Here is a 115,343-nt window from a genome sequence, read left to right on the forward strand (position 1 = left end):
TGTTCAAAGACGTTGATAAATTGATCAAAAGTGATGGGAAGTTCCCACGATTGATCGAGATTTGCTCCATGACGGATGGCATGATTGTTGGCCTTAATAAAGAGATTTCGCAATTCTTCATATTCCACATATTTGTTCCTATTCCGTAAATGATAAAACCTCTGAAAAAAATGGTGATCGTCCGTCTTTAACAGATATTCTACCAGCCGATCGGCCATCTGTTTTATTTCTTCGATTTTCTCCTCTCTCACCTGCACCACCTCCTTCATCAAATGTTTCCCTATTTCCCAATAATGAAGAATATCCTTTTCTTTCCCGTTTAAAAGCGACTTGTATCGCCGAATTGCCCCTTCCACGAGATGTGTGCGAATAAATGAAGCATATCCGGCCGGAAGATCGAAGAGATCTTCATACAGGCGGTTGGGAAGATTGAAGGATTGAGTTCCTTTTTCTCCTTTCTTTCCCTTCTTCGATGGAACTCCCCAGGCATCATGTGCCATTTGCTGCCAAGTTTGATAGAAGGCAGCACTTTTCATGTCATACACAAAGGAGAGAATCTGCACCGGTAGATGATACATGGAAATATCCGCGTTTGTCCCATAATTTGTAAGATGGTAGATAGTCACAGAACCTTCCGGCTCTTCGTATTTCAAAAAACGATCCACCTCTAGGAATTGTCGAATAAACTGGGTTTTCGGATATTTCATATCAGGAGATGCCTTGGCCTCCTTAAGCAAAGCATTCTGTTCGTTCATTAGTTTAAACCGGTGGGCGAGCTCAATCGTGACATTAAAATCATCGGCATGAACAAAGAAGGCTTGACCGGAGATTTTAAGGGAACCCAGGGGGAAGGCTTGAACCGCCAACAAACAATAAGGACATATTTCCAATCCTGTTCGACGGCTCGGGAAAAAATTGATTAACCCCTCACCGGTAAGGAGTGGAACGTGTTGGCGAAATGCGCGAAAGTGGGAAGGTTGCCCGCAAAAGGAGCAGGTTCCATTAGATCCTTCTTCATCTTTTAGAAAACCATACAGAACCTCATCTAATGCTTCCCGTTTCCGCTCTTCCTTCATCGTCGGATTGACATAAGCGGAATTAGGAAAGAGAACGGAGAGAAACGAGTGAAAGTATGGCGAGGAGTAGGTTTTCTCGAGATATTGGGCAAACTCCTTTAATTGTTCTTTCGTGACGTCGGCAGGATCATCAAGATCGAAATGGCTTACAATCACCGCAATCCCTACATCAATCATCGGATGATTCGTTAGCATAAGCAAGCTTCATGCACCTCCTTCCATCCGTAGATTTCAGCATCGATGATGACGTACTTTTCTCGTTTTCTCGTCTATAAGATTCTCTTCTCTTTTACTTTTTCCCTCCTTTTCCCTGAAATTTTTTACCTATCGCTTTCGTTTTCCGTTTCCCTCCCATCCCTAACTACTACTTAGTATTTAGGCCTCCATGACGCTAATGCGGCACCATTAGAAAAAGGAAATGATGGATCACAATTTCCGCATTTATTGATAGGTCCCTAGGATCATGGTAGGAAGGTTTTTTATTAAGTTTCCTATTTATTCATAGCACATGGTTTTGACAACATATTGTCATGGAACCTATGTTCCCTAATGTTAATTTTGCATATTTTCCTTGTGATCCTGTTTAAAACCTACTTCGTTTATTTCATATCATTCCATAAACATCATCTTTATATTTTGTATCTATTGCCCTACCCTTTCACAATTCATCAAACTCGATGCATCCTTTAGCATCTATCAAGTTTTCGTGAAAAAAAACGCCCCCGAAATTCGAGAGCGTTTGAAAACTTTTTAAATTTATTCATAAACTTTTTCACCTTGATCCTAAATTGTGACGCTGAAGGCTGTTATCCTAATTTTTTTATTCCCTTGATCGGGTCTTGGTGTCTGCAACTGAGATGGTAAACGAATATCCGGAGATAGTACCGGGTTTCAATCTCCTCAATCGGGTCTTGGTGTCTGCAACAAGGGTATTAACTGTAAAAGGTAGCGATAGTTCTGTAGCGTTTCAATCCCCTCAATCGGGTCTTGGTATCTGCAACGTTACGGAGTTATTCACTTCGATCCGAGAGACATACCGTTTCAATCCCCTCAATCGGGTCTTGGTGTCTGCAACTAGATGCCGTTTTGTGAAGGGATTTGAACGCTTTAAGGAGTTTCAATCCCCTCAATCGGGTCTTGGTGTCTGCAACAGAAAGGAGGATGCAAAATGCGTGTTCTTTATGAAAGTTTCAATCCCCTCAATCGGGTCTTGGTGTCTGCAACAGGATACGACACCTTCATCCGGTCTGTCGGCATTGGTTTCAATCCCCTCAATCGGGTCTTGGTGTCTGCAACGAACTGATAAGGCACATAACCAAAGGGCTCAAAGATAAGTTTCAATCCCCTCAATCGGGTCTTGGTGTCTGCAACGGAGACGGCAGAAATCATCCTGAACTGCGAACAGGGTTTCAATCCCCTCAATCGGGTCTTGGTGTCTGCAACTCAAACGCGACGACAACGATAATATCCGGCCAATCAAGTTTCAATCCCCTCAATCGGGTCTTGGTGTCTGCAACGGAGTGTGACCAAATATTACAATTCTATCATCTATAATGTTTCAATCCCCTCAATCGGGTCTTGGTGTCTGCAACTAAGCAAGGTTCCGGAAGAGAAGCACATTGATATTCTTCGGTTTCAATCCCCTCAATCGGGTCTTGGTGTCTGCAACCCTCGGAGCTTTAGGTATCGGTTTCGGTTCGTTTAAGTTTCAATCCCCTCAATCGGGTCTTGGTGTCTGCAACTAAGCGAACCATCTGGAGATCGTTTACCGGGAGTGTTGTTTCAATCCCCTCAATCGGGTCTTGGTGTCTGCAACCGGCAAGCCGTGCATGAGCGACAGGCGGCCATTCAGCGTTTCAATCCCCTCAATCGGGTCTTGGTGTCTGCAACTGAGCGAACGATCTTTCGTCGAAGTGGAGCTGGGTGTTTCAATCCCCTCAATCGGGTCTTGGTGTCTGCAACCGACAATGTCGTACTCCTCGCCGGCCGCCGGTTGCGTTTCAATCCCCTCAATCGGGTCTTGGTGTCTGCAACATCCAGGAGCGAACGTCACTGGTCCAGCTTTAACTTTGTTTCAATCCCCTCAATCGGGTCTTGATGTCTGCAACGTAGACCTGGGCATCGCGAACGCCGGGGACGGAAAGAGGTTTCAATCCCCTCAATCGGGTCTTGGTGTCTGCAACCGCTTTTGAAAAGGTGCCGGTATACCGGTGGTATAAGTTTCAATCCCCTCAATCGGGTCTTGGTGTCTGCAACGTGAGATCAAGTGAACCGATAGCACGACGATACAAGGTTTCAATCCCCTCAATCGGGTCTTGGTGTCTGCAACGTGTGCGGGTATTGGGATGAGGACGAGCTATTGGAGCGTTTCAATCCCCTCAATCGGGTCTTGGTGTCTGCAACCTTTTACGCCAGGATCGGTAGCGGCGAACCAAAGCGGTTTCAATCCCCTCAATCGGGTCTTGGTGTCTGCAACGCAACGACGAAAAAAGCATTTATGGGTGATAAATGGGTTTCAATCCCCTCAATCGGGTCTTGGTGTCTGCAACACGAGATTGGCAGATTAAGGGAAAAGAGCGTAAGGAAGTTTCAATCCCCTCAATCGGGTCTTGGTGTCTGCAACGTATAGGTCGTCGCCGGAAGACGAAGACCGGCACCGTTTCAATCCCCTCAATCGGGTCTTGGTGTCTGCAACGCTACGGTTACCTGGTGGACCGCGGGGAAGTTCAGGGTTTCAATCCCCTCAATCGGGTCTTGGTGTCTGCAACTGAAGGCTTAACGACAAACGATATAGAGCTTAAATGTTTCAATCCCCTCAATCGGGTCTTGGTGTCTGCAACAGTACCCTACTCTACACGTAGATCTTGAGTACTTTAGTTTCAATCCCCTCAATCGGGTCTTGGTGTCTGCAACGGACTAAGCAACGAAGAAAACGGCGGTCGTGGTGGGTTTCAATCCCCTCAATCGGGTCTTGGTGTCTGCAACGCAGAAGCGCCTCCGGGAGATCGAGGCCGAGATGTGTTTCAATCCCCTCAATCGGGTCTTGGTGTCTGCAACGGGTCGTCGTGGGTCAAAGCAACAGCAGTTAATGCGGTTTCAATCCCCTCAATCGGGTCTTGGTGTCTGCAACAGCGAGTTGGGATACGCGGTCTAAGGGACCGGTGCGGTTTCAATCCCCTCAATCGGGTCTTGGTGTCTGCAACCCTCAATGTCTAGTATTAGTCTTGGGGTTGTTTTATGTTTCAATCCCCTCAATCGGGTCTTGGTGTCTGCAACCGAGTTTGATTTCAAGGAATTTTGTCAGCATTCATTGCGATTACTGGCGAGTGAATCACAGTCAGATCCCATTCAATTTTCGAAGATCGCCATATTGTGAAAAAAGATAGGTCAGCCACGAATTTTTCTTGATTATACCATTTCTTCATTAGGATTTACAACAAGTTTGCCTCCCATTATTACAATTATCGCTAATCCACTCAAAGGGATACCAGGGCATTTATGGGATCACTTTTATCTTTCCCAACCCAAAAACGGTGGATTTTCCGACATGAATCCACTCCCCTAATTTAAGAAACCGATAATAGGGATGCCAGGGCCCCGAATACGTTATCTTTCCCACCACCCCCCCTAACTTCATGCGCTCCTTTTGCCGATTGGAGTATCGCTCCCAGTCAAACCAGCGGGTTTCATCGGCGATGGACACGATCCGGTCCGTCTGTTCGATAAAAGGACGGTAATCGGGAATTTCAACATTCCCCTCTTGATGGATGAGGAGAAGGGAAACAGCCCGTCTGATGATTCCCCTCACCAGCGCCTTGAAATCAGGCCGTGTGAGAAGATGATCTTTGTCCTTCATGCGGAGGGGAGTTAAAAAATAGAGGTTCAGTTCTCCATCCGCCGGGGGCATAGAAGAAAGGGAGCCCGCTTCATAAACGGGATACTCTTTGCACAATACTTTCTCCTCCCCATTATAAATTGGAAACAAATCTCCGGCGAGATCTTCATAAAAAACCTGGCGAAGCTCCGCTCTAAGCTTCTCCTTCCCAAGTCCCATCTCCCCAATTCGTTCCAACACCAGAATAAAAAAGGGGAGATAATCAATTCCCTTGCCGAATAATGTGAAAGATAATTGAAAACGCTCTCCGGGAGCATAATACTCCTTCTCTTCTAAAGGAGGGAGAAGGAGAAAGGGGCGGACCGCCTCTTCATTCCCCTGCAGGTTGGGAAGATCCTTCGGCAATTTCGTCTCAAAGAGATATTGATAGATGCAATCCTCCAAATGTTCTCTCACAGGCTCTCCGGGACGCCGCGGGCAGGCGCATGTTAATTCCCGGAAGGCGTGCCCCATCGCACCGCGAAATAAAGAACCCTTATACCTGGGCATGAACAACCCCCGATTTCCCGCCTGAAACGTGGCGGTAAAGCGTGCGACTTTAAGCTGAGAGAGCATGGCCCACAATTCTTCTCCGGCGTCTAAATATTTCATGGTGATCTCCTTTATATCCTGTCGTTAGATGCGATTATCCCATGTCCTGTAATCCATTCAAAATTGACCTCTTACTTTAACATCTCATCCAAATAGTTCAACACCGTTTCTCGATCGACCAAAACGCGTCTTTCCCGTTCTTCGTCCTTTGCCTGCTTCTCCTTTGCCTTTTTAAGCACCTCACCTTCCATCTCCTGAGGGATCACCACAACTCCATCGGCATCTCCCACGATGAGATCCCCCGACCTCACCGGAACTCCTCCACAGGAGATGGGTCCGCCTGTCTCTCCTTTGCCTCCTTTCTCTCCTGCCGCCACCGTCGTCCCCCGGCTAAAAACCGGGAAATTCAGTTTCCTTATTCCTGCGATGTCTCTAATCGCCCCGTCGACCACCATGCCGGCAAGCCCTGCCATTTGTGCCATACCGGCGACGAAGTCTCCGCAAACCGCGGTGTATAGGTATCCCTTTCCATCTATCACCAGCACATCCCCAGGGTTCGCCTCCCGGATCCCCTTTAACACCAGGGTGTTATCCCCCGCCTTGAGCCGCACGGTATAGGCTCTCCCCACTACTCTTAAATGATCCGCCACGGGCTTGATTCCCGGATCCATGTTGGTCAGTCCTCCCAACGCATCGGAAATGCTCGTGGTGGAAAGGCTCTTCCACTCCGCCATTCTTTCATTCTTCGTCTCCGTCATTTTATCCATTCCCTTCACTTCACATCTTTCCACATAAATAATTCGCTCTTCCTCTCCTTTTTTCCTCCATCTCTCCCTTTGAACTTACCTCGTTTATTACCTGTGGGAAAAGAAAAACCCCCACCTGATTCGGTTGGGGGGATAAATGTTACTCTTTTATGGAGCCGCAATTTCATGTCTTGTATGGGATTACAGCTTCTTTCCTACAGCTCTGCTCCGATTCCCGTATTGGCTTTTACATACAGTTCCTCATATTTCTCATCCGTTGTTTCCGGTTTGGTCATGAGGGTGACTAAAATGGAGGCGAGGAATCCGAGGGGGATGCTGATGATCCCCGGATTGGCCAGGTGGATGAGGGCATTCTCCTTCATGACGCTGGGACCAAGGATCACGAGCCCGACCGAAGCGATCAGTCCCACCAGCATCCCGGTCACGGCACCGGCGGTGTTAAAGCGCTTCCAATAAACGGAGAAGAGAATGACCGGCAAGTTGGCGCTGGCGGCCACGGCGAAGGCCAATGCGACCAAATAAGCCACGTTTTGCCCTTTTCCCAGGATTCCGATCAGGATCGCAACGGCGCCGACAATGAATGCGGTGTAACGGGCCACCTTAAACTGCTGCAACTCCGTCGCTTTTCCCTTCTTGATGATGTTGGTGTAAATGTCATGGGCAAAGGCGCTGGATGCGGTGATGGTAAGACCTGCAACCACCGCCACAATCGTGGCGAAAGCTACCGCAGCAATCGTGGCCATAAAGAGTTCTCCTCCCACCGTGCCGGGCCCTCCTGCAAGATATTGGGCCAAAAGGGGCGCAGCCATGTTTCCTCCCTTATCCTGGGCTACGATGGTCTCTTTGCCGACGAAATAGGCTGCGCCAAATCCCAAGAAAGTGGTCATGATGTAGAAGGCGCCGATGATGATCATGGCCCAGACGACGGAGGTTCTTGCCTCTTGGGCGCTCGGCACCGTATAAAAGCGGATCAAGATATGGGGCATTCCGGCCGTCCCTAAGATGAGGGCAAGGCCTAAGGAGACGAGGTCGATGGGGTTCTTATAAAGAAGGCCGGGCTGAAGCATCGCCTCTCCACTCTTCTCGGCTACCCCGGCGAAGAGAGAAGATAAGTTAAAGCCGAAGTATGCAAGCACGAGGATACTAATTAAAATGGTCGCCGCCATGAGGAGGACGGCTTTGATGATCTGAACCCAGCTGGTGGCCAGCATCCCGCCGAAAACGACGTAGACGATCATCAGCACACCGATGATGAGTACGGAAACTTCATAGGGTATCCCTACTAAAAGATGGATAATGGCACCCGCTCCCACCATCTGTGCAATCATATAAAAGGTACTAATCACGATCGTGTTGACCGCCGCCATCGTGCGGACCGGCACCGGCTTCAACCGATAGGCCAAAACGTCCGCAATGGTATATTTTCCCGAGTTCCTTAAAGGTTCCGCCACCACGTACAAGACGACCAGATAGCCGACAAGCCAACCGACGGAATACATGAATCCATCATAACCGTTTAATGCAATCAGTCCGGCAATCCCCAGAAAGGATGCCGCGCTCAAATAATCGCCGGAGATGGCGATGCCGTTTTGCCATCCCTTGAGGGAACGTCCCGCAGCATAGAAATCGCTGGTGCTCTTGTTCCGCTTTGCCGCCCAGTAGGTGATGTAAAGGGTTACACCAACGATGATAAGAAAGAGAATAATCCCGAATACCTGTGTATTCATCCATCAACCATCCTTTCTACTTAAATTCATCGTGGAGTTTGTTAGCGCTTTCATCAAAGCGACGCGCACGCCCTACGTAGACGAAAGCCAAGATCCAGGCTACAAAAAACTGGGCGACGGCATAAAGGTAGCCAAAGGTGACGGATCCGACCACATAGGTGTTCATCAGCGGCTTGGCGTACCCTGCGAGCAGAGGCAAAGAAAGATAGTAAAGGATAAACAAGATGGTGATGGGCCAGACAAAGAGAGCCTTGGAACGTTCTAGTTCCTTAAATTCTTTGGATGAGGAAATTTTGCTCCAATTCCCCATAACCTTTCCTCCTTTCTTCATCAGATAAAAAGCTAGTTGTATTATATATCACAACTTTAAATAATGCAAGTATTCTAAACAGATACAATTGATATTTCATTGGAAATCTATTGATAAAGGAAATATTTTGTCTTATGATAGCCGTAGAGCTGAACGCGGCCGAACATCCCGGATCCAAGTGATGAATTGATCCCATTTTTCTTAAGGAGAGGCGTTGCGATGATCCCCTTTCTCCCTTTCCTCCAGTCTCATTTCGTGGAAGCGGTGAATTCACCATCCCATACAAAATGGCCCTCGCCCGAGATGAACCTCCTCGATCTTCCCTATGTGGTGATCGACACGGAAACCACAGGGTATCACCCGCAGAAGGGGGACCGGATTATCTCCATCGGTGCGGTGAAGTGGGACCCACAGAATAAAAAGGAGGTTGATTCTTTCTATCAGTTGGTTAATCCCATGCGGCCCATCCCGGAGATGATACAATCACTGACCGGGATTACAGGAGAAATGGTGGAAAAACGCCCTCCAATCGGGGAAGTTTTGCCTTCTTTCCTGGAGTGGATCGGGGAGGCGGTGGTGATCGGCCACGCCATCCGCTTTGACCTTCGTTTCATGGAACCGGCCCTTCGCAGAGAACATAAGGGGAAATTTCCTTTCCCCTTCGCCGATACGAAACAGCTTGCCCACCTTCTCTACCCCTCTCTCCCTTCCTATTCTTTGGAAGCCCTTGCAAATCGTTTCTCTCTCCCCGTCGTAAACCGGCATCATGCCCTCGAGGATGCTCGCCTCACCGGAAAAGTCCTTGGGATTCTCCTCGACCTTCTCAGGGAACAGGGCTTTCACACGTGGGGCGATCTCCTCCAATTTTTAAAGGTACGGGAACATCCCCTCATGAAGGGAAAGGGGGAGAACCATTGAATCTTCCTTCTTACTTATCCGGCATTCCGCCCTTTCTCCACCTAACCCCCTCCGAATTGGATCAACTCCTGGCCGAATCGGAGATCAAGCGCTATCCTGCCCATCTCTATCTCTTCCAGCAAGGAGAATCGCCCCATTCCTCTCTCTATCTGCTCCTCTCAGGGATGGTGGAGATTACGATCCGGACCGATGGAGGAAAAGAAAAAGTTGCGGGAACCCGCAAGAAAGGGGATCTCTTCGGGGAAACCGGAGTTCTCGCCAATAAACCCTATGCCGCCTCGGTGAAGACGACGACGGAGGTAATTTGTCTGCTCATTAAAAAAGATACCCTCACCGCTCTCCTCTCCCAAAACGCCTCCTTTGCCGGCGCTTTAAGTTTAACCATCATGGAACATCTCCGGGAACTATTCGAGGAGATCACCCATGATGACAAAGGAGGGCGTCACATGGGGGAGGAAATGGGGCGGCGCAGGGCGAGTGAAATCATGAGCCGTCCGGTTATTACGTGCGGCGAAGAAGAAACTGTGGAGGATATGATCCGAAAAATGTCGGAGAAGAGGATCAGCGCCTTGGTGATGGTTAATGGGGAGGGGGAGATGAAAGGTCTCATCACGGAAAAGGATCTCCTTCACAAGAAGCTTTTCGCAACGGATGCAAATCGTAATGCAACGGGAAACGGTCCAATCGCGAAGGCCCTCGCCGATCCGGATCCGGTGACGGTAAAACCGGAGAGCTATTATTACCAGATTCTCCTGTCCATGATTAAAAAGCAGGCAAAACACGCCGTCGTCGTGATGGGCAAGGAGCCCATCGGCATGATCACCTATAGGGATCTTTTAAGAATGCGAAACCTAGATTTCCTCCAAATTACCGAAAGGATCGGAGAAGCCCAAAGGCTGGAAGATCTTCTCCCCCTCCCGGAACTGGTGGATCGCCAACTCCTCCAGTGGAGTTTGGAGAAGGCCCCGATCCCACAGATTCTTGATTTGGTGACGGAGTTTTACGATCAATTGACAGCTAAGTTAATCCAACTCTCCCTCAAAGAAATGGAGCCCGATTGGGGACTACCGCCTCTTTCCTTTTGTTGGCTCACCATGGGGTCAAGCGGACGAAGGGAGCAGTATATGCGCACCGACCAAGATAACGGTCTCCTGTACGAAAAGACGGAGGATTCCGAAATCAAAAAAAGGGCGGAGGAATTTTTCGCCCATCTTTCCCATCTCGTGGTCGAGGGGCTGGTCCGCTTGGGATTCGCCCGTTGCCCCGGAAATGTGATGGCCACCAATCCCGTCTGGAGGGGGGATTGGAAGGATTTCCGCGAAAAAGCGGCCGACTGGATCCATTTCCCCGCAGGGGAGCATCTCCGAAATCTCACCATTTTCCTTGATTTCCGGCCCCTCTATGGTGATGATCATCTCGCCGCCACCTTGCGGCAGGAGATTCATCGTCTCCTTTCCCAAGAACCGATCAGTTTCCGCTTTTTAGGAGAAGATGCGGTAAAAGGAAGGGTTCCGGTAGGACTGTTCGGAAAACCGGTAGGGGAAAAGAGCGGGCCCCACCGGGACGAACTGGACCTGAAAGGCTCGGCCACCGTCTATCTCACCGATTCGGTCCGTCTTCTCGCCCTCGAGGCAGGGATGGAAACGACCAATACCCTGGAGCGAATCGAACAATTAGCAGAGAAGGGAATCCTCCCTGCCGATTTTTCCCAGGAACTGAAGGAATCTTTCGAGACCCTGCTCCGCTATCGCATTGAGCTTGGATTGAGGGAAACGGAAAAAGGGAGGAAACCCACTTCTTACCTCCCCTTAAAAGGACTCCCCCGGTCCGATCATGCCCGTCTCTCCCGCTCATTGCAGGCGATCGAGCATCTGGTGGAGATCCTGAAATTTAAGTATCATATCACGTAAGTTTCCCACGCCGGCACCCTACCTATTCATAACGCAAGAGATGTTCCGGTGCAAGCAACTCATCCGGTACTTCGATCTCCATCCGTAAGAGATTGGAGCCGAAAGATTTCCCCAGATTGTCGGTGCGGAGGGAAGAAGGAGCCCCTCCACCCAATGCATCCTCCAGGATAAATTTGAGGGCCAATACATTGGGCACTTCAAAGCGGGTGACCGGTCCAAAGACGATCCCGCTAAAATGTTCCTTCACCCGCTCTGCCGTCACCTCCCGCTTTAACACCTCAAACATCTCCGGAGTGCGGGCGAAGATGGAAAGGTCGCAGGTGTTCCCCTTATCTCCGGAACGAGCCTGGACGAGATCACGCAGCAATCTCTTCCCCATCATCTCACCTCCTCCACCGAGACGAAGATTTGCCCCTCCACCCATTCCCGGGGAATAAGGATGGACCAGAGACCCAATAGCTGCCGTACCGAGAACATGCCGGAGAGGCCGCCGATGAAGGGAGGCCCGTTTAATGCGAGGGGCGGAAAGAGGCGCCCGAATCGCTCCGCCGTCCTCCGATCTTTGGTCCGGACCGCCACCCGAAGGTAGATCTCGTTCAAATTCTCTTCATCGACGGGACGGGCCAACGGGCCGTGAATGGAGTTATACCCCACATATTCGCTCAGGATCTCCTCCACTTCGATCCCGTAAAGGGAAACCTGCTTGCGAATGATTTCGTCCGCCTTTCTCGCCTTCTTCATGGCATCAGGCCACGAGTAGCCCACCAATCCTTGGCCCATGTAACCGTTTTCATATCCGATCAGCGCCTTTAAGGTGGAAGGAGCCGGTCGTCCCTTTACCCCGGAGACCTCCACTCGGTTTTCCCCCACCTGTTCAAAGCGAACCTCCGAGAAATCGGCGATCACATCGGGGGTGATGTATGCGCTCGGATCATGAATCTCATAGAGGAATTGCTCCTTTAAGGTATCGACGCTGACGCGACCGCCGGTATGGGGCGGTTTGGTCAGGACGGCGCTCCCGTCCTCCGATACTTCGGCCAGGAGGTAGCCGATATTCTCCATATCGGGGATGTTCCACCAGTCCCCGCTGAAATTCCCTCCGGATGCCTGGCCGGAGCATTCCATCAAATGCCCGAGGAGGATCCCCTGGGCGATGCGGTCCCAATCATCCTCCTTCCAATCAAATTCATAGATGAGAGGAGCCAGGAACTGGGCCGTATCCGTCGTCCGTCCCGTGATCACGATATCCGCCCCTTGACGGAGAGCCTCCACGATGGGCTTCGCTCCCAGATAGGCGCTGGCGAAGAGAACCCGGTCCCGAATCTTGTCAAAGGGCTCTTTTGTCGTCATGTGGGAGAGATCAAGCCCCCTGTTCTCCCACTCCCCGAGATGAGGATAAATGTTGTCACCGGTGGCGATGCCTACCCGAATTCCCGTCATGTTTAACCTCTTTGCCACCCGGAAAACCTCTTCCCTCGCCCCTTCCGGGTTTATCCCCCCCGCATTGGTGATCAGTTTAATCCCCTTCTCCTTCACATAAGGGAGGAGGGTCTCCATCGTCAATGTAATATCCTTGGTGTATCCCCCCTCAGGGTTCTTCTGCCGATCCTTTTGCAGGATGGCCAATGTAAGCTCCGCCAGCGTATCAAAGCTGATGTACCGAACCTCCCCATACTTCGCCATGTGGAGGGCTCCATAGATCGTATCCCCATAGAACCCCTGCCCCGCGCCTATTCGTACCGTTTTCATTCTACCCCTCCCGGATTTTTTTCGATCTCCTTCTTTCCGCCCCTCTTTCTTGCTGAATCACCTTATTTCCTTTCTCAACACTATATTTTTACGTGTTGAGCGAAATTCCTTCTTCTTTCGGATAAAATGAGAAAATCCCCCCTTCTTCCCTCATGTCGATCTCCTCCTTCTCCCAGAGCAGATCCATATGGCCGAGCACTTCCGACATGGTAAGGCTTAGTTCTTTTAGATAGAGATTGGGGAAGATCTCCTTGGAGATGAGGAAGGCCGTCTTCGCCTTTTTCATGGCGTTTAAAATCGCTTCCGCCCTCGCCTCTTGCTTTCGGAGCCGCTCTTCAATCAGCTCTCTCACATGGGTTACTTCCTCACCATGCCCGGAATAAAGAAGGCGAATCGGCAGAGACATCACTTTCTTTAATGCTTCCCGGTAGACGAGAAGGGAACGGGGACGTTCAACGGTTCCATAGACCGGTTCAACAAATGCATTTGAAGAGATATGTTTGATGAGGTGATCCCCGGCAATCATGATCAGATGGGTTCGGTCATAGAGGGAAAGATGGTCCGGAGCGTGCCCCGGCGTATGGAGGATTTCAAAATGCTTCTCCCCGGGCAAACGATCCCCTTCTTTTACGGGAATCACTCCATGGATCGGCGCGGTAAACTGATCCAGGTAGCGGAGGATCTCCCTGGCCTGCTTCAGCATCTCTTCCGGCACCCCATGCTTTCGGTAGAGGGAGACAAAAAACCCCTCCCTCTCTTCCATAAATCCCTTCTCTTTTGTCAGATAAGGGATCCCTGCCTCGTGAGCATAGACCGGAATCTCTTTCTCTTCCAAAATCTCATTCACCAATCCGACATGATCCATATGGTGATGGGTGAGAAAAATCTGATCCAAGTCTTTCAATCGCCGCCGATGTTTCTTCAGGGCTTCCCGTAGGGTTCTCCAGGTTTCTTCCGTTTTTGGTCCGGTATCGATAAGGGTTAGGCTATCCCCTTCCAAGAGATAAACGTTTACATCCCCCACCTTAAACGGAGTGGGAAGTGTAATCTTCGTGATTTTCATCGCGGCATTGCATCTCCTTCCTTACTCCGCCACCCACAACGATTTCCGAATGAGTATTCATTCATTATTATATCCCGATTCATCCCCTTCCATCAAGGGGAGCCCTCGCTCCTGCCTCTGAACCACGAAAAGGCTCCCTTCTTACTTCCAGGCCATGCAATCGACGCCTCGTTTTACGCCTCTTTTCCATCCAGGAAGAGTTCATCAACCGACAGCACCTTCCACCGATCACCATCCGTCAAGAGCCGGGTAACGCTTGTGTTGCGAAGCTTTGTCACCCCAATGCCCAACTGCCCATGGGTCGCCCAAGAGAGAAAGGCATTGATCGCACCGCCGTGGCTTACGACGGCGACCGGCTGCGGGGGAAGGGAGGCGATCACCTTGCGAATTCCATGAACCAATCTCCGTTGTAAAAAGAGAGTACTCTCCACACCTAACCCCATCTGTTCTAACAACCTCACATCTCCCGTCCCATATTGTTCCACCACTTTTTTCAACTCCATCCCTTCCAAAAGTCCATAATGGCGCTCCCGAAAATAAGGTTCTACGATGCAAGGAATCCGAATTCTACGGGCCACCATCTCCGCCGTTTGCACAGCCCTTTTCAGGTCACTGGTATAGATCCTCTTCCAACCAAACTCCCGGCTCCAATCGGCTAAGAGCTCCGCCTCCCTTATTCCCTCTTGATTGAGTGGAATATCCAACGTCCCCTGAAAGCGACCCTCTTTATTCCAATCGGTTTGGCCATGCCGAATGAATGAAATCTCCCACATGAAGGCTCCCTCCCCAATGTCCCATCAACTCTCTTTCACGCAGCAAAAGCCCGTCATTCATCCGCCTTTGCCTTTCATCTTCCATCTTTCCATCGTACTTTCTCTATACTATATCAAAAAAGGAAATGCAAATCTCCCTCTTGACTTTTTTTTGCATCTTCGTTATTTTAAATGTTGTGCATTCATAGGCTGAACGGGAATTTCCCGAATCCCTCTCGGCTCCTTCCCGGAAAAGGCGCGGCTGATTTTTCCTTTTCCACCAGGGAGAGCCTTCGGGAGATTCGAGCAGCAACCTCATGATGAACAAGATATGAAAACGACAAAGATAATGATCGATCATAGGAAAGGAGTTTGACGATGTCGCGCTATACAGGACCTCGCTGGAAAATTAGCCGCCGTTTGGGCATCTCCCTTTCCGGTACCGGCAAAGAGCTGAAGAGGGCCTATCCTCCAGGACAGCATGGACCGGGACAGCGGAAAAAATTAAGCGAATACGGATTGCAATTGCAAGAAAAGCAGAAGTTACGCCATATGTATGGTTTAAATGAACGCCAGTTCCGCAATCTCTTCGACGAAGCGGTACGGATGAAAGGGGTCGCCGGTGAGAACTTCATGATTCTCCTGGAGTCCCGTCTGGATAACATCGTTTACCGTCTCGGGTTGGCCCGTACGCGTGCCGCCGCCCGCCAATTGGTAAACCACGGGCATGTAACCGTAAACGGCAAGAAAGTGGATATCCCCTCCTATCGGTTAAAGCCCGGGGATGTGGTGGGTCTTCGGGAGCGCAGCCGCAATTTGGTGGCGATCAAAGAGGCGCTCAACGAGCGGGCATACCTCCCCAATTACCTCACCTTTGACGAGAATAAGATGGAAGGGGTATATACCCGCCTCCCCGAGCGTTCCGAACTTCCTGCCGAGATTCAAGAATCCCTCATCGTTGAGTTTTACAGCCGTTAATCCGGACCTTGACGAAAATCCTGAAATCGGAGAGAAACATCCCTTTCCTTCGGAAGGGGATGTTTCTTTTTCCCTTCAGTAAAACATTTTTTCTCCGCATCTCTCCTCTCACCAAGACCCGTTCCCATCGGGATCCGTTCCAGATGTCCTCGGGAAAGAGGCGATCCATCCCATTTTCTCCTCGACAGGCCTGAATGATGATCGGCGCATTCGCCGCTTTATCAGGGAACCCGCTTGATCCTGACGAACTTCCTCTTCCCCACCTGAACGATCATTCCATCTTCCACCTGAACCTCGGCCGTGATCCCATCCACCTTCTCTTCATTAATCCTGACTGCCCCTTGCTGCACCATCCGGCGTGCTTCAGCGTTGCTGGGTACCATCTTTAGCGCAGTTAAAAGGGCCAAAATCCCCATCTTTCCCTCTTTTAATTGGGAGGCTGATATCTCCCGCTCTTCCATCTCATCGGGGAGCTTCCGCTCTTGGAAGACCGTGCGGAAATACTCCTCCGCCTCCTTGGCCGCCTCCTCTCCGTGAAACATCCGAACCAGGGTATATGCCAGCTTCATCTTACCGTCTCGGGGATGGATCTCGCCCGACTCCAGGCCTGCCTTGATCGCCTTAAACTCCTCAAGGGGAAGATCGGTCGCTAGTTCAAAATACTTCACCATGAGGGCATCGGGAATCGACATCGCCTTCCCGTAAATCTGGTTCGGCGCCTCATCAATACCGATATAATTCCCCAACGACTTGCTCATCTTCTTCTCCCCGTCTAGTCCTTCGAGGAGGGGGGTCATGATCACCACCTGCGGCTCGCCCCCATATTCCTTTTGCAGGTGGCGTCCCATCAGGAGATTAAACTTCTGGTCCGTCCCCCCCAATTCCACATCGGAATGAAGAGCCACCGAATCGTATCCCTGCATCAGGGGATAAAAGAATTCATGGATGCTGATCGGCTGTTCATTCGTGTACCGCTTTTGGAAATCATCCCGCTCCAGCATGCGGGCCACCGTCGTCTTAGAGGCTAAGGTTACCACATCGGCAAAGGTAAGGGGCGCAAGCCATGTGCTGTTGAAATGAAGCTCGATGCGGTTGGTGTCGAGAATCTTGCCAAACTGCCTTACATAGGTCTCGGCATTCCGCTTCACTTCTTCTTCACTCAGCTGTTTCCGGGTCTCCGATTTCCCTGTGGGATCTCCGATCCTCCCCGTGAAATCTCCGATTACCAATTGGACCTGATGGCCTAAATCCTGAAACTGTTTTAATTTTTGCAGGACTACGGTGTGGCCAATATGAATATCCGGGGCGGAAGGATCTAGGCCCAACTTCACCCGCAAGGGCTTCTTTTCTTTGATGCTCCTCCTTAATTTTTGCAGGAACTCCTCCTCGGGGACTATCTCCACCGTCCCCCGGGAGAGGATCTCCCACTGCCGCATGACTTCCTTCTCGATTTCCGGGGAGGTTTCAACCTTCTCTCCCCTCCCTTCCATCTGTTCCTTCTTTTCCTCCATCTTTTCCGACAACGTTCTCACTCCTTTTCAGATCATCCTTTACCATCAAGAGCGAAGTTTACCGCTTCAAAAAAAAAGCTCCATCCGGCAAGGGACGAAGCATTTCTCCGCGGTACCACCCTTATTAAGGAATCACCATTCCTTCTCCTCTAAAAAAGCCGTTCAAGGGCGTATTTCACAAAAGGGAGCGTGACCTGCTTGCACCTGCCGCCGGTTCTCTCGGTTTCACTTCCCCTGGCTACTTTTATCCTCTCATCACGGTTCATCTTACGGATCGGTTGTTATTTCATTTCATACCATGTTTTCTGTTCCTTGTCAAATCAATCACCGGCAACTTTTCTCCTTTATTCTTCGTCTAATGGTATACAAAAGAATGCTTATGCTATAATAGACCTGTCTATGGATAGGAGGGGAAGTTATGGCTAAGAATCCTAGACAATTAAAGAGAAATCTCTTGATCGTTCTCAAAGTGTTGGTTCTACTGTTTTTCCTAGGGCTCTTTATGTTAGGGGGCGTCGCGTTTGGCTTCGTGGCCGCCGTCGTAAAAGACCAGAAAGTTCTTTCCTATGAGGAAATGAAACAAAATATTGAAACCAACTACCTGACCGGTTTTGCATATTTTAATGACGGGACACTGATTGGGAAATTGCCTGCAGAACAAGATCGGCGTTTGGTTACTCTGAAAGAAATTTCTCCCTATGTTATAGATGCTCTGATCTCCACCGAAGATAAACAATTTTACAGCCATCACGGCGTTAGTCTTCGGGGAACGGCCCGAGCCATCTTCCAACAATTTACGGGAAGCGAGATCCAGACGGGGGGAAGCACCATCACCCAGCAGTTGGTCAAACAGACCTTGTTGGAGGAATCGTACCGAAAGGAGATTAGCGGAGAATATAAAGGGGATCAGCTCAGGAAATTAAAGTACAACCGAAAACTGAATGAAATTTTCCTGGCTCTCCGCTTAGAACGCTTCTTTACCAAAGATCAAATCCTGGAAGCCTATCTAAACGAAATGTATTTCGGAAAGAGCGCCCGGGGCAGCAATTTGTATGGAATTCAATCCGCTGCCAAAGGGATCTTCGGGGTAGATGCCAAAGATCTCAATCTTCCCCAGGCCGCCTACTTAGTAGGGATGCTGCAAAATCCCGGCTATTATCTGCCCTTTAAGGATAAGACCTTGGAAGAGGGGCTCAACCGGATGAAGCATGTCTTGGGAGAAATGAAACAAGACGGGAAGATCACCCAGGCCCAGTACGACGAAGCGTTAAAGTATGACATTAAGGCCCACCTATCCAGCAAGGAGGACTCCCAAAGCGCTTTGGACAAATATCCGTTCCTCCTCTTTGAAATCCTGGAGCGCTCCGCCCAAGCGTTGGTGGAAGAAGATCTCATAAAGCAAGGGTATGATATCAACCAAATCTATAGCAAAGAAAACAAAGATCTATACAATGACCTATTGGAACGGAAAAAGAAAGATATTTTAACGAAGGGCTATAACATCTATACCACCATCGACAAAGAATTGTACGATGCCTTTCAAGCCTATGCCGCCAACCCGAAAAACTTTTGGAGCAATAAAACTTATACTGCCAAAGTGGGAGGCAAAACAATTAAAGTTGAGAACGCTCCCCAGCAGTTGGGGGCAGTCCTCATCGATAACAAGACGGGGGCCATCCTCGCGAGCATAGGAGGGCGGGACTTTAAGATCGAACAGACCAACCATACCGCCAGCCCACGCCAGCCCGGTTCAGCCATGAAGCCGATCCTGGCCTATGCTCCTGCCTTTGAAACAGGGGTGTTGCTGGGTCCTGAAAGCCCTATTGATGACTCGCCTATCGTTCTGAACTATGGAAAACCTAACGAACATACGCCATTAAATTATGATAATAAATTCCATGGCATTATGTCCGCCCGGGAGGCGTTAAAGAAATCCTGGAACGTGCCTGCAATCCGAGTCTATCTAAAGGTAGGAATCGCTAAGGCGCAGGAGTTCGCCAAAACGATGGGAATCACCACGCTGACCGAAAAGGATCTTCAGGCCCAAACGGGAGTGATCGGAGGGTTGGAACGGGGGGTAACGGTAGAGGAGCTGACGAATGCGTATGCCACATTTGCCAACGGCGGCACCTTCATCGACGCTTATTTGATCGACCGCATCACCACCCAAGATGGCCAGGAGATTTATAAACATCGTACGGTGAGCAAACCGGTCTACAGCCCCGAGACGGCTTATATGATTACCGATATGATGAGGACGGTCTACCAAACGGGTACAGGTGCCGCAGTTCGAAATATGGTCGAAAAGGTGAGCGGCAAACATGATTTCGCCGGTAAAACCGGGACCACCAATGATGCCAATGACCTCTGGTTCGTAGGATACTCCCCTTCCATTTCCTTGGGAGTCTGGACCGGGTTTGATATCCCCTACTCGATGGGAAGAGACCAAACCCGGGCAAAGATCCTCTGGGCAGGATTAATGAATGAAACCTTAAGGGTTAGACCTGATTTAAGCCCGAAAGATCTCACCTTTGAAAAACCGCCGGGCATTGTGAACCTGGCCATCTGCTCCAAATCGGGTGAATTGCCCAGTGACTTAGATCGGGAAGCCGGAACGGTGATCACCGGTATGTTTAATAAAGCAAACCTTCCGACCGAAACATGTACGGTTCATCAAAAAGCAAGAGCGGTTGCCGTGAATAATAAGATGTACCTCGCGCAGGACTCTACTCCCGACGACCTGGTCATTTCGAAGATTTTCATCAAACGGGAACCCTTCCAGTTCCCCACCAAAACGGACAAACCGCAAAGCTTCTATCTGCCTCTGGACTGGATGGATACCCTGCCCACCGAGGTCGATCCCCGACAGGAGGATGGGAAAACCCCCTCCTCCCCTACCGGGCTTAAAGCGACGGCTGATCCAAGCGGGAAAGGGGTCCTCCTCACCTGGAACAATAATCCGGAAGGGGATATTGCCGGGTACCGAATTTACCGGTCCACCGGTCTTTCCTTCGAGCGAATCGCGAGCATCATGCAGAATATGGAGAAGAAGTACACCGACCCGAACGGAGGCGGGGGAAGCGGCTACTACATTACCGCAGTCGATATTGCCGGAAAAGAATCAACCCCTTCTGAAGTGGTTACCCTAAACGGAAACGGCAAGTGGAATAACCAGGCCGGTCTGCCTTCCACACCGAGGGGAATTAACATCGCCGATACCGCAGCGGGCGTAGAACTCACCTGGGATGCCAATCCGGATCAAGAGCAGGTCACCCAATACAACATTTATTACAGTGCCGCCAAGGATGGTCCCTTCGAGCTTTTGGGAAACAATTCGATCCCCTACTTCCAGCACTTGACGGTGGATAAGGAAGGTTGGTACCAGATCACCGCCGTGAACCATGTGGGGGAATCGAAACCTTCGAAACCCGTTTCGCTGAAAAAAGATGGTGAACCGGCTCCGCCTGCTCAGGGTAATCCTTCCCAGGATCAGAATGGAAATTCCTCTCCTAATCCTGGAGATCAAGGGGGGAGCAACCTCCTGGATATTCCCCTCGCACCGGGAGGAACCCCATAGAATGGACTAAGAGAAATATATTCAAAAGACCCTGGATCTGGCCAGGGTCTTCTTATTTGATACCTTACGATGGGATGGAAATCTACCTTTCAGCCTGCCTTAATCTTCCATGGTCGACAGATCTCCCGTGGGGAGATTTAACTCCCATGCTTTCAGTACTCGGCGCATGATCTTTCCGCTGCGGGTCTTGGGCAGCTTATCCCGGAATTCAATTTGCCTAGGAGCCGCATGGGCGGCCAACCCTTTCTTCACAAATTGCCGAATCTCCTCTTTTAACTCCTCCGAGGGTTCATATCCTGCCCGAAGGGCGATAAAGGCTTTAATCACCTCACCCCGGACCGGATCGGGAACTCCGATCACGCCTGCCTCCGCCACGGCAGGATGCTCCACCAACTTGCTCTCCACTTCAAAGGGGCCGACCCGCTCTCCGGACGTGTTAATCACATCATCAATCCGGCCTTGGAACCAGAAATACCCCTCATCATCCATATAGGCCGAATCTCCGGAAACATACCACCCCGGGAAGCGGAAATACTCCTGGTATTTGGCCTCGTTATTCCAAATCTTTCTCATCATGGAGGGCCAGCCTGTCCTCAAGGCAAGGTTCCCCATACGGAAGGGAGGAAGGAGATTTCCCTGATCGTCCAATATGGCGGCGGCGGTCCCCGGGAAGGGTTTTCCCATCGATCCTGGCTTTATAGCCATCGACGGATAGTTGGCGATCATGATGCCCCCCGTTTCCGTCATCCACCACACATCATGGATCCGCTGATTAAACACCTTTAATCCCCAGCGGACCACCTCAGGATTCAGAGGCTCCCCTACGCTGATAATATGACGGAGGCTGCGTAAGTTGTATTGCTTCACCAGGTCATCCCCCGCTCCCATCAACATGCGGAAAGAGGTGGGAGCGCTGTACCAGATGGTCACCTTATATCGCTCAATCGTGCTGTACCATTCCTTCGGATTAAACCGTCCCCCGCGAATTACATTGGTAACTCCGTTTAACCAAGGAGCGAAAATCCCATAGGAGGTCCCCGTCACCCAGCCAGGGTCGGCGGTACACCAATAAACATCGGTCTCCTTCATATCTGCCGCCCATTTCCCTGTCTGGTAATGGTGGATCATGGCATTGTGAACGTGGAGAACCCCTTTCGGCTTACCGGTAGAACCGGAGGTATAATGGAGTATCATGCCGTCTTCCCGATCGACCCACTCGATCTCCAGTTCATCGGAAGCTTTCGCCATCTCTTCCTCATAATTTACGATATGGGGAGGCAGCTCTTCATCCTCCATATCGCCGACGATGATCACCTTTTCAAGCTCCGGCAATTCATCCACCGGAACCCGGGGATAAAGGGCGGGGGTGGTGACCAATACCTTCGCGCCGCTGTCCAAGAGACGGTCTTTCACCGCGGTTTCCATGAAGGCCTCAAAGAGGGGGCCGACGATCGCTCCCACTTTTATGGCACCTAAAACGCTTACATAAAGCTCAGGACTACGGGGCATAAAGACAAAAACTCGATCCCCTTTAACCACGCCCAACGAACGGAGAACGTTTCCAAAGCGGTTCGTTAAATATTTCATCTCGGCGAACGTATACTTTTCTTCCCGTTCCTGATCACTATATATGAGGGCTACTTTATTCTTCCGGAAGGTTTCTGTGTGCCGGTCAATGCACTCATAGGCCATATTTACCTTCCCAGTACGGTACCAGCTAAACTCTTTCTCCACCTCCTTGTAGTCAAAGGTAGCGTACGCTTCTTCATAGTTTTCGAGATTATACTCCCCGGGAAATGGCGCAATCTTCTCTTCTGCCATTCCTCTCCCTCCTTGAAAAAAAATTTTATTTGATCAATATTGAGAATATTATAGCATAGGTCAAAAAAAAATCATATATAGAAGGCAAAATTTCTCCGTGATGCTATATAACAGGACGATCTCGAAGGCAAAAAAAAAAGCCTTATTCGCAAGGCATTTAGGATGGAGCGGGTGATGGGAATCGAACCCACGCCGCCAGCTTGGGAAGCTGGAGTTCTACCATTGAACTACACCCGCTTGTGAAATTGACAAGTGTTATTATACTCAAATCCGGTTTCAAAGTCAAGACGTTACTTTATACCGTTACTGTCAATATCTCATTGGCTTTTCCCCTTGTTTTTTTTATTTTTATGAGTCGTGGCCTTGACATGGAGCCTCTGCGCCCCCTCATACTCCCCAAAAACGCTGGCGGGCGAAATAATCCCCCTTCGGGGGCGCCCGCCTTCGCAATCGCTTAATGAGGGGCGCCTCTCCATGTAAAGGCTCTCCACATCGCTAGCTTCACTCCGACCCTTCGGGCACGACTCACCTTATTCGTTTTCTGCCACAAACCGCTTACCTATCCACAAAATCTCTTTGCCTAGACTCATCAAAATATGCAGATTATATGTTCTTATTTCTTTATAATGCTGAGATCGTCTCATTGATCTTCCTTCCAAATTCCCTAAGCCATGCTTTTGGACCGGTCAGACCAGGCATGTGCGCCTGACACCACTCTCCCGTCTCTTCCTGACGACGTTTGCCCCTTTTTGGCCTCCCTGCACCTTTTTGTTCTGTTTCGTCTACCTTGTTGGTTTGCTGAGAGTCTTCTTTTGTGCCGAGATTAAAGATCCACTTTTCAATCCCTTCCCATTCCCCATTGAGGACAGCCGCTCTAACTTGCAGCAGGTTTTCTACCCCTTCTTTGCTCCAGCTCATCCCTCTTTTTTTCATTCGGTCTGCTACAAGATTGTCATTGAAGTTTTCGATGTTTCCTATCCCTCGCGCTCCCTCGGGTACTTTGTCACTTCGATTCCGGTAGTCTTTGAGGCTTTCCCAGTTCTTCAGAATCGTTTTTTCTAGCTTCTGGATCTCTTTTCTCTTTTCACTATCTTTCGCCTCCCTTTTCTTGGTTTCCATCCATTTTTTAAACCCTTCTTTGTCATCTCCTTCAATCATGGCTTCTAGCGTATCCAGCATTGCAGGCTCCCCAAATCCAAAGACTTGTTTAACCCATCGATGAAAGTGGAATTTGTCGATCTGATGTAGGGATCCTGCATAAAACTCAGCCCCTTCTTTTCCCCAGGATGATCCGTCACTGCCAAAAACGAATAGCCCCACTTTTTCTATTTCATATGTCTTTTGGAGATAGTTGTCTACTTTCTGCCAATATTCTTTGGAGGAGTTGGTGGTGGCGATCACCTTTGGATTCTTAAGCCGGTATTCTCTTTTGATCGGGTTTTTCGCTTCCCAACCTTCATAAATACATCCGTTTTTGATTTCCAGGGTTGTTCCATATTTCTTCCGGTCTTTTCCTTGCAGGCTTACATAGACCCCATCCGATTCAACGAGCACGATCTTGGCTTCCCGCTTCTTTTCGTTCTCCGGCATTTGTTCTCTGTGTTTGTTGATTCGTTCTCCTTGTTCTTGGACCGCTTTGTGAATGCGCTGATGACTTACATGAAGCTCAAGTTGTCCTAGGATACGAGCGCTTTGGCGATAGGAGTTCTGTGTGGCTAAAAATGCCGATATCTGACTTAACGTAGGACTTACGGTTTGTTTGCTTTCAATCCCTAATTTTTCATCGAGTGGGTAGCTCCACCCCCCCTTTGTTTGATAGATCCTCCGCCGATACAGGATTTCTCCAAAGAGCGTTTGTATACCCATTGGGCGTATGCCTCCACTTTTCCCATCTCGTTCTTCACTTTGAAAAATGAGCTCATCGGCTTGTTCAAGTATTTCTTCCATCAACAAAGCACCAAATACTTTGACCATCTTGAAGATTTCCTTCTCCAATTGTATAAAGTCTATCTTGCCTTCTGCGGCTTGTTGCGATAAACTGTTAATGTAATTAAATAATTCCACGAAAAGAGACCTCCTTAACAAGGGTGTACAAGGTCTCTTTTCGACATTTTAAGACCTTTTTCCTGCATCTCAACCAATGATTATTTTACTCTAACCTTTATACCTGCCGCCCAAATCGGGAAGTTTCATGAAGGAAGAGCGGTTGTAAAAGGAAACCTCCACCTCAAAGCCATCATCCCGCTCGGCAAGCTCCATCAAGGCAAAGGTGGGAACCGGATAGCCCCGCGGTCGCAGGAGGCTGCCTGGGTTGATGTATAAGACGCCCCGTATCTCCCGGCAAAGGGGGAAATGGGAGTGCCCAAACAAAATGATTTTGGCTCCCGTCTCCTCTGCGAGATCTTGAAGAGAATGAAGGCTTTCCTTCACATGGTAGCGATGCCCATGGGTAATGGTCACTTTTAACCCTTTCCAACGGAGGGTCCTTGCCAGCGGGAGATCGGATGCGTAATCCATGTTCCCTCTCACCATGATCATCTCCTTAAAAGGAGAGATTTTCGGATCCATCTCCGAATCTCCACAATGAAGAACCCGATCCGGATGAATAAATTGGATGATCTCTTCCACCTCTCGCAAAAGCCCATGGGTATCGCTCATGACCAGTACCTTCACTCGATCCTACCTCCCCATCCTTACCGCACACAAAACATCACAACGGGTATCCATGAATCCCTTGAAGAAAAAATTATAGAGAACAACGGCGCACTTTAGACCGTTTCGCAAAAAAATCGATAAAGTTCCGATATGCCTTTGCCCGGTGACTGATCCTGTTTTTCTCTTCCGGAGCAAGTTCCGCCATGCTTTTTCCTAAAGAAGGGATGTAAAAAAGGGGATCATAACCGAAGCCATATGCACCACGCGGTTCGAAGAGAATCTCTCCATCGATCACACCCCGGAAAAGGTTCACCTCACCCTCCGGCTCTGCATAGGCGATAACCGAGACAAAGGAAGCTTGACGCTTTCCCGGGGGAACCGCCGCCATTTCTTTAAGTAGTTTCCGATTATTCTCCTCATCGGTCGCTTTCTCTCCGGCATACCGGGCGGAATATACGCCCGGATTTCCCCCCAACGCCTCTACGACCAAGCCGGAATCGTCGGCCAATGTGGGAAGATGGGTGTAAGAGGAGATCTGGACCGCTTTCTTCCGTGCATTTTCTTCGAACGTTTTTCCATCCTCCACCACTTCCGGCGCACCTGGAAACGAAGCGAGGGTTGCCGCTTCGATCCCGTATGGGGAGAGTAGAGCGGTTAATTCCTTTCCTTTATGAGGATTCCGAGTAGCTAAAACGATCGTAAGGGGAAGGGAATTCATTCGAATCCACCTTCTTTTTCTCCTGCTTCCGTTGGCTTCATCCATTGTGCCAAATCCCCGAGTACCTCTTTTTCTTTCAAGATGATCTCTTGAATCCCTTTTCGCCCAAGATCTAACATTCGATAAAACTCTTCCTGCGTAAACGGCGATTCTTCACCGGTTCCCTGGATCTCCACAAATTTCCCTTCCCCTGTTTGTACCATATTCAAATCTACCTTGGCCTGTGAATCTTCACCATAGGATAAATCCAGAATGATTTCTCCACCCAAAATCCCAACACTGGTGGCGGCTAGGAAATCGGAGACCGGAATTTCTTTCATCATTCCTTTTTCCATGAGACGAGCCAAGGCAAAGATTAAGGCGACATATCCTCCCGTAATGGATGCGGTTCTGGTCCCTCCATCAGCCTGGATCACATCACAGTCAATGAGAATCGACCGTTCTCCCAGCCGTTCTAAATCCACGATGGAACGGAGGGAACGTCCGATCAGGCGCTGAATCTCCATCGTCCTGCCGCCCAATTTCCCTTTACTTGCCTCCCTGACATTGCGAACCTCCGTCGCCCTGGGCAGCATGCTGTATTCGGCCGTAACCCATCCCTTTCCCATGCCCCGCATAAAAGGAGGCACTTTCTCCTCGATCGTCGCTGTACAAATCACCCTCGTGTCCCCAACTTCTATCAGTACGGATCCTTCCGCATATTTATTGATATGAGGGGTCATTCGGATTGGACGTAATTGGTCATTTTTACGGCCGTCGGCTCTCATAAAATATAAAGCTCCCTTCCCATCTTTCTCCTTACATCACTCCTATTATACAAAATAATGATCGGAAAGGCGAACCGTTGAGGAATGGAGAGGGCAGAGGGAGTCCTTGAACTGGAGTGAAGAGTCCCAAACGATCGGAAAATCGATGCAAACGTTTCAAAACTGTAAGGGATTGATCGATTTCGGTTTGGCTACCGGTTGTGAGAAATCGATCAGGTTTTTTAAAGGATCCGCCTTCCCATTGACCAAGATCTGGACTTTTTCTGCTCCGCTTGTCGCCGCAAGGGAGAGGAGTACCGATTGGATCCCTTTTATAGAAGCTTCCTTTCCGCCCTCCGATACACCGAGAATTTTCTCATCAAAGTCAGCCAAGGCAACTCCCTGATCCACCTTAACTTGGTTCACCTTGGTGGTTGGGAGAATATTGCTCACCAATCCGGAACCGGGAAGGGGTCCCTTGATCAACTCTGCCACGGTCGCCGCTGTTTTATCCTCCGTCCATGGAACAAGGCGGGTGACGGGGACGAAATATTGTAAGGACCCGTCAGGGGTCTCTCCCTCAAAGTAAAGGGTCAGTGCGGTGCTGTTCCCCGGCATCGCCGAATCGGCCACCTCGATATTGATCCCATCCTCGCGAGTTAACGGTTGATTTACCGGAGTCCCCGCCACAGGCATCGTTTCTACATCCTTTCCTTCGATGCGGATTTTCACCTGCTTAATGGTCGGAAATTCGGTGAGAGCCCACGTAACGGCCTGCAGAATCTTCTCCTCCTCATTCGCCTCATAGTTTTTAAACTCCTTGGAGAAATCGACGACGGCGGTGCCATCCTCCGTCTTGACATTTAATTGAAAGGTGGTCCCCACAGGCAAAACGGCTGAGAAACCAGGGGGAAGATTCTTCTCCACCGGGCCTCCCTTTACCATGTAGGTGAGAACTTGCTTTGCAATCGCCTCCGAGTAGGGAATTTTCATGGTCATCGGAACTACATACCCACGGGAATCAAAGAGATAGAGCACTTTATCGGTCATAATCACCTCTCCGCTTTGCCCCTTTTCTCCTTCTCCCGTACCTCCAACCAAATCTGAATTGACGGGCTCAACCTGGGGCGGATCGATGGGAGCCGAACTGGAGGAGTTCCCAAAAAGTCCGCATCCGGTGAGAAAAACAGGGAGAAACATGAGCGAAAGGAAGAGGACGCCTGCTTTTGCCATATTCCGCTTCATCCCTATAAACCCTCCTAACAGTCGTTTTGTATTACCATGTATACGAGCTGTCAGGTTTTTTTATACCCATTTTGTCCGATCTCACGGACAAAAAAACCGCCGGAGGGAAAATCCCCGGGCGGTGTTAAAGCGGTCATTATAGCCGGATCACTTCCTTGATATCCAAAACAGGAAGATGGACGGCCCTTACTTCGACACTTCTCTCCAACCACTTTTCTGCGATCCTCTTAAAAGAAAAGGGATCGCCTGTGGTATAAAATTGATGGTGAACCGCTTTCTCCGGTGTGGCGAGCAAATGATTTTCGCTTAAGACGGCGCTTACCTCACTGGCAGTCTCCTCGGCCGAACTGATGAGAGAGACTTCCTCCCCCATCACCTGCTGAATGATCGGTGCAATGATCGGATAATGGGTGCAGCCTAAAACGAGGGTTTCTACTCCCTGATGGATGAGAGGAGATAATTCCTCCTGAACCACCTGAAGAGCCACATCGACGGATACCTCATCATCTTCCACGAGGGGAACGAGATTGGGACAGGCTTGACTAACCACATTGAGCCCGGGCTTAATCCGAGTTAGCACCTTTTCATACATGCCGCTTTTTATGGTGCCCTGGGTTCCGATCACTCCGATCTTCCCCGATTTAGATTCACGAATCGCAGCCCGTGCGCCCGGTTCAATCACCCCGATCACCGGGATCTTTAACCAGTGTTTCGCCTCCTCCAATACGACGGAGGTGGCGGTATTACAAGCGATGACGATCATTTTCGGGTCAAACTGGAGGAGAAAATGGATCATCTGATAGGTAAACCGACGCACCTCTTCCGCCGGACGCGGTCCATATGGGCAACGGGCAGAATCCCCGATATAGAGGATACTCTCCATGGGAAGCTGCCTCATCACCTCTTTCACTACCGTAAGGCCTCCCACTCCTGAATCAAGGATGCCGATACTACCTGGATGCACGAATATCCCCCATCTCTATCTCTTTTTCCATATAGTATGCGCTCCATTCTCCCCAGTGTCTAGAAGGAACCTTAATTCCCCTCTTCCATCTCCCGATAGAGGAGGTTTAAAAGAGCTTTGAGTTGATCTCTCTCTTCCGGAGAAAAGGATTCCATGACTTTGGCCAAATATTCTTGTCGATGACGGATCACTTCATCGATTAACATTTTTCCTTTGTCAAGGAGGCGGATATGAACGACCCTCCTGTCGGTAAGACTCCTTTCCCTCTGCACCAGTCCCGCCTTTTCCATGCGATCGACCAAATCGGTCGTGGTGCTGTTTGCAAGATACATCTTCTCACTTAATGCTCCAATGGTCATCTCTCCCTCTTCCTTTAGCCATTGAAGGGCAATAAATTGAGGGAGAGTAATGGGAAAGTCCTGAAGGATTTCTCTTCCCTTCTGCTTGATCAGGGTACTGATTCTGCGCAATACCCATTCCAATTCCTTCACATCTTGTCCGATTTTAGGATGACCGCTCATGTAATCTCCTCCCTGACTTCCCTTATAGGCTTTAGCGACGGCAAGATGGACCGACCTGTTTTCTCCTAGTTTTAAGTAAAGCGCACCTATTTCCCCTTGTCAAGAAAAACCCTTTTTTTGATAACAAAATCCCCTATCCTACCATTGAATAGGGGATCATTCATATTCCCTGCCCTTCATCTTAGATCTCCAATTCACCCATGCGTACCAATTCAACAACGGCTTGGGAGCGTCCTTTCACCCCCAGTTTTTGCATCACGTTGCTTATATGGTTACGCACGGTTTTTTCACTAATAAAAAGCAGTTTGGCGATCTCTTTTGTCGTCTTGTCTTGTACGAGCAATTCAAATACTTCCCTTTCGCGATTGGTTAAAATCGGTTTGCCTGTCTCACTACCTTTCAACAGCGCCACCCCTCCTTGCTAGGGCTCATCAGGGCACAAGGGCTCGAGGATTTAGTCAGGATATCTTATGACACCTATGCGCTGTTGGTGTAATATCTTAAAAAAATGGGCGAATCAAAATCCTATCTGGTGGCTAAATTCTTTTAACGTCTTGGCCGACTTGAGGAAACCCTCCCTCTCCTCCTGGGAAAGAGGGACTTGAACGATCTCTTCGATCCCGTTATTACCCAGTACACAGGGGACTCCTAGGCAGATATCGGATACGCCGTATTCCCCCTCCAAATAGGCAGATACGGGAAGAATGGAACGCTGATCCCGCAAAATGGCTTCGGTGATCCTGGCCAGCGCGAGGGCGATCGCATAGTACGTGGCTCCTTTTTTCGCGATGATCTCATAGGCGGCTCCCCGGGTTTCTTCATATATCTTTTCTTTCTCCTCCGGGCTGATATAAAAGCGGGAATTCTCCTCATGATCTTCCAAAGGCGTTCCCACAACGTTCAATGAGCTCCAGAGGGGTACTTCGGAATCGCCATGTTCACCGATGATTAAACCATGTACGCTTCGAGGGTCGATGCGTAATTTCTGGCCGACAAGGTAGCGGAAACGGGAACTATCCAATAGTGTCCCCGATCCAAGGACCCGGTTCTTCGGCCATCCGGTAATCTTTAAAGCGACCAGGGTGAGAAGATCAACCGGATTGGTGGCGATGAGCAGGATTGCCGTTTGGGTATATTGGGTCACCTCACCCAAAATGGAACGAAAGATGGCCACATTTCTTCCCATCAGGTCGAGCCGTGTCTCTCCCGGCCTCTGAGCCGCTCCGGCGGCAATGACGATCAGGTCCGCTCCTTCACAATCTTCGTACCCTCCCGCTTTAATCTTCATCGGATAGGCCAACATCAAGCCGTGATTTAAGTCGAGGGCGTCACCCAAAGCCTTATCCTTATTCTGATCAATAATGACCAGCTCCGTCGCCAAACCTTTAACAAGAACCGTATATGCGAACGTCGCTCCAACCGCTCCTGAACCAATCAATACGATTTTGCTCGCCAACTGATTACCTCCTTTTTTGTAATTTACCATAATTAACCTTTTCATTCTACAGGAAAGCATACCTATGTACATCTTACCACAACTTCTATTTCGTCATGTGAGAGAGAATGAATCTGTTTCCTTTTATCTTTTTCCTTTTAAAAAAAGATCTCCTTGGGGAGATCTTTTTGTCGAATGTGTGTTTACCAATCTTATCGGATTCAACCTTTCGATCCTCTCGATCGGAAGACTGACCTCAAGGAAATGTCGAATCGTTTTACTCCTTCGGTGATTCGCTAACTTTGATGGATTCCGTGGGGCAACCCTCTTTGGCGGCCATCATATCTTCCACCAAAACATCCGGAATCTCAACCGTACCTGTATTGTCGTCAAGGGTGTTATAAGCTAATCCCTCATCATTGTAATCATAAATGTCGGGAGCGGTCGCTCCGCAGGCACCGCAAGCGATGCAGGTTTCTTGGTCTACCCATGTGTAGTATGCCATACCTTCTTGATCCTCCTTTTCATCAATTCGTCCTTATTATACACCTTTATTTCAAGAATGACTATAAATTTTTGGGACAATCCATTGACATTGCAAAAAATTGCTTTCCGTCACGCAGGGATGCGCAGGATCTCCTCCGGCGTTACGCTTAACGAGCGAATCCCATCATCCGTAACCAGATAGGTATTCTCAAGGCCCACAATACCCTTCCCGGGGAAGGTAAATTTGGGTTCAACGGCGATGGTCATCCCCGGAGCCAAAGGTGTCTTAAACCCTTTCGCCAAGACCGGCCATTCATCCACTTCCAGTCCTACCCCGTGTCCCAAGAATTTTACCTGACTCTCCCCATACCCCATGAAATATTCTCCGAGCCCCCACTCCTGCGCCAGTTCCACCGCGCGGAAATAAAGCGCTTCCGCCACCACACCCGGTTTCGCCATCCGTTCCACTTCCCGCAAGATGCGGAGGGTATAGGAATAGGCTTCTTCCAAGAGGGGGTCCAGATGCCCCCAGACGGCCGTACGGGTCTGGTCAAAGTTATATCCCTCGTAGGAAGTGCAGAAATCGATCAGGATCGGCTCATTCGGACGGATCGGGCTCCATCCCGCTCCCGCAGGGGCAGCGGGGGTGAGGCCCTCTCCACCGGCAGGACCGTCAAAATAAGATGGGAGGGAAGCTTCATGTCCGGAGACGACGGCGCCTAAGACCAGCTCCTGATTAAACCCGCGGGTTCGTGTCGCTGCAATATGGCCCCTGACCCGAATCGCCTGCTCGATGGTGGCGGCCAGGTCAATTTCCCGAATCCCGCTAGGAATTTTCCCGATTCCTGCCATGATCCCCTCATGTCCGATCCGGGCCGCTTCTTCCAAGATGCTCACTTCATAAGGGCTTTTGATCATCCGAACCTCCCGGATGAGGGGAGAGGCATCAACCCATTGGATACCGGAAAAGGCATGGCGCATTCTCTCCACCTGGTTATAAGGAAGAACATCCCATTCCAACCCCACGGTATGAAGCTTTCCAAATCGCTTTTCCAGTTCCTCTTGCCATGTTTTCATGCTCCCCAAAGGTTCCACAGGAAAAGGAGAATCTTCCCTCGCCCTGGAGATGCTTTTGCGAATCCATAAGGAGGGAGTTCCTTCCTGAGGAATGTACATCAGTCCTCCCTGCATCGTACCGCTGAAATAGAAGAGATCCACATTCTGTAGGATGAGAATGCCTTCTATCTCTTTTTCGTTCATCTTTTGCTGTAACCTGCCGATGCGTGAAAACAGCTCCTCTTTCGGGACGATCCGATATGCTCCCTTCATCCATCCGCCTCCTTCGTCATTTTAGGAGAATCCCTCACGAGATGATCCTTCATTCCGAAATCTCCTATTTTCCATAATAGTGGGGCAATTTGGTTTGAGGGCATCCCTTCAGGGACACCCTTCATCCACTTTAATTATAAAACCATTTGCGGAAAGCATGCCTCGTTATTTCTTTATTGAGGAAGGCGATCGAGGTGGTAAGAGGAATCCCCTTGGGACAAGACTGGACACAGTTTTGCGAATTTCCGCACCCTTCCAGACCCCCCGGACCCATCAAGGCATCGAGACGTTCATGTTTATTCATCGCCCCGGTTGGATGGGCGTTAAAGAGACGCACCTGGTTCACCGCCTGGGGACCGATAAAATCGGAATGGCTGTTCACATTGGGACATACCTCAAGGCAGACACCGCAGGTCATACACTTTGATAATTCATACGCCCATTGCCGTTCCGTCTCCGGCATCCGGGGCCCGGGGCCCAAGTCGTAGGTTCCATCGATAGGGATCCAGGCCTTTACCCTCTTGAGGGCGTCAAACATCCGATCTCGGTTGACGATGAGATCCCGCACCACAGGAAAGGTACGCATCGGCTCCAGGGTGATGGTATCTCCCAATTTATCGATGAGGGCGGTACAAGCCTGCCGTGCTTTCCCATTAATCACCATCGAACAGGCGCCACACACCTCTTCTAGGCAGCTCATCTCCCAAGCCACAGGGGCAACCCGCTTCCCTTCCGCATTTACCGGATTGCGGCGGATCTCCATCAATGCGCTGATTACGTTCATATTGGGACGATAGTCGAGATCAAAGGTCTCCTTATACGGTGTCCCGTCCGGACCATCTTGCCGGGTGATAATCAAACGAATCTTCTTGCTCATTTTTTGGTCGCCTCCTTATCAACATCGTAACGGCGTGGGCGAGGCTTAATTAAGGAGATATCTACATCTTCGTACTCAAAGACGGGACCGTCCGGAGTGTATTTCGCTTTCGTCGTCTTCAGCCATTCTTCATCATTCCGCTCCGGAAACTCCGGTTTGTAGTGGGCTCCCCGGCTTTCGTTTCTGCGATAGGCGCCTTGGGTAATCACCCGGGCCAACTGGAGCATATTCCACAATTGCCGGGTAAACATCACCCCTTGGTTGCTCCACTTTAACGTATCGTCCATGTTAATCTGTTGGTAACGCTCCATCAGTTCCTGGATCTTCTCATCCGTCTTCAGCAGGCGATCATTATAGCGAACAACGGTCACATTGGCCGTCATCCATTCGCCCAGTTCTTTATGGAGCTTGTACGCATTCTCCGTTCCCTTCATGTTGAGTAGCCGCTCATATTTTTCCTCTTCCTTTTTCACCGCCTGCTCAAAGAGGGAGGAAGGAAGATCATCCGCCGATTTCTTCAATCCTCTCATATACTCCACAGCCTTCGGCCCCGCCACCATTCCCCCAAAGACGGAGGAGAGGAGAGAATTGGCTCCCAGGCGGTTGGCTCCGTGGTATTGATAATCCACTTCTCCCGCCGCAAACAGTCCGGGGATGGAGGTCATCTGGTTATAATCCACCCACAATCCTCCCATGGAATAATGGACGGCCGGGAAGATCTTCATCGGGACCTTGCGGGGATCATCGCCGACGAACTTCTCATAGATTTCCAGAATTCCGCCCAATTTCACATCCAAAACTTTCGGATCGATATGAGAAAGATCCAGATATACCATATTTTCCCCGTTCACGCCCAATTTCAAGTCGAAGACCACATGGTAAATCTCCCGTGTGGCAATATCCCGGGGGACGAGGTTCCCGTAAGCGGGATATTTTTCTTCCAGGAAGTACCAGGGCTTCCCGTCTTTATAGGTCCAAACCCTTCCCCCTTCTCCCCGAGCCGACTCCGACATGAGGCGCAGTTTATCCTCTCCGGGGATGGCGGTCGGATGGATCTGAATAAATTCCCCATTCGCATAGTAAGCCCCCTGCTGATAGACCGAAGAAGCGGCGCTCCCCGTATTAATGACCGAATTGGTCGTCTTCCCGAAGATGAGCCCCGGGCCCCCGGTGGCCAGAATGACCGCATCGGCGGGGAAAGCTTTAATTTCCATCGTATACATGCTCTGGGCGACGATCCCCCGGGCGACCCCCTCCTCATCGAGGACGGCGGAGAGAAACTCCCAGTTCTCATACTTCTCCACCAATCCTTCCACCTCAAAGCGGCGCACCTGTTCATCCAAAGCATAAAGGAGCTGCTGCCCGGTGGTTGCCCCCGCAAAGGCGGTGCGATGATGTTTGGTCCCACCGAAACGTCGGAAATCGAGGAGTCCTTCCGGCGTCCGGTTAAACATGACCCCCATCCGGTCAAAGAGGTAAATGATCCCGGGCGCCGCCTCGCACATCGCTTTTACCGGCGGTTGGTTTGCCAGAAAATCGCCGCCGTAAATGGTATCGTCAAAATGAATCCAAGGTGAATCTCCCTCTCCTTTCGTATTGACGGCGCCGTTAATACCGCCCTGGGCGCATACGGAATGGGATCGTTTCACCTTGACCACGGAAAAGAGCTGGACGTGGATGCCGGCCTCGGCCGCCTTAATGGTTGCCATGAGTCCCGCCAATCCACCGCCTACAATAATTAATTTTTGGCTCATAAAACCTTCTCCCTTCTAGTTCAATGCCGTTCCGCTCACCGGATTGACAAATGCAAAAAGCGCCATCAATCCGATAATGGAAAGGATGACGAAGATGGCCATCGAAACATACGTGGAAACCCTTTGTGCCCGCGGTCCCACCGTAATTCCCCAGCTAACGAGAAAAGACCAAATCCCATTGCTGAAATGAAAGGTGGCAGAGAGGATCCCGACGACGTAAAAGGCGACCATCCAGGGATTGGATAGGATGTTCTTCATCATATCGAAATTAACCTCTGCACCGAAAAAGGCGGACTGAATTCGCGTCTCCCATACATGCCAACCGATATAAACGAGGGTAATCAACCCCGTCACTCGCTGCAAAAGAAACATCACGTTGCGAAAATAGCCGTATTGATTTACGTTATGTTTCGCTTGAAAGGCGATATAGACACCGTATATGCCATGGAACAGAATGGGGATAAAGATGAGAAAGATTTCTAAAAAAACGAGAAACGGTAAACTTTGTATGAATGAAACCGTCTGATTAAATTTCTCCGGTCCCCCGGTGGCCGAATAATTGGAGACCAGATGCTCAATGAGGAATAACCCGATCGGGATAATCCCTAAGAGCGAATGAAGCCTGCGATTTACAAACTGTCCATCCGACATGCTTGACCCTCCCAATTCTTTCTTACCTTCTCCATGATTCTCCACTCCTCAATGCTTTGCCCAACCTCACTTCAATTTTACGCTTCTCCCTCCCATAAAGAAAGTTTTTCCTTGTGAATAGAAGAACGAAACAGAAAAAAATGAAACAGCATTTCATGTGAACGCTTTTATTTTACCCCTCTTCGAATAAAGCGTCAAGAAATAGACAAAATTCATTGCCGATTCTGCGAACCTTTTCCGGATCTCCAATCGATACGGAACAAGACCGGCGTCTATTTCCCACTTCCTATTCATACAGTGGTACAAGAACGTTTTAAAAATCAAACTCCTTAAAATCCCTTGAAGGAGGTTCCCCTCTCATGTCAAAATCGCTAATCTGGTTCCGAACGGAAGTTGTCCCTCTATTCCTGGAAGAATATGAAAATTCCCTTCTCTATTGGATCGGGAAAGAAATGGCCGAAAGAGAAAGATTGAAGGATTTTATCTCCCTCCGCCACTATTTTGAGAAAAACGGGTTAGGAAAGCTTTCGATTAAAAAGAGGGAGAAGGATCACATCCTCCTCCTCCTTCACGATTCCCCCCTCAGCTCCGCCTCCGCGGCATCGGTCGGCACCCTCTCCCTGGAGTGCGGGATGGTCACCTATGCCATGGAGGAGCTCTTCCAGCAAAAAGGAGAGGGATCCGTTCATTGGACGGATCCCCAAAGCAACTCCCCCTCCCTGGAAATCAAAGTTGCCTTTCTCAAGTAACATCCCTTTCATATAAGGAACAGGGATCGTATCAACCAAAGGATAAATCGCAGCATCAGAGCAACCAGGATATATGCAACGATCGCAAGAAAAAGGTCGAAAACCCATTTCTTGTAATTTACTTTTTCTTTTTTTTAGCATTCTTCTTATATGGTTCCAACTCACCAAAATGAGAAGAACCGAGAATGTTAACCAATGTTCTACGAGGGTTTGTCGGACCAAATCAGCCATGCAATTTACTCCTTATAACTCATGCGGTTGTTCAATCCTTAGTTTTCCGAAAATCCTGTATCATAGTAATAAACTTCTACTGCTCCTGTATAGTTAGAATTGGCATATCGAACTTCTGTATTAAAAAATTGATAATACCCCCAATAGCTTGAATAGGCCTTTGTCTGCCAAAAGCCCCAATAAGAAGCATCAGGAATGGCCCTATTAATTTGTTCCACAAAAAACTGTGTAGTAGCTTCTACAACCGCTGCCCAAAAAGGAGTAGGTACCCTGGAAGCCACATATGCCCCCACATAGTTTACCGCATATCTAACTACTTCCTTGTCGACTGTATTATAAAAAGTCCTATAATATGGACCACCAACTGTAATACCTCCGCCATTTTCGTCTACAGGAATGGAATAAATAACCGAATCACTCTGAGGACTAAAATTGTAAAGCTTTATTGCTTGGGCGTTTGAATCAAAAGCTCGCATTTCTTGTTCCGTCAACTTGTGATTCGTGACCACAGTTACTTTCACACCATTATTCATCCAACTTTGTTCAAGCCATTCATTACCGTTAACTTCAGTTTTTTTAATGTTAACTGGACATCAGCAGTTAAAACATGACTACCAAGAACTAAAACTAGCATCACTGCTACAAAAGGGAGAATAAAAGTTTTTCTAAACATAGAACCTACTCCTTTTTAAGATATTAAAAGGCATCTATCTCCATTATATTCTAATTATTGTCGCCGCCAAGTCATTATTAAGTCTTTTATTATACTTCTATGATATCGTATTATGCTAAAAATGATGATCAAAAGTAATAACTTTTTTTACATAAGAGAAAAAATTATAGCTTTAAAAAGGTATATCGCAAAAAGAGGTTTCTTTTATCCGAATCATAAGAAAAACTAATATACCATTGCTCACACAATTAGGGAGCCGTTTATAATTACAATTGTTATCATTAGTTTAACTTTTTGTCATAATATATTTGATAAAAATTTTCTTGTTCCCATTTTAAGAAAAAAACTAAGGCTGTTTCTCCGCCCGCAGATGTTCAAGGATCGTTTTGGCCAGCTTATCGCCAAGGTTTAACGCGCGCAGCTCATCAATGGTAGCCTCCCGAATCCGTTTGACGGAACCGAAATGCTTTAGAAGCATCCGGCGCCGTTTCGGACCGATCCCGGGGATCTCGTCCAATTGGGAGGAGAGGGTATGCTTCGCCCGGGTCTGACGGTGAAAAGTGATGGCAAAGCGGTGCACCTCCTCCTGGATCCGCTGCAGGAGATAAAATTCCGGGCTGTTCTTCGCGAGCGGAACGACCCGGGGCGGATCTCCCATGAGGAGCTCCGCGGTTTTGTGGCGGTCATCCTTGGCCATGCCGCAAACGGGGATGAAGAGATTCAGCTCATCTTCCAGGACCTCCAGGGCCGCCGTCATCTGCCCCTTCCCCCCATCGACGAGGATGAGATCGGGCAGAGGGAGATTCTCCCGCAGCACCCGGGTGTAGCGGCGCCGAATCACTTCCCGCATCGTCTCATAATCGTCGGGGCCCTTCACCGTCTTAATCCGATACTTCCGATACTCCTTCTTATCCGGCCTCCCGTCGGTAAAGACCACCATGGCGGAAACCGGATCGGTCCCCTGGATATTGGAATTGTCGAAGGCTTCAATCCGGTAGGGTGTCGCTATGCCAATCGCCTCTCCCAACCGTTCCACCGCGAGAGTGGTCCGGTTCTCATCCTTCTCCATGAGGGCGAATTTCTCCCGGAGGGCGATGGCCGCATTCTCCATCGCCATCTTCACCAGATCCTTTTTCACCCCCCGCTTCGGGATCACGATGCGGGAATCAAGCCACTCGGACAGCTCATGCCCCTCCGAAATCTCCGGGAGAAGAATCTCGCGGGGGAGAGAAGAAGAGTCGAAATTGTAATAGAACTGCCCCACGAAAGAGAGAAAATCCTCCTCCGGTTCCCCATAGTAGGGGAAGATGGAAACTTCACGCTCCATCATCTTTCCCTGGCGCATGTAGAAGACCTGTACGCACATCAGCCCCTTATCCACCGCATAGCCGAATACATCCCGGTTCTCTCGATCCGGCAGGGTGATCTTCTGCTTCTCCATCACCACATCGATCTGGCGGATCAGATCCCTATACTCCTTCGCCCGCTCAAACTCCAGCTTCTCCGCCGCTTCCTTCATCTTTTCTTCCAATTCCCTGCGAATCTCCTGATGCCCTCCGTTTAAGAAGCGGACAATATCCTTGGTCATCTTTTCATACGTTTCCTGTTGTACCTGGAACTGACAAGGTGCCAAACATTGATGGATATGATAATAGAGACAAACCTTATCCTTCAGAGTCCGGCATTTCCTCAAAGGATAGAGGCGGTCGAGGAGTTTTTTCGTCTCCCGGGCTGCCCCCACATCGGGGTAAGGACCGAAGTATTTCGCCTTATCCTTCTTCACCTTGCGGGTAATCTCAAGCCTTGGGTGCTCCTCAAAGGTAAGTTTGATATAGGGATAGGTTTTGTCATCCTTCAGCATCACGTTATAACGCGGGCTATGCTTCTTAATCAGGTTAATCTCCAGAAGCAGCGACTCAATCGCACTCCCCGTGACAATATATTCAAAATCCTCGATTTCACCGACCAATCGCTGGGTTTTCGCGTCGTGGCTGCCGGTAAAATAGGAGCGAACCCGGTTTTTCAACGATTTCGCCTTTCCCACGTAGATGACGCGGCCCTCTGCGTCTTTCATCAGATAGCATCCCGGCTTATCCGGAAGAAGGGCTAATTTTTCCTTAAGCAATTCCCTTTTGGTCATGGTCTTTCCCTTCCTAATCTTTTCTACCATCGATGATAAATGGAAAAAGAAAATGGGTCAAGACGAGGTGATTCTTACTCCAGATTTGCTAAAATATCCTAATGCCGTCCTAAATGAAACTTCAAGATCCGTAAATTTAGGGATATAATCAACTAAAGCCCATCTTCACATAAGGAGAGAGATCATTCATGCCGCAGACAGAGCACGTAGAAAAACATTTTTTAGCCCCTGATCTGATTCGGGATATCGTCATTGGAATGGCGGACGGGCTTACCGTCCCCTTTGCCCTAGCCGCAGGTCTTTCGGGGGCCGTCACCTCCACCACCCTCGTCGTCATCGCCGGCATCGCCGAGATTGCCGCCGGTTCCATCGCCATGGGATTGGGAGGGTACCTGGCAGCCCGGACGGACCGGGAGCATTATCTAACGGAATTGGAGCGGGAAAGGAGGGAAATCATCGAACTCCCCGATCGGGAAAGGGAAGAAGTGGCGGAAATCCTTACCGGATGGGGAATGAAGGAACAGGAAGTGGAAGCGGCCGTCGATTCGATCAGCAGCGATCCCGATAAGTGGGTTGATTTTATGATGAAATATGAGCTGGGATTGGAAGAGCCGGAGCCGAAAAGGGCCTTAAACAGCTCTGTTACCATCGGCCTCTCCTATATTGTAGGGGGCTTCATTCCTCTCTCCCCTTACATCTTCATTCCCCATCCTGTGACGGCACTCCTCGTCTCCGTCATCGTCACCCTCATCGCCCTTTTCCTCTTCGGTTTCATCAAGGGAAAGTTCACAGGGACGAAGCCGTTGAAGAGCGCTTGGCAGACGATGTTGGTCGGGGGAATTGCGGCAGGAATCGCCTTTCTCATCGCCAGGTTGATCTCGTGAACTCCCTTAGGATAGAACCGGGGGCTTTTTTCCATAGGATGTTGCGCCTCCCGGTCGGCGGGATTTTTCCATTGATCTTTAGGATTGGAATTTTTCTCACGATCTTGTTATACTCTAAGAGAATCGAATTTCTTGGATAAATAGGAGGAGAGAACAACATGGCTATCACGCATACGACCGACCAAAACTTCCAAGCGGACGTAGAGCAAGCGGAAGGCTTGGTCATCGTTGACTTTTGGGCTCCCTGGTGCGGTCCCTGCCGCATGATCGCCCCTGTCTTGGAACAGTTGGATAAGGAATTCGAGGGGAAGGTTAAGATCGTAAAATTAAACGTGGATGAGAATCCGTCCAATCCCGGCCGCTTCGGCATCATGGGAATTCCCACCCTTCTCCTCTTTAAAGATGGTAAAGTGGTGGATAAAATCGTCGGCTTCCAACCGAAAGAGAATTTTGTTAAAGCGATTAATGCTCATCTCTGAACCGAAAAAGCCCTTCTCCTCAAGCGCGGGAGAAGGGCTTTTGGGTCTCGTTGCTCATTTTCCCAAAACCGTTTTAAGTTCTTGGGTAAGCAGGGGAACAACCTCAAAGAGGTCCCCCACGATTCCATAATCGGCAACCTGAAAGATGGGGGCTTCCGGATCTTTATTGATCGCAACAATCACCTTGGAGTTGGACATCCCCGCCAAGTGCTGGATCGCACCGGAAAGGCCGCAGGCAATGTACAGGTCCGGGGTAACCACTTTTCCGGTCTGTCCGATCTGCAAGGAGTAATCACAATATCCCGCATCGCAGGCTCCCCGGGTAGCGCCCACCGCCGCCCCTAAGACCGATGCCAACTCGTACAGGGGTTTAAACCCTTCCGCACTCTTTACCCCGCGTCCGCCGGAAACGATGATCTTGGCTTCCGTCAGATCAATGCTTCCCTTCGTCTTCCGAACCACCTCTTTGACGATGGTTTTCAAATCTTTTACCTCAATTTCCTCTTCCCGAACGGGGACGTCTTTTTCCTCCGGTGCACGCGGAGGAAAATTGTTGGGCCGTAAGGTAAGCATCCATTTCTCCGAGGTAAAGATCCGTTTCTGGAACGCCTTCCCCGCGTAAATGGGACGAATAAATTGAATCGTTTCCCCCTCTTCCACGATCCCGGTTACATCGGAAATGAGCCCCATGTTAAGCCTCGCCGCCACCTTCGGCGCCACGTCCCTCCCTATGGCCGTATGTCCCAAGATGATTACATCGGGGTTTCCTTCCTTAAAGAAAGAAACCAGAGCCTGGGCGTAACCCTCCGGGGTATACGATTGAAGGAGGGGGTTAATCCCCACCCAGACCTCATCTGCGCCATAACGTCCTAATTCCTCCGCATAGTCCGGTTTCTTCGCGGCGAAGAGGAGGGCGGTTACTTTCCCCTCCCCGGCGATTCTCCTGGCCACCGCCAAGATTTCTAAAGAGACATTCCGGAGTTTCCCCTCTTTTTCTTCCGCCAATATCATTACATTTCGTTTCATGACTTCTCCCCCCTAGATCACCTTTGCTTCGGTGTGTAAGAGTTGAACCAGTTCTTTTACCTGTTCCGTCAAATCGCCTGTGAGGATCTTGCCCGCATCTCGTTTTGGAGGGAGGGCAACCTCCACCACTTCGGTGAGGAGAGTGGAGGAGGAGAGTCCCAGTTCCTGGATGCTGATTCGTTCCAGAGGTTTTTTCTTCGCCTTCATGATCCCGGGGAGAGAGGTGTAACGGGGCTCGTTTAACCCTTGTTGGGCGGTGATCAAGAGGGGGAGAGTCCCTTCCACCCGTTCCTCATCTCCTTCCACATCGCGGACGGCGCGGAGGAGATTCCCCTCCACCTCCACTTGGGTGACGGCGGCGATATGAGGATAGCCCAAAAGCTCCGCGACACGAACGGCTACTTGTCCCGCACCATTATCGACGGAGAGATTGCCGGCGAGGAGAAGGTCCGGGTTTTCCCGTTTCACCACTTCACCGAGGGCTTGCGCGATGAGACTTTCATCTGCTTTTCGATCCAGGTCGTGGATCAGGATGGCTCGGTCGGCTCCCATGGCCAATGCTTTCCGGAGGGCGCTTTCCACCCGGTCCGGTCCCGCCGAGAGAAGAACAACCTCTCCGCCGTGGGCCTCTTTGAGCCGAATCGCCTCTTCAACGGCGTATTCATCATAGGGATTTATGATCCACTCCACATTCTCCTCCTGAATCTCACCCCCTGCAATCACGACCTTCTCTTCGGTATCAAAGGTTTGTTTTAACAGTACGAGCATCTTCATCGAATTCCCCTCCTCTATGATTCTCCTCTTATTTCGCTTTTCTTTCGACGCCCATCAACGATCGGAAAATTTGGGCGGACGTTTTTCCAGGAAAGCGGCCATCCCTTCTTTCTTATCTTCCGTTTCAAAGCTTTTCCCGAAAAGCTCGGCTTCCCATGCTCCCCCCTCACGGACGGATACCGTTTCACTCCTTTCCACGGCGAGTAAGGCGTGGGTAAGCGCAATTTTCCCCTTTTCCGCAATCCGTGCCGCAATGTCCGTCACGTTCTCCCAAATCTCTTCCTCGGAATAAATGCCATTGACGAGACTGATCTGTTTCGCGATCTCACCGCTTACCGGCTCTCCCGTCAGGATCATTTCCAATGCCTTTGCCTTGCCCACGAGGCGGGGAAGGCGCTGAGTCCCTGCAAATCCCGGAATGATCCCCAGGTTTAACTCCGGCAATCCCAATTTCGCCCCTTCGGTGGCAAAACGCATGTGACATGCCATGGCCAATTCCAGCCCACCGCCCAGGGCCGCCCCGTGAATGAGGGCGATGATCGGTTTATGGAAGGTTTCGATTCTTTCCAGAAGGCTTTGCCCTTTGAGGGCTAATTCCCTCGCTTCCTCCCCGGAAGAGATGTGGGCCAATTCTTTGATGTCTGCACCGGCAGCGAAAAATTTCCCTTCTCCGGCGAGAAGGATCACCTTCACCCTATCGTTCTTCCGAAGCTCTTCCAGAACCTGTCCCAATTCCTCGACCATCTGCCGGCTCATCGCATTGGCAGGCGGATGGTTGAGTCGGATCGTGGCGATTCTCCCCTCCACCTGCAATTTTACTTGTTTCAACTCTTCCAATCCCTGCTTCCTCCCTTCCTCTTTTCCCACACCGTCATCGTAACCCGTGGATCAAAAGATCCTGCACCGGTTCCACCAAATTCATGAGATCCCTCTCGGTATTTGCCATCACCCATGAGGTAACGGTTTCATCCAGGGTGCCGAAGATCATCTTCCTCGCCACATGGGTGATCACCTCTCGGCGGAAAACCCCTTTTTCTTTCCCCCGTTCGATGATCCCGTCGATCACATCCAGATATTTTTTTAAGATCGGAGCCAATCCCCGCCTAATCTCGGGATCGGACTGCCTCAGTTCGATCTGTGTCACAATCGCCAGATCTTTGTCATGGGCAAGACTCTCGAAGTGGGAATGAATGAGAAGACGCAATTGCTCTTCGGGATCATCAATCAGAGCCAGCTTTTCCTTTAATTTCTCCACATAAAGGCCCATCGTCTCCTGGAACAAGGAGATGAGCACATCCGCCTTGCTTTCAAAATATAAATAGATGGTTCCGTCGGCTACGTTCGCTTCTCTCGCAATTTTGGAAACCTGCGCGTTGTGATATCCATGCGTTGCGAAGACACGAATTGCCGCTCGAATAATCGTATCATATTTATCCCCTGCTCTGCGGGACATCAGGCCACCTCCAAAGAGTGAATGATTATTCACTCATCTTACTTCAGTCTATCCTCTTTCGCAATTCCTGTCAATGAATCTTCACTTTTTTTTTTTTGAAAAGAAACCCCTCCAAAGCAAAAGTGCAAGTTTTTTGCACTCCCGGCTCCGGAGGGGCGCCGATGCCCACATTCTTGCATTCGACTCTCTTTTAAGCACTTTCTTTCGGTTGTTTCCTTTTTCTTTTTAACGAGATCTTTTCCCTGGAAGGTTTCGTCCTTTTCCAGGTGACCGTTTTCTCTACCGCCAGCACCCGGGAGAATGTCATGCGGCGTTTTGGTTTTATGTTTCGCCGTACCAACCTAGACTTTGGAGGGCTCTTTCTTATCGGTGCAACTTTTTTTCGTCTCTTCTTTTTTGTTGAAGTTGAAGTGGCTTTTTTTTGTTTCACAGGAGCAGGGGGGAGTTTACCTCCCGGTATCTCAGCCAGGGGCACAGGGAAGGAGGAAGGATCATCCGGCAGAGCGGCGGGGTATTCTCCAAGGGGGTAGTTATCCATCTCCCGCTCAAGTTCGGCCAGAACCTGCCATTTGTTTCTCTCCGTGGCTAAGATTCTTCTCAGAATCGGTTCCGCCATCGTATCCAGGAATGGACCGGGTTCGTACACGATTTCCTTGATGTGTTTATAAAACTCATTCGGAAATGCCATATCGATTAACAACAATTCATAGGTTTGCCGATCAAGGGGGTTTGCCTGATGATAGGCGTGAATCACCGTTCTGATCCACGTAAGGTCCCAAAATCCCATATCGTCCATGGTACTGGTAATGATTTTCCTTAAGTCCCGAATGGGAAAATCATAGGCCACTCCATCCAGGTCGATCACCCAAATCCCGCCCGGGCCCATCTGCCCATTGGACCAGCCAAAATCCTGATGGGCCAAACCCCAGTAAGGACCGCCCATAGCTGCCATCTTCAAGTAGGAGGAGTTTTGAAGACGCTCTAAATATTCCCTCGCTTGCCGTTCAAATTGTCCCACCGCCGTTAACAGCAACGAACTGGAAGGTTTATCGCGGTAAGCCTCGGCAAGATCCCGAAACCACCCCATTTTCGAGATCACCTTCTTATACTGAGCCGGCCATTTGTGCAATCTCGAAGAGTATCGTGAGCCCTGGGGGGGGACATAACCTTTTGATAGATGATGGAATTGGCCCAATCCATGACAAAGCGTGGCGGCTCCATTCAACGTGATTTTCGAAACCGGAGATAAGGGTTCTATCCAATCGGTGACGATCCAAAGTTTTCCTCCGGCTTCCGTGTATAGATGATCTTCCTTTGTCCGCACGAGGGCGGGAACGCGGGCCCCCTTTTTCACCAAATACTCTTGCGCACCGATGCTGAAGAGACTTCGATCCGGTTTTCGATGCAAAAGTTTTAAGCTGCGTGGGCCGTGACTCGTTGCAAGCTTCCAAATGGCTCCACCCTTATCCGGTTTTGCCGTTACCAGACTCATGGAGTGAACATTCATCTCATACCTGGTGAGAACCTGGCGGGCGATGGATTCGACCTCCGGAGGGACATATTGTTCAAGCTGTCCTTCCGATAAACCTTTTGGATTGTGGGTATCCCAACGCTCAATGTGATACTGACCTATGGCCATCCAATTCGCACCTTCTTTTTTGGAAAAATCGGACCGGACTTCCAAGAAATTTTCCCCTGCTTATCTATATGCGGTTGCCTTAGGGAAAGCTACTCAATAAAAACAGAGGAATCAATCGGGCCGCCTTTCTTGAACGGATGGGAGCATCCCTTGATTTGACCCGGTCCTCTTCTCATCGCCTCGGTTTCCTCCTCACCTTCCTATCCCCCGATACTGAAATCCTGCTTCGATGATGAGCCCCTTGTCTAACATATTCCGGCCATCGAAAAGGACAGGTTCCCTCATCACCTCACCTATTTTTTTCCAGTCGATACGACGATAATCCGGCCAATCGGTGTTGATCATGATCGCGTCGGCTCCCTCTGCCGCTCGCTCCGGCGTTTCGTACTGTTTCACCCCTTCGTCGCCAAGTTCCTGGGGGAGTCTCGCCACAGGATCATGGACCGCCACCGACGCTCCTTTTTGTAATAAGCGCCGAATCAGATGAAGAGAGGGGGATTCCCGTAAATCATCGGTGCCCGGTTTAAAGGAAATCCCGAATACCGCCACCGTTTTTCCTTGAAACGAGCCGATGATCTTCTTTAATTGCTTCAGCGCATAAACCTGCTGTTGGCGATTTACGGCGGCTGCCCTTTCCAAGATCGACAATTGACCATGATAGCTCCTCGCGGTATGGAGAAGGGCCTCTACATCTTTGGGAAAACAGGATCCGCCATATCCGATGCCGGCCTGGAGGAAACTCCCACCGACCCTCGGATCGAGTCCGATTCCGGAAGCGACGTCCTTCACATCCACCTCCACCTTGTCGCATAGTCTGGCCAACTCATTGATGAAAGATATTTTTACGGCCAAGAAGCTGTTCGCCGCATATTTAATCATCTCCGCAGTCCTGGGTGTTGTGACGAGCATAGGGCACTTCATCGATTGATAGAGATGCCGCAGCATGGCGGTAGCACGATGGCTATCGCTTCCAATGACGATACGATCCGGCTGAAGCACATCCCGCAATGCGGAACCTTCTCTCAGAAATTCCGGGTTGGAGACGACATCAAACGGAACGGCGCCCTTTTTGGGTTGTGCGTCCCGAATCCACCGCACGATTTTTTCCTGGGTTCCGATGGGGGAAGTGCTTTTATTTACGATCAACGTATAGTTTCGCATATATCTTGCAACAGTTTCGGCTGCCATTTTTACATAACTTAAATCTGCGCTTCCATCCTCTTTGGCCGGTGTCCCGACACAGATGAAGATGACCTCCTGATTCTGAATCGCTTCTTCCGCTTTCGTGGTAAACCGGAGATTTCCTTTCCCGAGCTGTTTTTGTAGAAATTCCTCCATATCCGGTTCAAAAAAAGGGAGATGGCCGCTATTGAGCAGGGTAATGATGCGATCCTCCTTGTCCAATCCGGTTACATTCCAGCCCATATGGGCTAATGCGAGGGCGGTGGCCGTTCCAACATATCCCGTTCCGATGATTAAAATCTTCATAGTTATCTCGAAGATGAAAACGGATGTTCGGATATCCGTTCACTTCTTCTCACCCGACTTTCTTCAATTGTAAATTCTTTGTTAAATAGTATGATGAAACGATATGTTGTAGCGGGCCTTTGTTAACGGGCCCTTTATGTTTATAACCATTTCTATATGAAATCCATGTTTGTCTTCCTGTACTCATCCATGCTCATGTCAAAAAAGGGAATACAATATACCATTCTTCAAAAATTTTTCGATGAAAGGATGGGTTGAAGGATGCGTGTGAAAGTTTCGCCTGTAAACCTGACTGAGGAGACGAAAGAGAAAGAGAGCGAAGATAGATTATCTCCGTCTGCCACGGAGGAAGAGGAAGAGATGAAGAAAGCCGGAACTTCAGGTTATGAGGACAAAAAAGAAGACCGCAACCAGGATGGAGACGACGATGATGACGACGATGACGATGACGATGATGACGATGATGACGACGATGACGATGATGACGATGACGATGATGACGATGACGATGATGATGACGATGACGACGATGACGATGATGACGATGATGACGATGATGATGACAAGGATGGCGATGACGGTCACGGTCAAGTTGCTGACAATAAGAATAACGGAGGATCAGGGAGAGAAAAACCGGAAATCACGCAAACCCTTTCCCCCACCAGGAGTACCAAGAAGTTTACAAACAAAGAGCCGAGAAATAAATCCTTGCGAAATGGAAAGAAGCAGTCTAAAGTCTCCACCGTTTCACTAAGCACAAAAAAAAGAAAAAAAGGGGGCAAGTCAAAAAGAAAATAGTCTTCCGTAAATCTGACGGTTGGAATGTGTTGCTCCTCATGAAATCCGCCCATGAGCCGCTAAATCCGGTTCTAAGGGAGTGGCTTCGCAACCGGTCCAAGGCATGGGAAGGGAGGGGAAAGGAATGAAGGTTTTAATGATCAGTACGGAAAAGCTTCCGGTCCCCAATATTCGAGGCGGAGCCATTCAGACTTATATTTGCGGTGTGATGGGCTTGCTTGCAAAACGGCACAAAATCACCATTCTCGGAAGGACGGATCCCGACTTGCCGGTTGACGAGATATCGGGAGGGATTCGCTTTGCCCGTGTCGAATCCAATGGCCAGTTTGATGTCTACCGGAAGAATGTGATTGATTTTCTGAAGAGAGCTAAAAATCCTTACGATCTCATCCATATGTTTAATCGTCCCAAATTGGTGATCCCGGTGCGGCAGGTATATCCCGATGCCCGTATCCTCTTAAGCATGCACAACGATATGTTCAATCCCGGGAAGATCAGCCGGAGTGAAGGGGAGGCCGCCGTCGAGGAGACGGAAAGAATCATTACGATTAGCGATTTTATTGGAGAAAAGATCTGTAAAGATATTCCCAAAGCGGTCGGCAAGACAAAAACGATTTATTCCGGCGTTGACTTGAAACGGTTTATTCCCTGGTCCATGTCGGAACAGGCGCGGCTCACGAGAAATCGGCTGCGGGCGGAATACGGCTTGACCCATAAGAAAGTGATCTTATTTGTCGGCAGGCTCACCCCTAAAAAAGGACCCCATGTACTGATCCGGGCGATGTCCTATTTGAAACAAAACAATGCGGCACTCGTCCTCGTGGGAGGTTCCTGGTACAGCGATAACACCATCACCGATTATGTGGCTTACGTGAAGGCTCTGGCTGCCCGCTCCCCGCATCCGGTAATTATCCCGGGGTATATTCCCACAGATCAGATTCATCAATGGTTTTCCGTTGGAGATGTGTTCGTTTTAACCTCACTGTGGGAAGAACCGCTGGCACGGGTCCTATATGAAGCGATGGCCTCCGGGCTTCCGATCCTGACCACCGCACGGGGCGGAAACACGGAAGTGGTGCAAAACAACGGCTTGATCGTGAAAAATCCGGAAAACCCGCAGGAATATGCTGAGAAGCTCGATGAACTATTTTCCCATCCCAAACGCGGGCAACAAATGGGAATGAATGGGCGGCGCATGGCGGAAGAGCGATTTAGTTGGAACCGGGTGGCTGAGGAGATTTTACACGTGTGGGAAGGAAGCGGCTGAGATGTGGCGTTACACCGTTCGTCCAGGAGTTGGAAAACAATGAGGATTTTAGTAACTGGGGCGGCGGGTTTCATAGGCTCCCACCTCTGTGAACGATTGCTTCAAGAAAGAAGCCATGAAGTGATCGGAGTGGATGCCTTTGTCCCTACCACCCCAAGATGGATCAAGGAAAGAAATCTCTCATCTCTGGTTAAACAACCCGGATTCTTCTTGGTAGAACAAGATTTGCTCCATCTATCCTGGGAAAAGCATCTGGAGGGCATTGATGTGGTTTATCACCTCGCCGCGATCCCAGGGGTGAGATCGAGCTGGGGGGGAAATTTCCCCGATTATGTATCCAATAATATCGTGGCTACCCAAAGATTATTGGAAGCCGTAAAGGACATCGCGCCGCAAAAGTTCATCTACATTTCCACCTCATCGGTCTATGGAGAAAAGTGGGGACAGATCGATGAATCGGCAAGCACCGAGCCTCTATCCCCATATGGAGTGAGCAAACTGACGGGAGAACATCTCTGCAGAATCTATCGGGCCAACTACGGCATCCCCGTCGTCATCCTCCGATATTTTACGGTTTACGGTCCCAGGCAACGGCCGGATATGGCATTCCATCGGTTTATACGAAAGGTGTTCGAGGGGAAGCCGATCCCCGTGTTTGGAGACGGAATGCAGTCGCGTGATTTTACTTATGTCACCGATTGTGTTGAAGCCACCTATTCTGTGATGAATGCTGAAAACGTGATTGGAGAGACGATAAACATTGGAGGAACAGAAAGAGCTACCGTATTGGAATCCATTTCGATCTTGGAACAGTTGTTCGGTTATCCGATCCCTATTGACAAGAAAACTGAAGCCCGGGGGGAGCCCAAGCATACATGGGCCGACATATCCAAAGCAGAAAGGCTCTTGGGTTATCGACCGAAGGTTTCCCTCCGGGAAGGGCTCCGCCTGGAAATAAAAGATTTGTCCCGATTATATCGGACTGATCATAGGAGCTTACCTGATCCCTAAGCCACAAAGAAAAGGGTAGGTTTCGGCACTATGAATCTGCCGAATTCCTACCCTTTGTCATTGGATCAGACTTTTTCCTCTTTTAACTTTTTCCTCTCCTCTTCTGCTAAAACACGCCTTAGTACCTTGCCCACCATCGTCTTCGGCAGTTCGCTCCGGAATTCATAGAGGCGGGGAACCTTGTAAGCCGCTAATTTCTGCCGGCAAAAGCGATCCAGTTCCTCTTCTCCTAAGGAAGCACCCTCCTTTAATACCACGAAGGCTTTCACGGTCTCCCCCCGATACGGGTCCGGCACGCCCACCACAGCCGCCTCTTTGACCGCAGGATGAGTAAAAAGAACTTCCTCCACTTCCCGGGGGTAGATGTTATAGCCGCCGGCGATGATCATATCTTTTTTCCGGTCAACGATATAAAAGAACCCCTCTTCATCCATATATCCCACGTCGCCGGTGAGGAGCCACCCATCTAAAAAGGCTTTCTCCGTATCCTCCGGCTTCCGCCAATACCCCTTCATCACCTGCGGTCCCCGGACGGCAAGCTCTCCGACTTCACCGGGCGGCAAATCCTCCCCGGAACCCAGACCAACGATTTTCGCCTCCGTATCGGGCCAGGGAAGTCCGATGCTTCCCTTTACCCTTTTTCCGTAAATCAGATTGGCATGGGTTACCGGAGAGGTCTCCGACAGGCCGTACCCTTCTACCAATTTCCCTCCGGTCAACTCTTCAAAACGGGTCTGCACCTCTACCGGCAACGGGGCAGACCCGCTGAGGCAAGCCTCAATGGAGGAGAGGTCATATCGTTTTATCTCCGGATGGTTAATGAGGGCGATGTACATGGTGGGTGCTCCCGGAAAGAGGGTGGCTTTTTCTTGATGAATTAATTTCAGGATCTCCAAGGGGTTAAACCGGGGAACCGTAAGGATGGACGCTCCGATCAGCAATCCGAAGTTTAGCGCAGCCGTCATGCCATATACATGGAAGAAGGGGAGGGCCGCCACCATCTTCTCCTTTCCTGGTTGGGTCTTATAATTCCAAGCTTTGGCTTGCAGCGCATTTACCACCAAATTATGATGGGTAAGCATCACCCCCTTCGGAATTCCCGTGGTTCCACCGGTGTATTGAAGGAGGGCGAGATCTTCGGTGGGATCGATCTGCGCATGGATCGGACGATCTGTTACCGCTTTCATTTCTGCCGTCAATGAACGGTAGGTTTGGTCATATGGAATCTCCGGAAGGGGCTTTCCACTCCGCTTTTGCACCCAAGGATAGAGCAGATTTTTCGGAAAAGGGAGAAAATCCTTGATTCCCGTAAGGAGAATATACTGTAGCGAGGTTTTTTCCTTCACTCCACTAAGCATTGGATAATGCTGATCCAATGCGACGATCACCTTCGCCTCCGCATCGTTCATCTGGTTTACCACCTCCCGCTCCACATAGAGGGGATTGGTTTGCACCACCACGCCTCCTGCCATGAGGGTCCCGTAAAAACAGAAGATGTATTGGGGGGTGTTCGGCAGCATGATGGCCACCCGATCCCCCTTTTTCACGCCCAATGAACGCAACAGGTGGGCGAAGCGGTAGGAAAGACGGAGCAATTCTTTGTACGTCACTCGTTTTCCCATAAAGTAAACCGCTTCATGATCCGGAAACAAGGAAGCGCTATCTACCAGAATCTGATAGAGAGGGATGCGAGGATACTCCAGATGATGGGGGATCTCCGGGGGATACTGGGAAAGCCACGGGTTCATAACCATACGAATTCCTCCTTTTTCTTTCACCCTTCCAAGGTTTCTCCCTATATAGATAGGCAATATTCGCATACATATGCCTTTTTCGTCACGAATTGTACAAATATTTTATCATGGGAGGGGAAAAAAAGCGAGAAAAAAATGAATGGTTGTTCATTCACCGGCACGATCCGGTTCATCTGGAGAGAGGATCGAAGGTCGCCTGCGGTTTACGGGGACAGGGGAGCGAAGCATAATATCCTTAAACGCCCAGCGATGAAAAGGAATCATGGGCCACAGGTAGGGGAGGGTGATGGACTTGGAGAAAAGGAGGAGGAAGAACCAGAAAAGAATGCCCCCCAACAAGCCGAAAGGGCCTAACAGATAGGTGGCAAACAGCAGGGTGAGACGAACCAAGCGGTTGGCCAGACTTAATTCATAACTGGGCGTGGCAAAATTTCCGATGACGGCTACCGCCACATAAAAGATCACTTCAGGGACAAAGAGTCCCGTGCTCACCCCGATCTGTCCCAAGATGATGGCGGAAACAAGGCCTAGGGCAGAAGACATGGGGGAGGGAACATGGATGGAGGCCATCCTCAAGATATCCACACCGATCTCCGCGACGAACAATTGCCAAAAGAGGGGTACGTCCCCCTTCTTGTTTACATCCAGAAAGCGGAGCGACTCCGGCAATAAGGAGGGATGCATGGCAAAGTAAAACCAGATGGGCAAAAGAAAGACGGAAACGAGGATCGCCAAAAATCGGACCCATCTGAGATAAGCCCCCACCACAGGCTTTTGGCGGTACTCCTCCGCATGCTGGAGATGATGGAACAGGGTGGTGGGAGTAATCATAACGCTGGGGGAAGTATCCACAAAAATGAGGACATGTCCCTCCAAGAGATGAACGGCGGCCACATCCGGCCTTTCCGTATAACGGACCATGGGAAACGGATTCCAATTTTTTTGGAAAAGAAACTCCTCCAGGGTCTTTTCGGCCATGGGAAGGCCATCGATTTGGATCGATTGAATTCTCCTCTTTACTTCCTGCACCAAGTCGGGATCGGAGAGATCTTCAATATAGGCGATGACAAGGTCCGTTTTCGAGCGTCTGCCGACGGTCATATGCTCCATGCGAAGGGAGGGGTCCCGCACTCTCCGCCGGGTTAACGCCGTATTGTGCACGATCGTTTCCGTATAGCCGTCCCGGGGTCCGCGGACAACCTTTTCAATATCCGGTTCTTCGGGACCTCTGGCAGGATAGGTTCGGGCATCCATAACGAGAGCCTCTTCCTCCCCGTCGATGAAGAGGACGAGCGGTCCGCTCAATACCTGCTTCACACAACGGGAGATTTCCCGTTCCCTGTACAATTCGAGATAGCCGATATAGGTATAGAATAATTGATCCAGAGGATCCGGCTCCAAATCTGACGGCTTCATCTTGGCCAGATTAATGGCAAGGATGTTAAGGACTTCATCTTTCACGAATCCTTCAATAAAGTAAAGTGCCATCTCCTTCCCGCCATAAATCCAACGGCGGCATATGACATCGAAACTCTTCCCCACTCCAAGGGCTTCATTCATTCTTTTGATGTTCTCCTCCAGTTTTCGGTTTACCTTGATCCCCTCTAGCGCTTCTTTTCTCCGCGTTTTTTGAGACATCAATCCGATCCTTTCTATCATGGATGACTTCATGATTATTTTTTCCCCATAGATTCTCTCTTTATGAAAAAAGAGGATGATTTATGGTCCGATCGGGTTTGTTTCGTGTTCGGATAATGCATTTTTGAGGAGGTTCCGCACCCTTTCCCTCTCCCCGGCTTCCACCACAAAGAAATAAAGGATATGGCCCTTGTACGGAAGGAATCGATCTTTTCCCGAAAGGGTGATGTTTTCAAGCTTGATGATTTTATTTTCTTGATAATCGTGGGCCAGTCTTTCCAGTTCTTCTTGGGTTAAATCCGTCTTCACATGATCCCCCAGAATGTCCATGAGATCACTCAGGTTAAATAAGGTAAGATTCTTCTCCGCCTTCTTAAGCAACGCCCGCATCACCTGTTGCTGACGGGCAATCCTCTCAAAATCGGAATCATCCCTGCCGATGTCACTTTTCCGATAGCGGGCATAATCGAGGGCCTCTTTCCCGTTCAATCGTTGCTTCCCCGGTTTAAGGTTAATATCGGTGCCATCGGAAGGATCCCTGTACTTCATTCTTTTCTTCACATCCACCTCAATCCCCCCAAGGGCATCGATCAGACGGCGGAAACCTTCAAAGTCGATGGTGATGTAGCGGTCGATGGAGATCCCCAGGAAGCTTTCCAGGGTATCCTCCACCAAGGGGACTCCGCCGAGAAACATCGTATGGTTGATCTTCTCATGTCCATACTTTATCGTTTTGATCCGAGTATCCCGGGGAATGGAGAGGAGGGTTACCTTATGGAGGATCGGATTAATCGCGGCGATCATCATGGTGTCCGAGCGGGCTTTCGCTTCTCCCCGTGAATCGATCCCCAAAATGAGGAGGGTAAAGGGACGAAGCTTCCGGCTCCGTTCCTCCCCTTTTTTAACCGCATTCCCCACACCAATGGGGGGAGGCTCCGGAACCAAGCTCATCTGCCGGTTCTCGGACCCTTCATCATAAATGCGGTCAAACAGATGCTTATATTGGTACATCCCATAAGCAAGGCTGATGAGCAAAAGGAGAATCGGCACTCCCACAAAGAAAAGGAGGCTTTTTTTCCATTTGAGCAGCGCTCTCACCCCTTTCTAGCAGTTCTTTCAGTAATGCGCCACCATCGGATCGGGATTCCCCAACACCTTTTCTTCGAGCGTGAAAAACGCCTCGTTTTCATCTCCTTACAGATCTGGTATACTAGGGTTTGTACGTGTTACGTAGTAAAGAAGGCAGGTCTTCCCATGACCAAGATCCTCATATCCGGTTATTATGGATTTCATAATGCAGGGGATGATGCCGTTCTCTACGGGATTTATTCTTCCTTGAGGAAGCTGGATCCAACCGTAGAGGTGACGGTGCTGTCCAATTCCCCGGAAGAAACGATGCAACTATTTCAAATACATGCCGTAAACCGCTGGAACGCCCTGGATATCGTTAAGGAAATCCGCCGCGCAGATCTGGTGCTTTTAGGGGGAGGAACCCTTTTGCAGGACCGGACAAGTCCCCGAAGTCCTTTATACTATCTGGGGATCGCCGGTTTGGCGAAAGGGATGGGAAAACCTGTCTTCTTTTACGGTCAGGGATATGGGCCCATCATTCACCCGTTTAGCAAGCGGATCATCCGCTTTCTCCTCAACCGGGTCGATGCAATCACGGTGCGGGATTCCCTTTCGGGGGAAGAGATGCGCTCCCACGGGGTAACGAAGGTTCCCATCTATGTGACGGCCGATCCGGCCCTCACCATCGATCCCCTGGAAGCCGATCTGGAAGATGCCCGCAGGAGGTTGACAAAACATCAGGTGGATCCGGACGCTCCGATCGCATATATCGCCATTCGAGACTGGAAAGGGGAGGAGCACTTTAAAGAGGAATTGGCCCGTTGCGGCGACAATCTCTCCCGGTTAGGATGGCAGGTGGTTTTTCTCTCCATGCAGTATCCCCATGATCATTCCCCATCCGTCGATGTAATGAGCAAGATGAAGAACCGGGCCGTTCTCATCGACCAGCCGTTAAACTTTAAAGAGATTATGAGCCTGATCGGATTAGGCCAACTTATGATCGGCATGCGTCTTCATGCTTTAATCCTGGCAGCCATTATGGGGGTTCCCTTTATCGCCCTCTCCTATGATCCCAAGATCGACCGTTTTGTAGAAAGCGTGGGGAAAAGTTCGCCCGTACGAATCGAAAACCTGGACGGAGATGCTTTGATGGAGGAGGTGAAGGAGATCCTCCTTCGCCTCCCGGAAGAACGGATGGAACTAAAGCAACGGATCGGTCCCATCACCGACCAGGCCTTCGAAAGCGCCCGGCTTCTCTATCGCCTTTTGGAAAAGAAGAAACAGGAGGAAAAACGATGAAGAAATGGACCAACATACTCCTCTTCCTCTATCTTACTTACCCTCTCTTTGATTATCTGATCCGACGTTTTCTCCCCCTCCCCATCCTCCCCTCCATGTGGGATGAAGGCGTTCTCCTGATCCTCCTCGGGGCAGTCCTCTTCACTACCCTTTCCGGCGAGCGGAGGCTCCCTTCCCTTAAGGTACCCATGCTTGCATTTACCATGCTTGGCGCAGCCCACATCGTGATCGACATCCCTAATCTTGCCGCCGATTTAGAGGGATTTCGGGCTGTCTTTGAATATGTTCTCCTCTTTTTCATCGGTTACTATCTCATCGAGGATCATCGAAAAGCTATTCAGTCTCTGCATCTTATTTCCGCCGTCGCCACCTTGGCCGCTCTGGTAGGGTTTGCCCAAGTAGCGATGGGCGTGGAGACTCCCTCCAGTTGGACCGATGCGGCGGAGCAAGGGATTGTTCGGGCCTTCTCCTTCGTGGTAAGTCCCAATGTTTTGGGCAGCTATATGGCCCTCATGATTCCCATCGCCGTCGGTCTCTTTTTCTACGAAAAGAACGTCTGGCTGAAAGGCTATTACGCCCTCGCTTCCCTCCTGCAGCTCGGGGCTTTTGTTCTCTCGGGATCGAGGGGAGCTTGGCTTGCCCTCCTCCTCTCCCTTCTTCTTATCTTTGCCCTGATCAATTGGAAGTGGGCCCTGGGGGGAGGAATGGCGGCAGTCCTCGGGGGATTTCTTCTCCCCCCCATCCGGTCACGAATCTTAAACCTCCTCTCCCCGGAGTACCTGGAAAAGAGCGCTAGTGACGGGCGGATCGCCCGCTGGTTGGGCGCTTATCATGAGATGCGTTTCGACCCCTTCTTTGGCCGGGGCATCGGCCATTATGGAGGAGCGGTGGGGGACCGCTATTTTGGAACCACTTACGTGGACAGTTATTACTTTAAGACCCTGGCGGAATTGGGTCTGCCCGGCGTTTTGCTCCTCGCCTGGCTCCTTTTTTCGGTGGGATTTCTCCTCTACCAACTGTGGCGCACGACGAAGGGCAAACGGGAATTTTTCCTCCTGGGAGGGATCCTGATCGGGCTTATTGCGGTCATCTTCCATAACGGGGTCGAGAATATCTTCGAGGTGCCTTTCATGAACAGTTATTTCTGGTTTCTTACCGGCTTAATGCTCTCCTACCCCTATTGGGGGGAACATGGAAAAATGGGAACCGAGGCGTTAAGCCAAGAAAGGAGGGCCGCATAATGAAGAAAAGAAGCCACAGGGTACGGGACTTCTTCTTATGGCTCCTTCTCTCCCTTTACCTTTACTTTGCCTACCATCTGCTGGTTTTGCCGGCCTTCATGGAGCTTTCCGTCATCGGCCTTCTTCTCCTGCTCGCCTTTCTCCTCCTGCTCTTCTTCGCGCTGAAACGAGAGGAGCGGAAGCCGTACGCCGTCTTTGCCTTTCTTCTCCTTTTGGCCGATAAAGGGATCCAAAACCTAAAGGTGTGGGAAGGAACCGGTTTTTATCTGGGTCTTCTCTTTCTCCTTTTCTTCCTCTATCTGATCGCCAAAGGATACGGGAAATTGCCCCATGCAGCCCTTTTGTCCATGTTTATCACCCTCCTGATCCCCCTATTCATCATCGGAAGGACCGATTTGCCGATCCTCTCCCATTTCACCATCGCGTGGAAATCGGACCCGATTTATCTGGGGAAGAGCATCGATTATTTCCCTTACCTGCTGGAAGACGTGAATGGAGACGGGAGGCCGGAGATCGTCACCCTGGGAAATGAGAAAGAGATTAAAGCGATCAACCAAGAGGAGCAGAAGAACCCCTCCCTGAAGAGAGAACCTCAGTTGATGCAGAAGGAAGAACCTTTGCGCCTCTATATCTACGGATGGAAAGCAGGGAGGATGGAAGAACTCTCCTCCGATGGCGTCGATACCGCCGCCCTCTACCGGGAGCTTCGAGCCGATTATCCCGGCTTTCCCTATTATGCGGTGGAGGAGGGACGTTTGGTCCCCACCATCCAGAGAAAGAGCCTGGCCGAGGGGATGCTCCAATTCGGTGCCAGCCCCTTTCGGGCATTGGAACTGGACCTCCTCTCCCTTACCAGCAGGCTAAATGAAACACAGGGCCTTTATGACCGGGTAAAGGAGTTTCAGGGCTCCTCCTACCACGACCTGTCTCTTCTCCCCGGAGAGATTCGAGGGATGAAGGGAACAACCCCCTTCTCCCACCCCACCGAGGCGACGAAGATCGTCGGGGTGATTCATGTAGGGAATGAGGAAGGGCTCCTTCTTCAAGGGAAAAACCTCACCCTCCTCTTCATCGGAAAAGATGGTAAGGGGAAGGAATTCCCCCCCTTAACGCCCGAGATGCTCCCTGATCTTCCCATGTCGGAAGCCCTCGTAGCCGATGTGGATGGAAGTCCGGGAGAAGAGGTGCTGCTCTCCTTCCCCACGGAATCGAAGACGACGGCCAAGATTTTAAAGCCCTCTCCCGATGGGAAATGGGAGATCCTCTGGAGCGCCAAAGACAGCATCTTCCGCTTCGAAGGGACATGGCGCGGAGCAGACGGCAAAGAAGAGATCATTGCTTTGGATAAGAGCCGTTTGAGCGGACATCCCCGCCGTTACATGACCGGCTACCATTATGCGGACAACGCCTTGGTCCAGGATTGGCGCAGCTTTTTATCCTTTATCAACATCCGGGGAGGCGACTTGGATGGGGACGGCAAAGATGAGCTGGTGGTGCAGGTTTATCAGAAACATCAGATCTACGTCTTAAGACCCCACGCCATCCCGGTGACCGCCATCCTCCTCATTCTCACCCTCATCCTTTCAGGATGGCTGATCGGAAGGAGGTTTTACCGTGGCAAAGCGGCGTAAGTTCTTTCCTTTGATGCTCATCGCAGGAACGTTTTTTCTCCTCGCCTTAAGCGGTTGCTCCACCTATCCTTCGGGGGATCGGAATTTCGGCCCGACCGAGGAAGCTTCCCCTTCCGTGTCAGGGGGAGAAACGAAACAAACCGTCCCCTTCACCGAATTGATCTCCCACGCCGTTGAGACGAACCGAAATGCCCCCATGCTGCAGAAATTTTGGTTCTCCGGATGGGTGAGCAACACGGTGGAGAAGCGGAAGACGACCAGCATGTACAGTGGCGTGATGATCCTCCCCCACGGCTATTATGTGGATGCCCGCATGGCCGGAACGCCCTACCGCTACTACAAGTGGGACGAATACAATTTCCTCTGGACCGAGCGGGACGACTGGATGCGGGCCGGAGAAGATCAGTTCCCCCTTGATCCCTTCCTGGGTTTCGACTGGTGGATGCCTGCTCTGGATCGAGCCGTCTCGCTCCCCGACGAGGAGATTTTAAACCATCCGACCAAAGTGTTTGAACTGAAACTCTCCGGTGAGGAGATGGCCTCCCTCCTTCAGCAGCCCTTTTTTCCCGCGGAGGTGGCGAAGCTTTCCACCACTCCCGAATGGAAAAATCTCCTGAAACAAACCGAGGCGACGGCCACATTCTGGATCGGCGACGATACCTATACGAAGGAAGAGGTGGCAGCGCAGGCGAAAAAGGCCGGAAAAGGAGAAGGGGAAGCGGCCCTTGCCGAGTGGGTGAAGGAAAATCGCCTCACCTGGGATGAGAAGGGAAAGGTGTATCACCAGAATCCGATCTATCAATTCAACGTATTGATCGAAGCTCCGGTGCCGAAGGCGGGCTACATGAACCAGGAAATCTTCTTCCGCTTTTACCATTACAACGACCCGGCCATCAAGATCCAAACGCCTGAGGAGATTTTGAAGTACGTGGAGAATGAGAAATAACGTGAAGGGGCGCCACCTTGATGGTCGCGCCCCTTTCTCCCCTCAGTTCCAGTTGTACGGTCTTCTTTCAGATATTCCACCTGCCACATATGTTACTTTAACACCACATCTGTCTCATCCAATAGCGCTCTGTTTATACCTAACTCCGACAAAACTTTTTCCTGCGGAATGAAATCCTCCGTTTTTGCGTCTTCCATACGCCGTTCAGCTTCGAGTAGCAAAGGGTATTCCTCGATGGTTTCAATCATTCGTTCATACAACTCAGGATTTAAGAAATAGACGCCGGCGTATCCACTACGACATGGGGATGTTAATCCAGTGATTGAATTCCAAGAACAACCCTCGGTATTTCGTTCGCTCCTGCGTAACGTTTTTCTATGATGATTTTATTATTACTGATTAGAATCAAATCTGGTTGCTGTATCTCTTGGGGAATATCGACCGGAAGTGATTTAAGTTGATCTTTGTCTATACGGAACATCATCAATTCCTGTCCTTGCTTTATAGAAAAAATCAGGTTCCGGTAGACTCGAAATTGAATGATCCATTCCGGGAGAATCTCTTTTACTTCCTTAGTATGACGGTTCATCATCTGAAACTTGTGACTGGTCCAATCGCGAAAATACGTAAAATTAAGCGATACCAACCAATCTCCCGCCATTTCCGCATAACCGGGAACACGAGATTCCGGAGATTCCGGATACTTGCGCGGAGCTAAGATCTCTTCCGTTCTCCCTGTACGCAGGTCGTAGAGCTCATAATATCCATTCTTTTCATCTGCATCCGTCCAAAGAACGGTATCCTCCGCCATGAATGTAAAGGTGTTAAACAAGTTATAGGTTCTTAAGGTAGCCAGCACTTTTTTCTGATCCGTTTTAAGATCGTACAAGATCAACTGTGGGATTCTCCGCTCATCGATATCTACCCAGGTTACATAATCTTTGTACAAAAAGGGAGCATCGATTTTCATTCCCCCTGAATCAGGTTCATGGACGGAGATCATTTTTCTTTTACCTGTTTTTAAGTCCTGAGCAATAATCTTGTTTTGTGTTCCGTCAATTGTCGAATCTACCCATACTAACCAATTTTCATTTCCAACAATAGTCGGAATCGAGCTCGCCGAGAAAGAGGATTCATAGAATAGCTCTTCCTCACGGGTACGAAGGTTGTATTTGATGAGTTTGCACGTATCCGGGTTATGGATCGGGCGTACTCCCGCATAGAGGGTATCCCCCACGACGGCTCCCCAAGAGAAATCAATATAAGGCAATGTGATCAAATTCTCTTCCTTGATCTTTAGTCCCTGATCCTGTACCGAACATCCATTGACGAATATCCCTAGGACGGAAAACCACAGAATCATTTTCAATATACGAGGCAGCCTTTTTTCTCTGGGAAGAGGAACGGAAAGTGGATAAAGACGGATGCATCTCGTTACAGGGAAATACCTATGAAGTGGACTTAGAACTGATCGGGAAGAAGGTGCTGATTCGCTATGACCCTTTTCATCTAAAAGAGATTCAGGTGATGTATGAGGGAAAAAAATATCGGGATGCCGTCCCGGTTCACCTTTCACGTCTCCATGACAAGCGCGTCAAACCGGAGAAACCAAGAGAAGAGCCTGTACAGAAAGAGGAAACCGAACTCTCCTTCTTTTCTGCCGCAGAAAAGAAGCGTCTGGAACAGATCGGTGCAGAAGGGATGAACTATGCACAGATGAGGGGGAATGGAAAATGAGACCGGAAGAGCGCTGGGGATGGGTATCGATGCCGTTTCGTCGTGAAACGGAGCCTACTGGCTGGGTAGAGACGGCAAAACAAAAAGAGGCGCTGGCTCGCCTCCATGTGATGGTAGATCGGGGATACTTAGGGGTATTAACTGGTGAGATCGGTAGCGGGAAAACGACCCTGATTCGTAGGTTCGTTCACGAACTAAACCCGCTTACGTACCACCCGATCTATTTGTCGATGTCGGGGCTTAAGCCAAAAGATTTCTACGGGGAAATCCTTCGGCACCTTGGAGAAGAAGCCCCCTTCTCCTCAGTGAAAGCCAAGCGTCTCTTTCAAGAGAGAGTAGAGCAGCGCAGCTCCCAAGGGGAGAAACAATTGGTGGTGATCGTAGATGAAGCCCAAGATCTAAGCGATATGATGATTCTGGAACTTCGATTCGTCATGAACCACCAGATGGATGCCAAATCTCTCTTTCCTCTTATTCTAGTTGGACAACCCGAATTACGCAAGAGAATTCGTCTACGGAAGTATGAGGCGATTTGGCAACGAATCGGACTTAGTTACCATATTGGAGGACTAACCGAAGAGGAGAGTATCGTCTATATACGTCATCAAATGAAACAAGTAGGGGCGGGTATGCCAGTCTTTTCAGATAGTGCGGTTCACTTAATCCATGGAGCAAGTCAGGGGATCCCGCGCATCATAAACCAGATCTGTACGCAGGCGATTTACGATGCGGCGTTAAACGGACATGAAGTGATAGAAGATAAGCATATCCATCGGGTGCTGATTGACCAACAATTACAACGAGGGGCAGTCTAATTGGCTGCCTTTCTTTATACACATGATGTACAGATTTCACAATGAGTGGCATAAGCAATGCACTGATGTCACAGTCACCACAATGAGTGGCATGTGAAGAGATAAGGCTCTAAATCTGTAGTGATTCACAGTATCCACAGTATCCACAACGGACGGCATGTGTTGCTTATATTGATTGGTGATAGACTGATCGATTACTTGGCGGATTGGCGTTACAGAAGTCACGTAAATGACGGTGAGAATAAGACCGTCAAAGAACCTGATCGTCTACAAAGGAAAACTTTATTCCTGGAAGGCGGTTCATCGATCTGGAGGATCTCAACCGACAAGCCCTTCAATGGTGCGATGAGAAAAACCAACGGATTCACGGCACAACCGGAGAACGGCCTTGCGACCGCTTGTTGGAAGAGAAACAGCATCTTCCGTGGGAACAGCTACCGCTTAAAAGAGAAAATGAGGTCAGGGATTTACGGAACACCAACACCAGTCACACGGTAATCGCCGTGGGTGGGTCAATTCTAAAACGGCTAAAGTGGGTCAATTAAATTCCGGCCTTGACTGTAGTGAACATCTCTTATAGAATAATATGGATATGATTTAACGTAATCACAAGGAGTTAAGGGGTTTTAAATATGATCAAAAAACAAATTCTGTGGATTACACTAGTAGTAATAATTTTATCAGCTTTGTTTTACAAAACAATCTTTATAGAAGATAAAATCCTAGTTGAAGTTGAAAACTTGAATAGTAATCCGATAACTGATGGAAGCTTTATTTATTTCAATGAAACAATTAATCTACCAATAATAAAAACTGGTCAAAAATTTAAGGAGACTATTGATATTAGTCAGCAAAAAGGAGAAGGTAGCTTAAAATTTAAATTTAGAATAGGAAATGGTCATGTTAGAGAAATAATAGTGATTGGATATATGGAAGGAGGACAACCTAAAAATTATAAAGGTAAAGCATATATTAAAATAGATAAAGAGGGTAATGCGACAGTAAACCTAATAAAGGGGTATAGCTTCTGATCATTTGATGAAATTTCATTTTACTATATGAACTATATGAACTGTCAGCCTGGATAGCTGCTTTTCCAAATCACGTCGTGGAAACCGGGAAACCTGTTCTCTCCTTAGTAATATAAGACGCTCCTTATCGGCGATGGTTGTTAAGTTTACAATCATGACGTGATCAATTCTTCATTTTATTGTTATTGAAAAAAAAAAAGGGGGGCTGCCCAAAATAACTTTGACTTTGTGCAGTCCCTTTTTGAGTTAGTTCACAAAATCTGAATCTCTACCAATAAACAATACGGGTTGATTTTTGCTATTTAACTTTTTCAGATCCCCACTCTTATACAATTCAATAATGGCGTTTCTAGTTGTCGTAACACTACTATCCGTGCCTATGCCTTCATCGTCAGCTTTTAATCTACCTTCTCGATTGTTCCACAAATCCATTTCTTTTTCATAACTAGGTTGGTTGGTAGCACCGCCTTCATGAGCAGTTGTCCAATCATAAGCCCAGCTATAACTGTCAGTAAAACCGATAATCCATATATTCCAAGCTGCATGTCTAAAAGCGTCGGTATTGTCATTATGGCCGTTAAAACCAAATTTATACTCAGTAAAACTCGCGGCCTCATCACCGGCAACTAGTGCTCTAAATCCAAAGGACGGATTTTCATCATACAATTCCTCTTCTAGAGGATTGAGGTCTACCATCCCCTCTACTACATTATAGAAATAGGAATCTACGGCAGCAGCCGATACAGGAGTTTTGATCGTCACACTTTGTTCATTTGAATTTTTTCTATTGTATTTTTCAGTGAGTTTCACAAAGTATTCATTAATTTCATCGATTGTGGCATTAGGATGGTTTTCTTCATATTTTAGTAACTCCTCCAACAAAATATCTTTATATCGGTAATCAAGCTTCTTATGTGCTCCTGGAAATTTCTTGTGCGTTTTGAATTTGCCACTCTGTTTCTCATTTTTAATCTTTTGCATTTCTAAACTTTGTAATTTTGGTTCCTTATCCACTGTTTGTGCAAGCCCTGCTCCTGTTAGAGATCCGAGAATTAATAGAGTAGAAAGTAAAGTAGGAAGAATTTTTTTCATTACATACCTTTCCTTCCATATTATTGATTTTTACAGATGATATAAAATATGTTGTGTAAAGAAGAAAAGAAGGGAAAAGGGAAAAAGCTAGGAAACTTACGGATTACGGATCTAAACATAAAGCGAAGATCACCTTACTTTCAGTGATACAAGAAAGGGATTAGAAAATGCTCTATATGTTACAACAAATATATAGTGGTAAATGAGTTGCCCACATTCACTTGACTGACACGGGAACGACGTTAAGGTTGATCCCTCATATTATTGCAATATAATAAAGTGTAATAAAAAGACCTGATTCCGTGTTTTTTGCAAGAAGAAATTCCCCATTATTGCAAAGTTTTTTCCCCCTTAAATTGCAATATTAAATGCAACAACTCACAGTAATCCAAAATATGGTTATGATAAAGCCAAGTTTCGTAACTCTTCATGAAACGCATCGTTCGGTGAACAGTTGAGTCCGTATAATTGGTGTAAAATCAATCGTTCAGCTGGGTGACATCATACATAGGTGCCACCCCCGCCCTTTGTAACCGCTAAAATAGAATCAACAAATTCCGCTAAATAAGAATGAACAATTTCAACTTTACCATCCCTCTCCATCCTTGTCAATACCGAAATAGAATTCCCCAAAAATAACGGTTGAATTTTCCCCATTAGGGGCTATATTAGCCCCCCTAGGGGGGCGGGAAAATGGAATAATATGTTATTCTCCTTGCTCGTTTTGTTTATCGAGTTTAAAGAATCCGGCTTTCTTTTTCTCTTTAATCCTGTAACTCTCCCCTTTAATATTAATCGTACTGGAATGGTGTAGAAGCCGGTCTAGAATCGCTGTAGCAAGGACGTTATCCCCGAAGATCTCTCCCCAGGATCCATAGGATTTATTTGACGTGAGGAGAATTGAGCCTTTTTCATACCGTTCCGATACGATTTGGAAGAAGAAGTGGGCTGCCTCGTCCTCCATTTTACGATAGCCGATTTCATCGATGATGAGTAGGTGCGGCTTCGTATACATCTTCATCTTCTTTCGGATTGTGTTATTTCGATCGGCGATTTGTAGTGTCTGCACAAGATCATGAGCGGTCGTGAAATAAACCGTGTATCGTTCGGAGATCGCCTTTAATGCAAGTGCCACTGACAAGTGGGTCTTTCCGACTCCGGGCGGGCCTAAAAATATGGCATTCTCTTTATGTTCGATGAAGCGTAATGTGGCGAGATGTCTGATTCTCTTTTCGTCAATGGAGGGCTGAAAGGAAAAGTCGAACTGTTCGAGTGTCTTATGGTAAGGAAGATGGGCCTGCTTTGTTTTCAGCGTCACGTAACGATCGTTTTTGGCGAGGATTTCTTCTTGCAATAGGTTGTCTAAAAACTCCACATACGATATATTTTCTTTAGAGGCTTCTTCCGCAACACGGTGAAGGATTTCGGGAATCCGGGTCCATCCCAGTTGACTAAAAGCCTGCTCAAGCCGTTCTTGGAGGATCATTGGCTTACCGCCTCCTCTGCGAACTGCTCATAGTCTTTTAAACTTCTTTGGTGCACTTCGGGCGCATCGCTTTGTACGAGCCTTTGGGCAGGTGTGGAGACCTTTCGCGTGCTCGTAGTAGGGATGCCATCGTAGTGCTCCTTTTTTAGGATGACTTGATGCTTCCCTGTAGTTTATATGTGTTCGGCAATCTTTCGTTGCCCATGGAAAATAAGAATGCGACCGTTTTGTTCATCGAGTACCTCTACCTTTTGCCCAACATAGGAATAAGGGACTGAATAGAGATTCGATGGAAACGAGACGAGGCAATCGGAAGATACCTTACGTGAATGTCGATCGGCATTTTCAAAAGGAATCCCATTAAAATCATTGAGTTTCTCTAGGGCGAAACGGTCAATAGGTCTTTCATGTGTGGTCCCATGAATACGCACATTCGCATACGTCTCCATCCAATCACGCGCTTTCCTATTCAGCTCAGCAAGGCTTGTGAACGTTCGTATTCGTGGCCAGAAATTCTGTTTTACGTACTTTACACCATTTTCCACCTTTCCTTTGGTTCGAGGGCGATAGGGACGGCACCTTTTAAGAATAAATCCATGATGTTCGGCAAAGCGGGCAAATCGTTCGTTCCAGATAACCTCTCCTTTTTCATCGACTCCTGTGACCACGGTTTTCATATTGTCGTACAGGACGGTTTCCGTAATCCCGCCAAAATATTGCATGGCGCGAAGGTGGCATCCGATGAGTGTCGTAAGTTTCTCGTTTTCCATAAATTCAACATAGACCATGCGAGAGAATCCGAGTGTCATAACGAAAAGATGAAGCTTCTTTTTCGTTCCGTTCCAATCTACAGTAACCTCTCCCCAATCGACTTGCGCTTGTTTCCCAGGTGGAGTCTCAAAGCGTACCGTTGCCAATGCTTGTACTTGTGGTCGTAGAGGCTGCATAAAATCTCGCAAAATAGTAGGGCCGCCCTGATACCCCCTCTCACGAATTTCTTCAAGAAGGACAACCGCATTCAAACATCCTTCGTTCATACGCTCACGAATGTAGTCCTTGAATGGCTCTAATTTCCCGGGTCCCTTTTTCTGGCGATGGTATCCATCAGGTACTCCTTCCTTAAGCCATTTCCGGATTGTTTTTCGGTCCCTCCCCAGCCTTAGCAATTTGTTGAATGCTCATGCCTTTCTTTCTCATCTCATGAATCATGTAATACTCCCCATTGGAAGCCTAGATTTCTCTCCCTTCTGGGAGAGATTGTCCCCTACTTGTGGGGAATTTTCAACCGGTTATATTGGGGATTTTATCACCGATTTCTACACCCCAAAGGAAGGGGGAAAATAGAGCGCTTTTTTCGTTTCGTGGACACGAGTTTCCTCCCGGAAGCCTACCGAGCGATTGAACGAGGCAACATCCAAACATTAGAAGAGTTAAACCAGGCCATGACAGCGTGGATAGAAGGGTACTACCACGAACGGGTTCACGGCAGCACCAAACAAACTCCGCGAGAACGAGCTGCACAAAGTACCCGTATCCCTCGAAAGGTTTCCTTGGAGCAACTGGCAGACGTCTTTCTCTGGGAAGAGGAACGGAAAGTGGATAAAGACGGATGCATCTCGTTACAGGGAAATACCTATGAAGTGGACTTAGAACTGATCGGGAAGAAGGTGCTGATTCGCTATGACCCTTTTCATCTAAAAGAGATTCAGGTGATGTATGAGGGAAAAAAATATCGGGATGCCGTCCCGGTTCACCTTTCACGTCTCCATGACAAGCGCGTCAAACCGGAGAAACCAAGAGAAGAGCCTGTACAGAAAGAGGAAACCGAACTCTCCTTCTTTTCTGCCGCAGAAAAGAAGCGTCTGGAACAGATCGGTGCAGAAGGGATGAACTATGCACAGATGAGGGGGAATGGAAAATGAGACTGGAAGAGCGCTGGGGATGGGTATCGATGCCGTTTCGTCGTGAAACGGAGCCTACTGGCTGGGTAGAGACGGCAAAACAAAAAGAGGCGCTGGCTCGCCTCCATGTGATGGTAGATCGGGGATACTTAGGGGTATTAACTGGTGAGATCGGTAGCGGGAAAACGACCCTGATTCGTAGGTTCGTTCACGAACTAAACCCGCTTACGTACCACCCGATCTATTTGTCGATGTCGGGGCTTAAGCCAAAAGATTTCTACGGGGAAATCCTTCGGCACCTTGGAGAAGAAGCCCCCTTCTCCTCAGTGAAAGCCAAGCGTCTCTTTCAAGAGAGAGTAGAGCAGCGCAGCTCCCAAGGGGAGAAACAATTGGTGGTGATCGTAGATGAAGCCCAAGATCTAAGCGATATGATGATTCTGGAACTTCGATTCGTCATGAACCACCAGATGGATGCCAAATCTCTCTTTCCTCTTATTCTAGTTGGACAACCCGAATTACGCAAGAGAATTCGTCTACGGAAGTATGAGGCGATTTGGCAACGAATCGGACTTAGTTACCATATTGGAGGACTAACCGAAGAGGAGAGTATCGTCTATATACGTCATCAAATGAAACAAGTAGGGGCGGGTATGCCAGTCTTTTCAGATAGTGCGGTTCACTTAATCCATGGAGCAAGTCAGGGGATCCCGCGCATCATAAACCAGATCTGTACGCAGGCGATTTACGATGCGGCGTTAAACGGACATGAAGTGATAGAAGATAAGCATATCCATCGGGTGCTGATTGACCAACAGTTGCAACGAGGGGCAGTCTAATTGGCTGCCTTTCTTTATACACATGATGTACAGATTTCACAATGAGTGGCATAAGCAATGCACTGATGTCACAGTCACCACAATGAGTGGCATGTGAAGAGATAAGGCTCTAAATCTGTAGTGATTCACAGTATCCACAGTATCCACAACGGACGGCATGTGTTGCTTATATTGATTGGTGATAGACTGATCGATTACTTGGCGGATTGGCGTTACAGAAGTCACGTAAATGACGGTGAGAATAAGACCGTCAAAGAACCTGATCGTCTACAGGAGACCACTTCTTTTGCCTGATCTATAATTTTTCCCATTTGTTCAATGGTGTCACTCAGTTTTTGTTTCCATCCCTTGACCGAATGATTGGCCTGATCGTTTAGCTTATTCACGACTTCCGTCGCTTTTTGGCAAACCTCTCCTGTCACCCTTGCGACTTCTTCCGTGATCGCATTCAGTTCATCCCACGATTCGCGGGTACGGCGTCGAAGAAGTTTTGCGATGGATAAAACCTTCTCTTTGACCTCGCGCGTACGATCTTCAAATCCCTGTACCGCGTGAGAAGTCACTTTTTTGATCTTGTTAACGATTCGGGTGATCACTTTCACGCCATCCTGAAGCAAGCTCGCATCGGTTGGATAGTGAATATCCGATTCAACTACGGTGGTATCGGTTCGAAGATTCCGCCCGGCATGGAAGATAATATCGATTAGAAATCTGGTTATATGAGGAGAATGAGAGCTTCATTAGCTTTAGCGAAAACAAGCTCCCCGCCCATTTTGGCAAAAGGGAGTTTTTCCGTCCCCGAATAGCGATACAACTTGATTTTATTCAACATTCCATTTTGATGCTTATGGCCGCGCAACCAAAGCGGCATAAAATCTTTGAGAAACCGCCCGGCATCCTTCGGAATCTGATCGAGGGAAAGCGGGACAGAAGGTAGAAATTAGTAGTATCCAGGAATTGCTTGCGACTTTTGGTTTAGAAAAACTTTAACAAAAAAACTACAAAATGAAGTAGAAAAATACTACAAAGTGTATGATTTCTTACATTCAAATATGTGATATATTATACGTATTCTTAACATGTCATTTTATATGAGAGGACTTTCAAAGATGGCTAATAGGATGATTCTGTTTGTATTTTCATTTATTTTTTCATTAGCGTTTGTGTACTTTGTTTCATACTTATATTTCGGAATAAATCCTTTTGTTCGGAACCCGTATGCTTTGAGCGATCATTATATGGAAGTTACGGTTAATCCAACGCTAGAGATAAGTACGAAAAAAAATGGAGGAGAGAATGCGCGCGAGATTTTAGAGAAGTTATATAATGCGTTAAAAGAGAAAGAGGTTACGCTGATCTATGATGATATCGACAGTGTTGGATTAGGATTATTTGATCCTCGAGATTACTTCGGGAACAACCCGTTGGTGGAGGGAACCATTTTTCCGGCAAACAGGGAGGCACTTGTAATTTTACGCAATGATTCCTACTCTTTTAAAAAAAATAGGGAAGAAAAGGAGATTGAGTACCTTATTAATAATGCGGATGGTCAAAAGTTGAAAATTACCGGAATATACGATCAAACGCATCCATTGCATAATGAGGCTCATGAATATGTATATAATTTTTTTGGAAAACAAAATCAAAATATCACCGGTTATTATTTCATTGATGCAGATTCGCGTCAGATTGTAGAATCGGTCGTAACGTCATTTCAAAAAATTTTTAAACCTTATGATGAATATGTGGTCAGTGTTACCGATAAAGGCGTTGCAAAAGAGAATCTTATCGAACTTGTAGTGAATTCGTTAGGGACTGTCGGTATCATAATGATCATTGCATTTATCATTTTACTTTTTAATCTATCCTTGATCTATGTGATGCTACTTTTCAACGAAAAAAAGAACATCCATATACATCTTCTCTTTGGGGCAACCGGAAAAAGAATTTTTTTGAAATATGCAAAGGAAGCGGTAGTGATTTTCTTACTCAGCGCATTGCTGGCCATCTTGATTTATAGTCTTTTTCTCTCCTCTCTGATGAACCAAACGCTTACGCTCTCTTTTTACCTAAACATTTTTTTAGCCAATGTTGCCTTTCTCTCCTTACTTTGGATTCTCCTCTTTTTAATCGGACGTTTTATTCAAGAACCGGGTAGGTGAAAGGAATGTTTTTGCAATTTCAATTAGCAATAAGGGATATTCAGAAAAATATGGGAATGGTGATTTTGTTTTCTCTTCAAATGTTCATTCTGTTTATGATTTTAACTTTTTTGATCAGTCAACTCCCCAGTCTAAAATCAGTAGGGAAAGCCTTATCGATAACAAATAAGGAGGAAATTGTATATTTTAATTCTTACCAAAACAATTGGACCGATTTTTATTTCGATCGGAACATGTTCCTTTTTTTTAACTCCCTTCTCGATGATAGAGGCGTTGCCTATTCCATGATGAAAAGTACCGGGCTTGACAATATGAATCGGACTCATCAAGACATTGTGGACGTGATTCTGATCGTGGGAAACTTTGATCGCCGCTCATTCGTCGACCAAACGAAGTCCTATCCAAGAGATCAACCGGCCGTTTTAATCGGTTCCAAGGTAAGAAGTCTTAACGTCGGGGATACGGTTGAACTTGGGTTAAACAACAAAAGGCAGTATCGAGTTACAGGAAGATTAATGGAAGGTGAGGGCTATTTAGAAAAGAGATGGTATCGCTCCCTAGATGACAGCCTGGTCGTCTTCACAACCTTCAAGGAAGCGGTTGCCCTATATGAAATGGCCGCCATATACGATTTCATTCCCAATTTACATCTGATTCGTCCAAGTGAAGGGCTCATTAGTCAAGTGCAAGAAATGGCGAATAAGACGAAAAAGCTTACATTAATCCCCGAAACCAGAGGTGTAAAAAAAGTATTGGAGGGGTATTTTCTTCAAAACATCATCACGATTATAAGTTACTTCTTGTTTGTGTTTAGTGTCGTTTTTTTCACGATTTCCGCTTTCATCGCTATGCTACGCTTCATCATTTCTAAGAACAAAGTGGAGTACATGACCCATCAAATCTATGGAGCTACATTGTGGCGATTAAGAATTCGCATTACAAGCTTCATATCGATGATTGTACTCGTGCCGTTCGTTGTATTTTTATTTCTTTTTAGGCCTATTATTTTAAAATTTGAAGGTGGGGCAATGATTTTATGGGGTAATCTGCTCGCTGCTGTCTTCATCACGCTCTTCGCTTCATTTTTCTCGGCACAAAAATTAAGGGAAAAAGATATCATGACAATGATAAGGAGAGATTAATCATGCCTCTAATAGAGATTCGCGATGTTAAAAAAACATATACCACCGGCAGAGAGACCCATGTTGTTTTAAACGGCATAAATCAAAGCATTGAAAAGGGCGAAAAAGTGGCGATCGTAGGACCATCCGGATCGGGAAAAACGACATTGCTAAATATCATCGGTCTTTTGATTCAACCTACATCAGGTGAGGTCTACATCAATGGGCGAAATGTTCTTTCCTTATCAACCGATGAGAAGGCAAAATTAAGAAATCAAGTATTTGGTTATGTATTCCAAGACTTTGTTCTCATGGAGAAAGATCATGTGCTCTCAAATGTAATGATCCCCCTTCTTTATGCTTCTCCACGAATTAAAAAAGGAGATAGAAAGCAAATGGTGGAGGAAGCATTAGAAAAGGTCGGTCTAAGTCATAAGTTAAAAGAAAAAGTGAAATATTTATCAGGCGGAGAACGGCAAAGGGTGGCGATTGCCCGCGCGATTGTGAACAATCCATTCATTATCCTAGCCGATGAACCTACAGGTTCATTAGACGTGAAGAATCGGGATATCGTGATGGATCTTTTCGATACTTTGGTCGAGCAAGGAAAAACGCTGTTAATTGTCACCCATAACGAAGAGATTGCGAAACGATGCGATCGAGTGGTCCAAATAAAGAATGGTATTTTAACCGCCACTTCCACTTTTACACCTGGCCCGGCGTTTTGAAGGCGGGCAACGAGGTCTGTGTATAAGGCGATCGCTCTGAAGCTTGTCGGCATTACGTTCTACGCGAGTGAGTACTGGGAATCAAAGGCACGAACCACCCCATCATCGTGGGTTGCCACCACCACGACCCGTCCTTGCCGCGCGAGGGAGACGAGTAATTCGATGACCCGCCTACTATTCCCGTCGTCGAGGGAGGCTGTTGGTTCATCGGCAAAAATGACTTGGGCATCCTTGTAGAGGGCTCGGGCAATCCCAAGACGGCGCTTCTCCCCTCCGCTGAGCCGTGCGGTCGGCTCTCGTTCCCTCCCGCTTAAGCCGATTGCAGCGAGTGCGGCTTTCATCCGCTCCTGGTCACCCCCTACTCGGGAACCGACAAGACTGGATGTCATGGTCACGTTGAAGGCAACGGACTCCTCTTCAATGACCCCGTAATCCTGGAGGATGAAGGCAGCATGGTTCTTCCAGAAGAGCCGGCGTTGGCGTGCTCTCTAATCGATCTGTATAGATCATCATTCAAGGTTTGGTTCCCATGCCGCCGTGAGGCATTATTTTACACCGGAGAGAAGCTCCGGGTTTTTTTCCCTACCGATCTCGATGATTGTTTGATCCAACTTTTTTGCCTCATCCTTCACAGGGATATATTCCTTCCCATTCACAGTTACCTCTGTGTTGCCATACCTAACACCAAGCCGGTTCTCCCTTTCCATAAAGTCCATATAATAGAGAGAACCCACTCCCACGCTCTCCACTGATTCTTTTTCCTTTACCTTTACCTCTTCAAGCTGGGAGATCATTTCATCCATCGTTTTGGGATCGGAGACGGAGACTCTGGTTCCGTCGGAAAATTGAATCTCGACTCGATCCGCTTTTGAGAGGTCGGTGGTTAACAATTCATGAAAAGCCATGGGATTTCCCTTCCCATGTTCAACCTGTGACAGATCGCATCCGGCGCTGAAAAGTAGAATAAACAGGATCAGAAACCACTCAACATACCGATTTACCCATTTTATAACCATCACATGATATCCCCTTCGCAAAACAATGTTTGTCCATCCAAAATCTTTCCTTTTTCCTTCGGATTAATCATTATTTTTTATGACTTCAGTTCATAAGTATTTTCTTAAATTTCGGTTTCCTTTGTTCAAACAAAGCTCCATCTTCGTGATGAATTAACGGGAACTGCTTTTTCCCCTCTATCATTATGATTTTATCATGCAAAATTGTGAACTTCTACTCTAAATATCGCAATAAGATCCCCAAAATTGCGAACTTTTGAGAATGAGCAAATGCGATCCATTTCGAGATGCACTTGAAGGCATAAAAAAAAACGGTCTCCTTTTTCACAAGGAGAACCGCCGTGATCTCTTTACTCGCTCATTACGCTCACCAAGTTGATCCCAACCTCATAACGGAACCTAGGCCTGTGCCGCTTTCGCCAGGGCGAAGGCGCCGCACAGCCCGGCGTTATCTCCCAAGCCGGGTGGAACGATGTAGTGATCGATGGACTCCAGGGCGGGACTGGCCACATACCCGTTCAGGATGAAGCGAGTCCGTTCCCGGATCATGGGGAAAAGCCGGGTCTCCTTCATCACTCCGCCTCCGAGAATGATCCGCTTCGGGGATAGGATGAGGATGAGATTGGCGATGGCGGCACCAAGATAGTAGGCTTCCCATTCCCACACTCGATCCACCTCGGAAAGCTCTGGCCCTTTCTTCCCCCACCGCTTCTCTAAGGCAGGCCCTGCCGCCATTCCCTCCAAACAATCCCCATGGTAAGGACAATTCCCGGGGAAAGAATCCTCCGGCAGACGCCTCACCTGCATATGACCCATCTCCGGATGGACCAAACCGTGAAGCAATTTCCCCTCCACCACGGCACCCACGCCGATTCCCGTCCCCACGGTCATATAGAGGAGGGAATCGAGGCCTCGTCCTGCGCCCCATTCCCGCTCCCCTAACGCGGCTGCATTGACGTCGGTATCGAAGCCGATCGGGAGGGAAAGACGCTTCTTCAACTCCTTCAGGAGAGGAAAATCCCGCCACGCCAATTTCGGGGTCGAGGTGATGGAACCGTAGGTGGGACTGGACGGATTAAGATCGACCGGTCCGAACGAGCCCACTCCCAACGCATCGATTTTTTTCTCTTTGAAAAAAGCTTCCACATGCGCAAGCGTCTCCCCCGGTTCCTTCGTGGGAAAGGAAATCCGTTCCAGTACCCTCCCGTTCTCATCGCCGATACCGCACACAAATTTCGTTCCTCCTGCTTCAATCCCACCCAACAGCATCTTTCTTCCCCCTTCCACTCCCACATCTTTTTAGATCCTCCACACTTCTAAACGCAGGCGAAAGCAACAATTTGGCAATTCACTGTGATCTTCGTCCACAGGTTTTCCCCTTCATACCCCGTGACCGGACACACGTTTTCCCTCCGGAGGGATTCTTCCCTTCCGTACCGAGGAATTACGATTCTTTCTTCACCTCAAAGGAACTCTTCAGGGAAACGATCCGGTTAAAGACCGGTTTCTCCCCGATGGTAAGTTTCGGATCTACATGAAAATATCCATGACGAAGAAACTGAAAGGAATCCCCAGGTTTCGCTTCCTTTAAAGAAGGCTCCACAAAACCCCGCAAGATTTCCAGGGAGTTGGGATTTACCTGTTCCAGAAACGATCTCTCCTTTCCTTCTTCCTCTTCATCGGTCTCTTTCTCGTTTAAAAGCAACGGTTCATAGAGACGGAACTCGGCGGGGACGGCGTGGGTGGCCTCCACCCAATGAATGGTTCCCTTCACCTTCCGTCCGGTGAAACCACTTCCGCTCTTCGTCTCCGGATCATAGGTGCAGTGAATCTCCACCACCCTCCCCGTCTCATCCTTCACCAGATCATCGCACTTCACAAAATAAGCGTTCTTCAGCCGCACCTCATTTCCCGGATAGAGACGGTGATACTTGGCCGGGGGATTCTCCATGAAATCCTCCTCTTCGATGTAGAGCTCCCGGGAAAAAGGAATCTTCCGCTCCCCCATTTCCGGATTCTCGGCGTTATTTTCGATATCGAGCCATTCCACCTGACCTTCCGGATAATTGGTAATGACCAGCTTCAAGGGACGAAGGACCGCCATCATCCGCGGGACCTTCAGCTTCAAATCTTCCCGGACGAAATGCTCCAGCATCCTGACATCGACCACGCTGTTGCTTTTCGCCACCCCGATCTCCCGGGCAAAGGCGCGAATCGCCTCCGGGGTGTATCCCCTACGCCGTAAACCGGATAGGGTGGGCATGCGGGGATCATCCCATCCTTCCACGAAGCCGTGGTCGACCAACAGCTTCAGCTTCCTCTTGCTCATCACCGTGTCGGTTAAGTTAAGCCGGGCGAACTCATATTGTCTGGGAACGTTCTCCATCTCGCATTCCCGGATGACCCAATCGTAGAGAGGACGGTGATCCTCAAATTCCAAGGTGCAGAGGGAATGGGTCACCCCTTCGATGGCATCCCCCAGGGGATGAGCGAAATCGTACATGGGGTAGATGCACCACCGGTCTCCTGTCCGGTGGTGGGTGGCATGGAGGATGCGATAGAGAACGGGATCCCGCATGTTGAGATTGGGCGAAGCCATATCGATCTTGGCTCTCAGCACCTTCTCCCCATCCTTAAACTCCCCTTTTCGCATCCGCTCGAAAAGATCCAAATTCTCCGCCACCGAACGGTTCCGGTATGGGCTTTCTTTTCCCGGCTCCGTCAACGTTCCCCGCGTCTTGCGAATCTCCTCCGCCGACTGGTCATCCACATAGGCCAACCCTTTTTTAATTAACAAGACGGCCCGTCGATACATCTCTTCAAAATAATCGGAAGCGAAGAAAAGCCCGTCCCACTCGTACCCGAGCCAGCGTACATCCTCCTTGATCGATTCCACATACTCCACATCCTCCTTGTGGGGATTGGTATCGTCAAAGCGGAGATTGGTTCGTCCCTTAAATTCGTCGGCCAGTTCAAAGTTAAGGACGATGGATTTGGCATGTCCAATATGTAAATAGCCGTTCGGCTCAGGGGGAAAGCGGGTCACCACCTCTTTCACCCGGCCTTCCCTTAAGTCTTCCATCACAATATTTCGTATGAAATGGGATGGGGCTTCGTGATTCTCCAACCTGATCAACCTCCGTCTTAGCTTCTACTTTCATCATACTGTTTCCCCCGGGCAAGATCAACACTTGCGGAAAAAGGAACAACCACCTCATCCATAAGGTGGCTGTCCTGCTCAATCACACCCATTACATCCAATGGCAATCACTCATGAACAATCAAAAAAGAGAAACCAACCTCGAGGCGGAACGTCGGATTGCCCAAAGAACGGGAATTAGCGTGGTCTGCTATCCGGAAGATTGCGCAATCGTTCTAACGCCTCCAATGTAATTTTTCCCCGCGGTTGAAGAAGGTGCTCGATCCTCTCCTGCCGATGGAATTTTTCCAGCGCCCGATAAAACCGATTCGTATCCCCATGGTAAGCGAAGGGTAAAAACCCGGTCCGTATCAGATGCCGTTCTAGATTCTCTTTCAAAATGGAGTCGATCTCTATAATCTCCCGATCCATAGGAGGAGCCACCCCTTTCCACATCAGCCGGTCCTGTTTAACTCTTTTCCATCCGATATAGTCTTATTATGCCACACCTAATGGAAAAAGGGAAATGGATTGATAAGCTCCGTAAAATCCTATAAAATTGAGAAGACAAGACCGATGAAGGTGTGACCGGTAGAATGGATCAAAGGGTAAAGATCATCCATATTATCGGCGGGGGGGAATTTGGCGGAGCCGAACAACATATTCTCTCTTTGCTGGAACAGATCGAAAAAAATCAATCATATGATACAGAGGTTGTTACGTTTTACGAGGGACTGTTGGCGAAACGGCTGCGGGAGCGGGGAGATCCTGTGACCGTCCTCCCGCAAAGCGGCCGTTTCGACCTTAAGCTCTATTCCCGTCTCGTCCGCCTTTTCCGTCAAAAAAAGCCTTCCATTATCCATACCCATGGAGTGCGCGCCAATTTTTTCTCCCGCCTGGGCGGAAAAAAGGCAGGCGTCCCACATATCGTAACCACCGTACATAGCATTCTAAAACATGACTATCCGAAACCGGCGGAATACCTCGTCGCAAAATGGATGGAGAAATTAACCCTCTCCTTCAGCGAACGGTATATCGCCGTAAGCGATGCGGTGAAAGAGGATCTCATTCATTTCGGCGTGCCGCTGGACCATATCACCGTGATTCATAACGGAATTCATACGGAATCCTATGCACCCGGTCCCGCCCTCTCCCAAGAACGGGAAAGATTGCGGCACGAGTGGGGAATCCCTCCGGAGAGCTTCCTCCTCCTCACCGTGGCGCGCCTGGTTCCGGTAAAAGGAATTGAAGACCTGATCGAAGGCTTTGCCATCGCTTTTGCCAATGATCCTTCCCTTCGCCTCCTCATCGTCGGCGATGGGCCGGAGAGAAAATCCCTGGAACGATTGGCCATGGAGAAAAAGGTGTCGGATCAAGTTCTCTTTGCAGGATTCCGTCAGGATATTCCGGCCCTTCTCGCCGCTTCCGATCTCTACCTGAATACCTCCTTGTCGGAGGGGCTCCCCCTCTCCCTGATGGAGGCTATGGCGGCGGAAAAACCGGTCATCGCCACCCAAGTAGGGGGAATGAAGGAGATGATCCGCCACGAAGAGACCGGCCTCTTCATTCCCCCAAAATCACCCCAGGCCCTGGCCGAGGCCATTCTTCGCCTGAGAAGGGATGAACCGCTACAAAAAAAACTTGGCAAAACGGCCGGGGAAACGGTGAGGAAACGTTTCTCCGTAGAAGCGATGGGTCAAGCTACCCTACATCTATATCGATCACTCATAGAAGGATGAACTCTTATGCCGAAGAGCATCATACAATCCGCCCTCCTTGTCATGATCGCCACCCTCTTGGGACGGGCGATGGGCTTTATCCGGACGATCTTCGTGAGCCAGGCTTTTGGAACCTCCTTGGAAGCGAGCGCCTATATGCTCGCTTTTACCATTCCCAACACCCTTTTTACATTCCTTCCGGGAGTGATGAACGCCGTCTTTATCCCGGTTTTAAAAGGTCTTTACTCCAGCGGGAATCCCCTTCGTGCCCGTCTTCTTTTTCAAAAAATGTTAACTATTACTACCCTCATCTACCTTCTTTTGGGGGTGTTCATCTGGATTTGGGCGGACCCGATCACAAGCTTCATCGCCTCGGGAGGGAGTGAAGCGCTGAAGGATCTCTCCGCCCATCTGTTGCGGCTCATGACCCCTTCCCTTCTCTTTATCGTTCTTCTGGGGCTTTTCTCCAGCACTTTAAATGTCCATTATTATTTCGTCCTCCCCACCCTTGGGACGATCATGAACAGCCTCATCGTGATTCTTTCTCTTTTTTTTCTCGTCCCTTCCATGGGAATAAACGGCTTGGCCATCGGAACGACGCTTGGCTTCGCCGGAGGAAGCCTGATGATGCTGCCCTTTATCCTGAAGGAGAAATACTCGCTCCGGCCCGACTGGCGTTGGCGGGATGAAGATCTGATCACCATCGGCTGGCGTTTTATTCCCATTCTCCTCGGTTCGTTTCTTACCACGATGAACGAGTTTATTGAAAAATTTTTGGTCGCAGGCTTCGGGGATGATAAGATCGCCGCCTTGGGGTATGCCCGCCAGTTGGTCCAGCTCCCCATCGCCATCCTCTTCGGCGCCATCGTCTCCCCCCTGTACATCCTCCTCCTCGATCAAATGAAAGGAGGAAAGATGGAGGAAACGAGACAGACCCTCTCTCGTTCCGTCACCCTCATGACCCTTCTCTTTCTTCCCATCACCGTAGGGATCGGGATCCTAACCGCCCCCCTCGTCTCCCTTCTCTTTGAGCGGGGCGCTTTTGACGCCCGTTCCACGGAAATTACGTCCATCGCCCTCCTGCTGTTGGGGATCAGCCTCCTCCCGACCATTGTGAAGGATCTCTTCACCCGGGTCTTTTATGCGCTGGACAACACCTGGATTCCGGTGGTTCTAAATGTGCTTCAGATCCTTTTCTACATCCTCTTAAGCCTCCTTCTCATCCCCCGGATGGGCTTCGGCGCAGTGGCACTGGGATGGAGCCTCGCTTCCCTCTTGGGCGCTCTCCTCATTGGAGCGCTCCTCTGGAAGAAAATCGGTCCCTTCCTGGGAAGATCCTATCTTCGCTCATTGATGAAGGGAGTTGCCGCAACTTTTATGACGGGTCTCATGGTCTATGGCATCGAATCCCTTTTGATCAGGATAGGCGCCTCATCCTTCCTTCATCTTGTCGCAGGAGGGGGAAGCGGCCTTCTCCTCTATCTCTTCTTTCTCTTCGTTCTAAAAGAAGAGAACTTCCTCACCTACGCAAACCGGCTCCTGCGAAGAAAAAGGGTTAGAAGAAAGATATAAAAATAGGAACCCATCTCGTGCAATTTTTATCTACCGCTCTCCTCCTGGGGAAAGATCTTTCCGGGATTCAGGATATTTTCGGGATCGAAGGCTTTTTTAATGGCCCGCATCAGCTCGACCCCTTCCCCATGTTCCCTCCTCATGTATCGGATCTTCCCCACGCCGATCCCATGTTCTCCGGTACAGGTCCCCCCCTTGTCCAAAGCATATTCGGTAAGGTGGGCGTGCATCTCTTCGGCTCTCTTCATTTCTTCCCCATCCTCCACATCCACCATCATGACGGTGTGGAAATTCCCGTCGCCGATATGCCCTAGTACCCCTCCGGGGATGCCGTATTGATCCAGGAGTTTCCTCGCCAACTCCACTGCCCCCGCCAATTCGGAGAGGGGAAGGGCTACGTCGGTAAGCATCATCTTCCTGCCCGGATAGCCATGGATGAAGGAATAGGCCAGATGGTGGCGCGCCTCCCACAGCTTGGCCCGGGCTTCCTCTTCCTTCTCAAAGAAGAAACTGCCCCCCCGATTCTCCGCCGATAGCTCCTGGGCAAAGCGAAGATCTTGGGCGAGTCCGGCCTCATTCCCATGAAACTCCAAAAAGAGCGTCGGGGCCTCCTCATAATGGGATTCATGTTCCCGATTGATCTGGCGGATCGACTCGGCGTCGAGAAGCTCCACCCGGGCAATGGGGATGCCCGCCTGCATCAGGGAATTGGCCGTAGCAACCGCTTCCCGAACCGTTGGGAAAGAAACCCTGGCCGCCACGATGGCTTCCGGCAATCCATAGACCCTGAGCAGAAGTTCGGTAAATACGCCGAGTGTCCCCTCCGACCCGACAAACAGACCGGTCAGGGAATAGCCTGCCGCCGACTTCACATAAGATCCTCCGGTGCGAATGATGCGCCCGTCGGCCAACACCACTTCCAATCCCTTCACCTGATCCCGCATCACCCCATATCGGACCGCCGTTGTCCCGCTCGCATTGGTGGCCGCCATCCCTCCCAAGGTCGCATCGGCACCGGGATCTACGGAAAAGAAAAGTCCATACTTTTTAAGTTCCTTATTAAGCTGTGTCCGGGTTACGCCGGGTTCTACCCGAACAAGAAAATCTTCCGGATAAACCTGAAGGATACGGTTCATGCGGGTCATATCCAGGCTAATCCCCCCTCTATAAGGGATCGTATGCCCCTCCAGGCTGCTGCCCACACCAAAGGGAACGACCGGAATACGACGTTCGTTGGCAAATCGGAGAATGCGGCTTACCTCCTCCTTCGTCTCGGGAAAACAAACCACATCCGGAGCGTGAGGGGTGTGATACGACTCATCTCGGCTGTGTCGGTCCAATTCCGTAGCATTCACCGTGAAACGTTCGTGGGGCAATAAAGCGCGCAACTCTTCTCTCCAGTCCATTTCTTCTCCTCCTTGAATACATGGCTCTTTTTACTGATTGCTCTTTTTCCTCCGTTATGGTTGATGTTACACCCGCCCTTCGTCACGATGCAAGGGGTTGGGAAGCAAAAATGGCTTGACGAACCGGAGGATGTGAGAAATACTAGGGAAGAGATAGATTGAACCCTATACATAGAAAGGAACTTGAATATGCGGATACTGATCACCGGTGGAGCGGGATTTATCGGCTCCCACATCGCCCAAGCCTGTGTAGAAAAAGGGTTTGAAACCTATATCTTTGATGATCTGTCGACCGGGAGGGAGGAAAACCTCTTTCCGGAAGCCCACTTCATCAAGGGCGATCTGGCCGATGCTCCGCTGGAAGACCTCCTCGCCGATATACAGCCCGATTACCTCATCCACGAAGCGGCACAGGCCTCCGTTCCGGTTTCAACGAAGGATCCCTGTCGGGACGCGGAGATCAATATCCTCGGTACGGTCCGTCTCCTTGAAGCTGCGAAGAAATCCAATGTAAAAAAGGTCGTTTACGCCTCTTCCGCCGCCGTCTATGGGAATCCGGTTCGCCTCCCCATCGACGAGAGCCATCCCCAACATCCCCTCTCCTTCTACGGAGTCAGCAAATATGTCCCGGAATTTTATTTAGACCTCTATTGGAAACATTTTGGACTCCCCTATACCGTCCTCCGCTATGCCAATGTGTATGGCCCCCGACAGGTGGCACACGGTGAAGGGGGGGTAGTGGCCATCTTCGCCGATAAAATCAAACGAGGAGAAAAATTATCCGTCTATGGGGACGGGGATCAAACCCGTGATTTCATCTACGTCTCCGATGTGGTGGCGGCCAATCTGGCCGCACTCGAGCGGGGGACAGGGGAAATATTTAACATTGGGACCGGGATCCCCACCTCGGTGAACCAATTGATCAAAGCCTTTGAAGAGATCCTGGGACACCCGGTAGAAAAAGAATATCTCCCGCCTAGGGAGGGAGATATTCGAGATAGCTTATTTCACATCAATAAGGCCGTCAAGGAGCTTGCTTGGTCTCCCAAGGTATCGCTGGCGGAAGGATTGCGCCGTACCCTCAGTAGCTGATGCTTGCCCCGATGATGTAGGAGAAACTGACGGAGATCACCATGGAAAGGAATCCCACGGCCAGATTTCCCTGTTCAAGTTCCTGATCCACCCGAAATTGGGGAGTAAGAAATTCAAAGATGAGATAAGCAAGAAGAAGTAAAGCGGATCCCATTCCTCCCCATAGCAAAGACTTCCCAAGGGTATCATGATGGAGGATGGAGAAATGCAGAATATTGGAGATGCCGAAGATTTTCCCTGCCACCGCCAATGCGACGGCCAAGTTTCCCCGCTTAATCTCCTGCCAGGTGTGATACCTCGTCATCACCTCAAATACCGTAAGAAAGAGGATGATGGCGAGTCCCGCCACGGAATAGTAGGCAATTGCCGCAATATAGGGATTATCAAGCCAATCTGCCATGCCATAAACTCCTCCCACTTCATCCGGTATCCAACCTGAAAAAGAGATAAAGAAAATGACCCATGAAAGAAAGATCTCACTTACTATACGACTTTAAAGGAAAATCGTTTCATTTCAAATTCGCACGATCTTCCTTCCTATGAAACCATCCTTCGAGTCCGACCGGCTGCCGAACAAATTTCGTTACTTTCCGTAAAAAAGGCTCCCACTGTTCGGGAGCCTTTCATTTTATTGGACGAAGTTCCGGAATCCTCTTCCTTATGTCTACCCTTCGTTCATCTCTTCTTTAATCTCATTGAAAAGGTGGGCCAATTGCCGTGCCTGTTCATCCCTGCGGTAGAGAGCAAGTGCACTCTCCTCCTCGGTAAAAGAGAAGAGATCAGCCAATTCTCCCCGTTTCCATGCTTCATAAAACGTAAGGATCGCCTTCTTCATCGCCTCTAAATCGGTGGGAGAAACGGCCTGTCCGATATGAAAGCGTTCAATGATCTGCGTCGCCTCTCCAGGGAGGCTGAAGGCGAGAACGGGGCGCTTCACCGCCAGGTATTCGAAGAGTTTTCCCGGAATATAGTTCTCCGACCCAGGGGCCGTGTCGCCGATCAGGAGGAGAATGTGGGATTTCTTGAGCAGCGTGAGGGATTCCCGATGGGGAAGATATCCCAATACCTCTACGATGTCTTCAAGACCCAAGTTTTTTACCGCCTCTTCATTCTCATGGTATCCCGGATAGTCGAATATGCCGGCGAAGCGTAAGCGCAGCTCATCCCGTTTTATCCTTCCTTCATCGATCAACTCGGCCACAGCGCGCAAAAAGAGGCGGGGATTTCTCTCTTTGTAAAAGATCCCCGTATAGGCGAAGGAGAGACGATCCGGGTCGGGCTCTCCTTCAATCGCTAAATAATCATCCGGATCATATCCGTTATGGATTACCTCAATCTGGCGAATCTCCGGAAACTTCGCCTTAAAGTTTTGGGCAAAAGAATGGGTTACGGTCGTTATGGCCGTCGCCTCCCGCATGACGGAACGCTCCATTCGTTCCTCGATCCATTCCCTCCAGGCGATGCCGGAACGGTGCATGTTCTGCGTCCAAGGATCCCGGAAATCGGCAACCCACGGGAGCCTGGTAATGTGGGCCAAGCGGCGGGCTACCAGATGGCAGGAGTAGGGACCGGAGGTGGAGTAGATGAGGTCCACCTTCTGTTCCCGAATCGCCCTTAACCCCATGCGAACGGCAAAAGGGACCCAGAAAATGTGATCATCAGGGATGAGAATCCAATTCTTCCCTTTTTTGAGGGCCTTAAATAGCCCCTGTTTCACCCCTTCGATCCACGAAGAGCCCTCTTTCTGCGGAAAACTCCCCCCCTCGGAAGGGGTCTTATGAATCGAAGTCTCCGTATCCCCGGATCCATTCTTTCTCCGGCGGGAAGACTCCTGTAGAGAAGAGGTTCGAAGCCTGTTGATGGATGCGTAAGGATTAAATTCCCGCGCCCGGTAGATCGGGGTCAAATCTGGAATCTGTTGTAGGAGACTCTCATCCAGCGACGCATGGTACCGGGGGTCCACCGTTAAAACAACAGGATTCCATCCATATTGGGGGAGATATTTGACCATTTTAAGGGGCCTCGGGACTCCACCTCCGGCGATGGGAGGAAAGAGATAGGAAATGAGCAGCACTTTCCCTTCTTTGGACACGTTCACTCATCCTTTAACCGTTACTTTATTCCTCAGGTCGTCCTTCCTATATTACGCGCCTCAGATCCGTATGACCTCCGCTTTTAAATCATAAGGGATCCGGTTTTTAGCATCGACCAAGACCGCGTTTTCCGACATCCGCCCTAAAAGCTCCTGCCAACGAATCCCTTCGAAAGCCTTCTGCATGGCCAGAAAGAAGAGCCCATCCGCTCCATCCGCCGCCTCCTCCAAGGTATCCACCTTAAAGGGATAGCGGGACGGCACGGCGGGGTCATAGGCTTTGACGATCGCCCCTTTACTGATCAGAAGAGAGACCACCTGATGGCAGGGACTAATCCGGTCGTCATTGGAGTAATCCTTCATCGCCAGTCCCAAAACGGCAATCTTTGCCTCCCTGATCCCCTTTCCTCTTTTCTTTAGTCCTTCCTCCATCATGGTGACGAGGACTCCAGGTACGGCATCATTGATTTGGCGTGCCATCTCCAGAAGCCCCAATCGAAGCCCCATCTCCGCCGCCTTCGGTTGTAAATAATAATATGCGTTGGGAAGGCAATACCCTCCCACCCCCGGTCCCGGAACGAGGAGATTTACCCGTTTATGGGTATTCGCGACCCGGATCAGCTCCGCGGTGTTAATCCCCATTCCTTCCGCGAAACGGGCAAACTCCTGGACCATGGCAATATTTACGTCCCTTTGCACATTTTCAATCACCTTGGCCGTCTCCACAATTTTAATCGAAGAGAGAGTAATCTCCGCCTCGGTGACGAAGGAGAGGAACTCCTTCGCCCGAAGGGCCGAGGCTTCCGTCACCCCTCCCACCGCAAGGGGCATGGTGCGAAATTCCTCAAAGGCTCTCCCTTCGGCGATCCTCTCCGAAGAATAAGCCAAGTCGAAGTCAACACCGGCCTTAAGACCGCTTTTTTCCAAAATGGGAAGGAATATTTCTTCCGTCGTCCCAGGTACCACGGTGCTGCGCAGGACGACCAAATCCCCTTTCTTCAACACTTGGCTTAAGGATTCGGCGGCAGATATTAGATAGGAAAGGTCAGGGTCCCCGTTCCGTACGGGAATCCCCACCGTCACAATATAATGATTAACTTCGTTCGCCGCCTCCCGGTAATCGGTGGTGGCTCTGAAATTCCCTTTGGCCAGCTCTTCTCTAAGGATCTCGGCCAAAGGTTTCCCCTCGTCATACTCCTGGTGGTAACTGATCCCCTGATTTAATTCTTCTACCAAGCGGGGAAGCACATCAACGCCGATCACCTTCGCACCCTTCATGGCATAACTTAAGGATAACGGCAAGCCGACAAAACCGAGCCCGATGACGCCCACATGAAGTTGATTCATCCATCTCTCCCCTAATCGTGGATCGGATTCTATCTCACGATCCTTCATATGAAACATGAACTATTGTACCACATTTTTTAAAAAGGTGTATCCTCCCCTTATGATTTAAAGAAAAACCAATAGATCAATCCGGAGAGAATAAAGAGAGAGGCGATGACAAAGAGTATTTTCCATAATTTTTCCATATTTTCCTCCCTTATAACTGCGGCCTTTGCCTATTCGCCCATTTTTTCATTTCAAAGAATGGGGAACAGGGAAAAGGACAAACTCCGCCTCTCCGGCCAAGGTGGAAATGGGGATCTGCCCGATATCCGGGCTTCTGCTATCCCAGCTTGCATTCGGATGTCGATTATCCCCCATGACGAAAACATGCCCCTCCTTCACCGTTACTTCCTCCATGTCTCCGACGGTAATGGTATCCACATATTCTTCGTGGAGAATTTTCCCGTTAAGATAGACGCGCCCATCCGAGATGGAGATCCGATCTCCCGGCAAGCCAATCACCCGTTTCACAAAATATCTGCCGTCAATGGGGTTGGGAAATACAACGATATCTCCCCGATTGATCGCCCCAAAATAGAGGGGGATGCGATTCACAAATACCCGTTCATGATTTTTTATGGTGGGCATCATGGAACTGCCCTCCACGATATAAAGGGCAAAGGCTGTTTTTTGGATGACGACCGCCAACAAGAAACCAACCGCCAGGATATAGATCCATTCTTTGATCCGTTTCCCCATCGAGGATATCATGCTCATCTCCCCGTTTCCCCTAAATATCTTATGCTCCTTATCCGACTGGAGAAGCCCCCGTTTTGCTCCCCTTATGCGATTTAATCAGGTTACGATCTTATTTATTTTATCATAGAACACCGGTTTCGTCTCGATCGATCCGATTTCCACCGATTAGGATTTCAATTCCGCGATGGTGACCCCGAGTCCACCCTCTCCCTGGTCACATATCTCGATCAAAAGAGAGGTAATCGGGGGAGATGACAAGATGCTCAGGATACAGTTTCTTTCCGACTCTGTCGATATGTTCTTTTAATTCTTTGTGGCTTAAAGAATTGTAGTCTACTACGTCCACCATATAGGGAATAGGAAGCTCTTCATTAAGATAGGTCTGTAATTGAAGCGCCAGCTCTGGAGAGCAGTGTTTCCCCTTGATGGCAAGATCAATGTCGCTTCCTTTTTTATGGTTTCCTTTGGCCCTGCTTCCAAAAAGGATCACTTCCTCAACCTCAGCATGTTGTCGAAACGCATCTAACAAGAGTTGATACGATTTTTCTGAAATTCCAAATGGATTCATCGCTCTTCTCCTAGCTTTAACAAAACTTGTTTCATCGCATTGAAATAATGCCGCTGTTTCCATCGTATATCCGCGCTCATGATTTTCCCTCACTTATTGTTTATTTTTCGCAAACACCTTTTGCCTTTTATTGGACTAACCCTTCAATTCCGCGATGGTGACCCCGAGTCCACCCTCTCCCTGCCCCCCGGAGCGATAGCGTTCAACGTTCCGATGGGAGCGCAGGTAGTCCTGAACCGCCCTTTTCAGCGCCCCCGTACCCAAGCCATGGATGATGGTCACTTGGGGAAGCCCGGCCAACAGGGCTTCATCCAGATAGCGATCCAGATGGATCAGGGCTTCCTCCACCGTCTGACCCCTTAAATCGAGTTCGGTTCGAACCCTCTCCCGCCGGTTTGCCGTCCGTATAACCGCCTTTTCATGCCGAGTCTTCTCCTCTTCCCTCTTCTCCAGATCTCTCCCGTTCAACTTGGTCTTCAGGATTCCGACCTGCACGAGGTACTCATCCTCCCCCAACGCTTCCAGAACGATTCCCTTTAACTTCAAAGAGTGGACGTACACTTCATCCCCCGCTTTGAGGCCGTGGGGAGAGGACGGGACAGCCCCCCTTTCCCTTCGCCCGGTCTCAAGGGTTGGGATCGCCTCATCGAGTCGTTTTCTCGCTTCGATCAACCGATGTTCCTTAATCCTCGCCCCTTCTTCCTCCCCTAGGCGGCGAAGCTCCCGTATCACCTCTTCCGCTTCCCGCCGGGCTTTTTTCACCACTTCTTCCGCTTCTCGGGCCGCTTCTCGAAGAAGACGATCCCGTTCCCGTTCCAACCGCTCCTTCTCCTCTTGGAGGGAATTCCTGAGGCGAACCATCTCTTCCTGGATCCGCTCCGCCTCTTCTCTCTTCATTTCCGCTTCCTTCCGGGATTCCGCCAGGTTCGTTATCATCTGCTCCAATTCCCGGCTCTCCGAACCCACCTGGGCTTTCGCCTTTTCGATGATTCCCGCGGGAAGTCCCAAACGCCGAGCGATGGCAAAAGCATTGCTCCTCCCTGGAATGCCCAGAAGAAGCCGATAGGTAGGGCTTAAGGTCTCCACATCAAACTCCACGCTGGCATTCATCACCTGAGGTTGGTTATAGGCGTACACCTTAAGCTCGCTATAATGGGTGGTGGCCACGACCCGGGCTCCCCGCCGGGAGATGTGATCCAAGATGGCGATAGCCAACGCCGCCCCTTCGGTGGGATCTGTCCCCGCCCCCAGCTCATCCAGAAGGATGAGGCTGTCCGGCACCATCTCTTGGATGATTCTCACGATGTGCGTCATATGGGAGGAGAAGGTGCTTAAGCTCTGTTCGATGCTCTGCTCATCCCCGATGTCGGCAAAGACTTGGGAAAAAACGGCTACCTCGCTCTCCTCATCCGCCGGAATCTGTAAACCTGCCTGCGCCATCAACGTAATCAGTCCGATCGTTTTCAGGGAGACGGTCTTCCCCCCCGTATTGGGGCCGGTGATCACCAGCATGGTAAAAGAATCGCCCACCTCCACATCGATGGGTACCACCTTCTCCTTCGGAATGAGGGGGTGGCGGGCCTTCTTCAACTTAATGGCCTTCTTTCGATTTAAGATGGGTCGGGACGCTTTGATGGATAAGGCATACTTTGCTTTGGTAAAGATAAAGTCGAGCTCGGCCAAGGACTCCACATTGACCGATAAGGCATCCGCCTCTTCCGCGGTCGTATGCGTAAGCTCCCGCAGGATGCGTTCAATCTCCTTCTCCTCCTTTAGCTTCGCTTCCCGCAACTCGTTATTGAGGCGGACCACCGCCTCCGGTTCGATAAAGAGCGTCGCTCCCGAGGCGGACTGATCATGAACGAGTCCGCCAAAAGCGGTCCTGTACTCCTGCTTTACAGGAATCACATAACGGCCGTTTCGTAATGTGACGATCTGCTCCTGAATCATCTTCTGGTAGGAGGGGTCCTTCACCATGCGATCCAGTCTCTCTTTAATCCCCGACTCTAAACCCTTTATCTCGGCACGGATCTTCCGCAATAAAGGAGAGGCCCCGTCCAATACCTCCCCATATTCATCAATCGTCCCGTGAATCTTCGTCTCCAGGTTTTTAAGCCCTTCGATCCTCTCCGCATATTCCTTCAGGATGGGAAGAGACTCCTTGTCGGCCAACTCCAACAGGAAATGCTTCAACCTCCTGCCGGCGGCCAATGTATCGGCCAGATCGAGAAATTCCTGCGGGGATAATACCCCTCCCATCCTTGCCCTCCGAATGGAGGGGCGGATATCGTGGATCCCGCCGAGGGGAACCTCCCCGCGCAGTCGATAAACCGTCACACCCTCCGCCGTCGCCTCCTGCGCCTCTTCCACCTCTTCGTAAGTGAAGAAAGGGGTGAGCCTCTCCATCCTCTCTCTCGCCAGAGAGGAAGAGGCATACCGCATCGCTTGTTCGATCACCTTATCAAATTCAAGAACCTTTACGGTCCGTTTAAGCCAGCTCTTCTCCGTCAATCTTCGATCTCCTATCTTTCCAGCTTTTTCTGTTATTCCAAGCTTCCTCATCGCTTTTTCTTCATTATACCTGATCGCCGTGCGAAAATCATGCGCATCCGTTCCATCAACCACATCACTTGGTTTGATTCGGCCTCCGCGATGCCGAAATGTTCACACATTTGACACCGCTTTCATAATGGCTTTGTGGTATAATGAAATCGGAAAGGGGGAAAGGAAGTAAGAAAGGCGAGCACAGAATTGTCGGTCTCTCTCATACGAAAACTTACCAAGAGGAAACGAATGGTAAGCGAGCGACGCCGACTTAGAAGAAATTCTAAGAAAAGCGAAAATAGGCTCTGCGTGGAGCCTAGATAGGAATCTGATACGAAGCGTCGATTCCGGGAAGGAAAAGAACTTCAAAGCAGAGACCAAAATAAAATAATCGTAATGAGCGGGACCGACAGTTGTGTGCTTGCAGAAAAAGAAGCCGAAAGGCTTCTTTTTTTGACCGTTTTTTTCTCTTTTTCGCCTAGCACCCACACTCATTTGAGACCGTTACATGAAGAACGACGGGGTTCTTTTTCCCTCCCTCGCTAAAAAGCGTCCGAATCGCCCTCCACACCAGCTCCTCTTCACCCCGAATAACCGAACTCATCGACCCCACCTCAATCTGTAACCCTTCCTCTTTTAGCTTTTCTAACTCTGCGACCGCATCGCTTACGATCTGATCAATATCGGGCCGCGATAACGGATAGAGAGCAACCTGTGCGGAAATAATCATCTTCTCACCCCTTTTCCTCTTCTCTTTTATCCCACCGAACGGCAAAAAATCCGGCTCCGGGCGCATCGGAACGGGAACGTTTTGCCTCCTCCGCGAACGCCTCTTCTTCGTCAAAATCATTTACCGGGGGAAGATAAAGGCCTTTTCGCAGCGTATACTCCACCCCTGGAAGGAGGAGAGGAATCTCCTCCTCCCGGTAGAGATGGGCTTTCGCAAAAAGATGGGCAGGATCCTTCGCCGCCAGAGAAGAATAAAGCTCACCCCATGGACTTTCCCGGGCTAACAGTCCCAAGACGATCCGACCGCCCGGTTTTAAAACCCGCATCGCCTCTCTTAAGACCTTTTGCGGTTCCATCATAAACTCCAGGGCGGTTACCGAAATAACGAGATGAAAAGAGCTGTCCATAAAGGGGAGATCATGGGCATCTCCCTCCACCCATCTTACCTTCTGATCGCTATCCTTCTCCCGGGCGATCGCCAGCATTTCCCGGGCCGGGTCTAACCCGGTCACATGAACTCCTTGATCCGCCAACCAGAGGGAATAATTTCCCGTGCCTGCCCCAAGGTCGAGAGCTTCTTCTCCCCTTTGCGGTTGAGCCAAGCTTTCGATCATCCCCTTTTCGATTCGATCCACAAAGCGGCCTAACTTCGATTCATACCATTGATCATAATCCTTGGCGAAGGCGTCAAACCATGCCAAACGAGACACCTCTTTTCCCTTAACCTTTCCACGACTCTACATATGACGCTTTATCTCTTCCATTATACTTCAATCGGCCTTGCATCGCATACGGGGTGATCACTCCGCCGTTTATGCCGTAAATTTCCATTCTCTTTTCAATTTTTAAGGAAACCCTCTAAACTTTACCGATTCATGTGAAATTCATGTTTATAAAAATATCGTCTGATGTTTATCTAACCCTATGTTTTGATCGTATCCCCGTAATTAAGTAAAGAAGTATGAACGAAAGTATAAAATAAAAAGCAAATGATGCGACCATTGGTCCAAAAAGAATTTGCGTCGGATTATCAAAAACCGAAACGAATCCGGTGGACCACGGAAATGGGGGATCAATATCTCTTTGGTTTTGTAATAAAAATGGAAAGGGATATCCTAGTTTGACATGCTTCAAATCATCATGATGATATACAATTACTTTTGTAGTAATTATTGAAACAAATAACATAATGATCGATGTAAAAATAGAAATCATGAAGATTGATATGGATCGTTTTTCCATAATTGACCTCTTTTTTTAGTAAGGGAGGATTATCCCTCCCTTACTGAATAAACCGTTGTCAATTCAACCGGACAGTTTCGATGACTATACGATATCATTCTATCATGAAAATGACCGTTTTTCATAAAGACTACTTTAATTCATTGACTGTAGCCCTCCCGTTGAGTACCATGGGTAGCTTCTCAAAAAGGTACGTAAGGTAAGTTAAGATGAAAGCATCCAGCATCGAAGAAGGCACAGTCTCACGTGCAAAGAGGGGGATTCCCTTTTCCCTATTAGCAGAGGCCCTTGCTCGCCGATGAACCTGAAAGGGGCGTTTCCGTCGCGAAGCGATTGAAAACCCTTGACAGGGGCAGGCGAGCAAGGGAGAATCAGCAAGGGAAAAGGGAGAAAAGCTAGGAGACTTTACGGATTACGGATCAAAACATAAAGCCAAGATCATCTCACTTTCAGTGATACAAAAAAGGATTAGAAAATGCACTATATGCTACAACGAATATAGTGCAAAAAGGGTTGCCCACATTCACTTGACTAACACATCATCATCTATCATCCTTGACTTTTATAAATAAATACATTATTTTAATATAAAAAATATATTATACATAAGGAGAGTTTGATTATGAATCTAAATAGTGTGCTCATTAGAAATTTAGTTTTTCCATATATGGAATATTTTAAGGGGAATAAGATACGCAGTTATTTAAAATACCTACAGGAAACTCAACATTACTCTGAAAATGAATTAAAATCTCTTCAGGAGAAAAAACTTCGAAGTTTATTACTTTATTCAATTGAAAAGGTTCCTGCTTATTCTAAATACCGTCACTTATATACAGATATTATGGAGAACCCTTCTTTCGCCATAACTAAATTTCCAATATTGACAAAACAAAACTTCATCCATTCAAGCTTAACTTACATAAGTAACGATGTAAAAAAAGAAGACCTTATTCCAAATCGTACAGGCGGCTCCACAGGAGAACCAGTTCAATTTTATCTTGATAGAAAGACTGTTGAGTTTTATGAAGCAGCTCGCTGGCGTGGTCTTTCGTGGTCAAATATAAAAATAGGAGATAGCTCTGCAATGATATGGGGCTCTCCTATAGAACTGACTCAACAACAAAGGCTATCCTATAAATTAAAAGAGAGATTTTTGAAAAACAGAATTCTAATATCTGCTTATAACCTTAATCCATCTTCTTTAAAAGAGTATATCAAAACGCTTAACTCTTTTAAACCAATGTATATATATGGCTATGCTTCAGCGCTTTATCTTTTTGCCGAACTTATGTTATCAGGTAATCTTTCACTTAAATTCAAACCGGTAGCGGTGGTTTCCACAGCAGAAACACTTTACGATTTTCAACGAGAGAAAATAGAGAATGCCTTTAAATGTAGAGTAATAAATGAATACGGCGCACGTGACGGTGGAATACTTGCTTATCAGTGTTCAAGAGGTAACATGCATCTTACGGTTGAGAATGCTTATATCGAGATTGTCGATATAAATACAAAACAACCTGTCGCATCTGGTGGTAGTGGTTTAGTTATAGTAACTGATCTAAATAATTATTCAATGCCTAGGATTAGATATCAACTGGGAGATGTTGCAACATTATCCCTAGATAGATGTGATTGTGGATTACAGTTACCCTTATTAGAAAAAATTGAAGGTCGTGAAGATGATATATTTGTTGCAACTAACGGAGCCTATGTTCATGGCCATGTTTTTAACCACATTGCGCGAAATCTTAATGGAATAAAGCAGTTTCAGATCATCCAGCATTCAAGGAGTAATATATCATTGAAAATTATAAGAGGGTTAAACTATGATCATCTACAAGTTCAACAGTTTATTAATGAGATTAAGAAGGTAATGGGTTCTGTAGAGATTAAAGTAGAATTCGCAGAATCGATTGAGCCATCAAATTCAGGGAAGATTAGATATACGAAAAGAGAATTTCCACTTTCAATTTAAAGTCTAATATGCTAGTCTACCCAATTTTTTGTAAAAATCCTAATTGATTTTCATTTTATGGTAATGATAGAGTATTTCTTTTTTATAAAATTGAGCCAGACAAAAAAGGAGCAGTCACAACTGTCGATTATTTAATCGCCAACTACATCGGATCAAATTATTAATTTAAGATGATGTAAGCGTAAAATAGTACCCACATCTTAAGGTATAAAAAATCCTCATTCCCCCTAAGAAGGAAATGAGGATTGTTTCATTATCTTACTTTCTGCAGGTCAGGGGTAATGTATTGGACCAAGGGAGAAGCTGATCAATCGCCTCTTTGTCTTTAAGATCGATGTTGGGTAGCTTCTCAAAAAGGTACGTAAGGTAGTTAAATGGTTCTACGTTATTCTCTTTCGCCGTCTCAATGATGCGTAGATGATCGCGCTCGCCTTCGCTCCGCTTGGCGTGTTGCTACAGAGCCGGTTCTTCGAGCAGCCAGCGCAATGGACGTTTTGTCACATGCATCGTTTGATCTGTCATGTGATCCAGCCATTGAAACTTTCCCCGTTCAAGGCGCCGATAGTTGAGCCAAAACCCGTTGTTTTCCCAATAAAGGATCTTTCGTTTGTCCCGATTACGATTGCAGAAGACAAAGAGGGCATTGGAGAAGGGATCAAGCGAAAAACTCTCTTTCACAAGTACTGCGAGTCCATCCATCGATTTGCGCATATCGGTACTGCCCAAGGCAAGATAAATGTGCCGCACTCACGTCTGGAATCATAATGCTTTCAGCACCTTCATTACATCGGCGAGGAGTGCGGGATCAATTCCGGGCCTTATCTCGAGGGCGACATTTCCCACTTTTAACGTCAAAGCATCATGGGATGATGGACCTTCCATGGGGAGGCGAACCCATTGAAGAGACAAGGCTTTCCCACTTGGTTTAGACAGTCTGGGGGATTCAATTTTCCGGACCCAGTACCATAACTGATGCAGCTTTAATGGATGTTCATCGCACCATGCTTTCGCTGTCTTTCCACTTGCCCTAAAGTCACCCAAGCTTCCCATTCTTTACGCAATACGAGTTTCGCCATGAAAAAAACTCCATTCTGTTCTTTTTGGAGGATTATCTCATGAAGGCGGTGAAGATTGTAGGTTGGTTTTATTTGACGCTTACGAATGAATCAAGGATGAGCGAAGCGAAGGTCTTGGCCCTTTACCCTTGATGAAATGAACGGTCCAGGTCACAATAAAAACAGAGGGTGAAAGGATAAACCATAATCGATGTGACAAATTCACTGACGCGTAAGTATGACATTTTCACTGACGCTCAACACATCTGTAAACAAGAAGATTGCAATTAGATGAATTTTATTATAAACTAATGTTTGTAAAAATTGTTCGTAATTAAGACCTTTTAATGATTATTGAAAAACTCAGTTCTTTGTAACCATTTTCATTTATTCATATCGAGTAAAATCCGATAACATAAAGGTTGTTAGAAATAATCACTTTCTAATAATGATTTGTGAGAGTTCCGCCTATAGTTAAGATTTAACATATCTCTGTTTTGGAGGCAACGATGATCACCTTCGAAAATGTCAACAAATATTTTGGGAGTTTTCATGTATTAAAAAACATCAACCTTAATATCGAAGCCAGCGAAGTCGTAGTCATTATCGGACCTTCCGGTTCCGGAAAGAGCACCCTTTTAAGATGTATAAACGGTTTAGAAACGATAAACAACGGCGTCTTAATAGTTGACGGTGTACAAGTTAACAATAAAGAGACAGACTTGAATAAATTACGCCGCAATATCGGCATGGTTTTTCAACACTTTAATCTCTACCCACACAAAACCGTTTTACAGAACATCATTCTTGCACCAACCAAGGTACTCGGTATGTCCCGTCAAGAAGCAGAATCTCTTGCCAAACTTTACCTAGAAAAGGTAGGCATTCTTGATAAGATCAATGTTTATCCTTCACAACTCTCTGGTGGCCAACAACAACGCGTGGCCATCGCCCGCGGACTTGCTATGAAACCGAAGGCAATGCTTTTCGACGAACCGACAAGTGCACTTGATCCGGAGATGATCGGCGAAGTTCTTGATGTGATGAAGACACTTGCCAAGGAAGGGATGACCATGGTTGTCGTTACCCACGAGATGGGCTTTGCTCGTGAAGTGGCAGATCGAATCATCTTCATGGATCAAGGTGAGATCATCGAAGAAGCAACACCTGATGTTTTTTTCAAAAACCCCCGTGAAGAACGTGCACAACTTTTTCTCAAACGCATCCTCAGTCACTAGTGCTCCATCTCATCATCCTTTTACTCTTTTTCTTTAAAAAATGGAAATTCACATTTCCAAAAGGTACAAAATGACAGTAAGAGATAGGAGTAAGACAGCTAAGGAGCTGTTTAACTATAATACACGCTTTAAAGGGGGGATAGCACATTATCGCACATTCGTATTATATCTCTACTCCTCGTATGCATATCGATCGTTTTCTCTTAAACTTCTTAAATTGATGGAAATATTGGTAATTACATTCTAAACCATTGGGGGGTCATTCACATGAAAAAAATGTTGCTTGCAGTCATTCTTGTAGTTTTTTTTGCCGTTTCTCTGGCTGGATGTGGCACTAAGGCCACTACGGGTGATGCTAACTCTAGCGACGGCACAGCAGAAACGATGGTGGTTGGAACTGACACATCTTTCCCTCCGTTTGAATATGTGGACCCCGATACCAACCAGTATACGGGATTTGACATTGAATTAATTTATGCTATTGCTGATGCTACCGGTCTAAAAGTCGATTTAAAACCCATGGAATTTAAAGCCATCGTACCCGGTTTGCAAACCGGCACACTAGATGTAGGTATTGCCGGTATGACGATCACCGAAGAAAGAAAAAAAGCGGTACTATTCTCAGAACCCTATTTTCAAGCGGGATTAGTTATTGCAGTACGCCCGCAGGAAAATAAGATCCACAACAAAGATGACCTCAAGGGCAAAACGATTGCCGTAAAATTAGGAACTACCAGTGAAAAGATGGCAAGGGAAATTGAGGGGGCCACAGTTAAAACGTTCGACAATGGAAACGATGTCTATCTGGAAGTGATTCACGGCGGAGCTGATGCATTGATTGAGGACTTACCCGTAATTAAACATTATATTGTAAAAAATCCTGATAAGTTAGTTGTCGTCAGCGAACCCATGACTGGAGACAACTACGGAATAGCGGTAACTAAAAGCAAAACCCAACTTCTTGAAAAAATCAATGAAGGCTTAAAAAAAGTAAAAGAAAGTGGGAAATATGACGAACTGTATAAAAAATATTTTGGAGAATGAGTTAATGTTGCAAAGAATAGTAGGGGAGCTTCAGCTCCCCTTTTAACAAAGTAAGGGGTTGAGTATATGGACATAAATGTTGAAGTCGTTTTTCAATCGCTTGGAGTATTATTTTATGGATTATGGATGACGATCGCTATCACTGTGATTTCATTGTTCATCGCATTGATTCTGGGGTTGTTTACTGCACTTATGAAATTATCAAAGTCTAAAATCTTAAAAATGATATCCAATACGTATATTAATATAATTCGTGGTACTCCTCTTTTGGTACAAGTGTTTTATGTTTACTTTGCTTTGCCGTCTTTGCTCGGCTTTCGGATTGATGCTTGGACAGCAGCTATTACTGCACTCAGTTTAAATGCCGGAGCCTATATTGCGGAAGTTTTTCGTTCCGGCATACAAGCCGTTTCTAAAGGACAATATGAAGCTGCTCTAGCCCAAGGGATGACCACACGTCAAACCATGCAATACGTTATTCTGCCACAAGCCATACGAATTGTCATTCCATCTTTACTCAATCAGTTTATTATTACTTTAAAAGATACTTCTTTAGTTTCCGTTATTGGTTTTGAAGAACTAGCTCGAAAAGGTCAGATCGTCATTGCTACGAGTTATGCCGCTTTTGAAATTTGGACAGTCGTCGCCTTGATGTACCTTGCTACAGTATTCACTTTAACGAAACTATCTGAGGGGTTAGAAAAAAGACTACGAATTGGTGAATATTAACATTTCACCTTAGCATCCGGGGATCGAGGAGATCCCGGAGCCCATCTCCCAAGAGATTAAAGCTTAAAACCGTCACCATGACGGCAAGCCCCGGAAAGATGGAAAGCCAAGGGGCCTGTGTGATGTAGTTTCGGGCATCGGCCAGCATCTTGCCCCACTCCGGCTCCGGAGGTTGGGCGCCCAGTCCGAGGAAACCTAAGGCTGCCGCCTCCAGCACGGCGGAACCGATGCCCATCGTCCCTTGTACCAGAATGGGCGTAAGACTGTTGGGCAGGATATGGCGAAAGAGAATACGCCTTTCCTTCAAACCGACCGCCTTTGCCGCTTGAACATACTCCTCCTCCCGCAAAGAGAGAACCCTCGCCCGCATCAATCTTCCATAGGTGGGAATGTTGACGATGGAGATGGCTAATAGCGCATTAAAAAGGCTTGGCCCGAGGATGGCGACGATGGCGATGGCGAGGAGAATGGCAGGAAAGGCTAAGAGCATATCAAACATACGGCTGATGAGGGTATCCACCCATCTCCCGTAATATCCGGCGAGGAGTCCGAGAAAAGCGCCGACGAGAATCGAGCCGGTTACGGAGGAGATGCCGATCAGAAGGGAGATGCGGGCTCCATAGAGCCGCCCCATAAACCTTGTAACGCATTCCTGCTCTCCTTCTTTACTTACGACTTCTTCTGATACAAAACCAACAATTTTATCATTTATACTTGCTCAACTCCTTACTTATCCTATACTTGAATCGATTTCATTCATGGATCGGTTTGATTCGTTCATCTTAATAAATCATCCAGCGCTTCCTGCAGCAAGTCGGCGAAATTCTCCGGAAAGAAATGCCCCATTCCCTTTACAACGACCAACTTGCATGCGATGCCTGCCCGTTCTAGGTCACGATGAAGGGCGACAGTCGATTCATAGTAATGGTCTTGATCCCCGGTTATGATCCACCCTCGAATGAAGTTCCCTTTTGCTTTTTCGATCAGGGATTGATAGCCTGCCACATCCCGAATGGAAGGAACTACTACAATGAACCCTTTCACCTGAATCGGGGTTCCCTCCAGCGCCAGTTCAAACGCCAACTTTCCTCCCTGGGATGCTCCGGCCAGAATCACCTGCTCTTCATCCACCGCAACACGGCTTACCACCACTGAAAACTGGTCGTAAATCTCATTTCTCGCCAGTTTACCATCATCCCAACAGTACGCGTGATACCCATATATTTGCGAAGATTGGGGAAACGCCACATGAATCCGCTCCCCTAAACGCTCAGGGGCCCAGTACCGCGAAAAACGCTCTGCCGAATCCCCCCGCCAATGAAGCACATACAAGAGCGGCATCGGTACTTGATGTTTGTCGGAAGGATACAGGAGAAGATCGGATGATCCGGTACTTTTTGAAACCTCAAATCTGTTTCTTGATTCCTCCACGATCTCTTTGAAAGCATCCAACTCCCGCAACGGCTTCAGATCCTCATCATTGAGCATTTGATCCGGGTTCCACCAATATCCTTCCTTCAATGCAGCCCGTAACGTTTGCACCGCGGCATCAGGCCTTCCCGTCATGCTGTAGAGACACGCCTTCCAGAAACTTGTTTTATCCTTCATCTCCGGATACTTCTCTTCGATCTCAGCAATCGTCTGCAACGCCTCGTCATAGTTTGTTTGAGTAAAAAGCGTAAACACCTTCTTTTGAAGTTCTAATAACTCGTTCATCGCTTTCTTTCTCCTTTCCTCTTTTTTTCCCAAACCTAAATGTAATAAACCTAGCTGAAAATCATCAACGAAGCAGTTACAAACGATTTACATCGCTTCAATCGATCCAATTCCTCCTCGTGAAAGATTGAACAATACTTTGAAAAATTGTGCTACAATGAGTTCTATGCATTCTTTCCATCTGTTCTGATTATATATTGAAAAATTGTGAACATCCATAAAAAAATTGAAAAAAACCCTGAAATTGTGAACTTTTATCTTTGGTACACATTGTCCCCTCCATGCATCGAGACTCTGTTTGATGATATTAAAAAATGAAGGGATATATTTACGACCATTTCCTCTTCAGAAAAGAGAGGAGCTGATCGAGGGGCCATGTGTTGATCACCCGATCAGGCTCTACCCAGCCCCGGCGAGCCGTTCCCACACCCACTCCCATGTTCTCCAGTTCATCGATCCGGTGGGCATCGGTGTTAATGACGAGATGAACGCCCTCCTTCATGGCCATCTCCAGGTACTCCGGCGCAAGATCCAGGCGGTTGGGGTTGGCGTTTAACTCCAGAACGGTGCCCGTCTCCTTCGCAGCTTTGATCAATACTTCCACGTTGACCGCATACGGCGCTCGACGTCCGATCAACCTCCCCGTGGGATGGGCGATGATGTCCACATGGTTGTTCTCAATGGCGGCCAGGATCCGTTTCATCATCACCTTCTCCTCTTGTTTGAAGGCGGTATGAACCGATGCGATCACCAGATCCAGCTCCTGAAGCACCTCATCCGGATAATCGAGGCGGCCGTCCGGCAGAATATCCATCTCCACCCCCGCCAGAATGCGGAAGGAATCGTCCTGCCATTCTTCCTGCAGGCGCTTCTCCACCTCCCGAATCTTCTGCCGTTGCTCACGTAACCGTTCAATGCTTAGCCCCCAGGCGATTTTTAGGGAGCGGGAGTGATCGGTGATGGCGATATAGCGATATCCCCTTTTATAAGCCGCCCTGGCCATCTCTTCGATGCTGTTTCCCCCATCGCTCCACTCGGTATGCATGTGTAGATCGCCCCGAATATCTTCCAGGCGAATGAGGCGGGGGATCTCCCCTTTTTCCGCCCGTTCCACCTCTTCTCTTCCTTCACGGATTTCAGGAGGGATGTAGGAAAGACCCAGACGTCGGTAGAGATCTTCCTCGGTGACGAAGGTCTTCCTCTTCCTGCTTTCCTCCAGACCGTAGGGGGTGAAAATAAGCCCCCTCTCCTTCGCTCGTTCCGTCAGCTTTTCCCGATGTGCCTCTGAACCGGTATGGTAAAGGAGCGCGCCGGAAAAGAAAGCGGGTGGAACGAGGCGGAAATCGACCCGAATCGGCCAGAGGTATTCCAATTCGACCGTCACCCCCTCCTTTCCCTTCTCCAGAACTTTCTTCACCTTGGGGAACTGAAGCAGGAGGGGAACCGCCTCGTGCGGAGAGCGCGCGGCCAGGACGAAGAGAATCCCCTTCCCGGTCTCTTTCATCCTGCGAAGATCCCCTGCCACCTCCGCCTTCTCTATCCCGTCTACGTTCATCACCCATTCCCTGATTTCCCGGGCAATCGGCAGAAGGGTGGCGATGGGAATCTCCTCCGGAATCTCCTTCATCTGTTTTATGCTCTTAAGGAGATTTAATTCCGTCTTGGCGCCAAAGCCGGTCAGCTTCCTGATCTTCTGCGCCTTCGCCGCCTCCTCCAACTTCGCCAGTGAATCGATGCCAAGTTCCCGGTATAACCTGCCCACGCTTCGCGGGCCTAAGCCGGGGATTCTTAACAGAAGCAGAAGATCGGGTGGAATTCTTTCTTCCAATTCGGCGAGAAGTTCCGATTTTCCGGTCTTCACCCATTGATGAATCACCGCAGCGATCCCTTTTCCAATGCCGGGGATCGTCTCTGGATCCACATCTTCGATAGGAATCTCCATTCTTTCAATCGTTTGCCCCGCCTTTCGATAAGCGGATATTTTAAAGGGGCTCTCCCCTTCAATTTCCAGGAGATCGGCGATCCGATATAACATATAGGCTAATTTCAGATTCGATGGCAGCATTGTACGGCTCTCCTTCAAGGTTTATTGGGTTTACTACACTATCCATATCTTACCATGCTATCCTTCATTCAATACCCATCCATCAACGACTTATTCATATTGTATAAGCCCTCAAGTATAAACCCTCCCACTCTACCTCTATGTTCCCAAAAGGAAGAGAATAAACTTCCACCACCACAGATGAATCATCTAAATGAAGAAGATGAAATCGATACGACAAGATAGGCATATTCCTGGAGTAAAATCCTTAGAAAGGGCTTTTCCCATATTTCTTTAGCCCTGCCATCTTGTTTATGCACCACCTCAATGGGCATCGTTTTAAATAGGTAATGATAAGCTCTTGAAAAGAAAGCCGAAAATTATCCATTGAATTAAATACCGGCATGCCCTTTCCTCAGGGATGCCGGTGTTCCCTCCATCCTTCCTATTTCCCGATGGGGGAAACAGGAATAAAGGATTAGACGTTTAAATTTTCCCGTTTTCTCTCGTACTTATCTCGATCGATTTTCTTTAAGAAACGCTTGCGGAGGCGGATTGCTTTGGGGGTTACTTCTACGTATTCATCATCGTTAATATACTCCAATGCTTCTTCCAACGAAAAATCCCTGGGAGCTTTCAGTTTTGTCGTTTCTTCTTTGGTGGAGGCGCGCATGTTGGTTAACTGTTTTGTCTTGCACACATTCACCACGATGTCATTTCCCCGGTTGTGCTCCCCTACAATCATCCCTTCATACACCTCATCTCCGGGGCGGACAAACATCACTCCCCGGTCTTCCACGGAAAGGAGTCCATAGGTGGTGGCTGTCCCTGTCTCCATAGAGACCAAGACCCCCGCCGGTCTTCTCCCCACATTTCCAGGAAGGATGGGACGGTATTCCAAGTAGGAGTGGTTTAAAACCCCATACCCCCGCGTCTCAGTGAGAAACTGTTTCCGGTACCCGATCAGCCCCCGGGAAGGGATGTGGTATTCCAGGCGAACATAGCCAAAGCCATTGTTCTCCATGTTCACCAATTCGCCTTTTCGTTCCGCGATCGATTCCATCACGGTCCCCTGGAATTCATCGGGAATATCGACGATGAGCGATTCGAACGGTTCGCATTTTGCTCCATCCACCTCTCGAAGGATCACTTCCGGTTTCGATACCTGCAGCTCATATCCCTCCCGACGCATGGTCTCAATCAAGATGGAGAGATGAAGCTCTCCTCTTCCCGAGACGATGAAGGCATCGGGAGAGCCGGTTCCCTCCACCCGAAGGCTTACATCCGTTTCTAAGGCTTGCTGCAGTCGTTCTGCCAATTTACGGGAGGTGAGATACTTCCCTTCCCGTCCGGCAAAGGGGCTGTCATTGACGAGGAAGGTCATCTTGATGGTAGGCTCATCGATGGTTAAGAGGGGGAGAGCCTCCGGATTTTCCGCATCGGCCACCGTCTCCCCGACCATGATCTCCTCCAGGCCAGGGACGGCCACAATCTCTCCCGCCTTCGCTTCTTCGATCTCAATCCGTTTCAGTCCATAAAAACCGAAGAGTTTGGCGATACGGACCTGACGAATGGTCCCATCCCGTTTCATTTGGACCACCTTGTCCCCTGCCCGTATCTTTCCTCGCTCAATCCGTCCGATGCCGATCCGGCCCAGGTAATCATTATAATCCAGCATCGTCACCTGCATTTGCAAGGGTCCTTCCACATCAACCAGCGGGGCCGGAATATGCTCCTTGATCGCTTCAAAAAGAGGTTTCATATCGGTTCCCGGCGTGTCGGGGTCGGTGCTCGCGGTTCCCTTAAGCCCAGAGGCATACAGAATGGGAAACTCCAATTGCTCTTCCGTCGCTCCCAAATCGATAAAAAGGTCGTACACTTCATCCACCACTTCGGGGGGGCGTGCATTTTCCCGGTCCATCTTGTTAACGACCAGGATGGGGGTTGCTTTCTGTTCCAAGGCTTTCTTTAGAACAAATCGGGTCTGGGGCATGCACCCTTCAAATGCATCAACCACAAGCAGAACCCCATCCACCATTTTCATAATCCGTTCCACTTCACCGCCAAAATCGGAGTGGCCCGGGGTATCGACAATGTTAATGGTAAGATCCTGATAATGGATCGCTGTCGTCTTCGCCAAGATGGTAATTCCCCTCTCCCGTTCCAGATCATTGGAATCCAGGGCTCGTTCCTGCACCTGTTCATTCTGGCGGAAGATTCCTGCTTGACGGAGGAGCTGATCGACAAGCGTGGTCTTTCCATGATCCACATGAGCAATAATGGCAATATTCCGTAGATCTTCACGACGGGTTTTCATGATTAATCCTTCCCTTTGACTTCCTTTCTGCAAGCTTTTCTATTTTAACACAAACCCTCCTTCTTTGCACATTCATCCGTGCCTCCTTCTATACAGAACCAGCTCCATTGCCTTCACCAAAAGTGCCGCCTTCAGAGCCACTGTCAGTAGCAAAAAAACGCAAATCTATTTCTATTATAAATAAACCTCACGATTTACACCCGTCGGCAAACTTTCTACGTAAAGTTTAACGCCATTCTTTCATACCTCCTTCCAGTCACTTCTCGGTTTTTTCACGGCTGTCCGGTTCCTGTATCGCAGCCAATCTGTTCTCCTATCGAATTAATTTTCCGACCGGATGTCTAGAATTAGGCGGTTTATTTAACTTTAAATCTTTTTTGCAAAATGATTTTGCGAGATGATGGCATCAATGTTTAAGAATCCTGCAAGGGGCTCCGGAATGTAATGACGATCGCTGCAAAAAAATAAAGATAAAGTTTCAATCTCAAGAGGAGTGATAGCCTAATGATCGAGAAGGAAAACGGAGCACATCAGGAAATGAAAAAGGATTCCCTGGATGAAGGAAGAAAGAAATACGAGATGGACGTGGATCGCATGATGAACGAGGGAATGGCCGGCGGGAACATATACGCCCAAGGAAATCGAGTCAATATCGAAGAAGCACACGAATTTAACGAGGAAGATCCACCCCGTCAAGGCAGGTAATCCTTTGCCTGTTTTCTCTTTCTTCTTTCTGTCATGACAACGACCCAGCTTAAAAATAACAGCAACACAAGCTGCGAGAGGACCGTTTCCCAAGTCGGGAAAAAACCGATCCAATCGATGATCGGAAATTGCTCAATCTGGCTCATGCTTATAACGTCGGCCAGCTGAAGGGCATGGAGGCTCATACCCAATATTTTGAAAGCCAAAACGTAAATGAGCAGAGTTGCCGCTTTGAAAAACGGACCGATTGGTATTTTCATGCTGAAACGGATGATGAAAATAGCAAATACCAGCAAAATGAGAATGGCGATCCCGATTCCAGCAAGCAACTTATCGAGTGAAATAGAAGGAGCCATACCCATATAAAAAATGATCGTCTCCGCACCTTCCCGAAAGATCGAAAGGAAGCTGATCAAGGCCATGCCCAGCACACTGCCCATCGAAAGAGCCATATTCATCTGCGTGTTGATGTAACGGTTCCATGCATTTAGATTCGACCTTTGATGGAGCCAAATGCCGACACCGATCATCATGAACACCGCGATCATACCGGTTAATCCCTCTAACATTTCGCGATTCGTTCCTGCCGCGATTGCGGAGGTGAAAATCGCGTTGATGAGAAGAGCCGCGACGACGCTCACCACGACTCCGGCGACAGCTCCCAGCCAGATCCACTTCTGATAGCCTCCGTTGCCTGTCTTCCTTAAAGAGGTAATGAGTGCGGATATAATCAGCAGGGCTTCAAGCCCTTCACGCAGCATGACCTGTGACGCATCCCACACGGAATAGTTTTTTTGCTGAAGCATGGCGATTTCCCGCTCGTATCCCTTAAGCCGGTTCTTCAGTTCCTCCAGATCCTGGTTGGGTGAAGCAAGCTTACCGGCAACCAGCGGAATGTTGTTTTCCAACTCATTATACAAACTTGCGCTTCGGGTCGAAACCTCACCTTCCACCGACGGCCATACCGTCAAAAAATCCTCCAGCGCAGAAACCGCAAGCTTCGTCTCTCCTTGATCGATCTCCGTAACCGCCTTGTCCAGCAGGTCAACCAAGGTTTGAAGCGTAGCACCTCCATCCGAAGTGCCGACTGTTTTTTCCCCGGAAACAAAGTCGGAAACGATCTGCGACAACAGGGTGTAATACCGCTCAATTTCACCGAAATCTTTGGCCTCTTTGGATACGGCAATCCGTAATAAGCCCATCTTTGTTTCGATCTGCCCGTAATAATCCAGGCTTTGTTCGCGAACGATCGTCTCCTTTTTGTTCCAGACCGCCAATACTCTTTTGTAAGCGGCTAAAACCGCCTCTTCATCCTTCGCCACAACGGCTTCTTCAAGAGAGCGAAGCGCGGGGGTGATGGCGGTCATGAACTCCGCGCGTCGGCCAGCCTCATCGACCGGATGCATGATTTTGTCATAAGCGTAAAACGCGGAGGACAAATGGGATAGCGTATCCATTACCATGGATAAATCTCGGGTAGAGAGCGCTTTTTCCGCTTCTGCCAGCGCCTCGTTTACCGCCTGTTCTTCAGGCCCGGAAGTTTTCTTAAGCTGCTCCCATTGCTGTTTAAACCGCCTAAAAGCCGCTTCGGCTCCCTCCCAATCACCGCGAACAAGGTAAGAATTAAATCCGGTCTGCGCCCATCTTATCGTGATCTCAATTTAACCGGTATGCGTATTTTCAGTATGTAGAAAATGATCGAAATAATTTTGAATGGGGAGTCTTATAAAATAAAAAAAAGCATATAGAATTTGCGTGAAAAGAAATCTTACCCAGAATTAGAAGAGGGAGTTGCTTTTCCCCCGATTCTACTAAAACTTACCTTTCACATTCATCAGAAAAGAAGAATTTGATGGGCAGACGAGAACTTTCATCATAGACAGCATTGCAGATGGTAATACGGTTAGGTTAAGGGGGCAAACAGCGAGGTGGAGTATCTAGGAAGTGGGGATAGAGGGAGATGTAGTTTTGAACCTTTTCCTCCTTCATTCGTTTATAAGAAAGGAGTGAGTTGGTCGTTGAATATGGTAGTTGCTCTGTCATCGGTTTCTATACCAAGTGACGAATCGGTGTGAGTTGTGAGGTGTTCATCTTGACCATCGAAATCAGGAAACTGCTTAAAAACAGACAAACCTATATCAGCTTTGGAATCTGAATCCTCATTATACTTGGCAACGTCTGGCAAGGAACCCGCACTTACTTTGTAGAATATGACTTAGCCAAACGATTATTTGTGAATTTCCCAGATTCCCTCGCTTTGGTGGCGCCTCACCGTTATTGGGCTATTTCTTACGGTACTTTTTTTGCTGCACTTTACTACTTTATCTTCCCTCTGCTCATCGCCCTGCCGATTGTGGACACAATTTACAGGGAAAGAAGTTCGGGCAATCAACGTTATCAAATCTTGCGTATGAGCCGCTTTTCCTATTATCTCAAGAAATTTCTATTCACTTTTATTGTTTCCTTTTTGTTTTTTGTCCTTCCTTTGTTATTGGACATGTTTTTATTTAATCTGATCACAGGGAAATGGGATTATTCGGATTACGCCCGAGCATACCATAAACTGGTGAATGGAACAGCCGTACTTGGTGATGGCACTTCTTACGGAGAAAAGAGAGAATTGTTCTCACCACTCATGGAAATCTCTCCATACTTATACTTTCTGGTCTATTTACTTATCGGTGGGTTATATGCAGGCCTTTATACCGCCTTTGGTCTTGCATCCTCTCTCTATATGAAAAACCGCTATCTCATTCTATTTACTCCCTTTTCACTCTATATAGGATACTGGATCATCTTTTCACTCCTAGGTTTTCTCATGGGATCCGTTTAATTTTCTAGCGGCGAATGAACCTGTAACGAGAATGTCTTATCCTCCCTTCATTGTGGTCTTCACTCTCCTGATGGCGGTCACCCTTATCTTGTACATCGCGGGAGTGAGAAAGCAGGCTGATCTCTTTGACTAAGATGATAAGAATTGTCTACCAAGATATAAAATTGCGCGCCAAATAAGGACTGAAGCCTAATGAAGTTATTCATTGCGGAATATCGGCTATTACAGAAAGAGAAGTTTAAACTGATCCTTCCCACGGTCATCCTATCCGTTTTAGGAATTCTTATTTCTTCGAAAAACGGTTTCATCAATGCCGACGCATCATCGGAGCAGATTCTACTCATTTTGTTCGGATCGGCAGACTCTTATCCGATGAATTGGATTTATTGGATTATCTTGTTCTTAGGATATGTGGTCCTATTGCAAATCGTTTGGAAATCTCGCATCCATACGTTTGAAATTCACCAATTGCTTCGTTATCGAAACACCAACCGGTATTGGGTTAGTCAATTTACGATGGGGTTTCTTTTTACTTCTTTGTATATCCTATCGTTTCTTATTACCGCATGGATCACGTCTTTTCTGCTTGGAGCCGGCATGGCGTTTAGTCTTACATGGCTGCTTGTTTTCCTTTTTCTAACCCTCAATCTGTATGGGCATGCTTTGTTATGGCTTGCCATGAAGATGTATTGGCGTGTTGAAGGAGCAAACATGATACTGGTCACCCTCATCTACGCAGGAATTCAATCACCGCACCCATTACTTCCGCTTTATTACGGTATGATTGAAAAAATCAAATCATCGCTGTTTACAATATTCCTCATTGAATCTGTCGTTCTCCTCTTCCTTTTTCTGATCATACTGCGAAAAGCCAAAAAAATGGATTACTATACCTAGGGAGGTTTTAAGATGTCTACCGCAATTCAAATGGTTCACGTCAAAAAGATCATCCATGGACGAGAGATTTTGAAAGATGTAACTCTATCGATTGCCGAAAGGGGGATTGTTGGGTTTGTCGGTGCAAATGGCTCCGGCAAGTCAACGATCTTTCGTATCATTGCCGGTCTTGTGAAGCCGACTTCAGGAGAGGTTTTCGTTTTTGGGAAAAAGCTGCATAAAGATCTTTCCTTCCCGAAGAACACAAGTGTCGTTTTTGAAAAACCCGGATTCCTGGAGCAATATTCCGGTTTTGATAATTTGAAATTTTTGGCTGATATTCAAAGGAAGATCAACGACCAACAGATCATTACAGCCATTCAGCGTGTAGGGCTTGATCCTTACGACAAGCGCCCGGTTAAGGCATATTCACAGGGAATGAAACAAAAACTGGCCATCGCACAGGCCATTATGGAAGAACCGGACTTGATTCTGTTCGATGAGGCAACGAATGGGCTGGACGAAAAATCTGTCGATCAACTGTATCATATCGTGAGGGAAGAACATGAACGTGGAGCCACCGTGCTCATTACCTCCCATCATAAAGCGGATATCGACACCTTGTGTAATGAAGTGTATCGAGTCCATGAGGGTGCAGTTGAAAAAATTATGTATCTTTTCCACAGGGGATCAGTCCCCTCCCTTTTCCCTCCGAGCTGCCGCAGAGATGCCCATCTCCTCCCGTTATTTTGCTACCGTCCTGCATGAGATCCTCACCCCTTCCGATTGGAGAAGCTCGGCGATGTTCCGATCGGAGAGGGGTTTTTCTTTTCTCTCCCCCGCGATATTTTGCAGCGATCCTCTCGACGATGCTCTTTTTGACCGCCTCGGTGATAATGTTACTTCTACCAGCCATTTCACCACGTGTTTTAATTCCTCATAGGTAGGATAAGGACTTGCAAACATCTACTTGAGCCAGCTCGACCATTACATGTTTCAATTCCTCATAGGTAGGATAAGGACTTAACGAAGAAATGGAGGGGTAACAATGGATGAGATCTGTTTCAATTCCTTATAGGTAGGATAAGGACCTACATTTTTTCCAGACTGCACGCTTGATTATTTATTGTTTCAATTCCTTATAGGTAGGATAAGGACTCTGCTTCCAGTAAAATGAATATGGATATTATTGCGAGTTTCAATTCCTTATAGGTAGGATAAGGACTCTCATCTGCTTCTTTCTCTTCCCGATAACCATCCTGGTTTCAATTCCTTATAGGTAGGATAAGGACCAGGACATACCTCCTACTTTCTACTTTAGAGCTAAGAGTTTCAATTCCTCATAGGTAGGCTAAGAACGAAAAAAGGATGGGAATTGATTTCACTGGAATCACTTGTTTCAATTCCTCATAGGTAGGCTAAGAACTTGGTCAGTTTCCGCATCAGCTTGCTAGCCGAAATCAGGTTTCAATTCCTCATAGGTAGGCTAAGAACGCCTCTTCTTCGTCATAGTATCTCATTCTCTTTTTCTGTTTCAATTCCTCATAGGTAGGCTAAGAACTCCATAGCATCTATTTCACCCCCTGTGATTGGACGAGTTTCAATTCCTCATAGGTAGGCTAAGAACGGGCTCCTTGTAGGTCTTTATCCACGTCCCACCGCCATGTTTCAATTCCTCATAGGTAGGCTAAGAACGGGATCCTTGTAGGTCTTTATCCACGTCGCACCGCCATGTTTCAATTCCTCATAGGTAGGCTAAGAACGAACGGCTACCGCTGCCGTTGCGCGGTGCGCAACCGTTTCAATTCCTCATAGGTAGGCTAAGAACGGATAAGAACGCTGGTGGCTGAGTTGGTGAGTGATTTGTTTCAATTCCTCATAGGTAGGCTAAGAACGGAAAGGTCGTATACCGCGGCTTGGCCGTTGCGGACGGGTTTCAATTCCTCATAGGTAGGCTAAGAACGCAAATTGCTAACTCTTCCCAGTCTGATCCACACTTGTGTTTCAATTCCTCATAGGTAGGCTAAGAACCTATGAGCCTAGAGACGGATTTACGGGCTTATTTGTGTTTCAATTCCTCATAGGTAGGCTAAGAACGATCACGGCTTACGCTTTACGGTTTATGAGCTTACGGGGTTTCAATTCCTCATAGGTAGGCTAAGAACCGGGATCGAGGTTAAAAATAAATTCATGGAAAAAGGTTTCAATTCCTCATAGGTAGGCTAAGAACTTTAGAAGCCGAAGTCCGCAAGATCAAAAAAGAAATTGGTTTCAATTCCTCATAGGTAGGCTAAGAACGATTATATCAACCCTTATGCTATTGAATTGCTTGAAAGTTTCAATTCCTCATAGGTAGGCTAAGAACGAAAAGAACGGTTTATAATCCCATTCTCCCTTTTTCTGTTTCAATTCCTCATAGGTAGGCTAAGAACTCGGAGGACTAGTCACGTGGTTTCTATGGAAATCGTCGTTTCAATTCCTCATAGGTAGGCTAAGAACTCATCATCACCGCGGCAGCAGTGAGAGAGTTCATGGTCGTTTCAATTCCTCATAGGTAGGCTAAGAACTGGTTCAGTGGATGGAGACCAACGGTGCCGAGAAGGTGTTTCAATTCCTCATAGGTAGGCTAAGAACAAAGCTACGGGATAGGGTTTCGGAGGTATTCCGCCAGGGTTTCAATTCCTCATAGGTAGGCTAAGAACGAAGCTGAGGGCTTCGAAGCATGTTTGTCTATGGTTTAGTTTCAATTCCTCATAGGTAGGCTAAGAACGAAATTAAAAGATATGATAATGTTCGACACGAAAACGAGTTTCAATTCCTCATAGGTAGGCTAAGAACGGAGCTGCCGAGGTTGCTGCCGCCGACGTGGATGACCTGTTTCAATTCCTCATAGGTAGGCTAAGAACCGAGGACTACGAACTTCTCGACCCGATAGTCCAGAGTGTTTCAATTCCTCATAGGTAGGCTAAGAACATGTCTGGCGGTAATTTTAGTTGGTTTCCTGCATCTCGTTTCAATTCCTCATAGGTAGGCTAAGAACTAAAAATGTGCGTTTGCATGATTTACGCCACACAGCAGGTTTCAATTCCTCATAGGTAGGCTAAGAACGGAGAAGATCAACTTTGTTTGACATGCTCTTGAAAGGTTTCAATTCCTCATAGGTAGGCTAAGAACAAGGGTGATACAGAAACAATTCTGCGTGTACCAAAATGTTTCAATTCCTCATAGGTAGGCTAAGAACTTTCAGATTCAACGATGATTTGGCTTTTAGGTAGAAAAGTTTCAATTCCTCATAGGTAGGCTAAGAACTGAAGAGACCTTGTATCTTCCAGGATCAACTTTTTGTTTCAATTCCTCATAGGTAGGCTAAGAACCTCCGTCACCTTAGCCCGTACCTGCTGCTTCGAATTGTGTTTCAATTCCTCATAGGTAGGCTAAGAACAAAGGTTTTTTCGGGAAGGAGGGATCTGCGAAGGTGAGTTTCAATTCCTCATAGGTAGGCTAAGAACACGTGAAGCCTACCGGAGTTAGGGTTTTTACGCCCTTGTTTCAATTCCTCATAGGTAGGCTAAGAACTGTTTGTGGCTGGGCTCATTTTCGCTCACGGGCGTCGTTTCAATTCCTCATAGGTAGGCTAAGAACTCTGTTTGTGGCTGGGCTCATTTTCGCTCACGGGCGTCGTTTCAATTCCTCATAGGTAGGCTAAGAACCTGTGAAAACAGCCGCTGATTTCGATGCCCAAATGAGGTTTCAATTCCTCATAGGTAGGCTAAGAACCGAGAACGTAGACGGAGACAGGGCGAAAGCGGAGGAGTTTCAATTCCTCATAGGTAGGCTAAGAACTCGCGGCCACACCCTTGCCAAATTTCTCTTCGATGTCAGTTTCAATTCCTCATAGGTAGGCTAAGAACATATGGCACTGGTAGCTGATACTGTGGCCAGTGCGCTGTTTCAATTCCTCATAGGTAGGCTAAGAACCCATTTGACGGCCAATTTCAGAAGCGATGTATGCCTGTTTCAATTCCTCATAGGTAGGCTAAGAACACACAATTTTTGATGCTTGCGATGGAGACCATCATGAGTTTCAATTCCTCATAGGTAGGCTAAGAACGCCGGGACTAATCCTGTATCTGACAGTTGTTGACGTGCGTTTCAATTCCTCATAGGTAGGCTAAGAACGGTGCGATCGCTGGCGCGACCAGCGCCGATCTCGAAGGTTTCAATTCCTCATAGGTAGGCTAAGAACCCAAGCGTTCGCCGCACTTAACCACGATACCATATTAGTTTCAATTCCTCATAGGTAGGCTAAGAACATGCCTCCTCACCCCACCTTATGAGGTTCAATCCAACGTTTCAATTCCTCATAGGTAGGCTAAGAACGTAGTTATTAAAAAATTATCACTAACACCAGGTCCTCGTTTCAATTCCTCATAGGTAGGCTAAGAACTAGATGTCGATCACGATTTTGTATAGAGTGTGCTCATGTTTCAATTCCTCATAGGTAGGCTAAGAACCCCATTTTGAGGCTACAAAATCAAGTTTTTTCCTCATCTCCCATTATACTTAACGCAAAGTTTTTTGGAAATCATTTTTTATCTAAAACGGGCGTTTAGCATAGTTTACGTTACATTTCCCTTAGTTTTTTTGGAAAAAAGGTTGTCGTCGATCCCCTATGATTTTAGCACTACTTCCGATCGACGACAGTTTTGCTCGATAATCTGTTCAACCCCCCCTTTCTCCAAGCCAATCATTTATCGTTCCGAATATCCTGAGACTCTCCCAATGCTGTGATGTTTTAGGGTGATCATCTATTTTTTGTCCAATTCGATAATAAGTCTCCACCTTTACCATAGTTCTCCCCCTTCCTCATGACCAATGAGCAGAGCAAGCCCATTTTCGTCAGTATATTGCTTTAAAGAAGAGATTCTTTTGATCTCATGGGAGTCGTCCCAATTGGCCACGATGGAAAGGGCGGCCTTCGCTTGAACAGGAACGATAAATTGTTGCAAAAGTCCCATAAACCTTTTCTGTTCGATGCCTTCCAACCGACCGAACCGGTCAAAATCGGTGTAATACTCATATAATTCCTCCGGATCGGAGATCCCGTACCGCTGTAGCCCCCGACGAATCTGATCTTGTAGCTTTCTTAACTCCTCGCTCATCTTGCTCGGATCCGCATGGATGAAGTCTTTTCCCCAGGGAACAAAAACCGAAATTCTCATCCTCTCCTCCTCAAAGGGAAGAATTCCGGAAATCTCGCTCCATCTCCCTTTTGCAGCTTCAATCATCTGATCGAGCGCCGCTTCTAATTTTTGCCTGGCATACAACTGTTCATTGTAGTCTCCTACTTTCTGCACAAATTCTCTCTCCGCCAGTTCCACTTCGGGAAGAAGCAATTGATCCGTGATCTCTCTCAGAATCGAATCCCGGTAGACAAACCTGCGGGTATCCGTCCCATCTTCCCGCACATAGGAAAAGATTACCATTTTACCCCTCTCCGCTTCCCGATGCCGGTTTACCCGGCCGGCCGCCTGCACTAAAGAAGGGTAGATGGAGAGAGCTCTGTACAACGTACGAAAACTGATATCCACCCCCGCCTCGATCATCTGGGTGGAGATAACCACCGTGGGTGTGGGGCTTTCCCCTCTTCCTCTTCCCACCCTCTCTTTTACTCTCCCGATCTGAACCGCCTTGTGCAGAGGGGTCATCGCTCCATTCAGATGAATCAACGCCACCTTCTCTCTCATCCCCCTATCCCCCAATCGATCATCCATTTTCCGATACACGTCGGCTGAATCGCGAATCGTATTTAAGATGATCCCCACTTGCTGAGAGGAGGTAAGTTCTTGTTCCACCTCGAAAACCAGTTGATCTGCAGACATTGGATTCTCCTTCATCCGAACGACGTAACGGTCCGGATAGGAAACCGGAGCAGCAATCAGCGAAAGGGGAGGAGAGGAGAGAATCTTTAGCGGAGGCATGGTGGCTGTCACGATCAGAATCGTACAATCCATCGTCTCCCCAATTTCTTCTAACATTTTTAAAAAAAGAAGCCAAACCTGATCCCCGATGACCTGCGGTTCGTCGATGATCAAGACGGTATTTTTTAAACCGAACAGCCGCATGGTTTGCTGCGCCCTCTGAGGAAAGAATCCCCGAAAGAGTTGATGAAAAGTGGTGGCAATGATGGGAGATTGCCAGGCTTCCAGAAGAAGAACAGCTTTTTCATCCATTTCCTCCTCCTGGGGGTCACCTCTTCCCTGCTCTTCCTTATTTTTTTCAGAGGAGGGGAACCGATTCCACATGAGGGAATGGTGTTCTTGCACCTCAAGCCCCGTTGCCTTCTGAATATCTCCTGCCGTTTGGGAGAGAATGGATAAGTAAGGAGCCACATAGACGAGACGTTCTCTTCCTTTTCTTCCCGCCTCTGTTAAGGCGATTTTTAACGAGGTCATCGTCTTTCCCATTCCGGTGGGAAGATCGAGCAAAAATACGGAGGAACCCACCTGCTTCCCATAGGAGGATAAGGCTC

97 protein-coding genes, 1 tRNA gene, 4 pseudogenes and 2 CRISPR repeat arrays (2 of these 104 only partly in view) are annotated in these 115,343 nt (G+C 48.3%); of the genes and pseudogenes, 33 read left to right on the forward strand and 69 right to left on the reverse strand.

The genetic code is table 11. The features are described 5' to 3' along the window. From cas8a1 to THEAE_RS0112850, 5 genes are all read right to left on the reverse strand, one after another. Positions 1–1,271, reverse strand: the 5' portion of a protein-coding gene (gene cas8a1 / locus THEAE_RS0112820) for a type I-B CRISPR-associated protein Cas8b1/Cst1 (protein ID WP_028987757.1). The gene continues 166 nt to the left of window position 1, outside the view; only the first 1,271 of its 1,437 coding nucleotides appear in the window; its start codon is at positions 1,269–1,271; its stop codon lies beyond the left edge, outside the window. A gap of 621 nt (positions 1,272–1,892) precedes the next feature. After that, a CRISPR array of direct repeats spans positions 1,893–4,352; the repeat unit is 37 nt; unit sequence GTTTCAATCCCCTCAATCGGGTCTTGGTGTCTGCAAC. Positions 4,353–4,572: 220 nt separating this feature from the next. Further along, on the reverse strand, positions 4,573–5,562 hold the full coding sequence (gene cas6, locus THEAE_RS0112830) for a CRISPR system precrRNA processing endoribonuclease RAMP protein Cas6 (RefSeq protein ID WP_039944461.1): 990 nt from the start codon (positions 5,560–5,562) through the stop codon (positions 4,573–4,575). Positions 5,563–5,633: 71 nt separating this feature from the next. Then, the gene (locus THEAE_RS0112835; protein ID WP_039945174.1) at positions 5,634–6,236 is read right to left on the reverse strand and encodes an RraA family protein; all 603 of its coding nucleotides are present in this window, start codon (positions 6,234–6,236) and stop codon (positions 5,634–5,636) included. A 227-nt stretch (positions 6,237–6,463) separates the two neighbouring features. Then, the gene (locus THEAE_RS0112845; protein WP_028987760.1) at positions 6,464–7,996 is read right to left on the reverse strand and encodes a solute symporter family protein; all 1,533 of its coding nucleotides are present in this window, start codon (positions 7,994–7,996) and stop codon (positions 6,464–6,466) included. Between the two features lie 16 nt (positions 7,997–8,012). After that, positions 8,013–8,306 carry a DUF485 domain-containing protein gene (locus THEAE_RS0112850; RefSeq protein ID WP_005584029.1) on the reverse strand — a complete coding sequence of 98 codons (294 nt, stop codon included), beginning with the start codon at positions 8,304–8,306 and terminating at the stop codon, positions 8,013–8,015. A 219-nt stretch (positions 8,307–8,525) separates the two neighbouring features. Here THEAE_RS0112850 and THEAE_RS20935 point away from each other — a divergent pair, with 219 nt between their 5' ends. Both THEAE_RS20935 and THEAE_RS0112860 read left to right on the forward strand, forming a co-directional pair. Beyond that, positions 8,526–9,224: a 3'-5' exonuclease gene (locus THEAE_RS20935; RefSeq protein WP_005584028.1), complete on the forward strand. Its 699-nt coding sequence runs from the start codon at positions 8,526–8,528 to the stop codon at positions 9,222–9,224. After that, entirely contained in the window at positions 9,221–11,134 is a 1,914-nt protein-coding gene (locus tag THEAE_RS0112860; RefSeq protein WP_028987761.1) for a DUF294 nucleotidyltransferase-like domain-containing protein, read from the forward strand. Before THEAE_RS20935 ends, THEAE_RS0112860 begins: the two co-directional genes overlap by 4 nt. A gap of 22 nt (positions 11,135–11,156) precedes the next feature. On the opposite strand, the gene THEAE_RS0112865 is transcribed toward THEAE_RS0112860, so the two are convergent. The 4 genes from THEAE_RS0112865 to THEAE_RS0112880 form a co-directional block, all read right to left on the reverse strand. After that, positions 11,157–11,513 (reverse strand): AtuA-related protein, encoded by a 357-nt coding sequence (locus tag THEAE_RS0112865; protein ID WP_039944462.1) that lies wholly within the window; start codon positions 11,511–11,513, stop codon positions 11,157–11,159. Continuing rightward, positions 11,513–12,883 carry an acyclic terpene utilization AtuA family protein gene (locus THEAE_RS0112870; protein WP_005584024.1) on the reverse strand — a complete coding sequence of 457 codons (1,371 nt, stop codon included), beginning with the start codon at positions 12,881–12,883 and terminating at the stop codon, positions 11,513–11,515. The genes THEAE_RS0112865 and THEAE_RS0112870 overlap by 1 nt, the downstream gene beginning before the upstream one ends. An 88-nt stretch (positions 12,884–12,971) precedes the next feature. Beyond that, positions 12,972–13,946, reverse strand: a complete 975-nt coding sequence (locus THEAE_RS0112875; RefSeq protein WP_028987762.1) for an MBL fold metallo-hydrolase — start codon at positions 13,944–13,946, stop codon at positions 12,972–12,974. 173 nt (positions 13,947–14,119) lie between these two features. Beyond that, positions 14,120–14,719: a histidine phosphatase family protein gene (locus THEAE_RS0112880; RefSeq protein WP_028987763.1), complete on the reverse strand. Its 600-nt coding sequence runs from the start codon at positions 14,717–14,719 to the stop codon at positions 14,120–14,122. A 357-nt stretch (positions 14,720–15,076) separates the two neighbouring features. Between THEAE_RS0112880 and rpsD the strand changes: the two genes are divergently transcribed. After that, positions 15,077–15,676 carry a 30S ribosomal protein S4 gene (rpsD, locus tag THEAE_RS0112890; protein WP_005589014.1) on the forward strand — a complete coding sequence of 200 codons (600 nt, stop codon included), beginning with the start codon at positions 15,077–15,079 and terminating at the stop codon, positions 15,674–15,676. 221 nt (positions 15,677–15,897) lie between these two features. Here rpsD and tyrS read toward each other — a convergent pair whose 3' ends face one another. Then, positions 15,898–17,187, reverse strand: coding sequence for a tyrosine--tRNA ligase (tyrS, locus tag THEAE_RS0112900; RefSeq protein WP_052330254.1), 1,290 nt, complete (start codon positions 17,185–17,187; stop codon positions 15,898–15,900). A gap of 418 nt (positions 17,188–17,605) precedes the next feature. Here tyrS and THEAE_RS20940 point away from each other — a divergent pair, with 418 nt between their 5' ends. Beyond that, positions 17,606–20,764: a transglycosylase domain-containing protein gene (locus THEAE_RS20940; RefSeq protein WP_052329999.1), complete on the forward strand. Its 3,159-nt coding sequence runs from the start codon at positions 17,606–17,608 to the stop codon at positions 20,762–20,764. A gap of 99 nt (positions 20,765–20,863) precedes the next feature. Here the strand turns inward: THEAE_RS20940 and acsA are convergent, their stop codons facing one another. From acsA to THEAE_RS0113005, 16 genes are all read right to left on the reverse strand, one after another. Then, positions 20,864–22,585, reverse strand: a complete 1,722-nt coding sequence (gene acsA / locus THEAE_RS0112910; RefSeq protein ID WP_028987767.1) for an acetate--CoA ligase — start codon at positions 22,583–22,585, stop codon at positions 20,864–20,866. Between the two features lie 163 nt (positions 22,586–22,748). Continuing rightward, positions 22,749–22,822: transfer RNA gene (locus THEAE_RS0112915), tRNA-Gly, on the reverse strand. Between the two features lie 384 nt (positions 22,823–23,206). Then, positions 23,207–24,649, reverse strand: coding sequence for an ISLre2 family transposase (locus THEAE_RS0112925; RefSeq protein ID WP_028987768.1), 1,443 nt, complete (start codon positions 24,647–24,649; stop codon positions 23,207–23,209). A 90-nt stretch (positions 24,650–24,739) separates the two neighbouring features. Further along, the gene (locus THEAE_RS0112930; RefSeq protein ID WP_028987769.1) at positions 24,740–25,258 is read right to left on the reverse strand and encodes a metallophosphoesterase family protein; all 519 of its coding nucleotides are present in this window, start codon (positions 25,256–25,258) and stop codon (positions 24,740–24,742) included. Between the two features lie 73 nt (positions 25,259–25,331). Next, positions 25,332–25,958, reverse strand: coding sequence for an XTP/dITP diphosphatase (locus tag THEAE_RS0112935; RefSeq protein ID WP_028987770.1), 627 nt, complete (start codon positions 25,956–25,958; stop codon positions 25,332–25,334). Then, positions 25,955–26,725 (reverse strand): ribonuclease PH, encoded by a 771-nt coding sequence (gene rph / locus THEAE_RS0112940; protein ID WP_005589020.1) that lies wholly within the window; start codon positions 26,723–26,725, stop codon positions 25,955–25,957. Before rph ends, THEAE_RS0112935 begins: the two co-directional genes overlap by 4 nt. A 156-nt stretch (positions 26,726–26,881) precedes the next feature. Then, positions 26,882–27,949, reverse strand: coding sequence for a GerMN domain-containing protein (locus THEAE_RS0112945; protein ID WP_052330000.1), 1,068 nt, complete (start codon positions 27,947–27,949; stop codon positions 26,882–26,884). Positions 27,950–28,085: 136 nt separating this feature from the next. Beyond that, positions 28,086–28,913, reverse strand: coding sequence for a glutamate racemase (gene racE / locus THEAE_RS0112955; protein ID WP_028987772.1), 828 nt, complete (start codon positions 28,911–28,913; stop codon positions 28,086–28,088). Between the two features lie 71 nt (positions 28,914–28,984). After that, positions 28,985–29,434: a MarR family winged helix-turn-helix transcriptional regulator gene (locus THEAE_RS0112960; protein ID WP_005589023.1), complete on the reverse strand. Its 450-nt coding sequence runs from the start codon at positions 29,432–29,434 to the stop codon at positions 28,985–28,987. Positions 29,435–29,615: 181 nt separating this feature from the next. Next, entirely contained in the window at positions 29,616–29,837 is a 222-nt protein-coding gene (locus THEAE_RS0112965) for a helix-turn-helix domain-containing protein (RefSeq protein WP_028987773.1), read from the reverse strand. 114 nt (positions 29,838–29,951) lie between these two features. Then, positions 29,952–30,890, reverse strand: a complete 939-nt coding sequence (locus tag THEAE_RS0112970) for an L-lactate dehydrogenase (RefSeq protein ID WP_005589026.1) — start codon at positions 30,888–30,890, stop codon at positions 29,952–29,954. Between the two features lie 256 nt (positions 30,891–31,146). Then, positions 31,147–31,374, reverse strand: a complete 228-nt coding sequence (locus THEAE_RS0112980) for a ferredoxin (protein ID WP_005589027.1) — start codon at positions 31,372–31,374, stop codon at positions 31,147–31,149. Between the two features lie 110 nt (positions 31,375–31,484). Then, positions 31,485–32,684, reverse strand: a complete 1,200-nt coding sequence (locus tag THEAE_RS0112985) for a M24 family metallopeptidase (RefSeq protein ID WP_028987775.1) — start codon at positions 32,682–32,684, stop codon at positions 31,485–31,487. 130 nt (positions 32,685–32,814) lie between these two features. After that, positions 32,815–33,561 (reverse strand): succinate dehydrogenase iron-sulfur subunit, encoded by a 747-nt coding sequence (gene sdhB, locus THEAE_RS0112995; protein WP_005589030.1) that lies wholly within the window; start codon positions 33,559–33,561, stop codon positions 32,815–32,817. Continuing rightward, the gene (gene sdhA / locus THEAE_RS0113000) at positions 33,558–35,315 is read right to left on the reverse strand and encodes a succinate dehydrogenase flavoprotein subunit (RefSeq protein ID WP_028987776.1); all 1,758 of its coding nucleotides are present in this window, start codon (positions 35,313–35,315) and stop codon (positions 33,558–33,560) included. The genes sdhB and sdhA overlap by 4 nt, the downstream gene beginning before the upstream one ends. Before the next feature lie 15 nt (positions 35,316–35,330). Continuing rightward, complete coding sequence (locus tag THEAE_RS0113005) at positions 35,331–35,966, reverse strand: succinate dehydrogenase cytochrome b558 subunit (protein WP_028987777.1); 636 nt, start codon at positions 35,964–35,966, stop codon at positions 35,331–35,333. A 359-nt stretch (positions 35,967–36,325) separates the two neighbouring features. On the opposite strand from THEAE_RS0113005, the gene THEAE_RS0113015 reads away from it, so the two are divergent. Next, positions 36,326–36,715 (forward strand): DUF2507 domain-containing protein, encoded by a 390-nt coding sequence (locus tag THEAE_RS0113015; RefSeq protein WP_028987778.1) that lies wholly within the window; start codon positions 36,326–36,328, stop codon positions 36,713–36,715. 269 nt (positions 36,716–36,984) lie between these two features. Here the strand turns inward: THEAE_RS0113015 and THEAE_RS0113020 are convergent, their stop codons facing one another. The 3 genes from THEAE_RS0113020 to uvrC form a co-directional block, all read right to left on the reverse strand. Next, the gene (locus THEAE_RS0113020) at positions 36,985–37,467 is read right to left on the reverse strand and encodes a hypothetical protein (RefSeq protein WP_028987779.1); all 483 of its coding nucleotides are present in this window, start codon (positions 37,465–37,467) and stop codon (positions 36,985–36,987) included. Between the two features lie 8 nt (positions 37,468–37,475). Beyond that, positions 37,476–37,619, reverse strand: a complete 144-nt coding sequence (locus tag THEAE_RS23055) for a hypothetical protein (protein WP_156920623.1) — start codon at positions 37,617–37,619, stop codon at positions 37,476–37,478. A gap of 346 nt (positions 37,620–37,965) precedes the next feature. Then, a complete protein-coding gene (gene uvrC / locus THEAE_RS0113030) occupies positions 37,966–39,759 on the reverse strand; it encodes an excinuclease ABC subunit UvrC (RefSeq protein WP_028987780.1) in 1,794 nt (597 codons plus the stop codon). 188 nt (positions 39,760–39,947) lie between these two features. Here uvrC and THEAE_RS0113040 point away from each other — a divergent pair, with 188 nt between their 5' ends. Together THEAE_RS0113040 and trxA are read left to right on the forward strand one after the other, a co-directional pair. Continuing rightward, a complete protein-coding gene (locus tag THEAE_RS0113040) occupies positions 39,948–40,643 on the forward strand; it encodes a VIT1/CCC1 transporter family protein (RefSeq protein ID WP_028987781.1) in 696 nt (231 codons plus the stop codon). Positions 40,644–40,801: 158 nt separating this feature from the next. Beyond that, positions 40,802–41,122 (forward strand): thioredoxin, encoded by a 321-nt coding sequence (gene trxA, locus THEAE_RS0113050; RefSeq protein ID WP_005589203.1) that lies wholly within the window; start codon positions 40,802–40,804, stop codon positions 41,120–41,122. A 54-nt stretch (positions 41,123–41,176) separates the two neighbouring features. Here trxA and THEAE_RS0113055 read toward each other — a convergent pair whose 3' ends face one another. The 7 genes from THEAE_RS0113055 to THEAE_RS22650 all read right to left on the reverse strand — a co-directional run bounded on the left by THEAE_RS0113055 (position 41,177) and on the right by THEAE_RS22650 (position 48,087). Then, on the reverse strand, positions 41,177–42,148 hold the full coding sequence (locus tag THEAE_RS0113055; RefSeq protein WP_028987782.1) for an electron transfer flavoprotein subunit alpha/FixB family protein: 972 nt from the start codon (positions 42,146–42,148) through the stop codon (positions 41,177–41,179). Positions 42,149–42,160: 12 nt separating this feature from the next. Beyond that, positions 42,161–42,922, reverse strand: a complete 762-nt coding sequence (locus tag THEAE_RS0113060) for an electron transfer flavoprotein subunit beta/FixA family protein (protein ID WP_028987783.1) — start codon at positions 42,920–42,922, stop codon at positions 42,161–42,163. Positions 42,923–42,976: 54 nt separating this feature from the next. Beyond that, complete coding sequence (locus THEAE_RS0113065) at positions 42,977–43,750, reverse strand: enoyl-CoA hydratase (protein ID WP_028987784.1); 774 nt, start codon at positions 43,748–43,750, stop codon at positions 42,977–42,979. Between the two features lie 43 nt (positions 43,751–43,793). Then, positions 43,794–44,375, reverse strand: coding sequence for a fatty acid metabolism transcriptional regulator FadR (locus tag THEAE_RS0113070; RefSeq protein WP_028987785.1), 582 nt, complete (start codon positions 44,373–44,375; stop codon positions 43,794–43,796). Between the two features lie 190 nt (positions 44,376–44,565). Continuing rightward, entirely contained in the window at positions 44,566–46,059 is a 1,494-nt protein-coding gene (locus THEAE_RS0113080; protein WP_005589195.1) for a CotS family spore coat protein, read from the reverse strand. Between the two features lie 147 nt (positions 46,060–46,206). Continuing rightward, positions 46,207–47,502: a UDP-glucose dehydrogenase family protein gene (locus THEAE_RS0113090; protein WP_028987786.1), complete on the reverse strand. Its 1,296-nt coding sequence runs from the start codon at positions 47,500–47,502 to the stop codon at positions 46,207–46,209. A gap of 378 nt (positions 47,503–47,880) precedes the next feature. Beyond that, the gene (locus THEAE_RS22650; RefSeq protein WP_156920624.1) at positions 47,881–48,087 is read right to left on the reverse strand and encodes a hypothetical protein; all 207 of its coding nucleotides are present in this window, start codon (positions 48,085–48,087) and stop codon (positions 47,881–47,883) included. Positions 48,088–48,424: 337 nt separating this feature from the next. On the opposite strand from THEAE_RS22650, the gene THEAE_RS0113100 reads away from it, so the two are divergent. Both THEAE_RS0113100 and THEAE_RS0113105 read left to right on the forward strand, forming a co-directional pair. Next, the gene (locus tag THEAE_RS0113100) at positions 48,425–49,567 is read left to right on the forward strand and encodes a glycosyltransferase family 4 protein (protein ID WP_028987787.1); all 1,143 of its coding nucleotides are present in this window, start codon (positions 48,425–48,427) and stop codon (positions 49,565–49,567) included. 39 nt (positions 49,568–49,606) lie between these two features. After that, positions 49,607–50,578, forward strand: coding sequence for an NAD-dependent epimerase/dehydratase family protein (locus THEAE_RS0113105; protein ID WP_028987788.1), 972 nt, complete (start codon positions 49,607–49,609; stop codon positions 50,576–50,578). Positions 50,579–50,643: 65 nt separating this feature from the next. Here the strand turns inward: THEAE_RS0113105 and THEAE_RS0113110 are convergent, their stop codons facing one another. The 3 genes from THEAE_RS0113110 to THEAE_RS0113120 form a co-directional block, all read right to left on the reverse strand. After that, positions 50,644–52,332 carry a long-chain-fatty-acid--CoA ligase gene (locus THEAE_RS0113110; RefSeq protein WP_028987789.1) on the reverse strand — a complete coding sequence of 563 codons (1,689 nt, stop codon included), beginning with the start codon at positions 52,330–52,332 and terminating at the stop codon, positions 50,644–50,646. Positions 52,333–52,479: 147 nt separating this feature from the next. Beyond that, the gene (locus tag THEAE_RS0113115) at positions 52,480–53,970 is read right to left on the reverse strand and encodes a spore germination protein (protein WP_039945192.1); all 1,491 of its coding nucleotides are present in this window, start codon (positions 53,968–53,970) and stop codon (positions 52,480–52,482) included. Positions 53,971–54,051: 81 nt separating this feature from the next. Continuing rightward, on the reverse strand, positions 54,052–55,068 hold the full coding sequence (locus THEAE_RS0113120; protein ID WP_028987791.1) for an LCP family protein: 1,017 nt from the start codon (positions 55,066–55,068) through the stop codon (positions 54,052–54,054). Positions 55,069–55,224: 156 nt separating this feature from the next. On the opposite strand from THEAE_RS0113120, the gene csaB reads away from it, so the two are divergent. Genes csaB through THEAE_RS0113140 form a run of 4 tightly spaced genes read left to right on the forward strand, consistent with a single transcriptional unit; the run spans position 55,225 to position 60,158 of the window. Continuing rightward, on the forward strand, positions 55,225–56,340 hold the full coding sequence (csaB, locus tag THEAE_RS0113125; protein ID WP_028987792.1) for a polysaccharide pyruvyl transferase CsaB: 1,116 nt from the start codon (positions 55,225–55,227) through the stop codon (positions 56,338–56,340). Further along, on the forward strand, positions 56,337–57,581 hold the full coding sequence (locus tag THEAE_RS20950; RefSeq protein ID WP_039944464.1) for an O-antigen ligase family protein: 1,245 nt from the start codon (positions 56,337–56,339) through the stop codon (positions 57,579–57,581). The genes csaB and THEAE_RS20950 overlap by 4 nt, the downstream gene beginning before the upstream one ends. Further along, positions 57,581–59,212 carry a hypothetical protein gene (locus tag THEAE_RS0113135; protein WP_028987793.1) on the forward strand — a complete coding sequence of 544 codons (1,632 nt, stop codon included), beginning with the start codon at positions 57,581–57,583 and terminating at the stop codon, positions 59,210–59,212. The genes THEAE_RS20950 and THEAE_RS0113135 overlap by 1 nt, the downstream gene beginning before the upstream one ends. Continuing rightward, positions 59,196–60,158, forward strand: a complete 963-nt coding sequence (locus tag THEAE_RS0113140) for a hypothetical protein (RefSeq protein ID WP_028987794.1) — start codon at positions 59,196–59,198, stop codon at positions 60,156–60,158. Before THEAE_RS0113135 ends, THEAE_RS0113140 begins: the two co-directional genes overlap by 17 nt. A 92-nt stretch (positions 60,159–60,250) precedes the next feature. Here THEAE_RS0113140 and THEAE_RS20955 read toward each other — a convergent pair whose 3' ends face one another. Both THEAE_RS20955 and THEAE_RS0113150 read right to left on the reverse strand, forming a co-directional pair. After that, positions 60,251–60,406 (reverse strand): hypothetical protein, encoded by a 156-nt coding sequence (locus tag THEAE_RS20955; protein WP_211233502.1) that lies wholly within the window; start codon positions 60,404–60,406, stop codon positions 60,251–60,253. Positions 60,407–60,468: 62 nt separating this feature from the next. Further along, positions 60,469–61,527 carry a hypothetical protein gene (locus THEAE_RS0113150; RefSeq protein ID WP_028987795.1) on the reverse strand — a complete coding sequence of 353 codons (1,059 nt, stop codon included), beginning with the start codon at positions 61,525–61,527 and terminating at the stop codon, positions 60,469–60,471. On the opposite strand from THEAE_RS0113150, the gene THEAE_RS0113155 reads away from it, so the two are divergent. The 4 genes and pseudogenes from THEAE_RS0113155 (at position 61,527) to THEAE_RS0113170 (ending at position 63,741) form a co-directional block, all read left to right on the forward strand. Next, positions 61,527–61,895, forward strand: a complete 369-nt coding sequence (locus tag THEAE_RS0113155) for a Mu transposase C-terminal domain-containing protein (protein ID WP_281169609.1) — start codon at positions 61,527–61,529, stop codon at positions 61,893–61,895. The two genes, THEAE_RS0113150 and THEAE_RS0113155, sit on opposite strands and share 1 nt — an antisense overlap. Beyond that, a complete protein-coding gene (locus tag THEAE_RS0113160) occupies positions 61,892–62,710 on the forward strand; it encodes an ExeA family protein (protein WP_028987797.1) in 819 nt (272 codons plus the stop codon). Before THEAE_RS0113155 ends, THEAE_RS0113160 begins: the two co-directional genes overlap by 4 nt. A 272-nt stretch (positions 62,711–62,982) precedes the next feature. Then, positions 62,983–63,120 (forward strand): annotated as a pseudogene (locus tag THEAE_RS23575) (IS21 family transposase); the annotation flags it as partial. Positions 63,121–63,342: 222 nt separating this feature from the next. Next, entirely contained in the window at positions 63,343–63,741 is a 399-nt protein-coding gene (locus THEAE_RS0113170) for a hypothetical protein (RefSeq protein ID WP_005584824.1), read from the forward strand. 246 nt (positions 63,742–63,987) lie between these two features. Here THEAE_RS0113170 and THEAE_RS22160 read toward each other — a convergent pair whose 3' ends face one another. From THEAE_RS22160 to istA, 3 genes are all read right to left on the reverse strand, one after another. Further along, positions 63,988–64,833, reverse strand: a complete 846-nt coding sequence (locus tag THEAE_RS22160; RefSeq protein WP_052330005.1) for a DUF6973 domain-containing protein — start codon at positions 64,831–64,833, stop codon at positions 63,988–63,990. Positions 64,834–65,539: 706 nt separating this feature from the next. Then, positions 65,540–66,319 carry an IS21-like element helper ATPase IstB gene (istB, locus tag THEAE_RS0113185; protein WP_005584827.1) on the reverse strand — a complete coding sequence of 260 codons (780 nt, stop codon included), beginning with the start codon at positions 66,317–66,319 and terminating at the stop codon, positions 65,540–65,542. A gap of 173 nt (positions 66,320–66,492) precedes the next feature. Further along, on the reverse strand, positions 66,493–67,485 hold the full coding sequence (gene istA, locus THEAE_RS20965; protein WP_005584828.1) for an IS21 family transposase: 993 nt from the start codon (positions 67,483–67,485) through the stop codon (positions 66,493–66,495). A gap of 195 nt (positions 67,486–67,680) precedes the next feature. Between istA and THEAE_RS20970 the strand changes: the two genes are divergently transcribed. Together THEAE_RS20970 and THEAE_RS0113200 are read left to right on the forward strand one after the other, a co-directional pair. Then, on the forward strand, positions 67,681–68,241 hold the full coding sequence (locus THEAE_RS20970) for a Mu transposase C-terminal domain-containing protein (protein ID WP_245605558.1): 561 nt from the start codon (positions 67,681–67,683) through the stop codon (positions 68,239–68,241). Further along, positions 68,238–69,056: an ExeA family protein gene (locus THEAE_RS0113200; protein ID WP_028987799.1), complete on the forward strand. Its 819-nt coding sequence runs from the start codon at positions 68,238–68,240 to the stop codon at positions 69,054–69,056. Before THEAE_RS20970 ends, THEAE_RS0113200 begins: the two co-directional genes overlap by 4 nt. A 221-nt stretch (positions 69,057–69,277) precedes the next feature. On the opposite strand, the gene THEAE_RS20975 is transcribed toward THEAE_RS0113200, so the two are convergent. After that, entirely contained in the window at positions 69,278–69,652 is a 375-nt protein-coding gene (locus THEAE_RS20975; protein WP_028987800.1) for a hypothetical protein, read from the reverse strand. Between the two features lie 513 nt (positions 69,653–70,165). On the opposite strand from THEAE_RS20975, the gene THEAE_RS0113215 reads away from it, so the two are divergent. The 3 genes from THEAE_RS0113215 (at position 70,166) to THEAE_RS0113225 (ending at position 73,067) form a co-directional block, all read left to right on the forward strand. Beyond that, positions 70,166–71,218, forward strand: a complete 1,053-nt coding sequence (locus tag THEAE_RS0113215) for an FtsX-like permease family protein (protein WP_028987801.1) — start codon at positions 70,166–70,168, stop codon at positions 71,216–71,218. A gap of 341 nt (positions 71,219–71,559) precedes the next feature. Further along, positions 71,560–72,360 carry a hypothetical protein gene (locus THEAE_RS0113220; protein WP_156920629.1) on the forward strand — a complete coding sequence of 267 codons (801 nt, stop codon included), beginning with the start codon at positions 71,560–71,562 and terminating at the stop codon, positions 72,358–72,360. Between the two features lie 2 nt (positions 72,361–72,362). Further along, entirely contained in the window at positions 72,363–73,067 is a 705-nt protein-coding gene (locus tag THEAE_RS0113225; RefSeq protein ID WP_028987803.1) for an ABC transporter ATP-binding protein, read from the forward strand. 59 nt (positions 73,068–73,126) lie between these two features. Here THEAE_RS0113225 and THEAE_RS20980 read toward each other — a convergent pair. The 5 genes and pseudogenes from THEAE_RS20980 to THEAE_RS0113265 form a co-directional block, all read right to left on the reverse strand. Further along, positions 73,127–73,525, reverse strand: a pseudogene (locus tag THEAE_RS20980) (ATP-binding cassette domain-containing protein); the annotation flags it as partial. Positions 73,526–73,612: 87 nt separating this feature from the next. Further along, a complete protein-coding gene (locus tag THEAE_RS0113235) occupies positions 73,613–74,083 on the reverse strand; it encodes a hypothetical protein (RefSeq protein ID WP_028987804.1) in 471 nt (156 codons plus the stop codon). Between the two features lie 399 nt (positions 74,084–74,482). Further along, entirely contained in the window at positions 74,483–75,352 is an 870-nt protein-coding gene (locus THEAE_RS0113250) for an ROK family protein (protein ID WP_028987805.1), read from the reverse strand. A gap of 175 nt (positions 75,353–75,527) precedes the next feature. Beyond that, positions 75,528–77,210, reverse strand: coding sequence for a glutamine--tRNA ligase/YqeY domain fusion protein (locus THEAE_RS0113255; RefSeq protein ID WP_028987806.1), 1,683 nt, complete (start codon positions 77,208–77,210; stop codon positions 75,528–75,530). Positions 77,211–77,420: 210 nt separating this feature from the next. Next, positions 77,421–77,654: a hypothetical protein gene (locus tag THEAE_RS0113265; protein WP_028987807.1), complete on the reverse strand. Its 234-nt coding sequence runs from the start codon at positions 77,652–77,654 to the stop codon at positions 77,421–77,423. A 164-nt stretch (positions 77,655–77,818) separates the two neighbouring features. Here THEAE_RS0113265 and THEAE_RS0113270 point away from each other — a divergent pair, with 164 nt between their 5' ends. Together THEAE_RS0113270 and murJ are read left to right on the forward strand one after the other, a co-directional pair. After that, complete coding sequence (locus tag THEAE_RS0113270) at positions 77,819–78,961, forward strand: glycosyltransferase (protein WP_028987808.1); 1,143 nt, start codon at positions 77,819–77,821, stop codon at positions 78,959–78,961. 6 nt (positions 78,962–78,967) lie between these two features. After that, entirely contained in the window at positions 78,968–80,512 is a 1,545-nt protein-coding gene (gene murJ, locus THEAE_RS0113275) for a murein biosynthesis integral membrane protein MurJ (protein ID WP_028987809.1), read from the forward strand. Positions 80,513–80,538: 26 nt separating this feature from the next. On the opposite strand, the gene THEAE_RS0113280 is transcribed toward murJ, so the two are convergent. Continuing rightward, entirely contained in the window at positions 80,539–81,918 is a 1,380-nt protein-coding gene (locus THEAE_RS0113280; RefSeq protein ID WP_028987810.1) for an FAD-binding oxidoreductase, read from the reverse strand. Positions 81,919–82,107: 189 nt separating this feature from the next. On the opposite strand from THEAE_RS0113280, the gene THEAE_RS0113285 reads away from it, so the two are divergent. Then, positions 82,108–83,010: an NAD-dependent epimerase/dehydratase family protein gene (locus THEAE_RS0113285; RefSeq protein ID WP_028987811.1), complete on the forward strand. Its 903-nt coding sequence runs from the start codon at positions 82,108–82,110 to the stop codon at positions 83,008–83,010. Here the strand turns inward: THEAE_RS0113285 and THEAE_RS0113290 are convergent. The 8 genes from THEAE_RS0113290 to THEAE_RS20985 form a co-directional block, all read right to left on the reverse strand. Further along, a complete protein-coding gene (locus tag THEAE_RS0113290; protein WP_028987812.1) occupies positions 83,000–83,410 on the reverse strand; it encodes a DUF350 domain-containing protein in 411 nt (136 codons plus the stop codon). The two genes, THEAE_RS0113285 and THEAE_RS0113290, sit on opposite strands and share 11 nt — an antisense overlap. 264 nt (positions 83,411–83,674) lie before the next feature. Further along, on the reverse strand, positions 83,675–85,102 hold the full coding sequence (locus THEAE_RS0113295) for a glycosyltransferase family 4 protein (RefSeq protein WP_245605559.1): 1,428 nt from the start codon (positions 85,100–85,102) through the stop codon (positions 83,675–83,677). A 60-nt stretch (positions 85,103–85,162) separates the two neighbouring features. Further along, complete coding sequence (locus THEAE_RS0113300; RefSeq protein ID WP_028987814.1) at positions 85,163–86,449, reverse strand: nucleotide sugar dehydrogenase; 1,287 nt, start codon at positions 86,447–86,449, stop codon at positions 85,163–85,165. A gap of 231 nt (positions 86,450–86,680) precedes the next feature. Then, positions 86,681–87,208, reverse strand: a complete 528-nt coding sequence (lepB, locus tag THEAE_RS0113310; protein ID WP_028987815.1) for a signal peptidase I — start codon at positions 87,206–87,208, stop codon at positions 86,681–86,683. Positions 87,209–87,404: 196 nt separating this feature from the next. After that, the gene (locus tag THEAE_RS0113315; protein WP_245605560.1) at positions 87,405–87,821 is read right to left on the reverse strand and encodes a nucleotidyltransferase family protein; all 417 of its coding nucleotides are present in this window, start codon (positions 87,819–87,821) and stop codon (positions 87,405–87,407) included. 72 nt (positions 87,822–87,893) lie between these two features. Continuing rightward, on the reverse strand, positions 87,894–90,269 hold the full coding sequence (locus THEAE_RS0113320) for an endonuclease MutS2 (protein WP_028987817.1): 2,376 nt from the start codon (positions 90,267–90,269) through the stop codon (positions 87,894–87,896). 511 nt (positions 90,270–90,780) lie between these two features. Beyond that, on the reverse strand, positions 90,781–91,032 hold the full coding sequence (locus tag THEAE_RS0113325) for a YkoF family thiamine/hydroxymethylpyrimidine-binding protein (protein WP_028987818.1): 252 nt from the start codon (positions 91,030–91,032) through the stop codon (positions 90,781–90,783). Positions 91,033–91,036: 4 nt separating this feature from the next. Next, on the reverse strand, positions 91,037–91,732 hold the full coding sequence (locus THEAE_RS20985) for a class I SAM-dependent methyltransferase (RefSeq protein WP_052330008.1): 696 nt from the start codon (positions 91,730–91,732) through the stop codon (positions 91,037–91,039). A gap of 1,163 nt (positions 91,733–92,895) precedes the next feature. Here THEAE_RS20985 and THEAE_RS0113345 point away from each other — a divergent pair. Continuing rightward, complete coding sequence (locus THEAE_RS0113345) at positions 92,896–94,254, forward strand: phenylacetate--CoA ligase family protein (RefSeq protein ID WP_028987819.1); 1,359 nt, start codon at positions 92,896–92,898, stop codon at positions 94,252–94,254. A gap of 258 nt (positions 94,255–94,512) precedes the next feature. Here the strand turns inward: THEAE_RS0113345 and THEAE_RS22660 are convergent. The 3 genes and pseudogenes from THEAE_RS22660 to THEAE_RS23065 form a co-directional block, all read right to left on the reverse strand. Beyond that, positions 94,513–94,724 (reverse strand): annotated as a pseudogene (locus THEAE_RS22660) (transposase domain-containing protein); the annotation flags it as partial. After that, positions 94,708–94,965 (reverse strand): IS66 family insertion sequence element accessory protein TnpB, encoded by a 258-nt coding sequence (tnpB, locus tag THEAE_RS20990; protein ID WP_052330257.1) that lies wholly within the window; start codon positions 94,963–94,965, stop codon positions 94,708–94,710. The pseudogene THEAE_RS22660 and the gene tnpB, both read right to left, overlap by 17 nt. A 48-nt stretch (positions 94,966–95,013) precedes the next feature. Continuing rightward, positions 95,014–95,232 carry a hypothetical protein gene (locus THEAE_RS23065; RefSeq protein WP_425426430.1) on the reverse strand — a complete coding sequence of 73 codons (219 nt, stop codon included), beginning with the start codon at positions 95,230–95,232 and terminating at the stop codon, positions 95,014–95,016. A 586-nt stretch (positions 95,233–95,818) separates the two neighbouring features. On the opposite strand from THEAE_RS23065, the gene THEAE_RS0113365 reads away from it, so the two are divergent. The 3 genes from THEAE_RS0113365 to THEAE_RS0113375 all read left to right on the forward strand — a co-directional run bounded on the left by THEAE_RS0113365 (position 95,819) and on the right by THEAE_RS0113375 (position 98,320). Then, positions 95,819–96,547 carry an amino acid ABC transporter ATP-binding protein gene (locus THEAE_RS0113365; protein WP_028987820.1) on the forward strand — a complete coding sequence of 243 codons (729 nt, stop codon included), beginning with the start codon at positions 95,819–95,821 and terminating at the stop codon, positions 96,545–96,547. A gap of 267 nt (positions 96,548–96,814) precedes the next feature. Further along, on the forward strand, positions 96,815–97,591 hold the full coding sequence (locus tag THEAE_RS0113370; RefSeq protein WP_028987821.1) for a basic amino acid ABC transporter substrate-binding protein: 777 nt from the start codon (positions 96,815–96,817) through the stop codon (positions 97,589–97,591). A gap of 66 nt (positions 97,592–97,657) precedes the next feature. Further along, positions 97,658–98,320, forward strand: a complete 663-nt coding sequence (locus tag THEAE_RS0113375; protein ID WP_028987822.1) for an amino acid ABC transporter permease — start codon at positions 97,658–97,660, stop codon at positions 98,318–98,320. A gap of 4 nt (positions 98,321–98,324) precedes the next feature. Here the strand turns inward: THEAE_RS0113375 and THEAE_RS21000 are convergent. The 4 genes and pseudogenes from THEAE_RS21000 to typA form a co-directional block, all read right to left on the reverse strand. Further along, positions 98,325–98,945: pseudogene (locus THEAE_RS21000) on the reverse strand (ABC transporter permease); the annotation flags it as partial. Positions 98,946–99,097: 152 nt separating this feature from the next. After that, positions 99,098–100,036, reverse strand: coding sequence for a TPR end-of-group domain-containing protein (locus THEAE_RS0113385; protein ID WP_028987823.1), 939 nt, complete (start codon positions 100,034–100,036; stop codon positions 99,098–99,100). A gap of 328 nt (positions 100,037–100,364) precedes the next feature. After that, the gene (polX, locus tag THEAE_RS0113390) at positions 100,365–102,101 is read right to left on the reverse strand and encodes a DNA polymerase/3'-5' exonuclease PolX (RefSeq protein ID WP_028987824.1); all 1,737 of its coding nucleotides are present in this window, start codon (positions 102,099–102,101) and stop codon (positions 100,365–100,367) included. Between the two features lie 457 nt (positions 102,102–102,558). After that, complete coding sequence (gene typA, locus THEAE_RS0113395) at positions 102,559–104,397, reverse strand: translational GTPase TypA (protein ID WP_028987825.1); 1,839 nt, start codon at positions 104,395–104,397, stop codon at positions 102,559–102,561. Positions 104,398–104,901: 504 nt separating this feature from the next. Here typA and THEAE_RS0113400 point away from each other — a divergent pair. Then, positions 104,902–105,102: a hypothetical protein gene (locus tag THEAE_RS0113400; RefSeq protein ID WP_028987826.1), complete on the forward strand. Its 201-nt coding sequence runs from the start codon at positions 104,902–104,904 to the stop codon at positions 105,100–105,102. Here THEAE_RS0113400 and THEAE_RS21005 read toward each other — a convergent pair. Then, positions 105,090–106,565: an FTR1 family iron permease gene (locus tag THEAE_RS21005; RefSeq protein WP_052330010.1), complete on the reverse strand. Its 1,476-nt coding sequence runs from the start codon at positions 106,563–106,565 to the stop codon at positions 105,090–105,092. The genes THEAE_RS0113400 and THEAE_RS21005 overlap by 13 nt on opposite strands. Before the next feature lie 770 nt (positions 106,566–107,335). On the opposite strand from THEAE_RS21005, the gene THEAE_RS21010 reads away from it, so the two are divergent. From THEAE_RS21010 to THEAE_RS21015, 3 genes are all read left to right on the forward strand, one after another. After that, positions 107,336–107,935 (forward strand): ABC transporter permease, encoded by a 600-nt coding sequence (locus THEAE_RS21010; protein ID WP_245605561.1) that lies wholly within the window; start codon positions 107,336–107,338, stop codon positions 107,933–107,935. Between the two features lie 192 nt (positions 107,936–108,127). Continuing rightward, positions 108,128–108,832, forward strand: coding sequence for a hypothetical protein (locus tag THEAE_RS0113415; protein WP_028987827.1), 705 nt, complete (start codon positions 108,128–108,130; stop codon positions 108,830–108,832). A gap of 12 nt (positions 108,833–108,844) precedes the next feature. Next, complete coding sequence (locus THEAE_RS21015) at positions 108,845–109,579, forward strand: ABC transporter ATP-binding protein (protein WP_084213556.1); 735 nt, start codon at positions 108,845–108,847, stop codon at positions 109,577–109,579. Here the strand turns inward: THEAE_RS21015 and THEAE_RS23905 are convergent. Both THEAE_RS23905 and THEAE_RS0113435 read right to left on the reverse strand, forming a co-directional pair. Further along, positions 109,556–109,735 carry an RNA polymerase factor sigma-54 gene (locus tag THEAE_RS23905; protein WP_084213557.1) on the reverse strand — a complete coding sequence of 60 codons (180 nt, stop codon included), beginning with the start codon at positions 109,733–109,735 and terminating at the stop codon, positions 109,556–109,558. The two genes, THEAE_RS21015 and THEAE_RS23905, sit on opposite strands and share 24 nt — an antisense overlap. Positions 109,736–109,737: 2 nt before the next feature. Further along, positions 109,738–113,325: direct repeats of the CRISPR family, unit length 30 nt; unit sequence GTTTCAATTCCTCATAGGTAGGCTAAGAAC. Positions 113,326–113,655: 330 nt separating this feature from the next. Next, positions 113,656–115,343: the 3' portion of a CRISPR-associated helicase/endonuclease Cas3 gene (locus tag THEAE_RS0113435; protein ID WP_028987828.1), read on the reverse strand. Its footprint extends 790 nt past the window's final position; only the last 1,688 of its 2,478 coding nucleotides appear in the window; the start codon falls outside the window, past its right edge; the stop codon is at positions 113,656–113,658.

Origin of the sequence: Thermicanus aegyptius DSM 12793, assembly GCF_000510645.1 — a bacterium.
Classification (GTDB): domain Bacteria; phylum Bacillota; class Bacilli; order Thermicanales; family Thermicanaceae; genus Thermicanus; species Thermicanus aegyptius.

Coding starts and splice junctions, on each gene's coding strand:
- cas6 (WP_039944461.1), bottom strand. CDS start 5,562: ATGAAATATTTAGACGCCGGAGAAGAATTGTGGGCCATGCTCTCTCAG.
- THEAE_RS0112835 (WP_039945174.1), bottom strand. CDS start 6,236: ATGGCGGAGTGGAAGAGCCTTTCCACCACGAGCATTTCCGATGCGTTG.
- THEAE_RS0112845 (WP_028987760.1), bottom strand. CDS start 7,996: ATGAATACACAGGTATTCGGGATTATTCTCTTTCTTATCATCGTTGGT.
- THEAE_RS0112850 (WP_005584029.1), bottom strand. CDS start 8,306: ATGGGGAATTGGAGCAAAATTTCCTCATCCAAAGAATTTAAGGAACTA.
- THEAE_RS20935 (WP_005584028.1), top strand. CDS start 8,526: ATGATCCCCTTTCTCCCTTTCCTCCAGTCTCATTTCGTGGAAGCGGTG.
- THEAE_RS0112865 (WP_039944462.1), bottom strand. CDS start 11,513: ATGGGGAAGAGATTGCTGCGTGATCTCGTCCAGGCTCGTTCCGGAGAT.
- THEAE_RS0112870 (WP_005584024.1), bottom strand. CDS start 12,883: ATGAAAACGGTACGAATAGGCGCGGGGCAGGGGTTCTATGGGGATACG.
- THEAE_RS0112875 (WP_028987762.1), bottom strand. CDS start 13,946: ATGAAAATCACGAAGATTACACTTCCCACTCCGTTTAAGGTGGGGGAT.
- THEAE_RS0112880 (WP_028987763.1), bottom strand. CDS start 14,719: ATGTGGGAGATTTCATTCATTCGGCATGGCCAAACCGATTGGAATAAA.
- rpsD (WP_005589014.1), top strand. CDS start 15,077: ATGTCGCGCTATACAGGACCTCGCTGGAAAATTAGCCGCCGTTTGGGC.
- tyrS (WP_052330254.1), bottom strand. CDS start 17,187: ATGGAGGAAAAGAAGGAACAGATGGAAGGGAGGGGAGAGAAGGTTGAA.
- THEAE_RS20940 (WP_052329999.1), top strand. CDS start 17,606: ATGGCTAAGAATCCTAGACAATTAAAGAGAAATCTCTTGATCGTTCTC.
- acsA (WP_028987767.1), bottom strand. CDS start 22,585: ATGGCAGAAGAGAAGATTGCGCCATTTCCCGGGGAGTATAATCTCGAA.
- THEAE_RS0112935 (WP_028987770.1), bottom strand. CDS start 25,958: ATGAATTCCCTTCCCCTTACGATCGTTTTAGCTACTCGGAATCCTCAT.
- rph (WP_005589020.1), bottom strand. CDS start 26,725: ATGAGAGCCGACGGCCGTAAAAATGACCAATTACGTCCAATCCGAATG.
- THEAE_RS0112945 (WP_052330000.1), bottom strand. CDS start 27,949: ATGAAGCGGAATATGGCAAAAGCAGGCGTCCTCTTCCTTTCGCTCATG.
- THEAE_RS0112960 (WP_005589023.1), bottom strand. CDS start 29,434: ATGAGCGGTCATCCTAAAATCGGACAAGATGTGAAGGAATTGGAATGG.
- THEAE_RS0112980 (WP_005589027.1), bottom strand. CDS start 31,374: ATGGCATACTACACATGGGTAGACCAAGAAACCTGCATCGCTTGCGGT.
- THEAE_RS0112985 (WP_028987775.1), bottom strand. CDS start 32,684: ATGAAGGGAGCATATCGGATCGTCCCGAAAGAGGAGCTGTTTTCACGC.
- sdhB (WP_005589030.1), bottom strand. CDS start 33,561: ATGAGCAAGAAGATTCGTTTGATTATCACCCGGCAAGATGGTCCGGAC.
- sdhA (WP_028987776.1), bottom strand. CDS start 35,315: ATGAGCCAAAAATTAATTATTGTAGGCGGTGGATTGGCGGGACTCATG.
- THEAE_RS0113005 (WP_028987777.1), bottom strand. CDS start 35,966: ATGTCGGATGGACAGTTTGTAAATCGCAGGCTTCATTCGCTCTTAGGG.
- THEAE_RS0113015 (WP_028987778.1), top strand. CDS start 36,326: ATGTCAAAATCGCTAATCTGGTTCCGAACGGAAGTTGTCCCTCTATTC.
- THEAE_RS23055 (WP_156920623.1), bottom strand. CDS start 37,619: ATGTTTAGAAAAACTTTTATTCTCCCTTTTGTAGCAGTGATGCTAGTT.
- uvrC (WP_028987780.1), bottom strand. CDS start 39,759: ATGACCAAAAGGGAATTGCTTAAGGAAAAATTAGCCCTTCTTCCGGAT.
- THEAE_RS0113040 (WP_028987781.1), top strand. CDS start 39,948: ATGCCGCAGACAGAGCACGTAGAAAAACATTTTTTAGCCCCTGATCTG.
- trxA (WP_005589203.1), top strand. CDS start 40,802: ATGGCTATCACGCATACGACCGACCAAAACTTCCAAGCGGACGTAGAG.
- THEAE_RS0113055 (WP_028987782.1), bottom strand. CDS start 42,148: ATGAAACGAAATGTAATGATATTGGCGGAAGAAAAAGAGGGGAAACTC.
- THEAE_RS0113060 (WP_028987783.1), bottom strand. CDS start 42,922: ATGAAGATGCTCGTACTGTTAAAACAAACCTTTGATACCGAAGAGAAG.
- THEAE_RS0113070 (WP_028987785.1), bottom strand. CDS start 44,375: ATGTCCCGCAGAGCAGGGGATAAATATGATACGATTATTCGAGCGGCA.
- THEAE_RS0113090 (WP_028987786.1), bottom strand. CDS start 47,502: ATGAAGATTTTAATCATCGGAACGGGATATGTTGGAACGGCCACCGCC.
- THEAE_RS0113100 (WP_028987787.1), top strand. CDS start 48,425: ATGAAGGTTTTAATGATCAGTACGGAAAAGCTTCCGGTCCCCAATATT.
- THEAE_RS0113105 (WP_028987788.1), top strand. CDS start 49,607: ATGAGGATTTTAGTAACTGGGGCGGCGGGTTTCATAGGCTCCCACCTC.
- THEAE_RS0113110 (WP_028987789.1), bottom strand. CDS start 52,332: ATGGTTATGAACCCGTGGCTTTCCCAGTATCCCCCGGAGATCCCCCAT.
- THEAE_RS0113115 (WP_039945192.1), bottom strand. CDS start 53,970: ATGTCTCAAAAAACGCGGAGAAAAGAAGCGCTAGAGGGGATCAAGGTA.
- csaB (WP_028987792.1), top strand. CDS start 55,225: ATGACCAAGATCCTCATATCCGGTTATTATGGATTTCATAATGCAGGG.
- THEAE_RS20950 (WP_039944464.1), top strand. CDS start 56,337: ATGAAGAAATGGACCAACATACTCCTCTTCCTCTATCTTACTTACCCT.
- THEAE_RS0113135 (WP_028987793.1), top strand. CDS start 57,581: ATGAAGAAAAGAAGCCACAGGGTACGGGACTTCTTCTTATGGCTCCTT.
- THEAE_RS20955 (WP_211233502.1), bottom strand. CDS start 60,406: ATGATTGAAACCATCGAGGAATACCCTTTGCTACTCGAAGCTGAACGG.
- THEAE_RS0113160 (WP_028987797.1), top strand. CDS start 61,892: ATGAGACCGGAAGAGCGCTGGGGATGGGTATCGATGCCGTTTCGTCGT.
- THEAE_RS0113170 (WP_005584824.1), top strand. CDS start 63,343: ATGATCAAAAAACAAATTCTGTGGATTACACTAGTAGTAATAATTTTA.
- THEAE_RS22160 (WP_052330005.1), bottom strand. CDS start 64,833: ATGAAAAAAATTCTTCCTACTTTACTTTCTACTCTATTAATTCTCGGA.
- istB (WP_005584827.1), bottom strand. CDS start 66,319: ATGATCCTCCAAGAACGGCTTGAGCAGGCTTTTAGTCAACTGGGATGG.
- THEAE_RS0113200 (WP_028987799.1), top strand. CDS start 68,238: ATGAGACTGGAAGAGCGCTGGGGATGGGTATCGATGCCGTTTCGTCGT.
- THEAE_RS0113215 (WP_028987801.1), top strand. CDS start 70,166: ATGGCTAATAGGATGATTCTGTTTGTATTTTCATTTATTTTTTCATTA.
- THEAE_RS0113225 (WP_028987803.1), top strand. CDS start 72,363: ATGCCTCTAATAGAGATTCGCGATGTTAAAAAAACATATACCACCGGC.
- THEAE_RS0113235 (WP_028987804.1), bottom strand. CDS start 74,083: ATGGTTATAAAATGGGTAAATCGGTATGTTGAGTGGTTTCTGATCCTG.
- THEAE_RS0113250 (WP_028987805.1), bottom strand. CDS start 75,352: ATGCTGTTGGGTGGGATTGAAGCAGGAGGAACGAAATTTGTGTGCGGT.
- THEAE_RS0113265 (WP_028987807.1), bottom strand. CDS start 77,654: ATGGATCGGGAGATTATAGAGATCGACTCCATTTTGAAAGAGAATCTA.
- THEAE_RS0113270 (WP_028987808.1), top strand. CDS start 77,819: ATGGATCAAAGGGTAAAGATCATCCATATTATCGGCGGGGGGGAATTT.
- murJ (WP_028987809.1), top strand. CDS start 78,968: ATGCCGAAGAGCATCATACAATCCGCCCTCCTTGTCATGATCGCCACC.
- THEAE_RS0113280 (WP_028987810.1), bottom strand. CDS start 81,918: ATGGACTGGAGAGAAGAGTTGCGCGCTTTATTGCCCCACGAACGTTTC.
- THEAE_RS0113285 (WP_028987811.1), top strand. CDS start 82,108: ATGCGGATACTGATCACCGGTGGAGCGGGATTTATCGGCTCCCACATC.
- THEAE_RS0113290 (WP_028987812.1), bottom strand. CDS start 83,410: ATGGCAGATTGGCTTGATAATCCCTATATTGCGGCAATTGCCTACTAT.
- THEAE_RS0113300 (WP_028987814.1), bottom strand. CDS start 86,449: ATGAATCAACTTCATGTGGGCGTCATCGGGCTCGGTTTTGTCGGCTTG.
- lepB (WP_028987815.1), bottom strand. CDS start 87,208: ATGAGCATGATATCCTCGATGGGGAAACGGATCAAAGAATGGATCTAT.
- THEAE_RS0113315 (WP_245605560.1), bottom strand. CDS start 87,821: ATGGAAACAGCGGCATTATTTCAATGCGATGAAACAAGTTTTGTTAAA.
- THEAE_RS0113325 (WP_028987818.1), bottom strand. CDS start 91,032: ATGATTATTTCCGCACAGGTTGCTCTCTATCCGTTATCGCGGCCCGAT.
- THEAE_RS0113345 (WP_028987819.1), top strand. CDS start 92,896: ATGAATCTAAATAGTGTGCTCATTAGAAATTTAGTTTTTCCATATATG.
- tnpB (WP_052330257.1), bottom strand. CDS start 94,965: ATGCGCAAATCGATGGATGGACTCGCAGTACTTGTGAAAGAGAGTTTT.
- THEAE_RS0113365 (WP_028987820.1), top strand. CDS start 95,819: ATGATCACCTTCGAAAATGTCAACAAATATTTTGGGAGTTTTCATGTA.
- THEAE_RS0113370 (WP_028987821.1), top strand. CDS start 96,815: ATGAAAAAAATGTTGCTTGCAGTCATTCTTGTAGTTTTTTTTGCCGTT.
- THEAE_RS0113375 (WP_028987822.1), top strand. CDS start 97,658: ATGGACATAAATGTTGAAGTCGTTTTTCAATCGCTTGGAGTATTATTT.
- THEAE_RS0113385 (WP_028987823.1), bottom strand. CDS start 100,036: ATGAACGAGTTATTAGAACTTCAAAAGAAGGTGTTTACGCTTTTTACT.
- polX (WP_028987824.1), bottom strand. CDS start 102,101: ATGCTGCCATCGAATCTGAAATTAGCCTATATGTTATATCGGATCGCC.
- typA (WP_028987825.1), bottom strand. CDS start 104,397: ATGAAAACCCGTCGTGAAGATCTACGGAATATTGCCATTATTGCTCAT.
- THEAE_RS0113400 (WP_028987826.1), top strand. CDS start 104,902: ATGATCGAGAAGGAAAACGGAGCACATCAGGAAATGAAAAAGGATTCC.
- THEAE_RS21005 (WP_052330010.1), bottom strand. CDS start 106,565: ATGGTAATGGATACGCTATCCCATTTGTCCTCCGCGTTTTACGCTTAT.
- THEAE_RS0113415 (WP_028987827.1), top strand. CDS start 108,128: ATGAAGTTATTCATTGCGGAATATCGGCTATTACAGAAAGAGAAGTTT.
- THEAE_RS21015 (WP_084213556.1), top strand. CDS start 108,845: ATGTCTACCGCAATTCAAATGGTTCACGTCAAAAAGATCATCCATGGA.